Here is a 115,343-nt window from a genome sequence, read left to right as displayed (position 1 = left end):
GCGTTAAATGCCCGTATCATAGGATCTAATGAGCATGAGTCCCATTATATTTACGACTTACTACAATCTAATACTAGTGATCTTAAGCCAGATGTCCTCTCAACCGACACCCATGGTGTTAATCATGTTAATTATGCCTTATTGGATTTATGCGGTTATAGTTTTGCGCCTAGGTATGCTCAGTTCACCAGTGTGATCAATGACCTATTTAACGTAACTGAAAGCGACGACGGAAACACGCATCTGGCGCTGAAAAAGCCGATAAAAATGAATGTGATTGAAGAAGGCTGGCAGGATATTCAGCGTATTGTGTTATCCCTTCAAGAAAAACGCACAACACAGGCATTGCTAGTACGCAAATTATCTGGTTATCCATCTAGACACCCTATATTACAAGCATTAACGGAATATAATAGGCTCATCAAAGCCCAATATTTACTTGATTATATTGATGATGCAAGTCTGCGCCAATATGTTCAACGAGCACTGAACCGAGGCGAAGCCTGGCATTTCCTCAGGCGAGCTATTGCATCGGTCAATCGTGACCAGTTCCGTGGAAAAAACGAATCAGAAATAGTCGTCTGGAACGAGTGTGCCCGTTTGACGGCAAATGCTATTATCTACTTTAACTCGATGATCCTAAGTCATCTATTACTGCACTTTGAAGAAGTTGGTGACGAGGAAAAAGCAGCAATAACTCGACAAGTATCACCCGTTGCATGGCAGAACATTAATCTGAGCGGCACTTATCAGTTCGCTAGTAACCGCAAACTACCTGATTTACAGGAAATAACTAGGCCTATTGTTGAAAATGAAGTCTAAAATGAAAGGTAACCCAGCTCCACAAGCCATTAACTGCGAGGGTTGTGGCGATTTATGTTACTTTAGAGGGGAAAATCCCTAGAACCCCATAGAGGCATTGTATTCTAAGTTCTTTGGGGATAGTTCAAGTTCAGCAATAAGTACTTTTATTTCAGGGTAAAGAGAACGTATAATTTTATGTGTCTTCAGCTCCTGTGTTATTTGACTAGTTGAAAAATCTTTTGCCATCTTTTTTAATTTGGCTAAGTCTGTAAAAGTATTATTTGATTCCAGTAGTTTAAGCAATGTTGCTTTTGTAGAATGAGTTAAATTTTCATTGAGCACAACCTCGATACGGTTTCGTTCATTTGATAATACTGTTGAAATAGTATCTTGCAACGTTGTATAACCAGCTAACGCTATTCTATTTTGACCAAAGTAGGCAATACATTCATCAAAAACGTACCTAGGCTCAAGATTAATTTTTACTACATCATTAAGCCTTTTAAGTAACGGCTCTTTATCTAATTTACTTTGATATGCTGTAAAACCTGTATATTTCAGTAGTTTATTGATTAGCTTTGTTTTGGTTGTGGGCGATAAGTCTTCATGTGACATACTTTTATCACTGAAGTATTTAGTGTGAACATAATCAAGGTCATTACTAACCAGATCAAATGAGAAATTAAACACTATTGGACGAGAGCGAAAATAGCCAAGCAGCAATATAAAATAAACTCTGGTTTCTGTGCGCCTTAGCTCATTAACCAATTTTTGGGTTTCATTATCTAAAGAAAAGTAATCATCACGTTCTTGGCGACTAAAGTTAGGTAATGCGTAGAGTTCATTAATTTCAGATTCACTAAGAATCTGTATACGCTTGGTTTTTGATGAAGAAATAGTGGTAAACCTTTCTTGTTGTTTTTTATACGCATACCTTAATAAATGGGAACAAAGTTTACCAGTGCAGAACGAAATGATACCAAAATACCGTATTTAATTATCAAGCGGTAAGCTTTCTCTAAGAAAATTTACCACTTGATAATTGTGCTTTTTAAATTTACTGCCGATTTCGAGGAGATCGGCTAATTCAGGCCAAGGTTATTTTCGAGGGGATGGGCACAAAACCCCTATTTGCAGCAGCTTACTAAATCTTGGATTGAGCCTCGGTTTTTATTTGATGCTTGCACTGAATTCCTAGCGCGAAATTATATTGCTATCCCCAAATATACTGTACTTCAGCGAATTATCAGTCAGGAAATAAAACAGGAGCGTAATCGTATATCCAACGCATTAAAAATAGCGATACCTGCTGATTTGGCCACTACGTTGGCATCTTTAGTCGATGGAGAAAGCACACTAACGGTAACAGAACTGAAGCAGGCTGCGAAAAACTTTAATGCGTCTGAATTGGAAAAGGAGCTGAACGTTAATAAGCTGATCCAGCCTTGGATGACTCAGGTGGATCAAGTGGTATATGCTTTATCACTATCACAACAAAACCATCTGCATTATGCAGCGATGGTTGATTACTACTCTATCACTAAGCTTAAACGCTTCGACCGTGTCACGCAGCAGCTTTATTTACTCTGTTACCTTCAGCAGCGTGCACAAATTAATATTGAGCGCCTAGCTGATGGATTTATTTATCATGCTCGAAAATTACGTGAAAAAGCCAAATTGTATGCTAAGGAGATGGCCTATGCAGACTGGGAAGGTGCGGTAGCCAATATCAGCAAAGCTGGCGAATTATTATACTTTTTTATTGACGATACCATTGATGACCAAGTGTCATTTCGAGAAATAAAACAACAGGTACAAGGGTTACTTGGAGAGCGGGAAATAGAATCATTGTGTTTGTATCTGAAAAAGCAAAAGCGCACAAAAAATGATTACATATGGGAGTTTTATGATAAACAACGAGAGTTGGTCGAGCACCTAATACGCCCCCTCTTTTTATGCCTGACGTTTGAGGGAGCCGACAATACCAAGGTGTTAGCTGAACAGCTAAATAGCATGAAAAATGAGTTCTTAGAGGCTGGTAAGTTAGCGTCTACAGATCGGCGGCTAATTAAGGTCAACCAACACTTGTATGTGATTGATGAGGATAACAACATACTTCTGGAGCGTTACGAGATCATGCTGTATTTGTTAGCTCAGAATAAACTTGATGGCCAACTATTTATACCCACAGCCATCAAATTCCGAGCATTACACGATGATCTCGTTTGCGATTTCTCATGGGCACAGAAAAACAAACTCCTTAAAGATTCTATGCTAGACAGCATGAATACAGAGCCTTCCAAGTTTGTTAGGTCGATGGAGCAGAAGATGAGCGAAAAGTTGCAACGGGTTTGTCAGCGTATTGATGATGGTGACAATCGAAATGTAATACTGCGCAATCGCTCGGGCAAAACGCAGTGGAGATTGCCGTATTCAGGCACGAAATCGGCTTTAAACAATCCCTTTTTTGCGCGCATGAAACCAATTAATATTACCGATGTACTGCGCTTCGTTCATCAGGAAACAGGGTTTTTACAGTACTTCGAACACGTCCGTCAATTACAGTCTGGACAGACCGGCCATTTAAATGATTTGCTGGCAGCCATTATTGGCAATNCGGCTTGCATGGCATGGCCAGTATCTCCGATCGCTCATATGATCATCTTCGCACAGTACAAGCAAATTATCTGCGACCTGAAACGCTAAACCTCGGTAATGATGCAATTAACGATGCGACTGCGAAATTATCCATCTTCAAACATTACAATATTCAAGAAGGACTCATCCATGCCAGCGCCGATGGGCAGAAATTTGAATCACGGTTAGAGACGTTTAAAACCCGTTATTCATCCAAATATTTTGGTACCAACAAAGGGCTGACATCGATGAACCTGATAGCCAACCATGTAGCCTTGAATGCACAAATTATCGGTGCCAACGAACATGAATCACACTTTATTTTAGACCTGCTTCATAACAATACCTCTGAAATTAAGCCGGACATATTATCCACCGATACACATGGTGTTAATCATGTGAACTTTGCCTTGCTGGACTTGTTTGGGTACACATTTGCACCCCGTTATGCCCAGTTTGGAACAGTAATATCAGATCTTTTTGATGTGAGAGAGGGGGAAGAAAACAAGGCGACACTCTCGTTGAAAAAGCCTATCAATACCACGTTAATTGTCGATGAGTGGGATAGTATTCAACGGATCATAATATCGTTACAGCAAAAGACGATAACGCAGGCAATGCTTGTGAGAAAGCTTTCTGGCTACAGTCAAAACCACCCTTTACTGAAAGCGTTAACTGAGTACAACCGAATGCTCAAGGCCATGTATTTATTAGACTATATTGATGACGCCAGCCTAAGAACTTATGTCCAACGAGCTTTGAATCGCGGGGAAGCCTATCATCAATTACGTCGCGCTATTGCTCATGTAAATGGAAATCGTTTTCAAGGAAAGTCAGACGATGAAATCGTCTTATGGAACGAATGTGCAAGGCTTTTAACGAACGCCATTATCTATTTTAATTCGCTGATCTTGAGCCGATTACTAGAGCACTTTAAGGCAGAGGGTGACGATCAAAAATTGGAAATCATTAAGCAAGTTTCACCAGTGGCATGGCATAATATAAACTTGAACGGAACTTACAGCTTTAGCTTTGAACAAAACTTACTTGATTTAGATGAAATTATGCAATCAATAGTACAGAATGAAAATTAAGAGGCCTGTGAATGTCATGTTAGCTGTGGGTTGTAGCGATAAGTGTTACATTAGGCGGGGATGTCCCCAGAACCCCAAGATCCGGCGCAGGCTCTGCTGGTCAAGGCCGGTCATGGGGCGTTGTATCTTGGCCTGTTGCTGATGCCGATAACCGGGGTAATGGTCATGCTGGGTGGTGGCCACGGGATTACGGCTTTCGGTATCGAGCTTTTTGCTGAAGGCGAGGAAATTGCCTGGGCCCAAGCCCTGGGACAGCTCCATTCGCCAATCGCATGGATTTTGACCGTTTTGATTGTTGGTCATATTGGTATGGCACTGATTCATCACTTCGTGAAAAGAGACGATACGCTTAAACGTATGGTGTGATGAGGCAATCTCCAAAACCAAAAATTCTCGTTATTTCGCGACTTGATTGCAAATACCTCCGAGCGGGGATCGCAGAGCGCGAAACGGGTCTGTGGTTTGAGTCAACCAAAGGAGTCCCTCAAGGTGGGCCATTATCCCCTTTGCTTTCCAACATCTTACTCGATGAATTAGATAAGAAGCTAACCTACAAACACCTTAAGTTTGCACGTTACGCTGATGATATAATCATTTTAGTAAAAACGAAAAGCGAAGGACTCATAATCCAGCGGGAAATTACTGCGTTCATCACTCAGCGATTAAAACTCAAAGTGAATGAATCGAAAAGTCGAGTCGGTCCCGTATCAGGCTCGAAATTTCTCGGGTTTACCTTCCGTTACGCTCAAGTGCAGATCCACGAACAGGCGCTAAAGAAATTCAAAGCAAATGTAAGAGAACTCACTAACCGCAACTGGGGGATCTCAATGACCCTACAAATTCATAAACTCACACAGTATTTGCGCGGCTGGGGGAACTACTACCTAATAGCCAACGCTTATCAGCTAACGGTGGATTTAGATCACTGGATCCGACGTAGGATAAGAATGTGCTACTGGCGGCAATGGCGTAAACCTCGCACCAAAGTACGCAGTTTAATGAAATTGGGTGTTAGCGAGCGACTCGCCATAGCCTGTGGTATCACCAGTAAAGGCCCTTGTAGAAGCTCAAAAACAAAAGGAATTAACATTGCGCTAGGTAATGACTATTTAGCATCACAAGGTTTAGTGTCATTGAAAGATATTTGGATCAATATTCATTACGGGAGATGAACCGCCCATTGCGGACCCGCATGATGGGTGGTGTGGGGGCTGGAGGTTAGAGACCTCCGGCTACCCGATTAGTGCACATTAAAATTTTATTGTTTTGCGCTTTGAGGGCATAATGTCGCAGAACCAACTGTTTTTGTGAAAGTGCCTCTTGGGCTTTTGTAATAGCACGTTTTATTCAGGCCACTTGTGGTTTGGCCTGACAAAAAACCAGTATTACTAGAAGCACCACCAAAACCTTTGCCATCTTCTGCTGAAAGAGGGCATAAACTTACGTTACTAACAGTTTTACTAAACGAACCTGATGCTCCGTTGTAGTAACATATTTTATTTAAGCCACTGGTCTGCTTGCCCGTTAATTGCCCTGTACCCGCGAAACTAGAAACAGATATACCTGCAAGCATAATTAGGGTTAAAGTTGTTTTCATCATGATACTTCCTTTTATTAGTTGAGATTGATACTACTGGTTCGGTGCATGTGCACTAACGCCCCGCGCATGCGCGCGAACTTGTGAGCGTCGCAGGGGCCGTAGGCCCCGAATGACGCGGCTTGTTAAATTGCATTACTTCCCAACCTTTTTGTACAGATTGTCGAAATGCTCATTTGCTTCTTTGGAATTTAAAATTTGACGCTCTTCTGTTTTTTGAGTGTTGTATTCCAATAACTTTTGAATAAAGACATCAAAAAAGCCAAGCGGCAAAACTAGGGAAATTACGACAGAAATAACTATTAACTCCCCCAACCAGTCAGGAAAAAAGAAATACGATAGTACAACCAATAAAGCCAAGACGATTTTAAGAAATTTTACCCAACCACAGAGCTTCAAAGCTGATTGAATATCACTTTCAAGCTGCACATATTTCAAATCAGGCACTTGTCACTCCGTTGCAATTTAACAATTTAATAGTGCGCTCATCGCGCATATTTCTGCCGACTAAACGCTCATTTGTCTACTATATAGTTTTAACAAATAACCTAAGGTATTACTATCACTAAGTTTTCTAAAATATTGAGTTAAGTTAAATAGATCAATATGCGCGTGCAGCTCATTTACATGAATATATGCGCAAAAAGCAGTTTGACCAATCAATTAACTACTATATTTAGCCAATCTCAATGACCGCTTCTCGCTCAAAGCCGACCTATAGAGTAATTACTTTAACACGTCTTGGGGCAAAGGCGATTTATATACATAACCCGTCTATGGACAAAAACAACTTTGAGTATTTATTCGGTAACGCTTCACTAACCGGAATTTTGGGGCGAAGCGAGTAAAATTTCCAAGTGCAGTGACTTGTTAGCATGCTACCGAACACGTTTAGAGTTAGTTAAGTAATCGCTACCAGACAACGGCCCTTTATATATATCTTCTAATAAAAAGTGCAGTACTTCTTTGAGTTCTTTTTTGCCACTTGGCAATGCTATTTTGCCATTATTTACAACGACTGGAATGTCAGGAAAATTGGCCGCAGCAGTGGATATTTGGATAACAGTATAGTTATCTAACACCCCCGAACTCTTAATGGAGTGCGCCATCTTTCTTACTTGCGTATCAGCTTCTGAGATAAAAATTGCAAGATCAGTAATTTCCAATGAAGTATGTTGCGACATCTGAGTTAAGTCTTCGTCTGTTGCCTCTCGATAAAACTCTGACAGATCGAAAACCATTCGAGCATTGTGGAAACTTTTGAACTTTGTTTTATTGCCTTCAATAATTGCTACTAACTTATTATCAATCGTAAAGATATCATCAGTAGTTTTTATAAACGTATTGCCAGTTTGCATCTTTATTATAGGGAGCTGATTTAGCGAAAGAGCCTGTCTTGATGAAAACTTTTGAACAAACACTTTAGTTTGACCATTTGTAGTAATGCCTGTAAATATTGCCTTTATCGGCTCATTTGAGAAGTTGGAAATATTCACGTCCGTAAAAGATGATGCATTTGCATTGATTGCATTCGCCATTAACGTTGATTCACTAATATCATCAATAGTGAGGACTTCATTCGCGTCTGGCTTCCAGTCACCATTAAAATCCACTTCAGTATCTACTCCTTGCTCAAAGGAGACTCGCTGATCTTCAAATATTTGAATTAGCTCTGACTGAAGTGGATTATTTACCCTAATTCGTTTAACTTGACAGCTGCCGCTATCGTCCTTAATAAACGCAAAAAAATTCTGCTGTGCTGTCATTTTATTCCTCTACATCGATAACTATATATTCTGTTAGCTGAGCCACTGTTAAGGGTTGGCTAGCATGCCTAAGTTCTTTTTTTGTTATGAGTACGTAAGTTACACCCTCTGGTGTACCTACTTTATAAAAGTGCCATTTCATGATGCCTAGAAGAGGGTTGAAGTGATAGCTATACCCAGTACTGGTTATCACGGCAAATATTAATAATGTTGGAACCCAGACTGTCCAGTTTAATGCCGTGAAACTTGCGGTAAAAAGCGGTAGTAAATATAAAAGAAGAAAGCCCATATTTTCGCGATCAGCAGCTTCAACAGTCGCTACAGAAAAATTGAACCGCTCTAGGTTCTTTTTGGCATAGCGAAGCATCCAGATGCAAACCAGTACTAGGAATAATGAAGCAGCAATAGCCAAGCTAGCAAATGTTTTTTCGTCATTAAACCAAGCTACCCACGCATAAGTAAAGCCTACAGGAGCTATTGCTGTGCTAGTAAGTAAAATTTTGGCAAGTGTGCTTAACACATTATTTCCTTTGCTCTAAGTTATGATTGAACTCGATTTGCATGCTAACAATTTAATATCGAGCGATTAGGTAGTTTTTCTACCGTAATCTGTCTCGTTTGTCCTATGGCTATTGATAGCAAAGTTAGGAAGTAATTACCAGCATATTGCTCTAAATGTGGTCACGACGAACATGACCTATTGGCTCGTTTTCCTGACTGTGGAAGAAATTTAAGGATTATGGAAATATAAATAAGGATGAACGTCAGCTTCACTCAAAGCCTCCCATAGAGCTTTGTCGTTAACTCGCAATGGGGCAAAGGCGAGTTACATTTATAACTTGCCTCTGGACAAAAACGTTTTAGGTCGTCGGCTGTTTTCGACGAATTTTGCATAAAATTTCTATGGGTTAACGCCCGCTTAAGCGGACAAAAATTGTTGGTTATTTTGTGGAACGAAGCGGAACCTAACCAACTGTTTTTGTACGTTTAAAGCGTTATTTATGCCACTATCTATTAGTATTAAAGTAATCATATGTATACACCCAATCCAATGTTTGATGATAAAAATATTCATAATATACAAAGTTTAACTCCCATTTCCAGGCATTAAAGCTACTATACATTTCAAAAATAGCTTGTACATGAACTGATGCGTGTATTATTTTTTTATCTAAGACATCTTGATTAGCCACATGAACTAGAGTTCGTGTTTTTCCGGTAATATATCGTTTTCTAATTTTGAAATATTGAATAATTCTTATTGGTGTTATTTTGAACTTTTCAACCCATTTTTCTTTGTAGATATTTACAGAAACTCTTCCATTTTTATCACCTTTTATTTCTCGCAGAATTCTCATTGGTACAAGGTATGAAGATAAATATGAATCATTATATTTATGAAAAATGTGAATTATCAAATAATCAGATTTTTCATACTGAACATTACTTAGTGATACTTTATCTTCAACAGTACTTTTTACTTCTACTAAACTAGCATCAATTTTTAAATCAAAACCACGATTATTTGAATCAAGATCTGGTTTTTCTACAAATAATAACTCTGTTAAAGCTTCACCAGTAGCTCCTAACACTGTCTTTGCATCATGCCCTTGTTTAGAAACAGGTGGTGTAATGTCGTTTACGTATAGTACTTTAGAAATTTCTTTAAAAGCTGCTGGTTTTTTCTTTGTTGCAAGTAATGGAACATCTTTTTTAATGAAATTATATCTAAGATCTTTCTTATATGCAGATAAGATAACTTCATCGACAGCCTTCGCTACTCGATTCTTTCTGAATAACCTAGATGGTAATCGGGACATCAACTTACCTTTTCAGTTCGGTAGTGGCATAACAGCGTATTACCGAGAATTCCCGTTAACACTCAATGTGTCAATTTCCAGAATTATCAAAATACGATTTTTATTAATTTAATTATTAATAACTTACACATAGCCTAAAGGAATTACAATTGTTTAGATTCTCCTGTAACCGAGAATTTACTTTTTCGAGAATTGCTAAAATTACATTACGAGAATTGATTATTCATTCATTAACATTTTGAATGCCTGCTTCGCTAAAAGCAGCCATTAGAGGATTTACCCTAACTTGTTTTGGGGCAATGACGAGTCAGCAGATAACTTGCCAATGGACAAAAATGAGTTAGAGCCGACCAGGGACCCTGTGCTCGAAGCGGATACTGACTCATAAATTTTAAATGTCGGCTGTTTGGAGATAAACAGACATTTAACCTGCTCAAATTTTCGTTTTTGTAGGTTGTGCCAAAGGCTCACCAAACGTTTTGGCATATTTTATAAAGTTGTTGGGATTCACTTTGTTCGACCTAATATGTAGGATCAATCAGTAGAAAAGGAAGATGGTTGTTTAACAGGTTTGTAGTTGAGTATACTATTTACCTTATCCTTTAACTTTGGTTCAATATTACTGTGGGCATGAAGCCTACCGAGTAATTTAGGCTCTACCAAAGAAGATATTAATGGTTCATCTCTGCATCCTTTCCATTGCTCTAACGACTCGTAAATCAATTTATGCTGTTTATTGGTTATACGCAGGTCATTGCTCTTAATCACAACACCTGTTATTACCTTTACATCTGATTTTTCAAATAACTTCGTTTTATCTGGGTGAGAAATATGACCGTTAGAAACAATAATTTTCTTTATTACTGACAAAAAGTGTCTATTGATAGCATCTCCCGAAAAAGTCAGGTCGTCCACATAAACCGTCATCTTCACATCATGCTTATTTGCCAAATTATTTAGCTGTTCAAACATTCGAATGTTTGCCCAGAAAGCCAATGGCATACTTAGCTGACTACCTGTTGGAATGTGGCCGTTGTAAGTACAAATAGATGCTAATAAATCCGCAACATCTGGCGAGCACTTTAAAGTGTTGTAAAAAAAGTTAAAAACCATCTTTCTAGTAGTCGAAGGAAAAAACGATTTTATATCTGTGGTAAGTACTTTTTTATTACCGGTGTGAGCTTTAGCATTGGTTATATGCGAATGCTTTTTTCTCCCTGAATGAAGGTACTCTGGAAGCTCAATACGACACAAAAGACTAGCTATTCTGCAATGAATAGTTTTTTGACTGTCTTTAGGGTGCTGAATTGTTCTTGCTTTTCCCGACTTACCTTCCTGCTCAAACACAACATAATTGCCAGTATCAGCAGTAGCTATTTTTAATTCTGGGATAGTTACCCGTAATAAATCTGCTAACTTTCGCTTGGTTTTTAACTTATATAGAGAAGATTCGAATAATTTGTGTTTTCTGCGACTATGATCAACTTTAAGCTTTAATTTTTTCGACATTTTTCTCAATAAACCATTCCATGACGTTAACTATTTTAGAAGCTACTGCCTTCTTAAATTTACTAGAAGACAATCCTTCTCTTCCAATGTTCTCTGAGAAAAATATTAAAGAAGATACCGGAATATCAAATACTTCAGAATATTTATTTAATAACTCTAGACTAGCTGGTTTCTTGCCTGATTCTATTTCAGACAGATAGGATTTTGAAATTGCTAATTTATCTGCTAGCTCCACTTGTTTCATTTCGTGAAACTGTCTAATAACTTTTAATGCTCTATTTATCATAATGACCTCAAAAAATTAAGGGGAACACTAGCTAGCGTCATCCCCTTCAAAGAATCTCCAAACTCGATAAATCAAGCCTAAGACTTTTACTGCACCTTTAATAAGTTTCCAAACTAAAGCTTTAGTCTTTTTAGGTTTTTTCTCTTGCTGTGTCTGTTGGGCACGAATAGTATTTTTTTCTGGCATTTAAGCACTCCTCTGAAATTCCAAACCACCGAATGCGGCTTGGCTTCGCCTATCTCAGAGATATGAGAGTGTCCAACAGTTAACCCCTAATTTTCACACCGTGGTTTCGCCCACGGTGTGTCCCCTACGGTCTTATCACGATACTAGCCAAGGAAGCCCAAGGGTAGCAGGAAGTGCGCAGGAAAATGATAGAAAGCAAAGCTTTCCACGGATATCCGAAAACATCCAATTATTTGGCGAGTTCCTCTCTACTAATTCGCAAGGGTAATTTATTGTATTAAAACCTTTCTGTCAATAAAAGTTCTCTATTAGCGAACTTTTTCAAGTGTATTAGTTGAACTTTGAGAACCTCAAAGCCTAAAGTGCTTAAAACACGCTAACACCACCTTCTATAGAAGAAAGTGCAGCTTAATAATAGATATATTCTACTAATAAAAATTTATCGCGCCAGCTAATTAAACCGCTTAACCTCGTAAGCAGACGGGTAATTAAAACATATTTAAGATCCGCTTCGCGCTCATTTGCGACGCTCGACTAAACTCGTTATGGGGCAAAACCAATTTGTAAAATATGCAATTTGCTAACTCGAAAAGGAGCAAAACCAATTTGCAAAATATGCAATTTGCTAACTCGAAAAGGGGCAGAAACGAGTTATACCGGAATGACTGCTTTTGTCACATATGCGTCTGTCAGATTTGATCAAAACCTAAAAATCAAACCTGACAGATTAAGTTAAGACTGATTCACTGTATTCTTCTTATCAACTCATTTTGACGTAATATTGCTAAGGTATCCGAAGGCGTAACTTTCCACGCGTCCGACAATCTGCGTAAAGTAAAAACACCTAATTCAAGTCTATCATCGGGTGACAAGAAGTGGTGCAAGTGTCGGCCAGCGACTGAAATAGTGACAGCAGCCCCCTGCGCCCCATTGTTATACACTACAACCCCTTTGTTTTTATTATCGCCATGAAATGAAGCTTTTACTTCGCTTTTCAAGCCAAATAACACGCCGCACAACCCGGTTAACTCGCTTTTAGTCAACTGAATTATCGTTTTACTTGCCCAGTCTGGTGATTCACCAGGGGAGTTAATAGTAGTCATTTCAATACTTAACGTCTGCAAGCCAAGCCGACTAGATGTGTACTGAACGTTCATAGCTGTGCGCTTTAATGGTTCTGGGTGCCTATCTGCATAAAATGTAAGTGCTTCACCAAAATTGTTCTGTTGTGACATTCTTCCCCCCTAAATATCTAAGCGTTTACTCGCTGCTCTTAGGCGTTCATCACCCCTAAAGTCATATTTTTGCGTTGTTGCTAAGCTTGCATGGCCCATTGCATCTTTAACTGTAATTAGATCTTCGCCGTTCTCTAGCATTGACGAAGCGAATGTCCTTCTTAGGTCATGCGGGGCACACTTTTCTATACCGGCCTCGACAGATCTACTGTTTAAAATATGGTAAATTGCCTGGCTAGTCATGCGCTCTGAGGTAACATCATCGTATCTACGAACACGACTAAATAGTGGCCCTGGAATATCACTTCGCACTTCCTCAATCCAGCTTTCAAGCCTTTGAAATGCGCCATCTGGCAAGTAGGCCATGCGCTCTTTATTACCTTTACCTAGCACTTTTAGCGAGCGGTTATGCCGGTTATAATGAGAAAAATCAAGGGATACAACTTCAGCTCTTCGTAATCCGCACCCGACTAAAACAGATAAAATAGCGTTATCTCTAACCCCAATAGCAGACTTATCACTTTCACATGTGAAAAATAATTTCTTAACTTCAGCAGGGGCCAGGGCTCTACCTTTAGGTATTCTTGACCCTCTAACCGACTTAACTAACTTGATATGTTGGTAAGTATCGGTGCTAATAAGCTTAAGTGTCCATGCCTCTACGGCTACACCTTTTATTGCCGCCAAGTAATTATTTATAGTGGCCGGTGCTTTTCCCGCATCAGTGAGCATGGTCAAAACTGCCTGTACATGGTGCCGCTCAAGCATACCCCAAGGACAGGTTCTTAAATCATGATAGCCCATCATTTTAGCTATGTTGTTTAAAAACGACCTCATGGCTAGCCGGCTACTTTCAGCCCTTAAGCCCATTAAGTATGAAACAGCAGGATTTTTTTCAATACCATTTACACCAGTGCCAGCAGCCTCCGCACTTAATACTTCAAAAGTACGCTCTGCAGGGAGAAATGTGACTTCGGTATTTTCATCATTGTTTTGTTCGTGCATTTTTTGATGCCTCAAAGTAACTTTGTGCTTTTGCTCCATACTTAGTTTAAGTTTGTGTGTTTAGAACAACCCTACATAATGAAGTACGGACATATTATCTGTGTTTATTTTGCCCAGTATCACACCTAAATTACAGCTTCTAATTTTAAATTCTGATGGTGTTGACTCGATATTTATTATATCACAGGCTCTACTTTCTAAAAGGGTCATTTTAATAAGTAGAGAAATCACAGTTAAAAAGCCTAATAAGCTTTAAGTACAGACAGTAAAGTTTCTCGAAGTTTGTTTTTGTTATGAAGCACTAGTTTTAAGGTTATTCGTGTCGCTCAAACACAGTTACTAAAACTCGGTTACCTTTATCATCAATAACAACTAGATATGTAAAAGTTGAAGTAGGGTGCGACCATGCTTCTATATTATCCGAGCGCCCATACTTTCTTTCTTTATGGGCCAAGATTTTTGTATCTAAAGGCAAGATCCGAAGATCTGGATGCATTAACCTTTTCGTTAAAGAAGCCCAAGGCTTTTTGGGGCATCCAGAAGATATACGCTCTTCATATTGTTCAACAGCATGTTGGGTAACTTTTAGAGCTCCCATAGTAGGGGTGATTATTTCAGCGTACTCTTGAGTGCGAACATCTTTACCTTCTTCTATAACTATAGGTAAAGCCTCATCAGGATTAGCCATAAACTCAAGCTTTTGTGATACCTCAATGGTTACCCCTTTCATTCTATTGAGTAAAAAGCTTGCGTATTTAACTGCAAACTTTTTACTTGACTTACCAAGTGCTAATTTTTTAATTGCACCTTTGGATGCTACCAGCTTGTATCCACTGCCTCCGCCTGGGGCCCTATCAAAAACCTTCATATCAAACAGGAGATACTGAATTGCTATTAGCTCTCCAACTAGAGCTGGGTCTTCACTGCTTGAGCGTAAGTTGAGGTCGATAATCCCCTTGTTCTTTGTGCCGACGCGCCAAAATATTCGGGCTTTAGTACTCGCAATTCGCTCAGAAACTGTTGTTAAAGTCATCATAATTATTCACCTCTTGATTATGGGTTATTTTAGCGGTGCCCGCCAAAGTACCCTATGAATGTAACGTCAGAGTATCATACTTTAAATTAATGCAACCCATCGTACTTGGCTATCGTCTACCATTGATGTACCAAGATCTGTCGCATACGCCTTTTCTTTTTCCATCTTCGTAATAAACACCAACACTCCCAGATAACCAAGCCCGATGCATCCGCGTCTTTGCAAAAAAACGCCTTAAAACGCGGGGGATTTTGATTTGTTTGTAACCCAAACAGTAAAAATTGCTTAACATTGATTTCGCCCTATGTAATTACGTTAATTAAACATATAACTCCGAATGAAAAAAAGCACCCGAAGGTGCTTTTTATGTTAGTAATACCTAAAAATTCAAAATACTACTATTGTGTTCAATTATATCTTCAGGCTGTATAGCTTCAAATGAATAGATCTCCACTTCATAAGTGAGTGTTTCTATATTTTTTATAGATACATCCTTTCCTAAGAATGAGCTAATTTGCAAAAATGTTATTTCACTTTTATGCTCGTTGTTTATTGCCGTTCTTAGTTTTTCGATAGCTTGATCATGGGCTGAATATTTATTGGTTTTCATAATGCCTCCTAATTATAAAGGGAAGCCCCACAGGGCGCTTGCCCTTATGGGTTTATAAAGTTCCATTAAAAATAGATCCAATCGGCTTTCGTATATTAGTTACATAGGATTTCACGCGCACTTTCGGACTTTCAAGAAGCTGAGTTACCCCAAGCTCTTTTAGTCTCTTTTTTAATGAGTGATGCGTTCTCTCGCGAACTAATATGGTTTTATTTTGTATTAACTCAATAAAATTATACTTATCCATTTTAACTCCTAAATTAATAAGAGCTGCCGCCCATAAGGGCTTCGACAGCCCCTTTGGGTGTGATGTTTCTAAGTTGCAGATTTTATATCTTCACTTAGGTATTTTATTTGTTGTTTATTCCGATTTACTAGCGTTGTTATTTCACGCTTGTAATTATCAGATAAATCTCTATTTTCTAGTGCAAATAAAAGTTTTGAATTGCATTCCTCTAAGAAAGATTTCATTTTTTTACTTAGCGCTAGATCTTGCTTTTGCCTTAAGTTCATCAATAAATTCCAATCCAAATTTAAACACAGAATGATATTTCATCGAAAAGCTAGCTCACTTGAGTTAACAACTTCGATAAACCTATCATCAGCATAAAAACCAACACTAAAAACTTTAGGTTTTAGTGATATGTAATAGAGAATCGATCTCTCATCAAAAGCTTTTATATATTTAGCTAGATGCATCAATGTAAGATTATCTTCAGACATTTCTTCATCAGACATACAGCAAAGCAGTATTGAATTTTCTATTAAGATTTCAACCCCGTTAATAAAATCAAATTTTGGTCGCGTTATCAGCGGAGCGTCACCAAAACAACAAATTTGGCTTTCTACGATTTCAGAAAGCATTTCAGCTGTCATTGGTGCTTTAATATCTTCAATAAGCATAAGTATTTCCTCATTTTATAGGAAAACTAAGTGCCCGTTGGGCAAGTAGTTTCCCAACGGATTTTTTAATAGCTTGCTAAGCTAGTGTATTAATTGTTAGAACATTAAGATTCATTTCCGATATTTTCTGGCAGTGTTCTATATAAAAATCATTACCTTTGATACCAGCTTCACCCCTTACGTATTTTTCAAAAATATCTTCTGCTTCTTCTGCAGATGTTGCGCTTACGAGTTTAAATTCATTTTCGCAATCGCACACTCGACCAGCAACCAAATATAAATCACAAGAATTGATACTGTTTTCATGCGTAGTACATTGATTTTTCATAGTTTTATTTCCTTTTATAGAGTTAATGGACAAGGCCCACAGGCAATGCTCATTATTGTTAATAAAGCCCTCTTTAATTTAGGAAATTAAGAGGGCTTTTATGGTCACTGTGCAAAATTTGATATAATTCAAACATTGCCACCAGCGGTTCTTCTTGAGATAAAATCTCTAAGATATGATGCCCCAGGGAAAGCATGCTTCCCTTGACTCATCAACACATCATTCCAATCCACACCTTTTTCTTGAGCAGTTATGGGTTGTTTAGGTATAAGGATAAACACCTGAATACCATTTTTTTCTAAACGAGCTTTTAGAGTCGCTGCAGACTTTTGGCCTGTTAACGATCTATCTTTATCTGCCCAAATCAAAACAGTATGCACACCCTCTGGAGCTTCAAATGTCTCTAGTAAGGTTGCGTTAACTGTTGCCCATACAGGTATATTAGAAGCGCGATATGCTGCTAAAGCAGTTTCAACACCTTCTGCAACACCAAGAATGCCTTCACTTGGATGACCCAACCGAATTGATGCACCTGTTACAGAAAAGTTTTCTGGTATAGGCATCATTTTTTTGGGTGATGGGACATTCGCTTTCATGCCGGTTGCGGTTAAATAAATACGATGTAAAGTGATTAACTTTCCTTTTTTGTCGCGGATAGCACATACAATAGAGGGGAATTTTCCAACCTCATTACCATCTTCGTCATAATAAGAAAGCGCCGGATGAAACCGGAGGCAATCACTTTTTTCTACCTCCGCCCACCGAAATATTAATTCGCGGTTCTGGAAATAAGCACGCATTGGTTCAACCATTTGGCTTGAAATGGGAAGGCACTCTTCACTCCATATCTTTGCAATTTTACCTTCGAGCTTTGCGCTATACGCCTTTTGGCGTTCAGCATTTAACTCCATATCCTCCTGCAACTTAGTTAGCCAGGCTTCTGTCTTTACACTTTTAAATGTGCTGACATTACTTGGCTTGACCTCAGCATTTGTGGATGGCTTAGGTGCCGTCCCAGGCTTGCTAGTCGCAGCTGTTTTGGTGCTTTGATTAGTTACCTCATGCTGTTGCTTTTTTTCTTGCCATGATAACTCCGGCTCTATTGAGAGGAAGTTACCAATAGCTTCAAGTGTTTCTTTAAAACTCCAGTTATTCAGCCACATCAACAGCTCAAAACCATCGTGACGAGGGCCGCATGTATTACATACACCTCCGCCTGTTTCTAAGAAATCACTTTTAAATAATCGGAAGCCATCTTTACCACCGTGAACCGGGCAGCTTACATGGCGACCTAACTTTTTCAGTGCATCAGTTGCGTGTGGAGCAAGAGCTGAAACAATGAAGATCCAATTGCCATTAGCGGCAAAGCGTACTTTATCTGCTTTATAATAAGACATTGTTCTCACCTTTTTTATGAGCCTCGCACATCGAGGCTTCCTTAAATCCCTATGAAGGGGCTTAAGGAAACCCCGACATTTGAGATATTTAAAAGGGAGCTACCCCATCAGGGATATACTCCCCGTTGGGATTAAATATTTAGAGAGGGGTGCTGAAAATTTCCGCATCTTCAAATGCGAAATATATTTCAACATCTCCATTTTTAGATTTAATAATGATTTCTTCAGGACTTAATGACCCTTCATAGCGTGGCATAGGGTAAAACAGTCGTGTTTTTTCCCAGTTTTTGCTGTCTGTGAAAGATACACCCAACTGACCAGCACACACCTTAAGAAATACATTTAGGTCTTGCTTGCCAAATAGGGTTACTTTATTTATTACCTTTTCACTAACATAGACACTGTAATTAAAACCAGCTTCCTTAGTTAGTTCATTTACCGGTAACAACTTTTTAGGTGTGATAGTTAATTCATTAATATTCATTTAGATGTACTCCAATGTATAGGTACACCTCCCCAACGGATGTGTACCGTTAGGTGAAATTAAAGATTGTGCTATATAGAAAGGCTCCATATAACTAGTTTATTTGCTATTTGTTTGAAGAGGCCAGCTACCTCATTTTTACTCTCATCTTGAGAGAAAAAGCTTATTACCAATATTATCGACTCGCAATGACATTGGTAGTCAGCCTTAGAAGGAAGAGAGGGGTTACCCCCTCTCTTTGTGCTTACGCTGCATTTTTAGCATGATTATTAATGCGTTCTTTTGCATCAAAAATAGCATGGTGGATTATTTCTTTACGAAAACCTCCGTAATTTTTATCTTCGGCCTTGATAGTCACCCCATAAATAGAATGCATACCAAGAGTTTCAGACGTTTTTTTATTAATAACTTCAGCCATAAATCCAGTCATCCGACTCTTACCATTAAGATAGTTGTCTATGTCAATATGGCTCAGTTTTTCACAAAAAACATCGATATCATAATGATCTATAACCGGCACTTCTGAATATTTAACTATGTAGTTTGCAGTTTCACGCTCTTCCAATACTTTACTTTCAGATGATACCGCTTGGAATAATCTCTCAGCTTCACACGTTAGTTGCTTGGATAATTGAAGTGCATCTTCTTTTATCATTTTGCAGACTTTAACCCAAGCTAAGATTAAATCATCCCCTAAGCCACTCCTGATTACTTCACCTTGATTGTATAAAAAATTAAATACTTCAAAGTTATCATTAAAACTCATGACTTCACTGTAATGGTTATTGTGTAAAACGCTTTTACTAACAATTGTAAAGGCGTTCAAATCAACTTCCTCAGCAATTAAAAGGAAAGCTTCTAAGCAATCAATTTCATCAACTGTAGGTTCCCCATTTAATAGGAGTCGTTCAAGTATAAGTAATGTATCTTGCAGGGATAAATCCCCAATATAAACGACTCCATTACTTTGGTTTTCCTCAAAATTAAATTGAACCTCAACACTTTCAGGATAACTCAATTCCACTAAGCGCTTTTTAAGGTGGTTAGCAACAGCGTTTTTCATGCTTCCCCCCTTAGCCTAAGTTAAGTTTATTAAAGTTAACTTCTGCCTCATCACCATAAGTGTAAAACACAACCCCATCACTATTTACAGAAACAAAGATGGAACAACGCAGCCCTGTTAGTTTGCTTGCGTAAATTATGCTTACATGCATTCCTCGATATTTACTTCTTAGTGCGTTTTCTATTTCATTCACTGAACTAAAGGACTGAACATCGCTGAAGTTTTGTATTTTAAATTCTTTAGTCATGGTATCTCCAAATTATGTAATTGAGATACGTAACCCAGCTGGATTGCGTATCTCAGTGGGTTAATATTTACTGTTTAAGGCCAGCTACCATTGATAGCCAAAATATGGCTAGATAGGAACAGGGTATAATCAATAATGCCTTGTAACAAAGCTCTATCTGCCCTTTTGGGGTGTAAAAATAAAAGTTTCACATGTGAAACTTATTCGATAAGCACAATAACTCTACACTTACCGGTTTGTCCTGTTAATGCACACTTGCCAATTTCCGTTCTTGCTCTTGATATAAATAGAAGATCTAGCGGAACAGGTTTCCCTAGTGCTCTTAATTCATTTATATTTGCTTCATTTTCATCATTAGTTTCATACGAAAAGTATTGGCATTGCCCTAATTCGTATAAATGACCAAAATTTGCATCCAGATACGTTTCAACTTCTGTCTTTGAAACGTTGAGTAAAAACAAGACCTCTTCACCAAAATCCATGTGTCCTCCCTGAATAGGCTGGCCCCTAAAATAAAAGAGCCAGCTTTATAAGGTTTTATTAAAAAAGTAGTGGAACAATTCCTGTCATGAAACCCATAACACCAAGCATGGCACCAGCCACACCTAACTTAATAGATAACTGAACATTCTGATCAGGGTGATGCCAAAACCAACACCAAATTTCCCAATGCTTTGCTCTACGCACTTCTAAATTTACCTCTTGCTTATAACGGATGCTTAATGTGTCTACAGCATCGTAATCTAAGCCAATTGCACTTTTGCAAATCTTCAAGCCTGAGTGACCCATTGCGTACCTGAGCACTTTACTGCCATTCTCATTGTTAATTATTACTAATGCTTCTCTTCTAAAAAAACGACTTTTGTCTTTTCTGGTTGAGTCCATATTGTAATTATTAAGCCTGACAATACAGTGCTGCAGACCACTATCCTCAGGAGGTAAACGGATTACGTTTTCAATTTTCATTATGATTTCCTTTAGTTGTATAAAGGCACATCATCCCCTTTCGGGGCTAATGGCCCCTGGAGGGTTATAAAATGCTGTTTGTTTATAGAGGCCAGTTACCTCATTTTCACCCATTAGTGGGTAAAACCTTTTCTCAAAGTTGGATTTTTAAAAGCATCTTTGGCAAAAGGTTGAAATGCAGGAGGCGCAATTAAGCGCGCCTCCTGGTTATTTTTCAATTAAAAATAATATTCATAGATAAATGGTTCATCCTTATTCATCTTCAGAAGAATAGGGAATGTTAGGCCAGTAAAAAACAAAACCAAAACCCATATTATCTTTTTTAGGCTGTCCAAATTCTTTGTACACCTTACCTACTTGCATCACAACTTCGCTAATATCATGACCAGCCGGTGTTGTTATGCTTAGGCAGGTTTTCCCATACATGTAGCGACCTGAATAGCTCGATACTCGATATATATCCCTCTCACGATCACCATTAAGCTCTTTAGCTGCTTTACGTAAAACACCCGCAAAAATTTCAGCTTTTTCACTCAGTGGTATTTCACCAAGACTTTCTATCGCTAGTACAGATTCAACATTTCCATCACCTATAGCTTTTTTGGCTAGGGCAACTTTCTGCTGTACCAACTCTTCAGAAAACGGTTTCCAAATTTCTTCCGCGTCTTTTTCAATGCTTTGTATAGCTTCTTCCCAGCTCCAAAAATCAATACCATCTCTAAAAGAGCAGTGCTCTGGTTCTTGGTTGTTAGCTATGCACTCAAGTAAAAGCTCATAACCCTCATACCACTTACCATGGAATGCTGGAGTGAACTCTAGGACACCTGCTGAAGCAACGCCCAATGCTTGTTGTTTTATAGATTTCATATTATTACTACCTTCTAAAATTTGATTTTAGAGCGCAGCAACCCCGATAGGGCCAACTGCGCCCCATTAGGGATTATTTAGTTTTATCTGACTTTTAGGGCGAGGTTCTCTACTTTAGATTTGACAAGGTAAGTCATCTCTTCCATAGCGTTATCGCCACCTAATATAGCCACATACTCAATATTTAACCTTGCCGGTTGTTATTTGGTGTTTTCAAACGCTTTAAAGTAAAGAGCGTTTGCTCTCTAAGCGTTTCAGGGCTGTAACCTAACTCTGAACAACAAACGACAAATGAAAATGGATCGATATCATTGGACATTAACCATTTCATCGATTCATCTTTAGTCGCTACTCCTGTTCTACCATCAGCTAGAGATTTTAGGGTGTTACATAGTAAGCCTTCTCTAAGGTCTGTTATAGCTGACTCATCCCATTCTACCTTTGCTTTAAACGGGATTATTTGTGCTGTCTTTACTGGCTCGTAAGGGCCAAATATATCCAGCTCAAGTTGAACTTCTTGATTAACAAGATGCTCATATAAGTTAATATTTATTGCTTTCATGAGCTTACCTTTTAAATTTAAGGGCTCAAAACCCAGAAAGGGTTAAGAGCCTTTCTGGGAGCAAATTTCATATTAGTACTTAGAATTTTTGACTTTCAATTTGGTTTTCTAACCAGGATTTCAATGAGATAAGCTCGTTGAGATATTCTGGCTCGCATTCCTTTTGAGCATCAATTGATACCGCGTGCAACATATTCTCCGCTTCGGAAAGTGTTTCAATATTGCCACCGGGAAACTTTACATGTTGTGTACTCATAATTACTCCTATTAAAGAAATTTACCGCCCCAGCAGGGAGTAAGTTTCTATGTTAAAAACGCTTAAAAGCGTGTTAAGTTAATCTTGGTTTAAAATGACAACTTCAGTTGTTGCGCTAGCACAACAAACTAAAACCTCACCCTCTCCAAGAAATGCTATCGGTTTCTCGTGATAAATTACTTCGCCACTTAATAACCGTTTTTTACAAATCCCACAAAAACCACTACGACAGTGTGTTTCTACAGAAATTTGTTTATTTTCCATTTGTACCAATAACGTATCGTTGCTGGCCGGAAGTGTTATCTCCATTAGTTCCCTCCTAATTGCAGAGAGAGCCTAATGGCCTTGCCTATATAATCAGCCATCAAGCGGTTGCCTGTTGTACTGAAATAAGCTTGCCACTCTGTCCAACTACCTATATCCGATATTGATTTAGGTGACTCGAACACTCCCCAAATCCTTAGATCACAACCTTTCTCAAGAACGCTATTAACTTTGTTCGTTAAGTACTTACTTGATAGGTCTAAGTTCAGGTTTGAAGGTGGCTGCGTAATCAGGTGTTCAGCCTTCTCAAAACTAATTTCCTCTACAAGCCCTGTTTTGATATTTATTAGAAACGGAACTACCTTTTGCCCATGACTACCCCACAGCCAATGCGTGATGTATCCAGGGTCAACCCCTAATTGACAGGGAATGAGTACTGTACCGTTTGTCCTTAATAACCAAACAAGATTATCATCTTTGTAGCGAGTTAATAATTTCAAGTCTGTGTTCAAATCACCTTGATTGCTCACAGGTAATTCGAGGTTAGCGGCTATGTCTTGCATAGTTCGTGCTATTTTATTGATATGATTATTCATGGTGCTATTCCTACATTGTAATTTTAGGACGCACCAACCCCATAGGGTGATACGCCCTTAGGGTGGATTTATATACTGTTTGTTTGAAGAGGCCAGCTACCTCATTTTTACTCTCATATTGAGAGAAAAAACCATTTATCCGCGCTATGCTACTTAAAAACATATCCCGGATAAATAATTATGGTCAATACTAATTAAGTTTTTAGGCTTAGGGCTAATCTACTTTTGCCCTTTTAGGGCGTACTAAATTGAATAAAACAGTATTTTGTACATACATAAATTAAATACCCCCAAAAGGGGGTATTTAATATTTGTCATATCTTGTTATGCTGCCGTTGAAATCAAAGACTTCTCCATTAACTTAAACAAGGTTTTCTTCAGATCGCTTACATCATTAATAAGTATATTGTTTGAAAAGAATCGATTAATGAAAGGTATATTAATACCAATACCGACCATTTCAACACCACTACTCTCGCAAAGATCTATTACAGATTTACATGATTTTTCGTCGTTAGGCGAACCATCAGTAATTACTATAATCATTTTGCGTTCTTCACGAGTTTTACTTAACTCAAAAGCTGCATACCAGATAGCCTCTGCCATTGGTGTGCTTCCTTTTGGCCCAAGCATAAACTTACCAGCTTGATTAACAACATTTTCACCATGCTTTACCACACTATACACAGGCGTTCTGTTGTTGCCCATGAAGTATGTTACAGCAGGATTAACCCCCTGAATTGGCTCTAACGCTAACGCTAACGAAAGTGCTGACTCTCTAGCTATCTCATACATCATCTTTGATGAACCTTTACTTTTATTTTTCATGGATGAACTCATATCGACTAATATATGTACAGCCGTGTTAGGCCGTTGCTTATCTGCCGGTGTGCGAAACACACGAGTATCACCATTCATAACTCGATAAAGGCTATTTGTATCTAAACGCTTTCCAGAGCGCTTGTTTCTACTCCCAGTTCTTTGGCTTGCTTGTACTAAACCGTAGAGCTGATTCCGTATTTTAGAAGATGAGCTTTTTACCGAAGTAAGCAACTCTTTCCCATTATCTTTTGGTGCAGGAACTGCTGTTCTTACAGAGGTATAACTATCTTCCCCATTAATTACTGCAAACTGTTCAAAGTCTGATTTCAATGAGTTATGTGCATCTTTTAGCATATCGTCATCGCCGGCGCTTAATGTTTGAGTAATTACATCACGCAACTTTTGCTGATCACCTTTGCCTTGCTGACCACCTTTGCCTTGCTGACCACCTTGGCTTTGGTTATCACCTTGGCTTTGGTTATCACCTTGGCTTTGCTGATCTCCTTTGCTTTGTTGACCATCTTGGCTTTGCTGATCTCCTTGGCTTTGTTGACCATCTTGGCTTTGCTGATCTCCTTTGCTTTGTTGACCATCTTGGCTTTGTTGACCATCTTGGCTTTGGTTATCACCTTGGCTTTGCTGACCATCTTGGCTTTGCTGACCATCTTGGCTTTGCTGACCATCTTGGCTTTGCTGACCATCTTGGCTTTGCTGACCATCTTGGCTTTGCTGCTCTTTATCTTTCTCATCTTTCAGCATTGCAATAATTTCATCTGCTAATACTGCTATTTCTTGGGTTGATTGCGCGTCTACAACTTTACGTAGTAATGCATTAAGACGAACCACAACACCTTGTGGAAAAACATTTTCAAGTGCAACTCTTGATGTATCTAAATATGGATTTAGAACATCTTGACCAACTACTTGTGACTGCAACCAATACAAGCTAAAGGCTTGCAGTATCACTGCGGGATGCTCATCACCAACAACATGCTCATAATGACCAGCTTGGGCCATATACCGAGCAACCTCATTTAAGGTTTGGGCAGTTCCCGGGTATACTTTAATGATCTCTCTTTCAATACGACAGTCCTCTAGTATATTAACTAAAGTGGAGTGTAATCCTGGCCGCCTTACTGTGTTGAAATCAGTAAATCTCACATGTGCAGCTTCATGAGCTAAGTACCCCCAGACAGCATCCATGTATGGATAACCCTCTGGAATGCAAGGTAAGTTAATTGACTTACCATCTGTACAAGCCGTATCGCCACCTATACTAATTTTTACACCAAACTTTTCACCGTATGCAGCAGCTACGATTGGTAGTGCGTTGTAAATTGTTTTACGTTTAGACATTGTATTCTCCTATTTGGATGGCAAAGATGAAAGCCACCAATAATGGTGGCAACATCTTTGAAGTTTATTTACTTGATTAAAAAAACGCGTCTTCGTCTTCAAAATCAGGCATAACGACCGCTTTTTCACTCATTTCATCTGCATATGCAGTTTCATGTGCGTACTCAGGATCTTTCTCTATTTTATAATCATTTACCTCTTCAGGTTCATGGTTAGTATGTTTGAGTCCATCACCTTCATTCGAGGTGCTTTGATCTGCAAACTGTTCAAAAAACTTATCTATATCAGCTTCTAAGCTTTCAATAACAAGTTCATTTTTTTCTTCGCTTGGAGTTGATGACCCATTACTTTCATCATCATTTTTATCCAAATTGATATCTTTACCCTCTTCAGCTGAAAGTGACTCAAACAAAGGCTTATTATCACTTTTAGTATCTGTCCCATTATCCAGATTGACCTGTTTATCAGCGCCAGATATTACATCTGGGGTTACTGAGTCAGTCATACTGGCTAAAGTTACAGCTCCTTCAGCGTATTCCTCAATACGTTGGCGGCTGCTCATAATTAGTACTGCCGCAACAACTTTATAAAAGAAAGCGCCTTGAATTACTCTGCCTTGAGAGTGCTGCTCATATCCACGTATAGTTTCATCCAATAGGTCTACTAATGGAGTTAATGAGCCATTTAAAAATGACAAACCATCAACTTTATCGCGAATATTTTTAAGGGTAATGCGAGTGGTGACGCTACATGTAACTCGACCTGACAAGTTCTTAGAGTAGAACTTATCTGCTTCATCAGTTACTTCGTCCAAAAGATCTCGACCTAAACTTTCAATTTTTATGTCAAGGTTCTTTGCTGTTGGATCGTCATCATTGATTGGTTGTATCATGAAAACCTGATATTCAAAGCCTATTCGTTTTTCTACTACAGATCTCGGTAAAGCACCTGCACGAATAGCCATTTCATATTCTGGGTTTTCTGAAATCCATTCATTCACTGCTGCGTTATAACCGCTGAGGAATGATTGTTTTAACGCTTCAAACTCGTGGTTTATTTCATTTAGTTTGGAACATATTTCATCTGATTTACTAGCTGGAACAGCAAAGCCATTCATGAATGGCATACCGTAAGCTAGTAATAATCGGCGTGTTTCCGTTTTCAAGCGATTAAAGCCTTTAAGCTTTGCTGGATCACAGATTTTTTTAGAGCCTAATTGGGCTACTTTTTCTGGAGGAATCTCACCACCTTCGCCAAGCTTAAAATCAGCTGCAGCAAGTCGGGTTTGCCCACTCCAAATATCGAAATCTACGTGAATTACACAAAGGTTTTCGAGGTGTTTAACTGTCTTACTCATGATGCTCTCCTAAATGGATGTAGGGGCGCACCTGATACCCTACGGGCTCGATGCGTCCCGTTGGGATGGTAATTTCTACTTATATACTGTTTGTTTATAGAGGCCAGTTACCTCATTTTCACCCATTAGTGGGTAAAACCTTTACTAAATAAACTTACTCTAATGAAGAATAAGTTAAAAGATACTTTGTATTGAAAATACTACTGCTTCTGTTAAACCTAAGCCAAGCTGTTTTCGCCCTTTTAGGGTGTAAACTTTAATATTTCGGCTTTTCCTCCTTTCCCATGTAGACTAAGTGTGATCATCATGGGAAAGGGGGCATATGCCCCCAAACTAATTCCCCTCGGGGTGTTAACCTTCGGGTTAATGTTTAGCTTTATAATAAGCTGATAAGTCTCTTAAAAGTAAAAAGACTCTGCTCCTTCAGTCATTATTTGAAGAGGTGCAAGTACAGCCTCATCGACTACATAGCGTGGATTAATCGACTCACTTACCGTTACTCGGCAACGCTCATCAGGTTTTCCTCTATATGTTTCGATATCATCAGGCTTGATATTAGATGCTTTTTCTTCAAGTAATTTTTTGTAGTTTACACGGCCATTAACTTTATACCTTGTAACCAGTAAACCACCGTAGTCAGCTTGTAGGTATCCCCCCATTAGTGACTTCATATCTTCGAGCAACGGTTTCTGTTTCTCACTGAGTTCGCTCAATCGCTTTTTCAGCTCTTGGGCTTCAGCTTCATAGATTCGATACTCTTCAGCCGCACTAATCCAACGCTCGGCTTCTTTATGTTTAGGGATATACAAATCACGCTCAGGGTCTTTTTCAGGCTCTTGACGCTTTTGTACTTGCACCCAAAACTTTTCGGCTTCCACCAGCAGCTTCTTATGCATAACATCATCGCGATTAATAACAAAATCACGAATCTCACCGTTATACCAAAACACTAACCAGCCATACTTTGCGCCGGTTACAAGTAATTGGTGCTGAACTTGAACATAATAAAGCTTATAGGGTTCGCTATTTGCACCGTTAGTGCAAACATCAATCCAAACGCTCTCACTAGGACATTTCAATTCAACCGGTATATCCTCACTACTAAGACCATCTAATGAGGCTCTTAATAGTGGATACTGTTCTGATTGAACGCATGCAGGTAAAAGCAGCTCATTATGTTTTGCTTCAAAAGCCTGGCGTGCTTTATCTTCGTTTTCAACTCCACGGCGTACCAGCGGGTTTAAACTAAGATCTACTTCTTTTGCATAGCCGGTTTTTTCAGCCCAAAGCCGCCATTTTGTTTTGTAAGGTGAACGGTTAAGCAAAATAATAGCATCAGTAGCTGTTAAGCCACCTTTTCGCCACTCTAACCAATCACCATCACGTTGAGATAGGTTTATGATTTTCATACATCTCTCCTTTTATTAAAGAGAGATCCCCCCTTACGGGAGGAAACTCCCGGGGGGGTTAAGTATTATCATCACCGAAAAAATCATCTTCTTCTGGTGAATACTCTTCGTCTTGGGGTAAGTGTGCGTTTGCATCGGGGTTTGAAGCTTTAATAACTTCTTTTTCGACTTCTACATCACTTTCTCCAATAGCCTCCAATTCTCTGTCGTGCAGATATTTGGTTGCATATTCAAGCTCAGCGCCATGGAAGCGCTCTTCGCTATATTGGTAAGCAGCACTCCAAGCATTTTGCTTTTCCGCTCGCTCCGCCAATTGTTTTAAAAGTGGGTTCAACTGCTTGAACTCTACTTGCATTGCATTTGATGAATTACTGCTTCCTTCAATTGCAACCTGAGGTTGGGCAAGCACTACATCTCCCATATCTTTTATGCGCTCAGCTTCATCTTGGTCGTAGATACCTCCAAAACCAAAAGCGATACGTGAACACTGAATGATAGCCTTATGACGAAGCTGGCGCTTCGTATGTGTCTGCCACGGGCCATCTACTACATAAGACCCATTGCGACCATTTCCTTTAAATGGAGCTCGATAAACTTCATCTAGGAACTCTCTGATTTTTATTGGCCGTGTTCTATCTTTACGATAAATAACAGCATCAATCCATTCAGGGCTATCTACTTTGGCGCCATCCATTCTGACCATTTTGTCCGAATACACGAACTCAATACCGTCATATTCCGGGTGATCGTTGATTATACGACTCCAACCATCAACACCAACAACAGGGATAATGCCATTTTGTTTATCGGGGAATGCATAAATTTCCCGAGTAAAAGGGTTTAGGTTATATTGCTCAGCAACAATCAACAAAGTCATCATCTGCTCGTTGGTTGGCGCTCCCCCATCCTTTTGCTTGAATGCAGTTGCTTTTAATGTATCAAAAAACTTCGTGCTATCCACACCGTACCGAGTTGCAATACGGGTAACTAAAGATTTATTATCTTGCATGGTATTTCTCCTAGTTCTCTCATAGAACAGATTGAATTAGGGCACCATTTCCCTAACGGGAAGATGCCCCGTTAGGGTTAGAATTAAATTTTAAATTAAGCCTCGTTCGGCAAAAGAAACCGTTGACTCAGTGGCTACNCCGCCACATCTATGTACTTGAGTGCATTAATTATCTTTGCAGTTATGGCTTTATCGCTTGCTGATGGCTCAGCTATACCACTTGGATGGTTATGACAGAGAATCAACTTACAGCTATTTTTATTCATTACCGATTTAATTATTTCACGAGGGTAAACACTCGCTGAAGTAATTGTTCCGGTAAATAACGTTTCCAACTCGATAACCCGATGCTGGTTATCAAGATGTATCATGGCAAAAACCTCTTTCTCTTCGGTGGCATATATAGCCCGAAGATAATCAGTTACTGCATTTGGACTATTAAACATAGTCCCTTTCTTTAACTTATTTTTAGCTAGTTTTATTGCTAGCGCGATAATTTCATCTGCATCCAAAGAACCTGTGATTTGGTACTTACCAGGAACGTCAGTTACTTTTAAATTTGATATATTCATTTTGTATCTCCAAAAAGTTGTTTATAGAGATACAACTACCCCGCAGGGAATGTATCCCTATAGGGTGTATGTGCCAAAATTATTAAATGTTATTTTGGCGTTTATTAAACAAGAGAAAAAATTCTCCATTTATATTTTAAAAAAAACAATCTTCTATATCTGAGTCGGTACATTCCCAATCAAATATTTCAGTTGCTAATTTTAACTTTGTGGCATCACTACGAACTTCACTGTAGTTAAACCCCATTAACTCTATTACGCCTTCTAACGAGCTAAAATCCTTGTAAATAATTGATTTGCCATGTTCATCACAAATATTAACCAAGGGCTTTCCTGCATCTTCCCACTCATCATGAAATCGCTTTTGCAAGTGAATCATCATAAGTAAAGGCTTGTGACCATGAGCATTAGTTATTTCTCCTGCACCCTCAAGTGTTTTTGGGTGTAGTGTGTTTTCTTTATTAGATGAGCAAACTTTGAGCTTAAAACCACTCTCTGTTGCTATCGCATCGGTTGTCTCATCTTCAGTGTTTGCTCCAACCTTACATCCTAAAGCTTTACCGCTTTTATTAAGAACTCCAATGATAAAGCCAAGAAGAAGCCTTTTGGCTTCTTCTCCTTGTAAAGCTGTAGGTGGGGATATATGCCAATTAATTGTGCTATATGCACGATTATCCACATCAAGCTTGAGTGCGTTTACCATTGCCTCATCCAGATTATCTGACTGAAGTTTTGGTTCAAGCTGTTCTAATGCTACAGACTTGGTGTTCATATAACCCCCTTAGCGCCATTGTTCGCCAAACACATCCTTCGATATACGAAGAATTGCCTCACTTTCTTCTTTAGAAGATCGGGTTAGCAGTGCTTGTTCCAATGCATACTTAAGTGTATTTGGAGCTCCACGAAATTGAAGTGAAAGTTTTGCCCAACGGACAAGTGTACGAGTGGACATAGTTACACCAATTTCTCCATCATCACCGCTCTCACCCATGAAAAGCCTACGAATTTCATTGGCAGTTTTAACCATGCCTTCGCGAATACTTTCATTTAGAGTTGGTGCTACGCGACCAAGTATATCCATCTCAGTAGCGGCTTCTGCATAACCCACTTTAATGAATCGATAACGATCCATTGCTGCGATGTTTTGCATCATTACACCCTGATATCTACCCGTTGGATCACCAGACCCTGTAGAGTTACCAGTAACCACAACACGAAACATTGGGTGCGGTTTAATTATTTCACCACCATTCTGAGATATAACCAGTGGCCGTCCTTCCAGAACGTCGTTAAGACCTGAAAGTTCGGCAGGGTCAGCCAAATCAATCTCATTAATGAGAAGGATTTGACCATATTTCATAGCGGTAGCAAGAGGGCCATACATGAATTTCATGATAGGTGCTTCACCGGGCTTAGGAGAAATTAAAGCATGGTGCCCTACTAAGTCTGCCAGCTCCATCCGGCCATTGGCCGTAATTTGCTGAACAGGCCAAGATAGGCGTGCTGCGATTTCTGTAATACCTGATGTTTTACCAGAACCGGTCGGCCCAGTAACATATAGTGCATCTCCGAAAGGACTTTTTAGGAAAGCGGTAACTTCTCTAATTAACTCCTTGCGGAAAACGTAGTTTTTATCTTTTGAAGGTATAAAAGGATCTGAAGACGGTGCGTAACCAAGTGTTGTAACTTTCTCTGGTACGCTATTCATTTCAAATGCTTTACGGATTGAGTATTTAACAATCTCTGTCATGGTGTTCTCCTAGTGTATTAATAGGCGCACCAAGCCCACTGGGCTTAATGAGCCCGAAGTGGGTAAGTTTATTTACTGTTTGTTTGAGGAGGCCAGCTACCTCACTTTCATTCTCATAGAGAGAACAAAAATCTTTTTTCTAATGACTTACTCATTGGGGAAAAGACTTTAAATTTGAGCGTGGCATAATAGCTTATGCCACGCTCTTCATATGAATGCTGCTACTTTATCATCACAACCAATCAAATTGTTTTTTTGGCCCAAGCACTTATTGCTACTAATGCTTGATCAACACTAGCAAAGTGGTTCGGGTTTATTAAAAACTCTCGACCGTTTTCAAGATATAGCTTACCAGTTGACTCATCGTATAAATGGAACACATTAACCATAAAGAACTCCTCAAATTCATTCACTAAACAGTATTCATGAGACTGTTTAGTGAATGAATCAAAAGAGCCAATACAACATAGTGATAAAGGGAGGGGTTTCCCCCTCCTTTATGTGCTACCACACAAGATTCTCACCCTTACGAAGACAAGTTGGAGTGTCATAAACAGACCAGTCTATCTCAGGATGCTCTCTCGTAGGGTTAACTTCTGCTTTTTCAGTAATTAAAGCATGAGGTTCTTCAACAATAACGGCCTGTTCAGACCGTGCCATAGACTTTATTGTATTAACCTTAATTTTGATCGCATTCCTAATTGCATTTAATAAACGCAATATAAGGGCAGAAAAGCTCTTAAATACTTTTACCAATATACGCAACGAAGGTACAAAGATACGATTCAAAAAAAAGATAATAGCCCAATTCAGTTGCTTGCAAAGGTAAACAAATGATTGTGCAAAAGCCCAACCACAAATACCGATGATTCCAACTGTTACAGTAAGTGCTACAACAAATATAATAAATTGCATAGTGATAACTCCAAGTGTTTATAAGGAGCATCACCCATACCTGGGAGTGCCCCCAGGTGGGAAGGTGTAAAACCTACGCCATACGGCGTATTCTTTTTAAGTTGCTGTTTGTTTGTAAAGGCCAGCTACCTTATCTTCTAGTCGCTAAACGACTAAAGAAATTCAACTATACAATAAAATTATTTTAGGTAAAACGCTACATCTGTCCATTTTGGGCGCAAAGCGACTTCATGTTGAGGGCTAGTTCATCTTAACCTTTAGCTGCGTTTACTAATTGCCCTAATGGAAAATGGAGAAATATCATGGCAGAAGAAATTAATGAATTAAAACAGCAGCCTCAAGCTGAGCGCCAAATGTATTCAAGACCTGTGTTTCGTCAAAACCTGAGCGTAAACAGTCTTCAGGCGCAAAGAGTTATGGCCCGTAGCTTTGATCGAGTGTCTAATGCTTTATTTTCGCTAGACGTAATACTGCGAATTATTGGTGATTTAAAAGAAATTGATCAAGTCGAAGCGGTTATCCATGGACATATCGATAAAGTAGCAGAAGATATGAATAAAGCTTTAGATCAGCTTTCAAAGGTGATGGCTGATAATGGGATTGAGGATACTCCTGGTTATAGCGCGCCAGTTACATACCCTATTGAAATTACCTCGCCGCAAGTAGCGCAATTCGCTCATCTAATTAGAAGTTTGGATAAACTAATGAGCATTGTCGATACTTTGTGGTTGAATAGCGTGTTAACTAGCCAGCAACGCTCTGACGCTACTTATGAATGGCAACAGCGCTTAATTAAACTTGCCGGTCGAATTATAGGTATGGAAAAGCGAGCTCGTATTTCAGCTCACTCAAAGGGTAAAGATGAGGAAGTAGCAGAAGCGGCTCCTGAGCAGGAAACGACTGATGTAGAGCTGTCAAGTGAAGCTGAATCCACCAGCAAATCTACTGAAAGCAAACAAGAAGAAGTTGCAATTTAAAATTAACTAGACAGATACTCAGCCAAAAGCTCCTTCCAACCAAGGGGCTTTTTTGTTTTAAGAAGTTTGACGGGGTTGCATTTATTTTAACTATGATAAGATAAAAGTAGTAAAAAAATTACCTTTAAAAACATATTTATAAAACATATTTATAAAACGGAGTTATAAAATGAATAAGTTAAATATCCTAGCGGTAGTCCTAACTGCTTCAGTACTATCTGGTTGCACAACAACAAAAACTCCTATGGTTTATATGGATAACCACAGTGAAGCATATAACATTGCGCATGCTGGTGGTTTGGTTACAGACATTAAGGATACTTACGTGCCAGCTGACAGCGTTGGCAGTGTTACTGAGTCTATGTTGAAATTAGGTTTTGTTGCTGGTGGTTATGGTAGCCCGCAACTAGGTATGACTAGCTGGCAAACTGCCGGGGTTCACATTTTGGGGAACTTGCTAGAGCCTGACTCGCACGGTGCGCGTAATAGTCTTATAGCATGGATGCCAGCTTCAGAGGCAACCTCAGCTGAAGATGCTCAAAACAAACTTCTTTCACATGTGAAACTTTCTATTGAAAAAGTTATGGTGGATATTGGTGTTAAGTATGAAACTATTTACGAACAAAATGGTAAGTTATCTATTTACTTTATAAAAGATGAATGGAATTGCCCGGAATATTCTCATGGTAAAACCGACCTATCTGATTTGTGTGAAGTTAGCGTGGAAACTTACGAGCCGTATAAAGGTACTTCTCCAGCTTTTATTACCGGTGTAGAAACTGAGAGCTACATTTTTTCACCTAGTGACGGTCGAGACTTCCATAACTTAAACTTGGTTATTAATAAAAAAAGTAATGTTCCAGAGGACGAGATTTACACGAGCATCAGTGAAGAGTTAATGAGCTGGACTTACCTATACATAGCCCCTGCAAAAGTAAAAATGAAAAGTGGGGATAAAATAAACTACCCTTACATTTTAAATAAAGGTCAAAAAAAGCTATTTGTAACTCCACAGTAAATAAAAGCGGGTCTTAAGACCCGCTTTTATTTTTATTAACCTCCCCCGCCTCCAGGGTTTATATTAAACTTATCAATAGCCTCTTTCCGCTTCGCGTCTATATCAATACCTTCTAATCTCTCCATTGCTCGCTCATCAGCTGGCAATCTATCTCCTTTAATATTGAATATATTGCCAGATCCAGTAAGTTCGTCCATGGTCAAATCACCCGCGTCTGGGAGCTGTCCGTTCTGTTGTAATATAGCCAGCCACTCATCTAGCTCTATTTTAGACCAATCTATCTCTGATATTTTATCAAGGGGCACACCGGCACAGCTAGGCTCTTGAGCTGTACCAAAATCCAAGCCTAATTGTGGGCGAACCTGCTCTTGTATTATTCTTGACAGCGGAGAGTTAAAGCAACAATAGGCTTGATGCTTCTCAACACAAGCGCCAAGAGCTTTTGATTCGCAATATGAACCAATGTAAGTGCAGCTATCTGTTGCCCTTTTAGCATTCATTTCAAGCTCTTCTGGTTCGCATGCGTAAACCATTTGAATTATAGCTATTGCAACAACGTATGCTGTATAAACGTTCATAGCTGCACCTAACATGTTTGCCGCTTGCTTCGCCATTTCCTCTGTTGCCTGTTTAGCCGCTTTGTTAGNCTGAAGCTGCCGCTTCTGATGTTTTATCTTCAATTAAATTACCCATTATTTCTTGAAGCATTTCCTGTGCTTTTTCCTTAAGCTGTTCTATTAGCTCATCCTTCAGTTCTTCAAGTGGGTCAAAAAAGTCACCTACTGCACCGGATATATTATCCATATAACTCGTAAATGGAGATGATACGTCCGACCAGGCATTCATCACTGGCTCACGCAATGTTTGATACGAGCTTTTAATTATATTGTCGTTCCCAAGCGATAAAACAGCACCATCTAGTTTCGGAACCTGGCTAATCAACATTAGGTAATCTGACATACCAATGTTTTTCGGTTTCTCACAACAATCAGAAACTCCACCAACAGCAATTTTACAAGTACCAGCTTGGCCAGCAAAAGCAGAGCAACCTAAGTCTATATTATCATCACCACCCTCTTCAGTTGCACCTCCAGTACACTCCATATCTTGCGTCATAAATTGAGCTGCATTTAATAAAGCCGTTGCTTTGGCAAAGTTATTAGCTTGATTGTTTGTTGCGGTCGGATCAAGGCAATCATCGCCCATGCAACGTATGGGGCCCGAGCATTGATATTCAGTGTTTTTCTCTACTGTATCGACCCTTACAGTGCTACCACAGTCCCATACTTCTTCCTTTACATAGCAAGCTCCAGACTCTCCAGCCGCGCCATCGACACATTTGGAGCTTATAAAGCCACATTGCGGATTGTTTTCAAATTCAGTGCATGAATTTAAGATGTTTCCCTCATTATGAGGGCATTGCTCATTACCATTAATATCAATCCAGCAATCCATTTGCCCTACATTGAAGTCACATTGCATAGCTGACAATTGGAGTTCGGTTGCTAGGTTGGGTATACCTTCTATTGGGGAGGGGGTCATCGCATTTGCAAACGGATCTCCAGGGCAAATTTGAATCCCATTAGCAGTTATACAAGCCTCTTCAGTTTTTGCGCCAGAAATTATACTTAAGTTACCTTCGCAAAAACTGTCGTTTACTTTCTTCGCATCTTCAATACATGACTCAGTTGACCACTCATTTCCTTCAAAAGTTTTTATTTGGTATTGGAACTTTCCACCAAGTGTAAACTTAAGGTCATCATCTTTAGTTGAGTCCTGAATTTGTACCCTGCCCACTAATCCGTTTTCACAACTAGGAGCTTGGAGATCTCTGTACATCACCGTACTGTCTGGTGTTCCAGGGATGCCGTGATCTATCCAATCCCATGCGGCAACATATTCACTATATGAAATACCTTTTTCGCTACAAACGCTATCATATTCAAGCTTTGGAACTTGCCCCGAAAACTGGATGCCATCAGTAGGAGCTACTGTTTTCCAAGTTCCCTTGGTTAATTCAAATTCGACTGTCAGCCATGTTCTACCTTTAGCTGCAAAAAATACATCTACTGTTTCGCTTTTAGTTTTTATCGTATTTCTTATTTTGCAGTCACCGGCAGGTTTCACTATTCGATCACAGGTTTCGTACTCTGGGTTATGTACATCCATACCTATTTCATCGAACTTGGTTTCTACGGAACAATCTCCGAATCCTTCGGCAATTATATCGATATTTTCATAAGTCTGGTTTGTTTGCCCCATCATCGGGTCTGTACTAAAGTCAGGTTTTGCTAGGTTTGAAGAGTCAACAAGGATTTTATAAGCAGCTCCTGAAATACTTGGCGTTCCACTGTTAGCATCCCCCCATAAGCTACCCTTGGCACTTCCACCAGCTTTATCCATATCATCATCGGAGTTAAATACACCCTTAATTTGATCAATATCAGGTTCTAACCCGTCTGCAAAATATTCATTTTTTGATGAAGAGTTTGCTGGGTTACTCCCGGGATAAAGGCTCTGCACATCAAACTGACTATCAATATCATATTTTAAGGCACCATCATCCCCTCTCGTTGGAACTGTTATTTTACCGTTTTCAACTTTTGTGGGGCTGTTTTTGGCTTCATTACCTAATTCTTTACCAAGCTGCTGTCCATCCCTTCCAAGCTGGCTTAAGAAATCATGCGTATTTACCTTTGGTGGGTCTTGGGCCATTCCATGAAACGGCATAGCTGTTGTTGTGAAAGCAAGTATGCAGCTCATGACTTTCATTAAGCGTGGGGAATTTCTCATTAAACCCTCGTGAATATTAATTACTCTATCACGCAACTTTACCTATAAATCGACCAATGGCGGCATGCGTAATTGCCTTTTTAGGGCACAACGAAGAAATAACATTCAGCGTTTATGTGATTACTTTGCAAGTACGAGGGGTAAATCATTGATATTTGTCGTGTAGCTCTTGGGCGCTAGATCGTCTTTTGGCTTCCACGTTTGCTTAAAGCCCTGCACGCCAAATCTAATAACATTGTTACCGAATTTACTATTTATTTCATCACTAACGATAGTTTTTTTATTCACGTTTGAAATACCTGAATCATTAAATAGATTTAGTTGCTGGTGGTCATTTTTTGACAAAAGATGATTAAAAATAACGCCAACTTTTTTGAAAAAATAACCCTCCTGGTATATTTTTTCCAAAGCAAACATTGCGTATCTAATTAAGACGTCAGAATCTGCACAATGAAAAGGCAATTTCACTTCAATGCTTTTACGTAATTGTGGCTGAGACTGCCTAAATACATCCGTTGAAAAAAAAACTGTCATGCTATTGGTGAACAATTCAAACCGCCGTAATTTACCTGCTCCGACAGAAACGTGTGAAGACAGCGCACTTTTAAGCTCATTTATATCTGTAACAAGTTTACCCATGCTTTTTGAAACACAAATGCTATCGCGGCCTTCGTTAAGATCCTTAAGCTGCACTGCATCTATACCGTTGAGCTCTTTAATAGTACGTGATAAAACGACACCAAACTTTTGTTTTGCTTCTACAACATTAAAACCCTTTAGTTCCAAACCGGTATTAACACCTAGCAAACTAAGCTTTTCCGCCGTTTTTGAACCGACTCCCCATATATCACTTGCTTTTACCCTTTGAAGTACCCAATCAACCTTTACGGGGGTATCGAGTACAGCTACACCATTGGTTTTAGCTTTCCACGCATTGAGTTTAGCTGCGTGAGAAGCTAATTTAGCAAGTGTTTTTGTATGCGCGACACCAACACCCACACCGATGCCCAAGTTCTTAGCTAACGTATTTTTAATATGTAAAGCGTACGATTTAGGGTTTGGTGCCATGGTTGTATCAATACGACCAAAACTTTCGTCAATTGAGTAGCGATGACAGTCAAACAGTAGTTCCTCTAGTTCCGTATGAAACCGATTGCTCATATCACCAAACAAAGTGAAATTACTGCCCCATACATGACCATTACTATCACGAATCAGTTCTTTGACCTTAAAGTGAGGCTCACCCATTTTTATGCCCAGCGCTTTCATTGGTTGATTTCGCGCTATAACATTTCCTTGGTTTGAACTTAACACACCAAGCGGAGTGGTGTTTATATCGTATTGAGGATTGAATAGCTGAATAAATGAAACATATGCAGCGTTAATATCACAGAGAACCCACATCAAAAAATACTTATAGCACTTGTTACTACGCCCCAGATAACACTGCTTTCCCATGTGTTATCATCGTCAAACTCAATAACGATTGGATCATATTCTGGGTTTGAGCTTAGGAATATCGCCCTCTTATTGTCGTAATCTAACTTTAAACGCTTTACAACAAACTCATTATCAATTGTAGCAAGTACAATTTTCCCTGTTACCGCGTTTAATGATTTATCGACAACTATAATTGCCCCATCTGTGATTTCAGGCAGCATACTATTACCCGTCACTCTGAATAAAAAAGAGCTACTTGGCCGGGTGATTAATAAATTATCGAGGCTAATTGGTTCAGATAAACAATCTTCACTTGGATTCGGAAAACCAGCAGCTACTTTAAATTCTGAAAGTGAAAATTGTTTAGTTGATTTAAGTATTTGAGTTGGCTGCATAGCGATTACCACTGTTTAAATATACAGTTATTTTAGAATTGACTTGTATAACATGCAAGCCTTATTAACCCTATGCTTCCAATTTTAAGTCGCTAGCTGTCTATGCGTGTAACATAAACAGCTAGTATTTCAAATTACTCGACTATTTTTTCATAGGTTACAACAATCATTCCATCGCCAAATCATGTAAATTGGATCTTGCCCTATCGCTGGTATTGTTCTCCCTAACCCCCAAGTAAGTGTTGACTCCCCAATAACATGTGAAGACTCAGTTTCAGGTACTGGATGTAACATCGTGAATTTATATTGAGTTTTTGGAAGCGTTGGTTCTATGTTTCCTCCGCACATAGCATTACGTCCCATGGTTCCATGAGCTAAACCTCTGCGATGCAGCGCCGCTAACACACGAGTTGATAACAAGCTTGTGTCTCGTATCACCCCCTTTCCACCGTTTTGATTGCCGCTAAGAGGGTATATGTTCCCCCAACTCCCGGCACACCAAAACAATTCTTTTATAGGCTTGCCTGCAGTTGAAGACACTGCATCAGCTGTACAAGCAAGGGTTGCAACAGGGTTTGCAACGGCTGCTGATTCAGGGTTAGTGAAAAAAGCTAACTCATCATTATTCCAAGTTGGGTCTAACTCAGATAAATACATGATATCAAGATCCATAAAGCCATCTGGATTACACGTTTGTTTAACAAACATATCTAACATTTGCATGATTGGATAAGTGTAATAATGATAATGCGTAAATGAACTATCTCCACCATCATATACAGCTTCCCCATGGTGCCCTTGGTTCATTCTATCAAAAGGGAACCTAGTGCCGTTAAGTACAGAGGAGCACCCAGGTACGCGTTGGAACTCAACAAGACGCGCTGGCTCCCACATTGACGTAGTTACTCCTGGGTGCGCCACCCCTTGGTTATCATCACACATACATAAAGGTGATTTAACTGCACCATCTGGGATGCTGCCTCCACCACCTGAAATATTCACGCCAGCTACTCGTAGTGGAAATATACAACTCCAGCAAATGTCAGTTATCATTTTAGGCCCAATAACTTCTGCGTCTTGGCATCCAGGATCTGCAACTGCTTTAGAAGCACCCAGAAATGCTATGGATAAGGTGATAGTAATAGCGACTGCCCATACAGTCATGCTTGTTGTTAAGAATGAAACAATTGATTTATGGTTTAACCTAACCTTATTTAATTTCTTTTTTTCTTTTAGTTTATCCTTGGCCCAGCCTTTTAATACCGCCGGTTTACCTAAATAAAAACCTTGCTGAAAGTCGATACCTATTTCTTCTGCTTCATTGGATAGCTTGGCAGTCGCTATTTGCTCTCCCGCAGTTAGTATCCCTTTTTCTTTGCAGTACTCAAATCCTTCGATATCTTTTTGATTTTTTAAGGCGAGCCTCTTTGTATTAAACTTACAGCCATCCCAAGAGTATTGTTGAAGCCGATCAAGCGTGGATGAAAGGTCACCATAATCATCCATAATAAGTAGTAACCCTTTCATTTTTAATATCCCCCATCTTTTTTTTAGCGATTTATCACTTACACCCTCTGTTATTTCTATCATTAACTTAACTTTAGTTAGTGCTCTAAATCTTTCGACTTGATTTAACCATGAAGTAAAAAGGTAATTTGATTTCAGTGTCGCTTCAGAGACATTTAAAGTTATACAACTGTATGATTCTTCAATTACTTTATAGTTATCAACAAGAGAAATTATTACTTCTAAATCTATGTTTTCCCAATGAATTGATTTGTGTTCAGCCAGTGCAGATTTTGCGATGGCATCTGGAGTGTAATACACCCCATTGATTAACCACCGTGTTAACACCTCTGCCCCCAGTATTTTATTACTGCTGGTTTTGTGAATTGGCTGAAAGACTGGAACAATCATGGCTCACCTCTTTTGTCAGCAAGCTCTTCTATTTTAAATAGCTTACCTTGAGCGGTTATTATTGACGGTACGTATTCGAGCTCAAAGCGCTGCGCCACATCAGGGGTTAACAGAAAAACGGGAGCGTCAAATGTATCTGTGGTTTTAGTATAAGAATCCCAGCCAGTTTCTTTATCTAGCCTAGTAACGATGTAGGTTATTCTTTTAACGCCCGGGATCTTGTTGATTCTTGGTAATGCTTCCTTTACGCGCTTAACTTGGTCTTTATCTAACGGATCTAGTACTACAATGGCTTGAGTGAAAGGTGTTAAATTTAGTGGGTTTATTAAATCACCTTTTCTCGCAATCAATGTACCGTCAGGTGTAGTTATATCCTTAGATATATATACCGTAGGGTCTAACTCACGTATACGGTCGTTATGGGCTTCAGGTAGTTCTCTAAACGTTTGTTTCTTCCAAAAGTTATTTACTGCATTTTGTTTTTTTTCTTCCCAATCAATTTTGGCATACCGATCTTTCATTAACTCAATTAAATCAGGCTCACTTATGCTCTCAATTGGCCCTCTAATTCCAAGGTTACCTGTTTCACCTGAGTTAATTTTATTCATTAACCAATTGGGATTAGATAACCCTAAAACCCGCGCCACTTCTTCTGGTAGTTGCCCGGCTATGACGGATTGTTCTTTTCTTGCAATGATAGTTGGTACTGAAGTTACATTGTATTCCGTAAACAAAACTGGGTTAATAACGATATTTGGCATTGGACTGTACCCTGAAGCTACATTCTGGATTTCCAACATTGCCTCACCTAAATTAGCCTCTTGAGGAATGCCTCTAAAAGCAACAACTACATCCTGATTTTGAGATGCCATACCTAAAATATCTTTAAGGCTTTGTTCCCCAAGAGATCGCGATGCAAATACCACAATTTTTTGATTGGAAAATCTCCTTTTAGCTTTAGATAGTTCATCCATTTGCTTCATAGTGGGGTCTGTTTGCTGAAGCTGCTTAACTAGCTCAAGAGCTTCATTATGTGCTGATGCAAACTTCTCGTTATCTGTTCTTAGCCACTCAGGCACTTTTGATGCTTGAGCATTCTCAATGATCCGTTTTGATTTATTAACAAACTCCATATCTTCTTTTGTTAAAGGCGATTGCTGAGCATTACTCATTCCCGTAATAATTAAGCATGCAAAAATAGCAACTTTAAAATAACGGGTAGGCGCGGCCAATAATTTGGTCATTTTTTACTGTTCCCCAATATCTTGAATCAAAACTCTGATTGCTAGTTCCCATAAACCAAAAGCTATCAGCTTGTAAAATGCCCTCACCTACGAATGAATCCATTGATTTGTTCAGTGCTTCAGCGTGAGTTAGGCCGTAGCCCTGCATTTCGTCATTAACGAATATGTTGCCATGCTTACTAATTTTAACATTATCTCCAGGCAGCCCTCTTAAATATTTAACCATCTCGGTGCCATCTTCATAGAAAGGCTGTAAACCTTGTGCTGAGAATACAAAGATCGCTCCTCTTTCTAGCTGCTTGTCTTTCTTGTCGATCAAATAAACAGAGTATCCCGGTATGCACTTTACTAGCTGATCATCGATTCCAATTTTATATCTGTCAGCAAAAGCAACCCCTGCTCCCCAAAGTACTGCTAATGCAACACCAGCTTTAATACAGAATCGGGGCCAAGACTCCTTCTTTTTCATCCATTTCATTTGATGAAGTCCTCTGGTAAGTAAACATCTTCAGGAGCCGACACTACCGCACCAGCATCTATAACCAAGTAACCCGCTTCACGGAGCTTTATTACAGCCTCATTAGTTTTCATCATAAGACCTTCAAGTTCTATAGAGCTGGCTCCTTCGGGGTATTTCATCGCCATTTTTGCAAAATCGACCACTACTATGGGTGGAGACTTAATTAGCCTTGCTTCAAATTCGTGCTGCTGATTTTTAATTAAAAGTGATGATATAGCCGCACCACCTACAGAGCCTAAAATTACTGCGATTGCGATTGATTTTATATTCATAGCACTTCCTTAATTAGTTCCTTAAACGGTCTTGCATAACAGATCTAATAGCATCTGGCGTGTTTTGGCCTCTTTTGATGTATTGCTCTATTGCATCTACATCTCGTGGATCTGTTGAGTAAAGTAGTTTTTGGAAATCACCTACGATAAGCCGACCTACACCCATTCCACTTTTGGATTTAATGAATATTTCAGAATAGATGCCCTGTACTGTATGCACGGTTTTCAAAATGTTGAATCCGGAGTCTGAAAGGGTTAAACGACCACTGCGCTTGACCGACTCCACTGTCTCTTCCGTTTGACCTAACAGATACATACTCGCTGAGTTTTCTGCAATTGCTCGCCCTACAGCATTCTCATATAAGTCATTAATACTTTGCGTTGCTATAACAACCGAACCACCATACTTTCTAAATTTTCTGTATGCATGCTCCATGAACACTGAAACTTCACCTTCTTTAAGTAGATCCCAAGCTTCATCAACAATTACTACTTTCTTGCGATTTCGCTCACCCAGAAATACTTCCTGTTGGATTTGATAAATAAGCTGAAGCAACACTACCTGACGTAAGTGCTTTCTCCCTTGCAACTCATCCAGCTCTAAAACTGTAAATTGATTTTGAAAAGACACGTTATTATCAAAAGCGAAGTACTTGCCGTAACTACCTTTAGAAGTAAATGGGTACAATTGAGTGCCTACATCCTTCAAGCGCTGGTCACAGTGTTCCTCTAAACATCTAGCGGCAATATCATCTACTTTCATTTGGTTGCCTTTTTCAGCCCAAACATCGGTCATGGTTTGCTTAAGAGCGGAAACCTGCCACTCGCTTAAATTGCCTTTGGCTGATGCCATGGCACTAACAAGGCTAACTATGGCATCCTCTTCATCTTCATAATTCTGAACTAGCTCAAACGGATTCAGACAAACCCCTGTACCCTCTTCAAAGTGTACAAAATCACCCTTTAGCGAATTTGAAAGCTTTTCGTATGATTTACCGGCGTCAATAACCCACACTTGCGCACCTTCCGACAGATAGGAAATAATTAGCTCATTCGTTAAAAAGCTTTTCCCTGAACCGGACTCCGCTGCTATTACAAGGTTTTTATTTGTATTTGAGTCATGGAGAGATAAGCTCATTAACTGCCCGTTTCTCGACAATAAAGATGCGTGATAGGTGCCCGTCCCTTTCCACTCACCAAAAATAGGGAGAATCACAGCAGCTTGCTCTGTAGTCATTGTTTTATATCTAAACAAGTCTTTTATTGAGTTACTATCAGTACACAAGGGTAAATTATTAATAAGCATAGGCAGAAGAACAAAGCGATCTTCCATTAAATCAAATCGTGTTTCACGCCAGATATTTCTTGCTGACATTGCTGCAGCATCTGCTCTATCTTTAGTAGGCGCAAAAATAATCATCGAATAACTAATCCCGATCGGCTTTTGCCCTTCTTTCATCGAATCATAAAGAACTTCAAAACCATCTTTTTTATCAGCTAATACAGGTACAAATTTCAACATTGGCCCGTAGGCTTGGTTAACTGCGAATTGACGTTTACGATCTAAAGAACTTTTCATGCTTTCAGGATCAGGAAAGAAAACATTAGTAACTACCATGTAATTTTCTTTTACGTTTGAGCTCCCCCCACTAATATCGCCTATGTATGTTATTGCATCGCCAAAATATGCAATATCAGGTAATTTTTTTGCAGACAAAACTTTTACATGCTGCTCGCCAAGTTTGAGGCTATTTTTTGTTAAAGAAATATCTGTACCGTAATCAAATATTTGATCACATATAGGCTTATCTGTATCCCAGCTGCTACTAGTTGCTTTCCAAGAAGCATCATTACCCCAATTGAGCATTGTTCCCATGATGCGGATATAGCTAACCGCTGTTAACGGTATTGGCCTAAGCCCCACAGTTTGTAGTGAAGATTCAACTTTACTTCTCAAGTCCTGTAACGTTGTTAGCTCGGTGAAGTTAGGCTTGTTTTCTTGGATAGGCATTTTTACTGTGACAAAAAGCTTCGTATCCTGGATTATTCCACTGTCATATTGACCTTTGTCATTTTTACCTATCATTTTCTCTTCGGTGTGGTGCTTTAAAAAGTCTGCCCTTTCTCGTATTACCGTGGATAGAAGGTCGTGGTGATAGCCATCACGAAGTTCAATCATTTTATAAAGTTCTTGGGTGATATCTGGCGATCTAAACAGGCAAAACTGCATTGTTGAATTTGCGGGAAACTCTTGGTTAAGCATACCAATAGCTCGCTCTTGGATTTTTTCGCTAGATGAGTTTAATGGCTGACAAATAAAGCCAAAACCAATACTTTTATCGTCCATAAGAAAAGCGTAATCATCTTCTGAGTATGCAACAACGGGGATAACACCTGCAGCTCGAATTTCTTCTGGAATTATTCTCTTTTGCAGCTTTTTCTTTAAAGTGATGAAGCTCATTATTTATTCTCCAGCCATTGCTTAAGGTTACCCGGACGGCCTAAACTTGGTCGGCCATCCGGGGCTACTACAAAAGGAACAGCTTTAACATCTAGTAAATGAGCCATCATCAAGGTCATATCATATTGCTTTGTATCGCAGGACGTTTTCTGTTCTAACGTTTCAAGGGTATTTGACATAAAAGCATGGAGGGCATCACTTCGATTGGCAGCACAAAAAACTTTTCGTGCTAGCTCGTTAGATTTTTCACCAAGGGCAGGGACTACAACAAATTTGAATGTGTATTTAAGCCCAAGGCTTTCAGCGTCTTTCATTAGCTTGTGACAGATAACGCAAAGAGGATCAACGAAAGCAACCACCTCTTCCTTGCCGGTGCCAATTGTCAGTGTATTATAATCGTCTAAGTTCGCGCCCATGCGCTTGAAGTGAATACGTGTTGCTGCATCTTCTATCTGCGCGGGGGTATCAACACTATCCTTATACCAAACGTCATAGAGTTGTCCTCTTAGAACAAACCTTCCGTTCTCTGACATAAATAGAATTTCGCCGTTTGCTTCTACAGCTTTTAAACTTTTGATTGGCAATGTAACAATGGAATCTAATTTATTGCTTGGGTCGGAAAGATCTAACTCTACCGCTTGAACTGTAATTGCCGATGACCATAATGTCATTAATGCAGCAGTAGCAGCATTATAAATAAAACCCTTTCGCATGATTGTCCTCTTTGGGGTGGTTTACCAATGAAGACAGTTTATATAGAGAGCAAGCTAAATGACGCCTCCGCAATAGCCCATTTTGGACAATTTAAGCGATTTAGCCGCTTTTATTCGTTAAGCCAAAGTAGAGAGGCTTTATTAAATTTATTACTACTCCTATCGTTGCCATGAATAATGCTGCAGCACTTGAGATTAGTGCTAGCTGAAGAATTGAAGTGCTTACGAAATTAAGGGACTGAATAGATATTTCAATTAGCGCGTTACTTTTATCTGAAATAAATTTGGTTACACACCAATACAGTATTATTACTATCAGAACAGAGCTAACTCCTCTAATGCTACCTTTTAGATCTGCGAGGCTAGGTGTCGCATGAACACCTATCATTAATGATATTATTATATTTAAAGTCGCGATTGGCGTACCAATAGCCAAGTAAATATCTTGCAACCAAAGGTATGCTGACCTCATAGCTATATTGCTTGTTAATCCTCTATGATCTGTTAATACAAAGTATGAATGCAGGGTAGGTAGGCCCGCCATATCAAAAAGAAAATAAACTAATAGAGCTCCAACAAACAATGGTGATAAACCGGTGAACAACAACCCTAAACTATGTATGAAGCTATTTGGGTTGTAATTGAAATTTACATAACCAAGTGTCTTTGACTCAGGATCAGATTTAAAAAGCACAACGTTTGTTACTTTTAATCCAAACGCTGTCGCTACGATTGCATGTGATATCTCATGGGCAGTAACACCCACCAGCCCCGTGAGTAGAATTACTTTGCTTTTGTGCTCTCCAAGAGAGCGATAATAAATTTCATTTGCACACCACAGAGCACAAGCTGATAGTATTGGCACACTTAAAATCCACCCTAATTCAATTAATGCTACCTTTAGTACTTCCATGACACCCTCATAAAAAACTTTCACATGTGAAAGAAAAAGGCCCACAATTTGTGGGCCTTAAAGCAGTATTTAGGCTAATTATTGAACGGTTACTTTATTCGATGCGGCACCGCCATCATCGTAACCAACTAACTCAACAAGCGGCATTTTGTTATCATGTGCATGTTTACCCATTGTTAATCGGTTAGAACGTACAGATACTAGGTTTCCATTCACCTTCCACTCAAAAGCATTCATGCTACCATCAGTATCTCTACATTCGGCGTGGAAAGCCCAAGAGCTGTATCTATCATCCACTCGGATTGAACAAGTTGGCGGTTTGTTTTCAACAATGTTCATCTCAAGACTTTTCGAGATCTCCTTACCCATTCGAGTTCGCATAATTAATGAAATTTCATGCTTACCTTTGTTTAATACAGTCCTTGCACTATATCCATTAGTTTCTATTTCTTGCCCATTAACTTTGTAGATCCTTTCCTCTACTCTATCTCTTGGGTGCCCACCTGATAAAAGCGGCCTCAAATTTAATTCTAAGGGTTCGCGATTATAATCATTCGATGTACTGTAATTAATGCCCACCTCATATGGTGGGGCTTCTTTAATATCGAGTGTACTTTCAATGACTGATTTATTACCACGAGCATCGGTTATTGTCACTTTAACTGGGTACTTCCCTGGAGCCGTGATTTGAAAAGTTCTCATATCACTCCAGCGGTTATCAGTTACTCTAAATGTTTCGCCTTGTGGAAACTCCCAAACATATTTAGCATCATCAAGCTGACCTCTAAATGCGATTGTTCTCACCCTAGCAGTAACATCTGCAGGTGCCATGTTAGAGTTGCTGCGCGTGTACAAGTTAAAGTCCGGCCACACGTACTCCCAAACACGCGCCCGAATATCTTGGCTAGCTTCTGTTCCTTGATCTTTATAACCTTTAATCCAAGCAGTGTAATGTAACTCTATACTACCTAAGGCCAAGTCATTTTCTGTAGGGGTGTACTCTAACTCTTCACCCTTAACCTGCTCCCCATTCGGCAAAGTAAAATACCCTTCAACTTCACCTTCCATCCCTCTGTATGGTAAGCCTAATCGAACTTGGTAGTTGTAAGTTTCACCGGTTTCAATTACTCGGGGCCCAACCATAAACACGCGAGGCCCTTTAATTCTTCTAAAATCTGCATACACTCGCTTCCGGTTATATGCATAACGATCTTCATCAGGGGCATCTTCATCGCGAACCCACGCCTCCATACTAAAGCGTTTTTCTGTTTCACTCGATAGAGTTAACTCAGTTCCTTCATGGAAGAATGTCTCGCCTCTATCTTGCGTCCATTTAACAACAGCATCCTCCATTGGTTCCCCATCCATGTTTGTAACCTTAACTTGGTACTTCGCTTCACTACCAGCAAATAATGTCTTAGCCCCTATAACCTCAACTTCTGGAGTGTCGTAAGCTATTATTTCAATAGTTTCAGTGTAGGATTCAGCCTTAGAGTGAACGTTAAAAATTTTAGCTCGTACTAAGTATTCACCCTTGTCATAAGTTTTGTACCAACGGAACCTATTACGATCTGTTACACGGTGTGCCTCCCAAGATGCACCTCCATTATCACTCACTTCCCAAATTACATCGCCGGTTGCGGCTGTGTCAGCTCTATTGTCCAATGAAAGCTGAAGTATTGTTGCGAATGGAGCAGCACCTGCTAAGCGCCTCCCCTCTACACTAGCGTCTATGGCATTGCCACGTAGAACAGTGAGGAATACACGCTGGCTTTTTTCAACTCGATTATAACCCTCAATCGGGCTTTTTAACCGAGCTTCCGCAATTAACCTAACTGATCGTTCAATACCTGAAAGATCCAGATTGAATTGCACAACTCCATTTGGAGCGTCAACAAAGTCTGTCATTGGAATAACTTCATCAAAACCTTCTTCACGTACCAAACGAATAGACCACTCACCCATAGATTTTGACTCATATTTCAGTTCCGGGCGCATCCTGTCAGCAATGTTAACCGTTACAGGTAAAGGAGCAGTATCCATAGCTTCACTTACACTCATATTTATGTGAGGGCGTATGTCGTAACCAGGCACTGCAATAGCTTTAAGCTGTTTAGCTGTTTTTACCTCTGGCAGAAAATTGTAACTTCCTGCCACATTAAACAAAGTTTCATTCCATAAAGCTGATTGCTCTGTATCCATTCTTCGGAATATTTTATTGTTAATTCCACGGCCAGGCTGAAAGGTTTCATTTGTTAACTCAACACCATCTCTAGTTAGTAACACATCAATCGGCGTTAGTTCACCTTCAATGATTGCATCACCTAAGTAACCACCCTCAATAGGCACCATGAATATTTCATCTTTATGATGGTAGCTAGAAAAAATATTAATTTCTGGTGCTGGTGGATCTATCGCTTCAATGTCATGCTGCTCAGTAGCAAGCGTTACACGCGTTCCGCTCTTAGAATATATACTCACCCTCCATCGCAAAGTATGTGCTCTTTTTTCACGTAAAGTGCCAAATAAGTATGGCGTTTCTGAATACTGATCTTGTTGCATACCATCTGGTATATCAATCCATTCAAAAAGACAGGTGCTTGCGTGGTTACCAATTTGCTTATTTGCTGCAGCATCTTGAGCTCTTGTTGCATCCAAGGTTAGTGAACATGCTGGGCCCATATTCTGTCTCATACGAACATCAAACTCTTGAATTACCCTGCTAACTTCTGTTAACTCGCCTAACGGCTTNCCGCCGCTATAGAGGTATAAACTATAACTTACTGGTTGTTCACCAAGGGCAACAGCTTGCCCTTTTAACCCTGTAAGCTTTAATCCACCAACAAAGTTGTCAACAGACTCTGCTTCATCTGGAACCTGCTCCCACTCTAGTAAACAGACAGGGTCACGAACAGCATCTGAAGCTTTAGCGGCATTAGCGTCACTGGTCAAACGACAAGCGACCCCAGCCGCAGGAGAGGCACTGATACTGACAGGATCTATTATCTGGCGTACTTCCCATTTTTCAGCTGAAAGTTTTGCTTCTCCAACCCAAGTATTTACATTAAGTACTAACACTGGAGAATTAGGGGCGCTAGTCATTACAAGTAAGTTAGATGTACCTTCTTCTCCAGAGTTAGCAGGACGAAGAGGTAAATCTATACGACCACCCGAAGCACTAAAGTCATGTTGGTTCATGATATTCATGGTTTCTCCAGGTGATATGAGAATACCATTAACAACTAAAGGTATTTGAGCATCAGAACGTAATGTTGCAAATACATCATAAACACCAGAAACAACAGTATTTCCGCCAAGTTTAATAGGCTCTGTTTGTATGATATTACCGCCATCTAACCGTTTAAATTCATGTGCTACTGCAGGTAACATAAGCTTACCGTCCATCCCATCTGCGAGGGATATTTGCGCAGGTTCGTACATGAACTCTTTGCTTGCTGTAGCGCTATTACCTTGAGCATCTTCCGCTGTTACCGTTATCAAATATCCTTCTCCTGCTTGCATACTTGGGAACATTATTGGATATTCTAAATTAAAGGTGCCAGGTGTTTCTTCTCGCCAAGATAATTGAACTCGATCACTTGCTGGCCCACCTTCCAACCTGATTGACTTCAATTGAGGTGAAGAGTCATAGGTATCGGTCACATTGATAATAAACTGATCAAGTGAGGAAATAGAACCGTCACCTGTAGTCGTAACAGTTATCTTGGGCGGTGTTTTGTCGGAGCTATAAGGGAACAACGGGATTTTAGTTAGTGGCCCATGGCGCTCTTGGGCTACTGCGTATAGTTGGTAATTCCCTTCAGATAAAGTTTTCAAATCCCACTGATATGTATAGTTTTGACCGTTTTCCTCTATCAAGCCCCCTGCCGCCGAAAGCTTGTTACCAGATGTATCTTCAAGCCAAGCATTTCTTAATCTTAAGCGGTCAAAATAAATACCTCTTTCTGGTTGAGTTATGAATACTCTAACTTTCTGATCACTTTCAGAATAATCGTAAGTTAAGGACGGGTAGTGAAGATCATTCCAATGAACTTCCGCCCATCGATCTGATGCTCTTAATTTACCATCTTCACTTCTTACCGTAGCAGCATCGTGGATATACCCAGTAGTACCTGGTTGCATAGTGTAGTTTGAATTGATGATACAACTTGTTTGCCCTGCAGGAATAACACATGACCCACGATGTGAAGCAACTTGATTAAATTTTCTTGCCTCGGCGTTAACTCTTATTTTGTCGTAAGAATACGGAAGTTTATCATTAGTAATTTCATAACGTACAAATGAGTCCCAGCCAATATCACTATAATGATATTCAACATCTTTAAGCACCGGGGTTTTTGGAGCTTCTGGTGAGAGCTGTAAGTTATATGAAATGCCTCCACCTCCCCAAGAGCCAAAGTTAACCCACCGTGTAAAGTTTCCATTTACGTTTCCGTAGGGGGCTGACCAATATAAATAAACGTAGTCACTATCTGAACCTGCAACAACTGCTTCACCTAGACTATTAACTAACTTAAGTCCTCCAGGCGAGTACTCATGCCAATTATTCTTTTCTATACGGAACGCTAATTTGACAGGGTTTGTTTTTACTTCTATACCAGCTTTATATGGTACAAACCCAACTAAGCCAGGGCCCATTTGATTACTAGAGTCTGGATCGAAAACCCCAAATGGAGTCTGTGGTGCGTTTACAATATTGTCCCATCGGACAGTTTGAAGCTGTGATTTCCAAGTGTTACCTGCTTCATCTTGAGCCGTTATTTGAACCTTAAAGTCCTCATCAAGATTTGAGTCTGGTAAGAGGCCATATTTATTAAGAACATCAATTTGACCGGTAGGCTCATCAAAGCTAGCGTTACTCTCTGAATGCAGTGTGCCATCACCTCTGTACACAAATACCTTTGTTTCTTTTATTGGAGATTCATCTAAAATATTATTAACTCGGAAATATGTTTTTTCTGAGCCTCCAGTACCAAGCTTCCATATGGAGCTACTTACATCTTGTCCATAGGATGTGTTAGTGGCGGTCATTGGTGAACCTGTTGGTGGAGTTAGGTCTACATTAAGCGTATGAATATCAACTTTAACGGCTTTTCCATCACCGGCTAATATTTCTGCCTTTATTTTGTGAAGCCCCTCATTTGGGGCCGGTAGACTTAAGAAAGCGCCATAATACTCTTTACCACCTACTGTTATCCTGTCGTTAGCACCAAGAAGATCACTTGTGACTGTATTGAGCACCCCACCTGTTGCGTTGAGTATTGAAATTCGCACTTTTCTATCAACCCCAGCGCTCAATGCAAAAGTCATCGTTCCTGTAGGGTTTCCATATTTAGCATCAGCCTGTAATGTGCGTTGAGTACCATCTGCCCCAGTAAAGTAGTACTCAAGAAGGTCTGCTTGAGCATGCCCTCCTGAAAGCAACGCTAGGGCACCAGTTATAGCTAGGGCTTTACGTTTTAGTTTTATCATTGTGATTGTCCCTTTAAAGGTAAATTTACACACATTAAGGCTACCCCAAAGCTCAAGCTGACCATGGGTGTACAATGGCCTTTTTTGGGCGTAACAACAAAAAAAACACCCGAAATATTAAATTCCGAGTGTTTTACGTAGTCCTACTCAATAGGGTTTTGTATTGATTAGCCACCAAGGCCATTTGAGAGCTGAACAACCGCTGGGGTTACAGCAGCAGCTTTTTCTAAAGTTGCTGACATAATTGTCTCAATTATTGTTGGGGTATTGTATAAACCCATACCACCAGCAACACCCATTGCAAACGCCATTAGTGATTGGCGAGCAATACCACCAATAATACCCACAAGAATCATAGCACCGGCAACAATTCGGCCAAGCGTTCCTTCAGTCCACTCACGTAGAGTTGACCAAACATCATCAAACTCAGCGCCACCACTGCCAGCATAAGCAGAGCTAGATAAAAATACAGCCAGAGCAATTAAGCTAAAAGCCACGAATAATTGATTTTTGCTCAAGTTACGAGCGGTTTGCATTATGTTCATTTAGAACACTCCTTTCTTATTACACGTTGATTTTAAGTAAACTAGATTTGCTCTTTGTGGCTGCTCTAGTCGTTATATAGTATTTCGATTCACTTAAAAGCCCTCATCGCTAACTGTCCTTTTTGGGCGGTTAGAGCTTTTTTAAAAGAATTTTTTATATCTCAGTTTTTACCCCCTCCTTTTGTATAGAGAGGGCTAAAAGATACTTCGCTCTCTGATTCACTCTCACCAACAACCCATCGTCTTGGTTCAATTTCTGTGTATATGTAACCAGTTACAATGAGATCACCATTAGTATCTTCCCAAGGAGCTACCCAAATTCGCATTACTTGAGCCGGAGTTCTAATAGGTATGGGTTTGTTAGGTAGGCGTGGAGCAACATAGGTATCTATCACAATATCGCCGGAGGCTTGTTTTAAATTGCTTTTATGTTTGTGATCTTCATGACCATTATGTTCTGCATGATCATCTTCGCCCGCAATCATTGGCCTAGGTACTTGACCATCATTGGTTGCAGCATAAACATCTCTTGAAGACATACATTGGAACCCTTCGGGCATCCCCGGGCATGCATAATCACTGCTACCAACATCAAAGAGCGTACAGCCACTTAAGGATGTTAATAGCCCTAACCCCATCACAGCATTTTTAAATGTTAAAGACGTTAAACCTGAAACCATGCCCGTTTTTTTGCTTTTACTGTTTGTATTTAGCATTTTTCTTACCTTATTTAACTTTAGTGCCACGGACTTTTAATGCAGAGCCCTTGGTTACAATAATGTCTACCTGACGGCCAGCATCGATTTCAATAACTGGAAATATCCCCTCGGCCATTTGCACATAAAATTGAGCTACACGGTCTAGTGCGGAGCTAGCACCTTTAGCTGCTGCACCCTGAACAAATGTATTTGTGAAATCGTTTTGTTGATATTGAGTTTTACCGGTATTTGATAAATTCAGAGTTGGAACAGCGTTAACATCGAAGGCTTCAGCTGCGCCACTTAAGAAACCTGCCATTAATGACTTGGCTATAATTTGGCCTTGCTTTGAAACCAATCGACCGCGAACACCTGCTTTACCATCTTCGCCAACAGCGTATGAATTAAAGCCAGTTTCAATAACCTCTCCGTTATCTTTAATGCAAGATAAAGTCTCACCCCGAAGATATGCACGTTCAGAACTTAGATCACCATGGCCTGAAACTATGAGAAAGCACTCGCGAACATCGGCGCGGAATCTATTTGGTAGAATTGCCTCTTTACTAATGCGAAGTGTTGCTGGGAATGGATCTTGCCTAGCGCCTTGCGCAGTCGGAGCGTCCATACCATTGATTAAAACACCTGTAAAAATTGAGCCCGCAGGTATATAAAGATCATCTTCTTTAATATCTTTTTCATTTGGGTCGATATCATTTTTAGAAGACGAGTAACTTGAAATTACAAGCGTTGCTTGCTCTTGTGGTTTTCCTTTAGTATCACGCCCGCTATGTTCAGCTTCATCACTTTTTGGAACGGGATTTTTCTTGAAAAAATCTTCAGGATTAGAGTAATCAAGATCACCTTCTTTTTTAAATGGCACATCAGTGTTTTGGTTTATTTGTGCATTTTTGTTTTTAGCTTTTTCAGCAGGACTCAGCCCACTTTCAGATGGGCTTTTTATCTCTTTTGCCAGCTTTTCATTTTGCTCTTTAAGCCTTTTCATCTCAGCTTCAATACGTGCTATATCACGACCTGAAACTTTATCCTTTGATTGGCCTGTATCTCTTGTCATTTCCTCTCTGAAACGCTCAAGATCTTTCTTTAGCCTTTCATTTTCACGAGCAACCAGCTTAAGATCGGCTGATAACGCATCAATACCTACCTCACGAGTATTAGAATCTGTGAGTATGTGACGAATGCTTTCTTCTCGTGTTTTTTTGCGCTCAACTTTTTCACCGCTAGAAAAAATAGCTACGATGCCGAAAATCACGACTGCCCCTAAAGAAATAGCAGTGTATTTCTTTGTTTTGGGGTTCATATTTTCCCAATAATCTTTCATTAGTTACCTCTTAACAATGATGGGCGCTTAGAAGTAGAAGCTTTTCCTTTTGCATTTTTACGCGCTACATAGACTTCTGTTTGCTGGCCCGGCTCTAGCACTTTCAAGGGCCACGTTGTTACAGCTGCAACATCCCAATCGCCACATGTAGCTTCATTAAATTCCAAAGCTTTAGATGAATCATTTTCAGCTATACCTACAAAGACTGTTAAGCTATGCCCCATTAGAACTTGCCCATCTTTGAAGGAAACAGCCATGCCGGGATGGTCACAATATGGAGGAGTGATATTGTTTGGGGTTTTGTTCATGGAGTAACCCTGCGGTATATCTCCAAGAGCTAGTTTTCTAAATATTGTTCTAATTGTTTCTATATAAGGCTTACTTTTTTCCCACTTTTCAGCTTTAGGATTTGATTGCATACCTGCAACCGCATATTCTCCATCTAGCTTAAGAAAAACCTCTCTTGGCGGTATTTCACGAGGAACCATTGTCAAGCTTAGAGCTTGAGACTCGCTTCCTTTTTCAGTAACGAACATAGTTACAGGGTGGTTTTTCTTAGTCGCTACATAAACCACGTTATCTTTAATGCAGACTTCACCACAATCACCATCATCACCCCCACCAGTGAGAGATGTTGAAACCACTTCAGGGTTACCAAACGGTGTAACAATCCTATTTGGATGACCTATCGCTACAGGAATAATTTGGTTTACGCCTGGTGTCATTTTAACCACTGCATCTTGTGATACATGAGCACCACGATACCCACTTTCAGGGGTAGCACGACCCTCAGATTCGACACTTAACTTTCTCGCCTCAGTGGATGCTTTTTTCATTACACTTGCAGGTACTACTGGTATTGCGTCTTGGGCGCTCACCAGTGGTGATATGGCTAGTGCTACTGATATTGCTAGGCTGTTTTTAATCTTTTTCATCATTTATCCTGGCGCTCTTCTCTGCGTTGTAGACGATCAATAACACCCTCTGTTCGAGGCCGTCCTTCATACGTTGTCATGAAATCGATAATTGGAATGTAATTTGAAATGGCGATTGTAAATTCGTATGTTCTATCGATACGTTTTTCTGCTTCGCTAGACATACCTTTTGTAAATGAGTATCCGTATACAAAAACCTTTTTCGATTTTGATTCATACTCTACAAATCTCGGTTCAAACCGCATGCTTACTCTGTCGTTTTTAATTTGTTGCGATTGGATTTCCAGTACCGAAATTACATCGTTGTAAATAGCTGGTGATAACATTCGCTCGATACGCTCTTTGATAAACCCAACGTTAGATGGTGTAACATTTCCAATAAGCTGAGCTAAAGCGAAACCCCACGCTTCTTTATAGCCAACAGATGAAGCATCATTTGTTACCCACGCTTCATCATGTAAAGAGAAAGGCTGGATGGTCACAATTGTTTTTTTGTTAGCCAACATGCCGATCAGCAGCAATAGACTTAACAGTAAGGCCGCGATAAAAATACGACTCCATTTGTTCTCGTTTTGTATGCCTTCCCATGATTTCAGGTAGCTTTTCAGGTTCATGGTAAAAATCTCCGAATATATGGATTTTTAAATGTTTTAGATTTCGTCATGGGTAACCCTGTCCAATACAGCATATGAAGAAGGTAACCATCGGGGTGGTTGTCTCTAAATTTTCGATAGAAGTTTGTAATAACAAGACCAATTACCGTACAAACGAATGCTTTACCCAAAATCACACCTACTACAAGGCCAATTAACATAGGAGCAAGTTCATCTGCACTCCACATCAACAGGTGGGGTGGCTCATCGACTCGCCTTGGTATTCGCACAGGCTTCATAGCTTTCTCCTTTTAAAATTTATAAGACTATTCTCGGACAAAGCGCCTCTAAATATCGCATCTGTTCTCACCCTTTTTGGGCAATTGCAGCCAGATAGCTAAAAAATTTGTTCACGTTTTTAATTCTTAAGGTTTTATAAGCGGCTTTTAGATAAGGCGGGCTGAAATTGCTGCAGCTTTATTGGTGTGAAAGTTTCACATGTGAAACTTTTAAGTGTTTTGATTTTAACTATTTTAATAAATAGAGCGGCGAAAGCCGCTCTTGTATTTAAACTCGTTTTTGTAAGTTACCCATAGCTATGCCAACTAGAACGCAACATGCCATCATAACAATTGGAATTATTATTGGGTTTAGTGCAATCGGTGCAAAGAATGCTATTCCTAACCCAAGTAACAGGTATCCTATAAACCTGACTCCATACCGGTGGATAACCGGAGATGCATAATCGAAGTTTGTCCTCTTAATTCTCCAAGTCATCATCCCATCATGTATGGCAGGTATAAATAAAATTGCCATATACGGGGCCCAAGTTAAAAGTAGCGCCATTCGAGTGAAGAATTGGTACACGACATTACCTAACGCTTCAATTCGTCCTTCTGCCCACTGAAACCACCATAACCCCATTTTTTCCATACCCCTTGATTTTAAACGTTGCTCCTCCGTTGGGATAAGTGTGTAATATACGCCTTCATAAAAACCCGATTCAATCATGGTCGATTGATACCAAGATTCAGCTTTTTCTTTTATCCAGTACCTTGTATCTTCACCAAGATTAGCCTCCACAAGCTTGCTTTCTTCCTCAATTGCTCTGTCAGTCCAATCTCCTGGTACTAGCAATAAAATAACTAGCAGCTCAATTACCAGCAGCCAANCGGCTTCTTCATAATTTACTCTCCTTAACACTGAGCGTATTTGCTCGCTGGTAATAAGGTCGTATAGTACAGACCTTAGGCTATTTTCATTATCATGCAGCTTTGGGTGGATCGTTAATCCACCCTCATGCTTGCTGTACCATTCACAAAAGCTTTGACCGCTAGAAACTGTCCATGAAGAGCCTGATTTATCGGTAATTTCAATTTCCATTATTCTCGATGTTTCTGAAATCAAAGCCTCGATGAATACAGCAAATCTTAGTGGGTCTGGGATTTTGTGACCTGATTTAAAATGAACAACTTCACTATATCTAATTAGGGCCTCTTCTATAATTTCGTAAATAACCGGCTCCTCATCAGCACAAATGTGATCACTTATGTACTCACTAATTCTTTCTAAAACGAAACGGGACACAGGCCAGTCAAATTGCAGTAATGTAAGTGCTTCAGCGTTTTTTCTGCATCTTGTTCTTAGGCCGTCTACCACCCTTGCGTATGGATGTTGCTTTGCCATTGCTTTATAACCTCAATCTTTAGTGTTTGTTGTAGCAAATACTTTGCATATTAAGTAAGTATTGGAAGCCGACCCTTTATTAACCGGCCACCTGAAATAGTTGCGAAAAACTCCAAGTTTGGCAGCATACCTAATAACTGAGCTGGCAATAGGTCATACTCCTCTTCCATCAACCTCTCGCCCTGGCTTCCCCCATGCATAATAGGATCTTCACTATCCGTATTTTGACCTTGGTTTCTCATGACATATTTAACGCGAGTTTTTGGCAAGTTGTCTGTGATGTACTCTTGGGTTTCTTTGTCCAGAACACGCAAAGCAAACTTATTATTCAGGTTACCCAATACTTGTATTGCTTTATCTTTGCTACCCATTCGAGCTGAAAAATCAGAAAATGTCTGCGTTGCTACAAATAACCGAAGCTTAGCTCCTCTACCTTTATTTAATAATTGGATAAATGGATCATTGATAACCTCAGCTGCTTCATCTACGAATATATTTACTGGTCTATTATTTACACCGAAATTATAACGGTCACCGGCAACTGCCGTTAAATCAGACAGCATTATAGAGCCGATAGCACTACCAACCATGCTATCCGTAAGAGAGTCCAACCCTATGTAGGCTACTTGTCCGTTGTTAATTATTTTCGCGTTGTCAGTAATTGCTCGGGCGTCATTTAGATCTGTTGAATCAGGAGAAAGCATTTTTCCTAGCTCACCTGATGTAAGCATGTTCATAATGGGTAGGAGGTTCGCTACCATCTTAGAAAAGTGAGTAGAGTCATGCTGGAACATACTTAGCAAACCTTCCAGCTCAGAACTAGATTTTACGGGCTGTATTACATCATAGTAAAACCTTAACATTGCAAATGCCTTTTTCTCTGTATGGGCATGCTTCACTTTATCTCTATATGGCTCAGCCTCTGCTTCCCATTCTGGCATTACACTCTCGGAGTAGGCTTCAATAGACTGAATTACCAACCCTGCAGCTCCACCTTCAAGAAATCGTCTTAACAGTACAAGGTTAGGCCGCTGATAAGTCATAACAAGCCCTTGAGCAATGTTGTTTAAAGCTTGCCATGCAAAACTTTTGAACGGGTCGGCACCTGCTTCCGATGGAATAAGCGCTGCTAGTCGGCTAGCTATTTCTGTTACACGAGTAAAGTTTCTTAGCGGGTCTATTCTTACAGAATCCTCAGGGAATGCGGGGTGAAAAGAAATAAACCTTTCAGGTTCACCCATTGCTTCACATACTTTTCGAGCGTTATCCCGCATCTCTTTATCGCCCTTAGGATCAATGATAATAACCGCTTCACCCCGTAAGATGGCTTGAGATATCATAATGTCAAACATTCTTGTTTTACCTGAGCCTGTTGTTCCAACGATTAGCGTGTGCCCTTCTGTGTGACCCAAGTCTTGAACCAGCTTTATTTCTTTTGGTTCAACACCATGTATCCAGGTTGCTCCTATTGGTTTTGTTTTCTTTTTCTCTCGTTTAACTATTCTGGTTATTTTCTTAGTCGTTGATTCAAACCCGACAACACTAGACCAATCTCGCTTTAGTATTTCAAATACTCGCTGCGTGTGCCTATTTTCCCAGTCAAAACCGGAGCCCAACCACATTTCATCTGGATGGCCCTTAAGTGTTTTTTGTAGCTTTTCAAGCGTAATAAACTCAAGTTCACGACCGCATAAATGCTTCTGTAAATTTGCTAGCTTAATTGCTTTTGGTATATGAGATACTGCCATAATTCCACATATACCAGTCATCCAGTAAAAAGGGTCTGAAGGCATGGTACTGTAATAATTTACACCCATGGCAATTGCGCTTGCTGATACCCAACCTAATGCCGCTCGGCTCTCGTAGTTGGGCCTCCACGGCATTTCATACTCAAGTGAATCGTAATTCATGATTAGTTACCTTCCTTTAAAAAAAGATGTAATTTGCCTTGTTTATACATCATTGGTGGAGATGCTTGCCCCCTCTTTAAGTGCGCTCTTAAGCTATGCTTGCTAATATCTGTATATTCACCAGCTATTACATCCAGTGATTTACCACTAGTAACAAGACAATCACCCTCCTTGGTCACCGCACTAACGATCCACTTTCCTTCTCGTTTCAAAATCATCTTTTTAAGGGATTCAATTGCAGCGCCAACAGTTATAACTTTTGGCTTAATATCATCAAAGTCAGCCGTCATTTTCCCCTCTCCCTTCAGAAGTAAAGTGGGTTCATCTACACCTGGAATGAACACTTCCTTAGGTGTTTTTTTAACATTCGTTTTAAGATCTTCATTTATTAATTTTTTGGGATTTTTACCTTGGTTAAACGGCATGCTATTTTGTTTTGTTTGTTCTGTTTTATTCTTTGTGCTTTTAGTGCGAATTTCGGAATGAGGTTTGTTGGTTGCCTTATTTCCTTTTTTATTTTCCATAATCACCTGTTTAACATCTTCTTCACCCGCCTCCGATTCATCGAGTGCCGCTATTACGAGCGATGAGATATTAGCTTTCAGAGCCAGTCCTTTGATGCCTTTAAAGTTTTGTATTTTCTTCGTTGGCATAACGGGATCGCCCTGTATCAAGTCGGCATTCCATAAACATGCTAGAACCTCAGAAGCACTCTCTTCTCCTAAGTTTTCCGCGCCCTCTGGGTAGATAATTGAAACTTGCCCTTTGAAAAGATACAAAACTTCCCCTAGTAATTTTTCACCCGTTAATACTGGTAAAATAGCCTTTTCTAGTATATTTTTTGCATCCGTCGGGAGAGTATTTAAGTGACTCACTAACGTATCTTTGGCTTCACAATCTGATTTTTTAATTTCAGTGTTTTCCAACTGCCTGTTATCTGCCTTTTCGTTGTTTTGTGCTGGTGGCTTATTTTCCTCAGAGGCAGACAATTCCTTTTTGGCACTATTACCAACCACCTTTTTCCTATTTTTATTAATGAATAAACTACTGACATCTATAGAATGCACATTATCAGCGCTTTTAAGTGGAGTAGTTTTCACCTTTACCTCTGGGGTTGTTTTTTGAGTCTCAGTATCTTTATCTATGGCATTATTAGGTGTTTGTTCTATTGCCACTGTTACTGCTTCACTTTCTTCATCGGTACGTTGTTCAGTATTGTTTTGAGTAAAATTCCCAAATGGAACATCTATTTCATCAACGTCATCCGATAAACCCTGCGGAGGAGAGACATTGTTATCTAATGTTTCAGGGGCGCTCGTTGTAGCCTCATGTGTGTTTTCAAAATCGACAAATTCAAAGCCGTCAGTACTTGATACTGCATTTTCCTCTGTACCACAGTCTGAAGTAGCTGGCCTTTCAGTTGCGCCAGAAGCTGTCTCACTTTCTATATCTTCAAATTTAATTTCAACATCAGCCACTTCACCATCAATAACAGCTTTAACAGGTGTTGGTGGTTCATTAGTAAAAACAAGTTCATGTGATTCAAGCCGCAGACCTAATAGCTTTATAGATCCAGCGGGGCGTCCTTGTTGGATTATCTCAGGGCATATATCCCAATACCGGTAATGCGCCGACTCACCATTTTTACCTTGTACTTTGTTGGGAATAGCAAAACCTCGCTCAATAAGAATGTCTGCAAGAGTATCTGGATCTCTTGGAATGCCAGGTATTTTATCTTTTTCGATTAACTCATATAGATCACCCAGCTGTCTCCATGTGATAAAAACACCTTGATGAACATTCCAAACTTTTGCGCCAGGCTCATTGACCTTCCATTTCCCCGTTTTAACAAGCCGTCTAATTGCATCAAATACGTACCTTTCAACGGGCACTCCATAAGAAAACTCATCTACATCCAGTCTGCTTTGCTTAAGGTCGCGAGCTACACTTTCTTGATCAGCTTTTAGCATTAACCTTGTAACCGGTTGGTTTGTGCTTGTACCCGCAATGGCTTCTAGCATTGATTCCAATATTTCTGGCCCTGATTCTGACAAGAACTGCAAAACATTTGGTGGAATTATTCTTTCAATAGTTAATACAGAAAACTGCTCATGCCGTTTATGGCGGCTATCACGCCACCGCAAAAAATAACGATCAATTTTATTTTCGACAGCCCAACCATAGAGTGTGTTGCCATATGGGTTCCAAGTAACTGAACCATTCTTGTCTGTAACAGACACATCTGACAATGGCTTACCTACATCATGGAGCAAGCCAGCAAAACAGCTAGCTAACCGCCACCGAGGTTCATTGTTACGCCTATCTCTAGGTGATCCCTCCATTGAAAAAATGACAGATTCAGACGCTTGAGCTGCCCAAAACGCAACTTCTAGGCCATGCCTAAAAAGGCCACCAGCACCACGATGATGATGGGCTTCTGAAGCTGGTAGTAAATGAACAAACTCTGCGTATTTTTTAATTACTGGCAGTATTAAATTGTTGTACTGCTCTTTATTAAACCCCAAAGCACTACGTATGCGTTGCATTAACTCTTCTTGAGTTTGTAGCACCTTATCAATCGGTGCAGTAGGTAGACCTTTAGCGAAAGGCGGATATCGAGGTATTTCTTCATCATACTCATCCACCACTACTAACTTTGTTTTTAAAGATGGATTTTCAGGGCCAAACATTCGCTTTAGCTTTCTTAACATTCGGATTAAACCAAACAAGTTATTTTGAGATGCTTAATAATCCCAGATTTTCACACAATCTCTGAAACGCGCTTCTGTCCAAATTGGGCAGTTAGAGCTAGCTGCGTTAGGTGCTACACCCCGTAAACTAAACCTAAACGAATTACTGAATAGGAATGTTCTAATGAAGCAAACTTCTCTGCCCCCTCTAATCATTCTTGGCGTTGTTTTAATGGCGGGCTGCGCTAGCTCTCCTGAGCCTGAACCCGTGAAAAATGAAGCTTTAGTAGAGACAAAGCAAGCGCGTGTGACCCGTGAGCTAACTCTGTCTTGGGATAATATAGGTCGTGGTGGCGCGGCCATTCGACAACCAGGCTATATTCATGTTCTTGGTGATGGCAACCTGCACTCATCAGAAACCAAAGCAAACTTACCTAAAGCAAACACAGAAACACCTTACACCCTTAGTAACGCTATAGCTGCGGTAAGTGATATTGATAAAAATGCCCAAGAAAAAAATAACGAAACTGTTACTTCCCGTCATAGCTCAGTAAATAAAGGGTATTCACTATATGAGCTATCCCGTTGGGAAAGATTTTGTAATGCAGGTATTGGTATGGATGAAGATGATTGGCGCTTTGTTACAGAAAATGGCGGGGCACAAAATATTCCACAAATACTCTCTGACTCATGTTCACTACCTAATCATGATTACCAATCTTATTTAGATGCTTGGGTTAATTATTGTACTGAAGAAAAATTAACTTCGACACAGCGAAGCATTGTTAGAAGTAGTGTTCGTCCTAAATCAGTGGTGAATCCATGCGAAGCAATCAAACAGTAAAGTCTAGTGAGAATTACGAATCAGTTGAACGCAAAGCTGCGTTGTATGAAGAAATGCGGGTCATGCTAGAGGAAGCAGGTTCAAGGGGGACACCTCTTGACTCTGTTATTGTTATTTCTGGTGTTCTAAATGATATAGCTAAAGAACATACTGAGTTGCAAAACCTGTCACAAAGCTGGCGGGGTCTTCTTGAATCATCTTCATCTATTCGCCATTTAAGTTTACAAGTAAAGCATAAGGAACGGTAATGAAGCTGTATATTTGTGAAAAACCAACTCAAGCAAAAGATTTAGCTGCCGTTTTGGGAATATCTCAACGCGGGGATGGCTTCCTTCATGACGGAAACGCAAACTTTATAACATGGGCTTACGGGCATTTGCTGCAAATGTACATGCCTCAAGATTATAGTGATAAGTGGAAGCCCTGGTCATTAGATACCCTACCAATTTCTCCTGAGAGCTGGAAACTTAAAGTTAAGCAAAGTGCATCAAAGCAAGTTAAAGTAATCGATTCACTTATTAAAAAGGCGCAAGTTATTTATATAGCGACTGACTTTGATAGAGAAGGTGAAGCTATTGCACGTTCGCTCATGGATAGAGCTCAATATTCAGGTTTAGTAAAACGGGTATGCTTAACGGCCCTGGATGATAATAGTATTCGTAAAGCGCTGAACAACATCAAGGATGGTAAAGAAACCCTATCATTATACTATGCTGCAATTGCTAGACAGAGAGCTGATTGGCTGATTGGGATGAATGCTAGTCGATTATATACTGTCTTAACTCGTAGAGCAGGGTTTGATCAGACTTTACATATAGGCCGGGTTATAACACCTACCATCTCTCTTGTTTGCCAGAGAGATCAGGATATTACTAACTTCAAGCCCTCACCCTTCTGGACGTTAGATGTTTCTGTTTCAGTGCAGAATGGACAATTTAGTGCTAGATGGTCTGCTCCTGAAGAATTTATTGATGAACATGGTCGCTGCATAAACAAAGCTTATGCAGAGCAAGTTGCAGCGCAAGTAAAAGGTGCTCAAGCTGTCATATCTAAAGCTGAAACCAAAGCTGGGAAAGAATCGGCACCATTGCCTTTTGATTTAACTTCGTTGCAGCAATATTCCAGTAAGAGATGGGGTTATACAGCTCAACAAGTACTTGATACAGCCCAGAGTTTGTACGAAAAACACAAAGCAACGTCTTACCCTAGGACAGATTGTAGATATCTTCCTGAGTCACAAAAACAAGAGGCTCCTGATGTTCTTCAAAATCTAATTTTATCAGATCAAACAGTGTCAGGGCTGGTGGCCGGTGCGGATACAAGTCGTAAATCACGCGTTTTTAATGATAAAAAAATAACAGCTCATCACGCTATTATTCCAACGCCGTTCAAAGTAAATGTTTCAGCTATGTCTGAACCTGAGTTCAATATATACGATGCTATACGGCGTTTTTATATCGCTCAATTTTATAGCCCAGCTGAATTTAGCCGCACAGTAATTGATGTAATGTGTGGTACTCACTTATTTATAGCTGCTGGTAAAACACCTATTAAGCAGGGTTGGAAAGTGCTTTTTAACTCTGAAAGTGAAAGCTCACCGCAAGATGATGGTGTAGAAGCTGGTGAAGAGCCGATTGAGCAGGATAAACTCCCCCGTGTAAATCAAGGAGAGCCAGCTGTTATAAGTAACTCATCTATTGATAGTAAAGTCACACGCCCCTCCCCCCATTTTACCGAATCTTCATTATTAGCTGCTATGGAAAATATTTCTCGGTTTGTTACTGAAGAAAAATTTAAAAAGATTTTGGCTGAAACGGCAGGGCTGGGTACACCGGCTACTCGTGCGGGCATTATTCAGGGTGCCGTTGATAAAGGGTATTTTAAACGGCAGAAAAAAATGCTGATCGCAACTGAAAAAGCACATGCATTAATATCTATTATGCCACCAGCCATAAAGTCTCCAGGGATGACTGCAGCATGGGAGCAAGAACTAGAAAATATAGCTTCAGGCAACTGTAATATGACTGTTTTCATGAATCAAATAACCAACTGGATTTGCAAGCTTGTACAGCAGCTAAAGTTAAACTCTGAAGCTTTAGTTGAAAGTGGGGGAAATATTGCTAAGGCATTTGAAGGGACAAAACCCGCAACTCACAACTGCTTTAATTGTGGAGGTGAAATAACCCGGTTAAAAGGATCTAATGGCTTCTTTTGGAGCTGTAAGAATGCCGCATGTAAGAAAACGTTTAACGATAATCGCGGCAACCCCGTCGATCCCATTAAAGCTAATACCCCCCAAAAGAATGCCCCTAAATGTCCCGAGTGCGATTCACCTATGCTCAAACGAAAAGGCAAACCAAAGCAGGGGGAAAAGGCATCTCAGTTCTGGGGATGCTCAAACTTCCCCACCTGCAGAGGTGTTCAGTCTATTAAACCCAGGAGAAAATAACTCATGAAAATAAATAATATTATGCAACTAAGAAAGTTATTTGCTTTATCTTCAGTTGCATCAGCCATGATTTTAACAGGTTGTGGCGGNCGGTGGCGAAGACGATAAAAAAACTTCAACACCCGATACACTGGCAGTAATTTCAATCGAAAACACTTCTATAAATGAAGGAAATAAAGGGAGTAGTAAAAGCCTGTCAATTCCGATAAGCCTTTCTAAAAAATCAGAAGAAGATATTGAACTTGGATATTCTTTTGAAGATATATCAGCTATTAATGGTGAAGATTATTCAGCGAAGAGCGGTAAAATAATCATCCCATCGGGTAGTCGGCGTGCGCAAATTGATGTTTTAATTCATGGAGATGATAAGCATGAACCAGATGAGCATTTCAAAGTTCATTTAGATTCGGTCACTAATGCAGAAATAAACGATAAAAATAGTTCAGCCACAATAACAATACTTAATGATGACTCAGTTCCAACATTAACCTTTGATACAGTTATACAATCAGCTACTGAAAATGTGGGGGTTGTTACAGTTCCGGTTTCATTATCAGCTGAAAGTGGCTTTGATGTTACTGCTACGGTGTCATTATCTGGCACAGCACTTTTGGGCGATGATTATACGCTCAATGAAACTGAGGTATATTTTTCAGCAGGAGAGACATTTAGAGAAATTGAGCTATCTATTATCGAAGATCCAATACCTGAGGGTGGAGAAACAATCTTCGTAACGTTAGAACAAATTGAAAATGCAGCTCTAATTAGTGGCGAGGGCTCTTCTCATACAGTTGTTATTTTGGGTGATATTGGACTAAATGATACCGGACTAACCAAGTTCAGTGATGGAGTTGTTTCTAATTTATCATTTGAGCCAGCAAGCCACCCGGGACAAGATGCTTCTTATGGCCGCGATGTAAATGAAGCTGGTAACAATGATCACGGGCATGCTGGCTTTTCTTTTACTAAAATTGACTTCAATGGAAACCCACTACCAGCTACCAGTGAAAATTGGAGCTGTGTCCAAGATAATGTTACGGGGTTAGTTTGGGAGAATAAACAGCCAGATTTCACAATAAAAAAAGAAAATAGTGAAGAGGGTGATTTGGAAATACCAACCGGCGATAGCTGGCGTGCTGGCAATTTTACCTATGGATGGCATAACTCAACCACTAAAGATAACGGAGGGAGCTCTGGGTATCAAAGAACGGCACAAAATTCCCTACTTAAAGACCGGCCAGTTACTGTAACTAAAGGATACTGTGGATTCACAAAAGATCCTGGTCGCAAAGATAAACTTTATTGTGACACCCAAGCTTATATTGCAGAGATGAACCGAGTTGGTGCATGTGGTTTTAATGATTGGCGAGCCCCAGAAGCGAGTGAATTACGGTCTATTGCGAATTATGAGCAACCTGAAGTGACAACAGTACCAGAAAGTAATTTCTTTTCTAATTTAAAAACAAATACTAACTACCTAAGTGCAACCCCTGGTTCTGATAATGAAGCATCGGCGTGGTGTTACGATTTTGGTGATGGTCATGTAAAGCTTTGCCAAAAAGGTGTGTATCAATCATTTATCGCAGTGAGGAATAAAAAATGAAATATATTAATTTAACTGCATTCGCTATATCAACGCTACTTTTAACCTCTGGTGTTGCTGCACAAGTATGTAAGGAAAGCACAATCTACCCCCGGGTAAGTAGCCAGCAGTATATTGATCACTTGGATGGAACTATAACGGATGCTCAATCCGGTTTAGTATGGTCGAAGTGCAGCTTAGGCCAAACCTACTCTACTCGCGGTTGCTCTGGGGTTGCCGCTAATTTAGATTGGGCTGACTCACTAACAACGATTCAAGACTTAAACACCAGTGGAGGATTAGCAGGTTATGATGATTGGCGATTACCCAACATAAAAGAGTTAGGTTCGCTCGTAGATGCGCAGTGTCATAGCCCATCTATAAACTTAAGCGTATTCCCCGACACACCATCAGCAACTTACTGGAGTTCAACCTCGCGGGCGGATACTTCAGGTGTGGTTAATGGCGGTTATAGTATTAATTTTGCTACAGGATCTGATTTAAGTCCTGAAGTTACAAATTTACGACACGTTAGATTGGTCAGAGGAAATAATTAATGCCATCGATTAAATTCACTGTAGTAGCAGAAAGGTTGTTTGTGGATGATGAGTTATCAATGGATGGGCTTCAACTTCTTGCTGCCCTTGTAAGTAATTCAGAAATGGGCCTGATAAGTAAACGCCATGCTGTTCTAATAAGTACTGAATGTAATTTACATAAAGAGCAAATTGATGATGCTTTAGAGGAGCTTTTGGAGTTAGGTTACATTCAATATTGTAGTAATACTGTGCGTGAAAGCCATAAACGTACTTGGGTAGTAAAGCCTTGAATAGATCGAGTATTACAGGGGTAACTCTGTAATACTCATGTGATAAGAGCTAATAGAGTTAAGAAATAATACTTTTATTAATACCCTTTCATTAAATAAATTATTGATATACTTTGACCGCTCATTTTAGATCACGATTATACCAAGTTAAATTTACTGTTAGTTTTACTTTTATATTCTTATCTACAAACAATATACTGATATGTTCACATGTGAAACTTTCCGAGCCTTAGAGCTCAATGGTTCTTAAAATCACCTAAGAAGAACCAGTTCTTTATCTAAATCACTTATACCCCCGAGGTCAATAATCCCTAAAATACAGCTTGAGAGTATCTGTGAAGTCTTATTTAGAATTGGCTATGTTCCATTTAACTGTTGCTGGGCTTTAAATAAGCTGATTGTATTACAGTTTTTTGGATCGTCCATAAATCTAAACCAGCCTAGGTAATTTTCTAAGTATTTCGTGGCAACCCCATGAAATCGCTGCATCCACATTTTTAGCCTACTGTGGTACGCATTAACATTTTGAATATGAAATACCTTCTCTATCACCCTAACTCCATGTGAAATGTTAAGTCGCTTATGAGTTAACTCATTGTCTTTACTGAATTTAATGTAAACTTTGAACCCATCAGTACAAAGTACACTGTCTTTTTCTAGTTTTCCCTTTAATTCTTCACTCAATTTTTTTGCTGTAACATGAGGCATTACTGCTTCATAAGTCTGTTTTCCCCGATCCCTTAATGTCACTACTGGAACCCAATCCTCACTTGAACGCCCTCGCTTGCCTGCTTTATCCCCGCGTTTTTTTGGTGGGCGTTTTAACTCTCGGCTTCCTTTTTCAGAGTAAGCAAAAAAAGTTTCATCCGCTTCTATAATTCCTTCTAATTTTGCGGCTTTTTGCTGAGAAGGTAACGTTAAAAAACGGTGTCGCCACCTAAATGATGTCTTTAAATTTATGCCACATTCATGGGCTGAACCACGTAATGGTTTACCTTGCAGCATACAATTAAAATAGTCCCCCCAGCGCTCTTTCAACCGTAGTCGTGCTAATGGAGTCTTTGTTGTTGCAACGAATGTTTTTAGACAATTTTTACAGCGATAGCGTTGAGTTTTATTAATTTTTCCATGGCGATTAATTGTGTTGCTGTAACAATGTGGGCATTCAGGATGCTCAATTAGTCGAGATTCAATTTGGCGAAGTATCGTTGCAATGGGGTCTTGTGCTTGAAGTGCAATTTCCAATTCCCTTGATTGCTTATCTGTTAACTGACCTAATTCGCTAATAATTGAATTAAATTTAGAGTTGTTCATAGATAGCGCCACCATAAATACTGTGTGTAATTACAGTGTAGCAACACTTTAAGGGAACTGCGCCTTAGAATTAGCTTTGCCTCTGTTCCACCAACGTCCCTTACCCTGTAACTGTCTTTAACTTTCGCATTGTGAACTGCTTCAGAACGAATCTGATAAAATACTTTGAGGTAGTTATAATTCGATACTCTTTCTTCATAAATACCAGAGGATAATCTTGCACCTAGAAGCCTCACTTGAAGAGAAAGTTGCTCAGAGCTTTTACTTTTAGTCAAGATAGACTCTGCACACATGCCTAAATCTATCGCAGCATCTACAGTATCATTAGTATTCATAGCCGACGTTTTGCGTTTTAGTGCAAGGTGTATTGAGTCCTGAGAATCTTTTGATAAGCCCTTAAATTTCATAAACACACTCTGCAAACAATACTTATCAGTCAAATGGAGCGTTTCCGAGGAAAATGGTCTTGCAACCTGAAGAAATGAAGTTTCAGTACCATCAATAAAACCAGAGCAGGGAGTCGTGCCTTCAAACCAACACCACTCTTTTATTATGCAAGCTGCATATTTTTTTGTAAAAAGTGATAAGAAATAAGATGTTAAGAAATGACTCTGACTTATATCAAAAAGTTGATTTTCATCACTACTGTCAGCCTCTTTGTAACAACTTAAATCAAGAACATTACACTCAACTTTCGTTACAATGTAAGCTGGTTCCATACCATGAAAATCCATCCATTGGTTGTCCCAGCAGGAAATCATCCTTTCACGTACACCTTCAGGTAGCCCTTTAAGTTTACATAAGTACGTGTTCTTATCAAAATAATAGGTTTCATCAGGTATCACACCCTCTACTAGCGATATAACGTATAAGGGGACTGTGGGCTTATCTATAAAATCCAAGAATAATTGAAGGGATTTCTGTGCTCCAACGTCATGTGCCTTGCTACACAACCACTTTGCGAGGTCGAAAGCCGATACTGATTTACCACGATTAGGTGAACCCCATAGTTTTTCAAGCACTTCAGAATAATACTCTTGTAGAGTATCCATCAATTTAATGGTCTGTTCTGACAAACCTGCTTTTACAGCCCAATCCCGCCACGAAAACATTGGACTTGCCAGAGATTTAAACTTTTCATCAAAACGGCACGCATCGATGAGCTTTATTAATTCCTTATGAGAAGCTTCCATTCTAATTCCAGCAAAGTACGATTTTTACAACTATCCCAAACCCTACTATGCTGCACAAGCGGAATCGATCACTTATTTACCAAAAGTAAAAACACCGCTTACTTTATTATCTTATGCTTTTTTAAATAATTAGCTACTTTTGCTGTGTACCGAAAGCACCGATTAGCATCTTTTCTGCGAGATAGGATAGCTGTTTGTCACTTGAGTTTACTAGTACAAAAGGTGGCTCATTAGGCAGCTCATTCAATGGTACTTACTCCCTTAAGCGCGTGTGATTCCATAAAAATTATATTATGTATTTGAGTTAGTATAAAACCGATCCATTACCAAGTTTATCTATATCCTAACAAGCCTTTATATACTTAGGTTTCTTTTCCCACGTTCCCGCTTTTCCCTATTTTATAAATCGTCTAAGCCACTTACTTTGCTAAGAATCAAATAACTTTCACATGTGAAATTTTTAAATACTTTTACAGCCCCTTTATATGATGCCTTGATATTATAAAATGATACTGTAATATATAAAGAAGGGCTGCACGAAGGTAGAAGAACGTTGCAGCCCTAAACACATACCAAAACAAACGAGGAGGATGGTATGCGCGCTAAGCAGTTTACCAGAAAAAAAGTTCTACTTATTGAGTTTATGAACTGGCCGATAGAAAAGCGCCAGCAATTCATTGCAAAAGAAATGCCGAATAGCTCTCAATTTATAACGGATATGTTATTACGAAGCATTTAGTGAAGCAGGACATTAAAAACCCTAATTTATGTATTTGATTAGGGTTTTATGTTCTCCTCCTCCGAATGAGACTGGGAAAAGTGGGAAAGTGGGAATAGTTTAGGGAAATGAGTTAATTTATAAGCTTATGCTTTTTTAAATAGCTTGCTACCGCTTCTTGTGTACCGAAAGCACCGATTAGCATCTTTTCTGCGTGAGAGGTTAGCTGTTTATCACTTGAGTTTACTAGCATTTCATACCATGTTTTTACTAGTACAAAAGGTGGCTCATTCAATTTTGTTTACTCCTATCTAGTAATTGAAAATTTAACTTAAAAAAATTAGCCCTTCCATGGCTTAAAGCTTGCTGGAAAGCCGCTTAGCATAGAAAAAATCTTTACAATCTATGCATTTAATTTTTGATGCATCTTCATGCATTGGATTGATAATATAGTTGTATTCTTCTTGGCAAAGGCTAGAAGGAACTTGTAGTACAGCAGCGTCCATACTTGAAAGCCATTCAGTACCAAACTTCTGCGTGTGGGAGATGTAAGGATGTTCATCCCATCCAATAGGTAGCTCACTAGCCACCAGCCGCTTTATTTTAATCTCATCGCTTATATGTATTGTTGTGACAGATAATTGCTTACTTAAAATATCAGTAGAGTCATTTACAAGCCTTTCAAGCATCGCAAGCGATCTTGAGCTAGCCAAGTACACAATTGGGACACCTATAAAATGCCACCGCCCTCCCGAATGAAGCCCACCTATACCAGATAAAGCGTTTTGAATGTTATTGTGTTTCTTTGGAGCTATTCTATAACCGTTCATTACGCATTAAATCCATGCTCTAAACCTAGGATAATTCGCTTTATCAGCTCACGCCCACGAATTGTATGCATCACCTCTCTAGGTTCCTTGTTTTCAAATTGAGAGTGAGGAGTGTTTAACCATTCATTCCATCTTTTTACGCTACCGAAGTAATCCGTGCCAATAGTAGATAATCTAGCCAACTCAAGCGCATTTTCACTGATTTTAATGTTCAATGGTTTTTTAGATTCTACATGGCGCTCTAGCGTTCTAGTTGTGGTGCCAATTGCTCTCGCTATCATTCCAGATTCCCATTCTAATTTTTTACCAAGAATATTAATTCTGGTAGCTTTTAGACCCTTGGTAGCTATACTAATTTCATCAATAGCGGTAGATCTACTAGTTACTTTCCCACCGCTAACTACGCTTACATAATCATTTTCAACTACGTTCATAACGCACACCCAACAAAATATGACAATTGTCGTATAATATAGCGTCAAATGCTGTAACTTGCAATTTAGGCTACATTCCAACTATGTATTGCTCAGGCAAAGTTTAATTTAAACGCTTTATAGCTATTAACCTTTATTTCTTTGGATAGTTATATTGCTGATCATTGATACGTCACCGTAATCTTCTTCATCAAAATCATCTTGCCAACTTGACCGGTGCTGGTCTGTTATATCGACACACTCAACGCTAACAATAGATAGAGGCAACTCAAGTAATACTATGGCTTCCTTTGTATTTCTCGCTAAGGAAGGTTCGATTGACGATATTGTAACTTTGTCATAGAGGTACTCACCTGATGAAATACCAGTTATGATTCGCTTCATTAGTATCGTTGCATCGGGGCATCGATGGGCTTTAAGATCAACATTCACTTCAACTCTCCTATTCTTTTTGAACCTAAGCTGTTAACGATTTGCATGGGAATATGCGCAAATCATGGCAAATTAAGCTGGCAATACGCTTATCTGTACCTCTAATTATTTTAATAACCCCCTCATCATTCATTGTTACTTTAGACTTTTGCCAGTATTTATCTTGTTTGCTAGTTATTGGCATTTTAATCCTAGTTAAATCACTGAAATCATTTTTAGTACCGGCAATAAGCTCATCAAAAATAGACTGCCCAACATAGCCCAGCGCATTTGCAAAGATAGCTTTAGTGAACATTGTGTTATCGTGACATTCTTTGTAATTATCTGTATCTAAAATATTTATTGGTAGAGTTGTAAAAACAGCATTTAAAAACTGTTTACATAGTTCAAATAATTGCGCCCGCTTACCATCATCTGCAAGCTCTTTTTGAATATTTCCAGTTGAAGTATTTAGTAGCTTTAAAATCATTCCGGTGAATTGATCGTAAGTCCAAACATTCCCACGCCTGAGAACTCCATGTAATGCAATACAGGATTTTATTTCCCCAAACCCAAAATCTAACTTTAACAATTCATTTATAAACACAGTAAAATACGAATCAGTATTAAAGTGCTTACTTATTGATTTTGTAGGCTTTTTTAACTCAACGTGATAATCAGCAAATACCTGGCGTATTATTTTCTTAGCCTTATCACACGTTAATGCTGAAGTATCTGTAACAATAAATTTTACTGAAATTGTATAGTCTAAATCTGTATCATTTTTTCCCGACTCTTGAAGCCATTTTATTAGCGCTGTACGGCCCTGACCATCTCCAATGACTCTGCAGGTGTCACTCTTAATAATTGATTCTGCTATAGTGCGCCCGCCCACATCATGAGTAGCTATAATATCAAGGGCGTTGATAAATATAGTCATGCCAGGAAAGACCGGCCCGCTTGAGTTTTCCCAATATTTTTTTAGTTTATTCACTCTTGGGCTATCCACATCACGCTGCACTTTAAGATCTTCATTTAATTTGTCGGAATTTGGCTCTAACTGGAAGTACTCTGCCAACTCTCTAAAGCTCAGCAGACCTTCATACGTTCTAACACCACGCTTTTCTATGCCTTCATTCGTTTTAAATAGCACAACAGGCAGATCTTTATTGTTGGGTGCCACCATATTCAATTCATTGCTTTTAAGTGATATCAGGCTGTTCATTGTTAGCTCCAAGTTCATTTGATAGCTAAATAATGCGTCATAACTAAAACCAAGTCAATGTATATTGCAATTTTAATTGCAATATACATTCTAAGAGTGTAAATTCAACTCAGTTTCTTATTACAGGTCACCAACTATGAACGCAGTAACCAAAATCAATCCACTTGATATCATTGACGTACAAAATCTTGCATCTTTTGATGCAGGGCACCTTCAAGATGTTATTGATTTATTTAAGGTCGGTGTCGCTGAATTTAGACTGGTAATTGAAGCTAAGAAAGTAATTGCTCATCTACCTTGCAGCCAAGGAAAAGACTCGACTGTTACCTTGCTAATAGCGCTTGAAGCTTATAGGCAGTCGATTGAAGCAGGAAAAATAGAGAGGGATAGGCCGCTTATAGTTTCCACTGTGAATACAAAGGCGGAAAGTATTCCAATGAATCTTTACGTTAGTTACGCAAAAAAAAGGGTCGAAGCGTATGCGGCCAAAAACAACATAAACCTTCATTACGATATTGTTAGCCCTCCACTTAATGATGAATACTTTATTAAATATGCTGGTGGTAATAAATTAATTGTAAACCCTAAGCGCCATGGCGATTGTTCAATCATATTAAAAGTTACTCCATCGGAAAGGTATGTAAAGCAACTTATCGAAAGCTTTAAGCAATCAACAACAATGGCAGACTATGCGGGCTATTCTATCTTGTCATGTGTGGGCAGCCGCTCTGGGGAAGGTGGTCGCAGAAGTGCAAATATGTCTAAACAGAACATAAAACACAAAAGTATAGGCGATATTTTAAAAGAGATTGAGGAAGTAAGCGTAACAAGTAGAGATACAACATTTTTGAAGTATGCACCTATTCGCCACTGGTCTACTGACTCTGTGTTTGATGCACTAAGATTGGCCGGTGATAAACCTCTAACAAAAGCCCCTAAAAATCAAAAAAATGTTATTCCGGCTTTTCTTCCCGATTTTGGGCTGTTAATTGAAATTTATGGGCAAGGCTCAATGGAGACTTGTAGTGTTATTGTTGGAGATAAAGGCGGTAGTGGTTGTAATGGCAAAGCGAGGTACGGATGCTCGATTTGCACCATGATTTCTGCAAAGGATAAATCATCTACGGCTTTATCAAAATATAAAAGGTGGGACTCTCTTGGCGTGACGAATGCATTAAGAGTACGCGATTTTATGTATCGCTTAAGTGAATCGTATGAAGCGCGAGCTCTGCATGCTCGCTCTGTAGATAGCGTGGCTTATTCTCGTGTTGGACTTCAACCCAATATTTTAAAACCAAAGTATCTTGAGAAGCTTGTTCGGTATGCATCACAACTAACTTTAGACTCTATAAAAATATCAAATGAGTTTCGTGAATTGGTTAAAGCAGACCGGGTTATTGATCATCCTGGCTATCGTGAAATAGCGGAAGATAGCAGTTTACCTCCCAAAACTAAGAAAGCCTTCTTAGAAATGTATGTGGAGGGTGTTCAAGATCCAAAAAACTTAAATTACTTATTTAGTGAAGCTCATGCCTTGCTATTAAGCTTTCGTTGGGCCATTGATGGAATAGGTGCGGCACCCTACCGTCCTCTTGCAATCTGGGATAATCTAAAGCGAGGCATTGGACGCATACCCTACCCCAAACTCAATAGTGAGCTTATAGATAACTATGGAGGCATTCAGCTGGAAAATATATCCAAACTTCCAGAGGCGTTAATGGTAAAAACTCTGAAAGACGAAGATCCTGTAAAACAAGCGGAATCACCGGCAAGTTTGCTCTCACTTTGGGAGCGCCCGCTAAATGGAGCTGATATTTTTGAAGAAGATATGAATTGCTCGCTAACAAGAGTGTCTAATAATAATACGGATATACTCATCACTTATGAGCAAAGTTATACTATTAGCGGTTACTCTGTTGCACCGAAACAACCATCAATAAAATCAATTAAAATAGCTGGTAAGTTAGTTGAAGATACCATTAAGGACACGCTAGTTTACAGCGGGGTAATGGAGCAGCTTGAGCAGGTTTTTGATGATAAAGTAGAGTACATCACTAAAAAGCATTTAGGAAATCCAGCAAGTGAACACCAGGCTTTTAGGGATGATATTAAAAAGGCATTCAGTGGTGAATTGACTGCCAGAAGAAGTATAAATTATTTATCTGAAAAAGCTTTATTCGGTGGGTTTAGTCAAAGTAGAAGAAAAACCACTCCAAGAACTCAGTTTACTCGCAGGGTTACCTCTATTAAACGAGGTAAAGTTATAAAGGGAAATACCCGACTAGCTTTTTACCCTCCCCACTTTGATAGCGCATTGTACTCATCGCACATAGAGAAAAAGTTGATGTTAATTCCCAACTTCGACACTCATACTGAAGTTAGCGTTGGAACTCATTTGGATTCAAGTGAGCTGAACTTGTCATTAGAGGATATAGAGAACATAGAAGTAGACTCACATAAATATATTTTGTGGTGTGATCTTGGTGGTCGCGAAAAAGCACTGAAGATCCATGATGAATATTTGGCTCGGAAAATTAAAAAACGCCACTTACTTAAGTTATCCAAGTATGATGTTCGCGATTATGGTGGCGAATCAGTTCCAAATCAAATGTTAGCAGATGGAGTTATAACCATTGCAAAAAAATACTGGAAGCAATTACACGCAATCTTAAAGCGAACTCAAATATTTAATAGTCTTGGCCTGTACTCTTTCCAGTCAGTCCCGTACAGCGTTCTAGCGAATGATCCCCGCTTCATTAAAATGAATGAACACCGGAAAGATAAAGCAAAGCTACTCATGGTAGTTAGAAACAGAAGAAACGAACAAAGAAAGTCTGTGAGGAAATTTCTAAGTAAAAGCCAGGGCCAGTGCTGCGATAGCTTGCTGGTTCTGCTAAAGCAAAACTTAGATGTGCTCTACAAGGAAAGCAAGCGGGCAATTTACATCATAACAAATCAAAACTTTTCACATTTATTCAAGGTTCGATTTCACAGCCATGAAGTATCTAATCAAGAGCAGGTAGATACTTGCAAACTATGGCTTAAGCTTACATATGGTAAAAACATGACTGTGGATAGTATTATGGAAACATGCTTACCTACAAAACAAGCTCGGTTGGTAAGAAATAACCCTAAAGCTAAGATTAAAGCCGCGCAGTTAATTTCAGAGTTTTTGAGCGACATAGCTAACACCGCAAAAAGCACCCAGTCTTTTTGGTGTGATTATGTTGAAGAAGTTAAAGCCATTCTCTCTAATGATAATGACCAATTAAATAATTTCAAACGACTCACTAAAGAACGCCTAAAAATGTACGAAAGTGACGATGTATTGAGATACTGGAATCCGGGGGAAACTCACCTAGTAGACCAGTTAAACAAGGCAATCAATAAATATAATGCAATAAGTTCTTATGTTTATGATCTACAAGTAAGTTTAATGGAGCTAAATGCCTCGGCTATGAGCAGTACTATTGGTAATATGTCTCTAAGTGACAAACTTGCTTTTTTAACGTCAGGCAATTCATGATCACTACCGGTGGTAGTGTTATATAAAATAAATTTGGAAAAGTTATGAGCTCTATAAAACTACAAGAAATTGCGAATACATTTCACGTTCCTTATCCGACCCTGGTTACTTGGAGTAAAAAAGATAACCGAAAAAGCTATGTGACATTTTTAGATGCTGCTTTTAAAAGAGTAGAAGATAAATCTATTAAGTACGATGACCTTAAAACTATGAGCAACACTGAAGCAGCAAAAAAGTTAGGTTTTAATGATCCGCTCACCTTGGATGGTGTTGTTCCCTCACGGACTTTTAGAAACTGGTTTAACGATCCTGATAAACAAGGGCTGGTGCTGGGCATGCTTATTGGATACCAAACTGCATTGCTGAATGATTTAGCAATAAATACGGGCCATAATAATTTAGATTCTTTACTATCAACATTGTCATCCAAACTAATAGAGGTTAACGATATTGTCTCCCTGCTATTAGTTTCAAATGAAACGGTCTGCAAGCTACTTAAGCACTAATTAAAAAACCCCTTAGCTAAGGGGTTTTTAATTTCATATAGTGTTTGAAAAACTCATCTCGATCAATGACCCCCCAATTTGTCAGCATATAATATCCTGATGTACCACGCTCACCACCACTCTCTCTAACAAATAATATCTTCATGCCAAACTCTGTGCGGATAGAAGCAAGTTGCCGCTTTATCGTTGACTCCGGTATTTTTGTAGTTTGGTGTAAACTGTGAAGGCTAGGTCTTTGTATTCGCGATAATGCGTTAATGAGATCAAATTTACGCTTCATATCTTTTGATATACTCATTTTCACCTTCTTTATTCTGGCTCCAATTAGAGCCAGAAGATAAGACCTGTAATTACAAAGTACCCATACTGACTATTTCAATGTCAGAAGTTAGTACTTTAACTTTTTTCTCTGCTTTACCGTCCAGCACCTTAACCCAAACTTCTTTAGGGTCAAGGCAAGCTCTGTCTAATAATAGAATACCACGAACAACATCAGTTTCAGTAAGTACGTTCACTACAATTATCAACTCTTTAGCTTCTACAGGCTTCCAATCTTTATCTTTAGGGAGTGCTGGTAGAGCATCTTCGTAATCATTGGTAGTAGTGGTAGTAGTGGTAGTAGATGACGGAGCTTCAAGTGCATCTTGATTATCACCAGCCTCTGCACCAGCCTCTGCACCAAATTGTGCATCAAAAGCATTTTGGTCATCTATATTGTTAGTAAAGTTCCCATCTACAACATTGTCATTTTGGCTTGAATTTGCTTCTTCTAAAATTCGTTTAGCATCATTTAACAAATCACGACTTTGCTTCCGAGTAATCCCGTCCTCTAATGCATTGATACACACAGCACTGCATTGCTCTTCATTTAGATTAAAAAGCAACCTGAGGTTATTCAATGTTTCGGTATCGCTGCAAATATCATTGTCGTAAAGCTCGCGAACACACACTGGCAGTTTTAAAAGTGATAGGTGGGTTGAAACAAAGATGGCGCTCTTACCAATACGCTGTGCAATTGCTTTTTGTTTCCAACCTGCATCAGCGAACACCTTAAGTGCATATGCAATTTCTAAAGGCGTTAAGTCATCTCTTTGAATATTCTCAATAAGCTCCCCTGCAGTTTCATCTATTTCTGAAAGCTCTTTATCATTTACCATTATATCAATGGTTTGTATCCCTGCAGCTTGCAATGCTCTCCAGCGCCTTTCTCCCTTCTGGATAACGTATTTGCCATTTTCATTTTTCGGATAAACAATAACAGGGCTCTGCTGGCCCTCTTCCTTCATAGAGGTAGCTAGCTCATCAATGTTTTTAAATTTTTTACGTATTTGCTCTTTTGACACTACATCTTCAATTTTAATAGCAAGTACTTCTTTTCCTCTTTTGCCTGTAGCTGCTTTCGCAAGGTCAGACAAACCTTGTAAATTTCCTAACTTAGCCATGTGTTTTATCCCACTTTACCTATTAGTTCATTCAGTACCAACTCAACTTCTTTGGCCGCAACGTGTCCATACCGAAGCTCCCAAACTGGGATACCTTCTGTAATTGCTGTATCAAGAGGTGGTCGGTGCATAATTTTGTTTTTAAATAACAAATCTGGAACTGAGTCCTCAAGCTCTTTTAAAGAGCGATCATGATTAACGGAACGATCCATATCATTTATAATAATTCCAAGTATATCTAGCTGACTATTATAGGCTTCTCGAATACCTATGATGGTTCCTAGAAGCCCCTCTACGCCATCAACAGCAAAGCCTGATAGCTTCACTGGGCAAACAACATGAGTTGACATGACAAGTGCAGCCACCAGCTTTCTTCCCAAGCTTGGTGGGCAGTCAATGAGTACATAGTCATATTCTTCAATTAATGCGCCTAGGTTTTTAGCAGGGTTCATTGCTTTATCGAGAGGCACCGCTTCCATTTCAAACAAAGCCGGATCGTTTTTAGGTGTGTGGATTAAGTCCATCCCTGTAGGGCAATGTATTACCTCTATCTTTTCAAGGTTGTCTTGGAAAAGATCTGCTGTTTTAGTGCCCGTTAAAACGGTTTCAAAACTCCCATACTCATCGATAACTCTTGGTGCAAGTCTGCTGGAGGTGTTGCCTTGACCATCCATATCAATAACGAGAACTTTCTTCTTCTTTTTCAGCGAAAGATAAAAAGCAGTTTGAATACAAAGAGTGCTTTTACCTACGCCACCTTTTTGATTGGCATAGCTAATCACTTTTGCCATATACACCTCACTAGTATTTAAGAAGGGCATTAACCCTGCATTTCAATAAGAGCAGTCTAACGCTCATTTTATGAGACTACAAGAGCTAATTATAGTACTGTACTGATACAACAAGCTTTTAACTTAATTTGTTGCAACAGAACAGAATGTACTGAATGTTAACGACAATTTCCTGCTTTACGGTATCCAGCCTCTTGAGCTTCCAACTCTGTTGCGAATTTTACCGTATTGCCAGGGCTCACACGGTTATAACTAGGGCACCCTTGTGAAAGGTGATATATCTTACTGTTCTTATTTCCGCGTATATTACCGATAGTTTTCGGGGATTGATTTTGATGTGAGGTGGAACCGGTTTTTATTCCTTCACCTGAGCTTTTGTGGCCTAGTGTCCAAGATTTTTCACCTGTAACGAAGGGATTATTATGACCAACTAGCTTGGCAATTCTATTATCGCGCTTTACTTCCCATTCAGTTACAGGGTATTTGTTATTCCACGCCATCATAAGTTGTTGTTGTTGTCGGCTCATATTTAAGTTATATCTGTCATGCATGTAAAAATATATTCTTGCGACTTGGCCTTTAACTTTATTTCTTGGTTCCACTGTCCTTTGCTTAAAATCAATTTTAGCTTCGCACTGTCCATACGAACTTGTTATTCCTGGTAATTCACCAAACGAATAATTTGACCTATCAGCATTGAACTCTCCTATCGCTATTACTAAATTATGGGGGTTTGCTTCCATTTCTCTAAATGTGGGATCAGTTTTAACGCAATTTTTCCGCCCACCATTCTGCCAACACTGCCGCTGGTGGCCTAAGGCCCACGCCGGTAATACGTGTTCGTACTCTGTTCTATTAGCGCGATTATCCTGGGCTCTAACTTGATACCCGCATGATTGAAGATCTACTCTGCCACCCGACTTTCCGACCCAACGCCAATCACAGCCGCAATAAAATGTTCCTTCTCCTTTTGTAGTTTGGTCAAAATAAACATCCTGCTTAAGCTTAACCTTAGCTTCACGGAAGCTATTAATATCAGCTAGTGCTGGGCTAGTAAGCGTAAATGCTAAAAATATAAATAATAAGTTCCTCATTTCAATCTCCTTAAAGTCAAATAAGCATTATCCCGCTATTAGGTAGTTAAGATCACGCTCCTAATCTCCCTTTTTAAGATCATAACTTTCATTATTAGACTGCATACTGCTATGGGGGATGTAAAAAGTTTCACATGTGAAACTTTTTTAATGGTCTTTACGAATATTAAATAGGGCCAAGTGTTAATTGGCCCTTTGAGTGTGGGGGGTTATTTTGAGTTAACTGTATCTTTTAAAGCTTTTCCGGCTTTGAAACTTGGGATTTTTGCGGCAGCTATTTTGATTGCATCACCCGTCTGAGGGTTCCGGCCATTTCGTTCGGCACGTTCTTTAACTTGGAATACACCAAACCCAATTAACGAAACATTCCCGCCACCAGCAAGTTCATTAGTTATATTATTAATGATAGCATTTATAGCTTTCTCTGCGTTAGCTAGGGTTATGTCAGCTTGCTCAGAAACACTTTTTATTAAATCTTTTTTATTCATTGATCTTCTCCGTTTTATTTAATTTATTCAGCTGCATTTTGCTCTTCCTGTTCTGTAATCATTCTTTGAATCACAGCCATGATAGCTTGCGGTGGCTGGGCTCCACCAAGCAACTGTGTTCTACCAGTGCTATTATCCACGATGAAGGTAGCAGGTGTACCGTTAATTCCATGATTTGTTGCTTGTTTGATATCTTCTGTAATTTTATCGCTATAACTACCGTTGCTAATACATTTTTGAGCCTCAGTAACGTTTGCACCAACACCGGAAACAAGTGATGCTAAATCTTCAACACCTTGGCCGTTACCTCGTGATTTATTAAATACATCATCAAGAAAAACCCAAAACGCTTTGTTACCTTTCTGCTCACGGACACACTCTGCAGCAAGAGATTGACGCTTTGCCGCCGGGTTATGGAAATCTAATGGTAAGTGCTTCCATTGCCAGTTAACCATACCCTTGCTTGCTTCAACTATTTTTTTAGGGGTGTCATGAAACCGTTTGCAGAACGGGCATTCAAGATCTGAAAACTCGACCAATGTAAACCGGGCGTTTACATTACCGTAAATATTTTTACCATCTGGTACATCCTCGCTAGCTAAAGGATACTGAGCTAGTTTTGCTTCAAGGTTTTCCTTTTGTTTTTTCTCAGCAAGCGCCTCTAAGCTTTCGGCTACAGCTTTTTGAAATTCTACTGGTGTTAACTGTGCCTTTTTTGTTTCTCTCACATCACTTTTAAGGCTTGCAATTTCATGTGTTAACTCTTTTGATGTGCTCAAGCTTACTGTTGTTAAATAAGTTCCGTACCCAAGTGTAATGATAATTAGCGTAATGGCTATTATCATAAAAACATTCATCAAGTTTGTTGATTTTTTATCGGCGCTCATTAGATTGTCCTGTTAATACATTTTAATGGTTTGTTCATTTGCAAAAGATGAAATAGCTACCTTTGCGGTTTGAGTTATTCTTTGGAAAAAATCCCGAGAAGGAGTGTAATCAACAAGATTGGTTTCGTTTAGCTCACCTCTTGCTATTGTGTTCATGCTGCCTAAACCATCAACAAGCCCCATATCAAGTGCTTGCTCTCCATTCCAAATTAACCCAGAAAAAATACGCGGGTCATCTTTTAACCGGTCACCGCGCCCTTCTTTTACGCGAGTAATAAATTGTGTATGCGTTCTTTCAAGTACGTCTTCCCAAAACAAACGAGTACTTTCATTGAGTGGTGAAAATGGGTCTAAAAGAGCCTTATTTTCACCAGCTATAATCGCTCTTCGCTCTATACCAAGCTTATTCATTAGCTCGGTAAAGCCGAACCCAGAAGATATAACGCCAATAGAGCCAACTAGACTTGCTTGGTCTGCGTATATTTCATCTGCAGCGGCAGCTATGTAATATCCACCTGAAGCACCTATATCACCAATGACGGCATAAACTTTTTTGTTAGGGTGGATTTCTTTTTGAAATTTGATTTCTTCGTAGATTCGTCCAGACTGAACAGGGCTTCCACCAGGACTATTTATTCTAAGCACAACTGCTTTAGATGTTTTACTTTCAAATGCGGCCTTAATAGCTGGAATGAGATTGTCTGCGTCAGCACCTGCGCCCGGGGCAATTTCTCCTTTGATGTTGATGTATGCTATATGTGATTTTGTTACTTCATTACCGCCAAAAGGTGATGGCTTTGCGACTGCTCCAAGCTTATATACAATCAACATAACTAAAATAATGCCTGAGGCACGCAAGAGTTTCAGTAGCATGCGCCACCGCCTGTCTTTTACCTGTTCTTTATGGAGAGTAAACATGAAATCACGTAAGAGCTCACGTTCCCACGGAATTTCATTATTTTTGTTAGTCATTAGATTTTCCTTATTATCTTGTACAATTAAATATCATTGGTTTTTGGCTTATGGGGTGCCCTAGGCTTAAATTGACCAGGAGCTTTTTGATCACTGAAAACTACTGTTTGTTCTGATGCCGCAAACTTTGAATCAAGGGCTGTTAGCATGTGGCGCGAACGAGCCATTATCTGGTGCAAGGTTCTTTCTAATAGCAACGCGTCCATGATTCGTGAAGGTAGAGCTATGTCACCGGCCTTTTCAACACCTAAAACTCGCATGTGATTTATTGATGCCGAATAACGGAAGGCACCAGAGTATTCAAATAAGTAAGATGTTAAATTTCCTCTAAGTTTGCTTTTGAACCTTTGATTTACAAATCCTGAGCTGTTAATCAGCAGATCATTTGTATATGTATCTAAGCCTTCAGCGACTTTGAGTGCAGTCTCTGAATTAATCCAGTAACCAGCCTTAAAACCCAAATCCAACAATTCATCCTTTGAAATCCCTTCTTCTTGCAGTAGAGAGTAAGTATAAGGCGCTCTTATATCAGCCATTTGGAACCCCCAAGTATGCTTTAAGAATGCCTACAAAGTAGAATGTTATCTGGCTTACAGTTGGCCCAATTAAGTCAGTAACCCTTTCAAAAGCGTGAATGCATACCAACAAAAAGATTGGGCTTATTACTATTGATGTAAGTGACATTGCTACCGCCGTTGTAACTGCTTTACGAGCAATTGGAAGAAGCCATGGCAATAATGCACACTGAGCAGCTATGATGCTTCCAACATAACTCAACTCCGGGAATATTAAGGCTTGAATAGCAATGAATACGCATTGCGCAAGACCTGCTTGCCTTAGGGCTTTATCGCTAATATGTTCTGATTGAACATTGTTTGGCGAGTCTGTCATTAACTTTTCCTTACTAGTTATCACTGATTCCAAAGTACCGTTCATAGATTCCGGGCTCTCCTTTTAATATCGTTTTGGCAGCTTCGGTATTTATTTCGTGTAGTTTTTTCAATTTAGCTTTACCTTTATTGCTGATTGAGATTTCTACAATAAACCAGTGGCCTTCAATCGTTCTCGCAAGGGTTTCTACACCTTCAAACTTATCAGTGTCTTTCACCAGTACGACTTCTGCCTTCTTGCCTACCCACATTTTCCCAAAGGCATATATATTTAATGCTTCAAATATGGCCCTAGATTCAACTCTGTTTCGTTTCCAATTTACAGCTGGAATTACTATGTAGAGCGAAAATAGTGCAGCCGCGTTTAAAAATATGCTTACCCAAATACTTTCTAAAATAAGCGCAGCTATGGAGCTTATTATTATTGCTGCAAGAAATAATTTTTGGATGAAAGTCATAGCTCCTCCTGTTCTGGTAACAGTACAGTAAATTGGAAATATGCAAGGGTGTGGTTTTGCCCAAATTAGGCGATTACAGAAGGAGGTACTAAAGTTTAGTGAAAATGACCGTTACAAGTACATTTGGTTTCTACTACTCCGCGCTTTATAGCATTGTAGCGACGCCACAAATTAGATATGTGTTTCTCAGTGATTAGCTTTACAGGTATGTATCGAATAATTTCATTCACACCTGACTGAACAACTACGCGAACATAACCAACATTGCTTACTTTATATTTAACTCCGTATTTTTGCTTCAAGATTACTTGGTAGACAGAAAGTTGGATTATATCCGATTTATAAATTGAGAAAGACTTTCTTGTTTTGGTATCCACCGGGATTAATGTGTTGCTCTTAGTTTTAAATACTTGATCAACACGGCCATGGAGGGGTATAGGTGTTTGGGTAGAAAGGTCGCATTCGTTAAGAAATAAACTAGCTCCCCTTAAGTTTCGTGGCATGTTCTCTTTATTCCACCAGCTATAGATAGCTTTTATTTTTTGCAGTTGCTTAAGATCTAAAGCTCTGTGCAGTATATCTGCCTTAGCAATTATTACTGGTATCACCAACAAGGTAAAAAACCAGACTAGATAATCTTGCATAATTTAGCCTTTAGTTATTATTAATGCTGTTACAAGTTATATTTGGATTTTCTAAAACGAAATCATCTGATACTTTCACATGTGAAAGTTTTAGTTCTGTTTCAAAGTCTAAGAAATCAGAAGTTTCAAAAGTGTCCAAATCTTTTGATGTGCGTTTGTAATAAAGGGTTGGTTCCGAGCTTGGATGAAATACACCATGGGGCACTTCATCTTCATCTCCGAACCACATTCTTAATCTATAATCTATAATCCACCCGTCATTTAATTCAATCCACACATGAGGTGTTGCACAATTGCCTGAAAGGGTATCGGTAACATAACCCACAACACATCGATGTTTTATTCCTGCTTTTCTAAGTATGAAGCTTATTGAACAAGATATTCCGTGGCACTCTAATGGTAGGTCATCCAAAGCTGATAATATTATAGATAGCTCGTCATGCCAGCTGCTGAATCCCGGATTTATCTCAGTTTTAGCTTTGTTGTTTCCTAGTGCTACTTGATGCTTTAGCATTTCACTTTCCTTTTTTTAGTCTCCGTAGGGGCTTTAAAAGGGCCTTATAGGTAACCTCAATAGCCTTTGAGATAACTTAATTTACACAAAGGGTCTTCACAATGTCTATTTGAGGGCCCGTGACACTCCAATAATAAATAATCCTCTAACATCTATATTTTTTAAATTTTATCTTGGTGTTATTAGAGTATTATAAAATGATACTGCAATAACGCAAGTAACTAAATGTCATGTTTTATGATTATTTGATAAAAGTAATGAATGCTCTTAGTTAAAGTGGAGGTAGTCGGAATAATATTATTTAGATACTTTGGGGTGATGCTTCGCTCTATTGCAATACTAATGGTTGGGGTTAGTTATCAGTCACTAATTAGGGCTTTTGTTTAGTTTAAAGGTCTTATAGCCTCATTCAACCATCTTCCGTTTAAATATCGTTGAAAAGTGTTATTCGCAATGTTCACTAAAACTGGTGTAAACACATATTCATCATTTTCAGGAAACTTTGATACTAAGCTCACTATCGCTGACTTTGCTTTATCCAGGTTACTACCTACAAGGGCGTCATTTTTGTTGGTTGTGAAGTTATGTTCATAAGAACGTCTTAGATCGCCGCTAGCGCCTTTTTTTATATAATGTATTTCTTCATGTGTAGGCTTGAATACGTAACCAGCCCGGTAGTGTTTAATATGCTTATCAGTCATTGTAGATCCTTCAAAGTTAAGTAATTTTCTTTGATTATAAACTAAATATATTATTCCATTGGAGCTCCTGTAAAGCCCTGTGCTGAATTGAAACGCCTTAATACTATCTAGTGCCAGCTGTTCTCAGATAAAGTCTTTAGGGGCTTTCTATGAAGCCCTCGTTTGAGTGTCAGTGTGAAGATCTAAGTAACACCAATTAGATCATTTATAGATCCAATGTAATTATACTCCTTACTATCTACCCCAAGCCTCTATTACTCTATCAAATATAACTTAAAAGTGGATCTATTTGATGATCTATTGATTTTACACCTCGGAACTTTGTGCTGACGTTGCATTGGTTTTCAAAAGCTTTTACTTCAACTTCATAATTTTTAAAAGTTATTCAAAAAAATCACTTTTATAGGTTAATAAGATCTTTTGGTTAGGGTTAAAAGAGGGTTAAATAGGGTTAGGGGCTAAAAAAGCATACCTAACTGCATGTTTTTAATGAAACTTTCAAACTAAACCGATGCACTAAACCTATAGGTACTAAAGCACTAAACCTATAGGAACCGATGCAACAAACCTATAGGTGGTTTTTTTTGGGCTACTTATATCCACAGCTTGTTCTTGTTTTTATAGGTTTTTATATCAATTTTTGGCAACCGATGCACTAAACCTATAGCATTTTCAATGCTTATTACAAACCGATGCACTAAACCTATAGCTTTTATTCTAAATTAAAGCGTGATTTCCCAAACCGATGCACTAAACCTATAGCTTTTTTGTGTGGTTTTTAACCGATGCAACAAACCTATATAAACCGATGCAGTGAACCTATAGGTTATAATTGGCTATTTTCCCAGTTATCCACAGCTAATTTTTGTTATTTTTGATAAATACACTAGAAGACTGTATGTTTATTGAGCTTTTTGCATTTGTATTGATGTGTCAACCTTCGTCAACTGTTGTCAACAAGCTAAACCGATGCAATAAACCTATATACTAGCTTAAAACCGATGCAACAAACCTATATGTGGTTTTCAAACCGATGCAACAAACCTATAGTTATAAATCAATAACTTATATGAAAAAATAGATTTAAAACTCTTTTAGTATTCTATTTATTACGCTTAACTCGACTATATCTGGTAAAACCGAAGCTCTAAACCTATATGTTTTACTGTAAAAAGTTATATTCTAGCTAAGTATTACTATCGCCCATGCTTACTAGCTTTAACTGTGGGCAATCAATCGCATATCTCTTTTAGTCGCGATTACAGAACTCATCGATTTCCAACCGACTTCTTGTTTTAAGTGAGCTTTTTCTTTGGTTTGCCTTTATAACCTCTTTAACAAAGTCAGGGTGAGGAAATATAGTGTATTTAGCGTCTATGACTTTCTGCTTGCCTTGCAGTACTTTAACTTCTTCGTAATTCAAAATAACTTTATGCTTTTGCAGTGCGCTTAAAGCACTACGCATTGCTCTTAGGTTCTCCCCCATTTTTTTTGTAAGGCCACGAGGACTTTGTTCAAGAAAAGCTACTAAGTTTGGCTGATATGGATTTTTTTCGCTAGCTTGTGTCCAGTACTGAGCCATCCTTTTATAGAAAAACCTGGCTAAAGGGGATCTAATATCCATGCCGATTTGATAATTGTACTGTCGAAACGTTAGGTTCATTATCGACTCGTTTACTAGTGGGTTAAATTGAACGTAGCATTTAGCCCCGGTATTGTTTTCAATATCCTTCTTGGTTGTTAGTCCAAGTAAACCAAACAAACTGGAGTTAATAACTGATTCACCATCCTCTGAGTAGCACTCGATAATAGCGCCTCTACAAACAAATAAAGCTTCTTTAACCTCATCAATATTATAGGTGTGCCCCATGCGCTCAAGCTCTTTCATTAGCTCGTATAGTGTAAAGCTAACCCCCGCTTTAGAGTTGATATGAACACCTCTGCCGTTGACTGCAATCTTTCTCAAAGCATCTTCCACTAACTCTTCGCGTTGGCCCGCATATATTAGTACGGTTCTATCACCCTTATCTATAAGAGCTGGCCTTAGCTTCACTGTTAGTTTACTGCCTCTAATTGTGCATTGACGAATTATGCTAGCCGATTTCAGATCCTCATGCTCTCTTGTTTTACCCCATACGTACTTTGGGATAGCATCATAGATTTCAACGGTATTTGAGTAGTCCGGTCTTTGTTTTACTGGCATATCTAAGATGGAAAACATATCCATCTGTTGATTTTTTTGTATGTTTGTATCGATAGAAAGTTCTTTACTCAAACCTTGCCCTGTTATGTCATTGTTCTTAGCCATTGATAATTCCTACATAAACACTTTAGTTGCTAAGGCTAGAGTTCCAACAGCAATAGCGAGCGATATAATTATATTAGGTATGATTGACCTGTTGTTGCAATCTAGCTCTGTAAAATACATCGCCTCACGCTCAAACTTATCATGCGCAGCATTACCACGGTTGATTGAGCTTTGATTTTTTTGTTTCTTCCTTTTAAATGCTTTGCTTGCTTTGAATGAAGGGGAAGGCTTAATCAATGCCTCGCATTTTCCCAGTTTAGCCAATTCGGTAGCGGAAGTTGAGTTCATTTTCCTTCCTCATTGTTCTGAAAGCACATATTAACCACTTTATTGTATTCACGTAGGTTCTTTTTAATAGCAGATAGCAACGCAGAACGCTTTCGGAGAAGTGCATACCTATCTTCAACAGTGTTAATTTCTTCCTGAGCCCATTCTGGCTCTTTTTTAAATAAAGCCCTGCTATAACGATACCCGCTACCTTTAGGTATGTAAGTTGAATACACCTTTCTAGGCTTGCCTTCGCCTTCACCTGGCTTTGTTCTATTTTTAAACCATTCAAACTGCAGTGTACCCCTTAGGAACCTAACGCGTGTACCTACATAGCAATAGTTACTAGGATCGCCATCCTCTCTTGCTGATAGGCTAGCCTCCCAATAAGAGTCTGCTTGTTTACGAGCGTCTAAAGCAACTACTAGTATCTCATTTTGTACTAGCTCATCGAGCGTGCTAATAAAATCCCTAGATTCGCTTTCAAGCATTTCATCAGTAAATAAAAACCTTTCATCTTCAAATTCTCGATCAATTAAACGTTGCAATTTTTCTGTTTTTTCACTCATAATAAAACTCCATGGAACTACCCAATCACTTCCCAAACAACTATCTATCTGGGATTGTAATGCCTATATCCACAAAAGAGATATGCATGAAAATCTCTCTTCGTAGAAAAAGGGATTAATACTAAAAATCACTTATTTCTGGGATGTTAGTGCCAGATGTGTTTTCACTATAAAAATATGCATGGATAGAAATATAAAACCACTTATTTCTGGGATGTACTGTAATAAATTAGTCTAGCAAAAAAAATACAAGATGGAAACCTTGGTTTGATTCACTTATTTCTGGGATTTAACTTGAAAGTTACGTGAGTTCGCGCGCGTTTTTAATGCTTACAATGATATTGGCCATTTGGTTTAAGGTGGGTGTATTTAAAGGCTATCAATCTACTATCTAAGGGTAATAAAAGCTGAATGCCAACTTGATATCCATTAATAACCAGGTTTTAAAAGCTAAAAACCCCCTTAAACTACACAAAGGGCCCCCAAAAAGACCCTACGCACCCAAAAAAGGCAAATACACGCAGTAAGAGAGCATCATTGTGTTGGTAATATATGCCGAGAGTCTTTTTGAAGGGCTTTTGAAGCCCTTAATTATTGGAGAATGATATGTTTGTTATGGGTCTGGACATTGGGTACTCAAACCTTAAAGTTTCAATGGGAATTAAAGGGGAAACAATTAAAACAAAAATATTACCTGCTGGTGCTGGTAATGTAGATCTAATGCCGAGAAGTGTGGGTTCAGGTTTAGGGACTGACTTTTTACAAGTACTGATAAATGGGCAGAAGTGGGCTGCTGGGGTTGAGCCTGAACGACTGCAAGGTTGGGAGCGTGAGTTGCATAAAGACTATAAAAACACCGATGTATACCGTGCGCTCTTTTACGCAGCGTTACTGGTTTCTGAGCAAAGTGAGATAGATATGCTAGTTACAGGTCTACCAGTTGATCAAGCAATGAAAGATGAACAGCGACACGAGTTGGCAGCAATTCTAAAAGGGGAGCATCAAATAACTCCAAAGCGCAAAGTAACTGTTAAAGACGTTCTTATTGTTCCACAACCAGCCGGTGCCTATATGGATGTAGTTAATAGTGCGGTAGATGATGATGTGCTGGATGCTATACAAAATGGTAAAACAGTAGTAATTGATCCAGGCTATTATAGTGTTGACTGGGTTGCGCTGGTCGAAGGTGAGATTCACTACAAGTCATCTGGTACTAGTTTAAAGGCAATGTCTCGACTGATACAGGTAGCCAACGAGCTAATTCATGAAGATAATGGTGGAGCTCCAGGGATTGAAAAAATCGAAAAGGCAATTAGAACTGGAAAGGGTTATATATACCTTTTCGGTCAAAAAATTGAGTTGCAAGAGTACATGGAAAAAGCTTCGAACACTGTTTCACGCGAAGCCCTAACATCAATGAAAAAGACAATGCGTGATGATGGGATGGATGCCGATGTTGTTCTTTTGGCTGGTGGCGGTGCATCTTCTTATATTGCTGCAGCAAAAGAATTATTTTCAAAAAGTAGAATTATAGAGCTTGAAAACTCAGTGCTATCTAATTCAAGAGGTTTTTGGTATTGCGGTTAAGAATGATTGTATTTTTTATTGCGCTACATCGTTGCTATATAGGGGGTTGAGAATGGATAAAAGTTGGGATGGAAAGTTCTCAAATTTAAAAATTTCTAAGATGGCATTTCCGGAGCTCTACCAAGAGCTTAAGGATCTTCAACATAAAGAACGTGGTGATCGATTTAGAGTTTTGGCAATGCTAGGTCTTTATTCTTTGCATAATTTGAGCCACAATAAAAAAACATCTGCCTCTACGGAGGATGGACTATCCTCAACAGAATACTCTCCAAATCCTATTAAGGATGAAGTTGATAAGTTAAAAAAAACGAAACGTGAACTTAAGAATCGTTTACTTAATTCGATGGGGGATAATATTTAAGCCCAACATGAGAAAAGAATAATATGACTAGCTTCGAATTTAATAAAGATTCAGATAAGCAAACCAAAAGTGTTGATGGATTGACAGTCAATGATCGAAGGGATGTAGTGCTATCTGAACTAAAAAGGAAAAGCAAAATTAGGACAATTTTTAAGGAATGCCCTTCTTCTGAAATGGAGGAAATGCTTGTAAGGCTAAAGTCAGTTTATGAAGAAAAGCTTGCAGAAGAAGCTCTACATAAAGAAAAACAAGAGAAGCTACAAAGGAAAGCTCAAAATATTTTGATGGAAATGGAGGAGCAAGGAATTGATGTTGAGCTGTTGCGAGAGATGCAATTGAAGCAACAGTCATTAACAGCAGAGCTCCCAAAAGTTAAGTATATAAAAGATGGTGCAACCTGGTCGGGTTTAGGAAGAAGGCCAACTCCATTTAAAGGGTTGTCAGATTTTGAACTTGAAAAGTATAGGAAATACCCAACTTTAAAGGATTAAGCACACCCCCTCCTGTAATCGGAGGGGGTTATCCCAAATATACACCTTTAACTTTCAATTACTGCCAGTACCTCTAATTCATTACTCTTATGTTTGTTTCTGTTAGGCGGCTCATAACAAAATGGGCAACCAATCGCAGTACTTTGATGTATAGATGTGAAGTAACTACATTGACAATTAGGGCAAATATCAAACATCGCTTCATTTGATCTCAATTCTGAAGCGAGACACCATGCATCTGAAATGGTAAAGGTTACATTGCGTATAGTTGGCTCTACCAATACAAGTTCACATAAAACTGCCTGGTACATTCTGTAAGCTCTATCTAAAGCGTCAATTGATATAGATGTTGTAACTGATTCCCCTCCAACCTGCCTATAGAGCTGCATTAGTAGTGAAGCATGTATTTTAGATGCTTGATTTAGAAGCAGTGTCGCTCCACTTCTAGTCGTTCTAGTTGTTCTATTTTTTTCCAGCTTGAAACCATCCCTATCAATTTCTTCATAAAGCCTACGGACTTGTTTATCTGAAAGACCTGTTTCTATGATGATAATGCGTGTCACGTAACCCATCAAAGCCATCTGTCTTGCTTCAATCCAGCGTTTTAACCTCATTTTTGACCCCCTATTTTTTCAGAATAGGTGATTGATTGTTGGTATTTTGTATAAAAGTACCTAGCTTTGACTGGGCCTTGCTCGGTTGTAAGTAATGGGGCTAGAATTTTTGGGGAAAAACGCAAAGTAAATACAGTGCTTGTTATTGAAGCAAGGTGTCGCAGTTGGTTATCAGTGGCCTTACTGATTGCATGAGTTAAACCTGAGCACAAGCCAAAGGCTGCAGCCGCAATATAGTGATCTCTTTGCGCAATTTGTTTCAAAAGCAACCAGTAAGCTGTATCAAATTCAGCACCCTGCACCTGTGATAAACTAATGATAGGTACGTATTTTTCTTGTAGCTTATCTAAGATGATTTGGCTGTTAGTTTTCAATTGAAAACTAATTAGGACGCCAGATGCCAGGCGACTTAAATTTGCCTCTGTTGCCGTTGATAGAGCATTGATAGCTGCTTCAGGTAAAGAAAATTGAGCTCTAACTTTTTCAGGAAAACTTCTGGCTAATGATGCCATTAGCGCCCATAAAGTTAGGTCAAACTCGTATATGTTTTGGTCAGGCCGCTGCTCTGAAATTTGCAGTGCTCTCATATCTAAATCAGTTATCGTAATTTGTGGCATAACGATTCTCCTGAAGAGTTTTTATTTGATTATAAATTGAAAGCACTCGCCTACCATAAGCTCTTGAGCGTACGTGATCTTTCCAGTTGTGATAACGTCCAATGCCTAATTCAAGATCTCCTGAAGCAGATGCAATAGTTTCACTAAGGATTTGCGCTCCGGTATCTAGGTTTATTACAGGGTCTAGTAAATCGACAGGAGTTTTTACGCGGTGGCCGTGCCAAAAAAGGTTAATTTGCATTAAACCGATATCCACGGAAGTCTTACTACCTTTTTCTTTTAGTAACTGGGTTAAACGCGTGACTGCTTGGTTTTGGTTTAAAGCGTAGAATGGCTCTTTGATTGTTCTAAGAGTCCAAGGCCAAGGGGATATTTTTTCATTACCTCTACCTGACGCTGATTCTGCTAGTGCAACAGAATATAAAAGAATCGGATCTAAATTATAACGCTTAGCCGCAGACGCAAATTCAGTTCCTGATAAATCAAACGCACTTACTGAAAATGATGAAGAAGCAAATGTAAAAGCAATTGAAATTAATGTTAGTTTCATTATGCGCCCTTACTCAAGTTTTTCTGAGTGATTGGTATGATAATATTTCTGTTCCGGTCTGCATGTTGGTAACGCTCCGGCCAAATATCATTAGGAGCTTTACCTAAAGCATTTGAAATAACATACTCCCAACGAGGATTGCTACGAACTAGAGCGGTTGAAAGTGCTTGCCTTGAAACATCATGCTCTCTAGCTAGCTTAGCTATACTAATCCCTCTGATTTTTAACTGATATTTAATCCACTCCCTTCTTTTTTCAGTATCTTCAGGGATGTTGGCATCAACGATATTTCCATTATTCATTCTGCTTAACTCACTTTTTAATTCTTAATCAGTAAATAGAATTTCCGGCTCATTTGCTATGTGCAAAATAGGAACAGTAAAACTCTATATCAACAATTTAAAAACTGCAATGTTTAAATATAATAAACTGCGTTATGTGTTTGCCATAAAGTGCGTTTTACATTTGAGTAGTAAAACGCACCATCCGCTAGGCTTGCGGGCTAGAAGCTATTAAGAAGGTGGTTTATTGACTGTGTTATGTTTTTTAGTGTTTATAAGTTTTAATAAACTTCATTTTTAATTGTTAGTAAATTGCGTTTTATATATTTTAAACGCGGTTAAAATTTAGGGGATAATAAAAATAAATAGAAATATTAATGCTCGTGATTAGGCCATTAATTTAATGAGTAAATGTTCAGTAGAGATTTTGGGAGTGTTAGCTGTATGCTAATTGATAGACGTTTTCAATAGGCTACACTTTTGAATAGATAGGTGTATGAATTTAAGGGTAATAACTTCAGTTGAAGGGGGAAGGACGCCTTACAACGTTCTCCTTATTACATGATATTGACGAATAGGGATGTAGTCAACACTGTAAAGAGGTGACAACTACTGAAAATTGTAATGATATGTAACTAAGTTTCAAATTAATGGTTAGTAATAAATGATGGTATTATTGTTGTGGCAAAACTTTCACATGTGAAAGTTTTGCCACTAGCCTGGGTTGCATTATTTTAGTTGGTGTTATAATTGAGGTATAAGATAAATAAGGAGGTCATAATGATTGATAATAAAATAAATAAGCTTGCTGGTAAAAACCTTGCTGTATATTGTGCTCTGTTATTATTAATGCTGGTAGGTGTTCTTACATCTAATTTCAATCCAGTTATGGTAGCTGTGCTTTCGGCCTCCTTAGTAATTTTTATTGCCTTCAAAGCGTTAAATGTAGTGAGAAAAAGCGTGCTGGCAGTTGGTTTTCTTCTCTTTGGATTAGGTGTCTTAGAAATTCATTTAGGTTTTGATAAGGGGTTGCCTGTTTTTTGGGTTGCCGGGTTGGCTCTAACCTTATTTTGTGTTGCGTATGCTTTTTTCAAGGCTCTTAAAGGGGTGATTAAAGGGTTTATTTCTCCTAGCGTTAATCCTGTAGGATTAGAACCAATGAGTCATTCCTATAGCTCTGCATCCGGGAGCAGTAAAGAACACCCAATTGATGATGATGACAGTTTTGATTGGGGTATGAATGGCCGTGGCGGCATAAATCCAATACATAAAGAAGATGACCCTCACGGACTATGGATGTAAATATTAAAAAAGGCAGTTAATAACTGCCTTTTTTATTTTTATAAAATCACATGACCCCTGTACCGTTTCTCCCAGTAGTATTGTTGTAGTGGGCTATGCCACTAAGGTATGCACCAGATTGCTCAGAGCCAGCGCGAGCTGATTCTGTGATGGTGTTAGTTAAGTAATCAACAAACTCTTGATTTTGCTCGCTAAGCACTGGGGCTCCAGACTCATCCCTAATAATTGCGCCGGTTTCATCTCTTTCAGCGTAGCTAGATGCTAGGTTCTGGATTGCTGCCTGGCGCTCAGGACTGTCACTGAATGTGTTTTGATCAAAAGAATGTGCGTACACTTGAGCTTGCTCATCATTTAACCCTCTTGTTCTAGCTTCTTCGTAAAAGTCATTTCTAAAGTCTGTTCCAAAGTTATTTTCAAACTCCTTTACAGCAGCGTCACCCCCAGTGTCGTATGCGTGAGTCATAGCAGATTGATACACCAATCCTTTTTCTTCTAATGACATATTTTTAAGGTCGCTAAAGCCTATATCACCATTAACTAGCTCCATACCTGCTGCAGCTGCTCCCATAATTGAACGTCCAGCTGTTGAAAGCCCAGATAGTACTGAACCACCTATTCCAGAAGCTTCCATTGCAGCATCGTCCAAGCGCGCCGCCTCCATAACTTCTCTTCTTAGTTCAGGGTTATTTTCCATCTCTGCTACCCTTTGGTCAAAATTCGCAGAAGCTACGGTAAGCCCTTCGCTGCCAGCCTTGAAGATACTTTGACCTAAATTACTAGCCTCTTCCATTCTTCTGCTAACCCAGCCACCTGCATTCTCAACGCCACCATAAAACTCGGCGGCACCCATTCGACTGTATTCAGGCCCATTATTCATCAGTTTTTGACGAGCAGGCATTTCAGCCGCCTGATTCCGTTCGGATTGCCAGTCTCCGGCTTGATTTGCAACAGTCGCTGAGTTTTCACTTCCTTCGCTTGAAATAACAGGAGGTATATCTTTGCTGGTTACAGGGTTTGTATGCTCAGGATAGCCATTGGCAGGCATTGTTATACTGTTCGCAGGGGCCGNTAGCCGATGTTATTTCACCAGCTAAACGGTCATTATTAACTGTTTTAATATCTGAGTTATCGTTATATCCACCAGCATTTCCTGTTGCAAGCCCTAAGCTTTTACCTACAGCCCCTAACGCTGCGTTAAAGTTATTCTGATATTGTGTATCGCTTGTCCCCTCATGATTATTTGAATTTTGTAATGCTTTCACCCTGGCAGCTGCAAGAGCCGAGTTATTATCTAAACCATACCCACCTTCTGTTGATGGTGCGCTATATCGCTGATAAAGTTCTTGTGCTTCTCGCTTGGTTTCTGCGCTAACTCCACCACTATTCCAATAATTATTTAAATCGGACATAGCTTCATTGTTTCCCGCAACTTGTGAGCCCACATCACGGAGTCTGAGGTTATTCAAACTTCCATACTGATTATTTAAAGAGCTTGCTTCAGCAAATGATTCGCTAGTGCTGTTTAGTTTTTGTGAAGCGTTAGTGAGCGCCATAGTTTCGCTTTTACCTAAGCTTTTACTTAAAGATTCAGTGTTGCCTGTAGATATAGCTCGCGCCAAATTATTTGAAACTTGTGACTGCTCCTGCTGACTAAATCTAAGAGCGTCGGATATTGCATTGCTTTCACCTGAAGCAGTTGTTCTAGTGTCTGATGTTTCTTTATTCGCAGCCGCTGAAACCTTAACATCACCCCCTATATCAGCATCAACTTTTCCAGATTTAGATTTGCCTTGCATGTTGTTAACTGAATTTGATTTGCTTCTACTTGCCTTTGAGCCCGGGCTTGCATTCTCTGATGTTTTTTGTGGCGTTGTTTGTGTCTCTTTTTCACCTTGCGAATTTTGCTCAGATATTTGTGAAAGTAAGCTAGTACCCGCTTTAGCGGAAATAGCCCCAGACGCAACTGCTGATACAATACCTTTCACAGCATCTGAGTGTTGTGAGCCAATAGAGGTGTTTTCCATTATTTGATTGGCTCTTTCATTAACGATACCTTCAGACTTCCCATACATAGCAGAGTGAGTTCTACCAATAGAGGCTGCTTTATCATAACTTTGAGAACTCATAGTACCGCTTGAAAAGTTAGCCCCAAGGGATTGTGAAAAGCTCTGTTGTGCCTGAGACATACTTTGTTTCGCTGAAGAGGTCATGTTACTCAAACCTGAACCGAATGAAATAGATCCCATTAAACCCGCTGCACCAGATGACGCCATACCTGTTACATCGTTATACTCGTTAGATGCAGCAGACTGTGCAATAGGGCCATTAGATATTAAATCTTTGCTTTGAATTTTTTCATCGATATGATCTTTACCGCTAATTCTACCTGCTAGACTTGTGAGCGCGTAGGTTGATCCTGTAACCACAAATAGAGATATTATAGGCGTTGCTGCTGCCAGCATTCCGCCTGTAGCTATCCAGTGTTGTAATTGGTCTGCTCCAGCATTCAATGCATAAATGGAAGTGAAGTCACTACCAAGGCTTGCCATCTCTTTGTTAGCTGCAGTGTGGATATATAAGTTAATTATAGACATTACCGGCATCCATAATTGTATCCAAAGTAGTGTTTGAAAATACTTTGCTGCTAATCCAATACCAAAACTACCTAAAACTATAAGGAACCCCATTAGCGGGGTTATAGCGTATACAAATCCCTCGAAGAAGGTCATCATTGGTCGTACTATTGTCAGAAACATGGATTGTTCAGCTGCCCATTGGGTATTCCTTTGCTGGATTGCTTGGTTAATCATTGTTGCGGAAGCCATATCTTGAAAATCAGCATAACGACCTTGTGCAGCTTCATAATATATTGGTTCTAAAACCGCTGCAGTTAGATACTCTGTTCCGGCAGTAGCAGTGACACCTAAAACACCCAAAGAGTTAGTTACGTATGCTTGCCCGGAACTACCGGTGTATGTGTTATCAATACCAAGAACGTTTAGGATAGCATCGGACATAGGAGCACTATTAATAGCTTGATTGGTTTTGGACACTAATAATGGATAAGCTTCAGAACATGTATAATCTTCACCACCAGTGGTTCCCACATAAAGCCGAGTACCGTAAAGGTCAGAGTTAAACCTTAGAGCGTCAGGGAGTTTTTGGCTCATTATGCTATCTAGCGACTTTTCCTTAAGATCAATTGCAGTTAAAGCGCACTCTCGAATGTAGTTATTCCAGGATAATCGCATATCAGCATCACCACCTGTAGCCATATTCATAGCTGTATACACAGGTGTTGAAGAAACACCTCGCCGGGTGTTATTTATTATTTGCAATGATTCAGCAAAGTGGGTTTCTGTCACGTAAGGTACAATAACTCCATAACCTTGTTCAAAAAGGCTGGTAATGTTATACCCAATTGATGAGATAATCCCACCGGCAGCCCCTACACCAATAGGGACATTATCAACCACTCGGACTTGACCCGAAAACGAGTCCTCTATAACGACAGTGGTAGTAGGTATAAAAAATGCGGCATACAAGATGTACCCAACAAAAATTTGATGGTAATTAATTTCTTTTACACCTTGAAAAACGCTTTGGACAAAAATCAAAATAACACCAAGTAACAACCCTACGCTTACCATTTTTTCAAATGACGCCATAGATGTAACCATGGCAACGGCCATTAAGATTTGCTCTAAGAAGGCGGCATCACCGGTTGAATAGATTTCAAACATAACTTACTCCTGAGATGCCTTATTCGTTGTTAAATTACTTAGTGTGTATCTTTGCTTTCTAATATTGTTAAGTAGAGTGTTGTAGTGCTCTATTAAAAAAGCTACATCACCATATTGTGAACGCAATTCTCTGAAGTCATTACGAACCTTGCTTTGAGATTTGCCAACAACTTCAAAAGCCGCGCTTTGGTGGGGGGATTTAGATTGACTCACCACAAGAGTTACTGCTCTAAAAAGCTCTTCGGTGGTTGTATAAACCATAGTTAGAGCAATGGCATTAGAAGCTTTAAGTGCAAAAATCCTTGCTGCATCTTCTGAAAGAATGGCTAAGTTTCTTACAATTGTACCGGCACCTGAGGGAAGACTCGAAACAAAGGCTTTTTCTTGATCACTTAATGTACCTTGGTTTCTTGCATACTTGGTAATGATACCAGGGGTTGAAGAAGTACCTAAAAGCATATCTTCAACTTTTCTACCCAACCCTTTCAATGTTAATGTTACATCAGTAGGGTTCAAGCATTTATCGTTAGTATCACACTTGTATACCTTAACTGAACCACCTTCTAAAATAGCTCCAAGTAAGTCAGGTTTAGCCGGTTTAGTTATTAGTGGCATTATTTTTTCAGCATCAGCAGGATCGCCGGTGTGCGCGGGGTCAACTTCAGGAGGGTGCTTAATGATAGTACCTGTCAGGCTCATCATTGTTTCTAAAAGCGCATCATCGCCGTAGGTAAACCACGACTTAGCATTTTGTTTTCTAAGTTGTTGCCATACAATATTCCCAATCAACTCAGATCTTAGCAACTCATCTTCTCCAAGCAAAGACTCAGGTGATTTACCTGACTCAACTTCCTCCCTAGAACTGAACATGTCTGTAACTAACCCCTTGCCTGTTGCAAGAATAGAGGCATCTGTTTTGCCTTTCAACTCGAATGAAGAGGTTGCATCGTTAACAATCCCTTGAGCTAGTTGGCAAGAGTTACCTAAGTGCTGATTTAAAGCCTGAATTTTCTTTTGAAAAGACTCAATATGTTTTGAACAGTCAGGACATACGTTATCGAGTGCCAGCTGAAATGCATACCCTTTAGCATTTGCGGCAACCTGCCGAAGAAGCTGCACTATCTGTTGGGATGATACATAACTGAACGAACCATTGAACATATCAATACCTCCACAGCCTCCTTTCCATGAGGGTGGAGCGAAGCTGATTAAATTTTCATTGAATATTTTAGTTTTTTCAGTGTAACGCCCCCCAGATAAAACCCCTCGCCTTTGTGTTTTAAACACACCTGGTGAGGTTGTGTTACTCATGCTGCCAAATATACTGTCAAGTTCATCCTGTAGTCCGGCATGACTTAAGCTGGGGAAGGTTAAGGCTGAAACAGCAAGCGTAACGGCCACTGCTGTTTTTTTCATTCTCTTATTCCAATAAATCCAATGGTTCATACTAATTATCCTCGTAAAGTTTTTGCTTTATGAACTCGGCCAGCTTTTCTGGGGGTATAAAGTTTGTTTCTTGATTGTTTGTATCTTTAGCTATGTTAGATAACTCGTAAGATTGCTCATCTAAAAGCGCAGCTATATTGCTATCTAAATTCATTATTGGTTTGGTTTTATTAAACTGTTCTTCAGTTATCCATCCGCGACGTTTTGCAACTAGAATTATTCTATGTTTGATATCAGCTAAAGAAAGAACGCCTTGAGCTATAGGTTCTATCTCATGGTTCTCAGAAACTAAGTAGAGCGCCGGGTATGTATTTACTCCAAGCTTAGCGGCTTGACCATCATCTACTTTGTAGTGTGGGAAAATATCATTAGGAAGAGGTTTGCCATCTACCGAAATTGGTAAAATAGTAAAACCATCTCTAGCTGCTAACATTTTCAAAATTGGTGCTTGAGTCCGGCTAGTTCCAGAGTCTGAGCGGAAGAAAAAGAAGATCCCAGCTTTTTTGGCGATACTTTGAGCTAGTGAGTCTTTTTCTCGCCCAGCGGAGCGGTCAAGCTTTTGAGAGGCAAATGTAGCAGATGGACGTCTGCTTTCTTCATCTAAGAATGGATCACCCACAACGGCAAGTTCAGTCGTATCAGCAAACTGTTCACTTCTATCCATCGCATACCGTTGGAGGTACATGTAAACTCTAACATTTTCGATTGTAGGGTTATCCCAGGCTTTATCTTTGTATTTTGGTAGATTTTCCCTGAACCATGCAGATGAAAACACATCTGGGCCTTTGGCTTGGGATGGCTTAGGCGGGCTCTGCTCTTCTTGTTTTTGTGGTGCCGGCGCTATTAAAGGCTTTGTTATTTCCGGTTCAGGTTCTTCTACCGGGATTTCTTCTTTGTACCAGAACCAGCCTTCAGCTTTACGATCATAAAAACGTGAATTTGCATCACTATCTTGTGAAAGTACTGATGGTGATAAAGTAGATAGCCCTAGCGCAAATAAAAATGTTTTATTAACTCTCAACATAAGTCCAATACATAGTTCATGGGGATAGTATTGAATGTTACTGGATATGTAATGAACAGTAGGCACGTAGAGCAGCCCAAAAAGGGGCAATACAGCCTTCTAAGTGAAAATTTATTGAGTACCTAGCTTTAAACGCCTTCTTAATACTGGCTGCATTATTGGAGTAGTTTTATTTTAGGGGTTGGTATCTTTGTTCACTCGGTCGGGTGTATGTTCCTACCTTACATCACCTCGGTGTATCCCAGGCAATGTTAAGTCTTGTAAAATTGAGTTATGCTAAGAAGAGAGCCAATGAGTATTTAGTAATTAATCATAATGACAAAAATTTCATATTTTCAACCTGCTTTATCCAAAGAAATTTGGTTTTATATCGAGAGCCATTTTCACGGTGCTAAGTACGTAGCTCAACGTTGTGGAATTACAATTAAGTCTTTGCGTGAGCTAGTGTTCAACGACAATTTAGATCTTGATTATTTAGAGCATGTACTCTTCCTCTGTGGTGCAAAATACGCAATATCAATCACTGAGGAGCTATTTATACAGCCTGATTACAGTGTTTGCTTAGGAAGTTTTCGCCACTGCAAAGGACGACAATCGATACGTAGTTTTATTCCATTTTTAAATGAGGTTAGCGGGGGTGGTGATATAAATGATGGTGATTTCCTAACGACAATAAAATTCAAAGATAGAGTGTTTGTTTTATCCCACCAGCAATACCAGCATACTCATATAATAGAAGTTCACCCTTGCTGCAAAGGCCTCGATAATATTGAGGCTTTGCTAGATAAAAACTTATGTAATTATCAAACACAAAACAACCTTTCGCCACTAAGCCTCAAGGTGCTAGAAACAAAAATCATATCATTTGATGACATTGTAAATAGGCATGATTACTATAAAACGGTATCTAATTTACATTATTGGGCAAATCATTTGGAGCGAAAATCAGATATACAGCCTAACCTAAGTAGAACATTGGCGTTCTGAAAACACCTCAATAGTCACCCCGCCAAAGGAGCCGATAACTTCTGATGCCACTTTATCAGAGCGTATTTTTCTTTGTGATTTAGCATCAAAATCAGTTAAAGACTTAAGTTTAAGCTCATTACTTTGAATTATGATTATTGGCATTGGTGCCGTCACTGTTTTTGCTCCAGCATCAAAGCATATATTCGCTGCGGGTTGTACGCGAACCTGCCGACGTATCCTAAGTAGCTCCCCAGGAGTTTGTTTAATTCTATTGATCAATTGCTCAAGAGGGACGCGGTATTCTGGGCCCGATTTATCAAATTCCTCTTCAATTTTAAGTAAAAGGTCTTTTTTAACCGGCTTAGATAGCGAATCTTTTCTTTGCCAGGCAAAACGAATTGAATGAATATTTTGCTCATAATAGCACCGAATATGCCTATATAGGTGCATGGTCATAATGCCAGGGCACTCTGCGCGAAGCGCTTCAAACCGGTCTTGCCTTGTTTCATACGTTTGAATTATATGGTTTTCGATATCAGTTTTTGCTGAGTTTATTTTATCCACCAGCTCAGGGATAGTAATGCTTGTTGGGTTTTGGGTAGGGGAGAGCCAAATAACGCCCACAGTGCGCCGCGCTGATTTTTGTGAATAGCCTGGTTGTATATAAAGGTCTTGGTAGCACGATGCCGCGAGCTCAACAGCCTTATGTCCGGTATGTTCTTCTGCTGCAATATATTTAACCGGTTCACTTTCCATTCCCTTTGAGGTACAGGGTAGTGGGTAGGCAAGAGCGGCTAATGGTTGCGTATGTGTGAGAATTGTATTGAGAGAACGGATATTGTTTTTTAACTCATCAAACCGATCCGCGATAAAAGGCATGGCATGCACTCGATATTTGTAGTGATAGAACAAATTACAGTTAATAGGTTAAGACTAGACCATCATGCAATATAATGGAAGTTAACCATGTAATTCTTTTAATATTAACTTTTGTGGTACTACTTTGGCTGGCCTCGCCCTGAGATTAGAATGAGAAAGAGAGAGAAAAAGAGAGATAAAATAGAAAAGGCAATGAGGTTGGCTGAGAAGAAGCTCGGGGTTAAGGGGGTGTTATTAGAAACCCTTAAATGCATGATGGTCTAGATGAGCCTTACCACTTAAATCCGTATCCGCGTCAATGTCTCTTTGATTTCCAATATCTTCAAAAGTCCAACCTTTACGGTTTGCTATTTGTTTGAAAACGGAAAATTTTTTACCTATCAAATATGTCTTGTTGATTAGTTTTCAATTGTTTTAAATCACTGGATTTTGAAGTAGGTTATTGACCTGTTCTATTTACTTTAGCCAACATCTGGTGTTTGTACACCGCATTTCAACGGTTGTTTCAATTAGTGGGTATACATCCAATAAGGTATTTTGATTAAAAATAGGCTCATTGTTAAATGTCCAGCGTTAGGTTAGTTAAAGAGTGATCCCTAATTACTCTAAAGTCGCTTATCCTGAGTAGCTAGCCCCCCCTCAGCACCACCTAAGGTAAAAGCAATGGCTAACACAACACCATTTAAAACTCTTACCCAACTTCCTGGCAGCCTTAAAAGCTAATAAATTATATGTTTAACAAGTATTAATGCATTTAATGGCAACATGACTAACTAGTCCTAATGCGATAAACTATTAAACATTTTGAACTTATGATTTAAAGTAGGGATGCAGTGGAATTGAAGTAACGGGAAAATGATTAGCTATGAAAATAGGATATAACACTAAGTATAGGAAAAGTTTTATTTAAAACTTCATCCAAAAATAAGCCACTGTACGAAGATACCCGCCCCAACAATCATTGCAATAACAAGACCTATTACAAATCCACGCATAGCAAGTAGAACAAATAATAATGCATGAAACACTTGGAATACCCGCGCCCAAACCCCCTCTTTAAACGATAAACCAAACCACTCTTCTGTCACATACTCATTAAAAACGTCACGAATAGAATCCTTATTTATTCTTCTTTAGGAGGAGTATATCAACTAAAAAAATCTACACACAAAAAGACTTACCCTAAGGTACTCGTGGATAAACCTTAAAATAAAGATATACACCTTGTGGGGAAGCCTAAATAAAGACTAAATTTAGTCTTTTATTATTCTCATGCTATAATTTAAGTAAGCAGTTGAATACTTCGTGCTTAATTTGGAACAAATAAAAAGGTGAATACCATGAGAGTTGAGACTATCAGCTACCTAAAGAAAAATGCGGCTACTTTAACACTTGATGAGCCTATGATTATAACTCAGAACGGAATCCCATCGTTTGTTATTGAGTCATTTGCAGAGAAGAAAAGAAGAGATGAAGCGGTCGCTTTATTGAAGCTTTTATCATTCTCTGTAGAAGATTCAAAAAACAACAGAGTTATGTCTAGTGCTTCATTCAAGAAACGATTAGCCAATCGTAAACTTGAAGCGGAGAAAATAAATAATGACGCAAAAATTTGAGATTGAATACACCGAATCATTTTATAAGACAACGGAAAACCTAATCAATCATCTATCATACTACTCAACTGAAATAGAAGTTATTAGTAAAATAGAGAAAATAATAGATGACTTTGAGGAAAGAATAAAACGAGCACCGGAATCTTGCCAAATATCACCGCCTCTAATGCAAGAGCTTGGAATTAAAACATGGAGAGAGTACAACAAAGGCGGCATTCGAATACTATACCGCGTCATAAAAGATGAAAGTAAAGTAGTGGCTGATGTATTTTTATCACAAAAACAAGATATAGAAAGGGCCCTGACAGACTACTGTCTGATGCATATTTAAGAACTTTTTTATTTTCTTGCGCCCTAACAGGCGCGCGAAAAAGGATGTCGGCTGATCCTCTAAACGATGTATTGCTCCCCAGAAGTGCTATTGGCCTTTATGTTCTACAATATTTTTTGTAAAACAGCTCTAATATTTCTCTTGTTTCATGGTCTTCTCGTTGAAGTGGTTTTGTTATTTTGGCATACATTTGAATCAAAAGACGATTGAATATAATGGTGGCGTGGTGTCCTGTCATTTTCAAACAATTCAACCCCTGCATGAAAACATATTGCATCATTTTCTCCTGGAGAATTACTTACAAGTGATTCTACTATTTTTTTATATTCATTTTGCCTAAACGCTAGTCTGCCCTCTGAATTCAAAGCTTCCCATTGTGTATTTCTTTGCTGTAAAGCCTCGGTAATCCCCCCATTTTTAATGGAGGCTATCTGTAGAATCTTCGTTGTTCAACTTTTCCAGTTTTTGTATGGGGGTTATGCCACCTATCCCCATGTTAGGCCGTTCATTATTATAAGTCCATAACCAATCGGTTGCTTTATCTTGTAACTCACTAATATCTCTGTAAATATAATGACTTAGCCAGTCGTAACGAACCGTTCGGTTGAAGCGCTCTATATAGGCATTTTGCTGCGGGTTACCGGGTTGAATAAACCGTAATTCGATATCATTATTTAACGCCCATTGCGCTAGCTGCTTGCTAATATATTCAGGCCCATTATCACATCTGATAGCTTTGGGTTTACCACGCCACTCTATAATTTGATTTAACGAGCGGATCACACGTTCAGCAGGAAGTGATAAATCAGCGTCAATAGTCAGCCCTTCACGATTAAAGTCATCAATGACATTAAACAATCGACATGCTCTGCCATCCGCTAATTGATCATGCATAAAATCCATTGACCAACATTCATTGATGGTTTCTGGTACTGCCAATAGCTCAGGCTTATCTCTATTTAAGCGTTTCCTTGGCTTGATCCGCAAATTTAACACAAGATCACGGTAAATGCGGTAAACTCGCTTGTGATTCCACTTGTGCTTTTTTACATTACGCAAATATAAAAAACATAATCCAAATGTCGGAAGACAATAATTATAAATAGTTCGTTACATGTAACTGTAGCTAACCTTATGTTTTATATAACTTTGTTTAAGGTTACACTTTTGGATGTTTTTAACTATCTCAAAAGTAACCTTAATTTGAAATTATTACCATTAAATTCAGGCAATTAGCTGTATATTAGTTGCGTTACATTGTTATTGTCCGCACGAGCATTGCTCAGAGCCATGTTTTTTCGTATTAACGTAGCATTTTGTGATTGAACTTTAGCGAGCATAGCTTTCAATTCTGCCACCTCAGACCGCAACTCTCGATTGCGGTCTTTGTATTTATTAAGTTCAGTTTGTTTGGCATCACGTTGCTGTCGAATGTCTTTGTTTACACCGCCTTTAATACGCTCTAATAGTTCAGGGCAATCACGGTGAATCAATGCTCGACTTACACCTGCTTCTTCGGCAACGGCAGCGACACTCATTTTACGTTTATGAGAAACAGTATTTGGACGACCTTTTTCGATTCGAACAATGGCAAGTCGAACCGCTTTATGTGTCGCTTTTTCTTTCTGGTTAGACATTTATCACCTCGATATCCTTTCTCTCGTTAATCTCTTGCTTCATAGCTTCAACATCAATACCCAATGCCACTAGAACCTTTTCACAGCGTTCCATGCCTTTTTTTACCGCCGCTCTACCAGCTTCACCAATATCATCCAATTGCATCAGTTTCATTTGCTGCACTAGCATTCCCTCCCAATAAGGCAGGTGTCGCTTATCTACAATGCCGCTTTCACAGCTATCAGGCTTACCACACTTACACTCATCATCATTGGTGCACCACCCAATACCTGTTGAGCGAATTGGTATGGAGCTAGAGTATGCCTTTGCCATAGCACTAAGAGAGCCAAAAGATTTAATTAACTCTTTATCCTCACGGACCTTCATGATGTTTTGAGCTATGTCGCCACCAGTGATAGGCGTGTCTAGTTCAAACCAATCTTGCTTAATTTCTTCTTCAACCAGATATTTCTCTCGAAGCATTTCTTCAAACAATTCAGCATCCAAAGCATCATTAAAGGCATACAAAGTGGTCATGGTAATTGACCAATGTTTAAAGTGATCTTTTAATGCTCTCAAGTCACCTAATTCAGAGTGAACCGCATAATTAGCAAAGGTACGTCTGAATTGGTGCGCTGATAGGTTCCAATTACTCCCTATCTGTTCACATAAGTTTGGCAACCTAGCGTTAGTCATTGCCACCCCTGACAATAGGTAAATTGCGTTTCCTTTTCCCAGGTTTTTCGATAGGCAGATGTGGTTTGATATTTCCTCAAGTCGATGTGCTTCCACATGATCGTTGCTTGCTTTCGCTTTTAGTAAATCACACTCAAGTTGATCTTGAAGTGGAGCGCTCAAACGGCCAAGAATATCAATCGCTTCCGTGGCTATCCTTGGCGCAATCCACTCAGCTAACCCTGTATGTGTTTTCTCAGAGACAGTTTCGATGTGGTAGTAAGTGGTGTCACCTTTCGTTTCAGAGCGATACGCATCACGCTTAATGCCTAATATTTCATGGATACGCATACCCGTTGTGAGTAACAGCCAGAAGATACAGCTATCTCGCAGTAGCAATGTTTCTCTCTTTTTTGACGATTTCAGAATTTCATCAGCTTTATCTAGGTATGATTTAGTAAACTGGCACAGCGGAATTAGCACTTTATTTGGAATAATGGGGGTCTTACCTTTGGTAATGGCTTCCCGATACGCTTCACCAACATACCCTGCTTGCTCATTAGCGGTTGATTGAGGCCAAGGATGCTCTTTGACAAAATCAAACTCTTTGCAGTGGTAATAAAGGTCTTCTAGAATGCGGAATCTATCCACCTTGGTGACTGCTGTCAGTGGTTTAGTCTCGCCTTTTCGTTTTGAGTGCAGGGTATTTACATGCCTAACGTAGGCATTTGAGGTAAAAGCTGTCAGCCCATGTGTAACTGTAGTATCTGAACTTAAAACCCACTGAAAATAACTTTTCAACTTGTCCAATGTTTTCACAAGAGTATTAAGAGCTAACCCCTTTTTGAATTTGCTCCAGATTACCCACTTTGCCATGCGCTTCATTTGAGTATCATCAATCGTAGAAAAAGTAAGGTTTAATGCACTTGCTATAGTTGCTTTCGTACCTTTACTAGCAGGAAACACCCATACATCTTCCTCAAATCGAGATAGCGTTTGGTATTCACCATTGGCGAGTTTAATGTAGGTCACGATACCCGTTAGAGAGCCATCAATGACTTGCTCAAGCGCACTGGTGCTTGGCTTTGGACATTGCTGAATTGCAAACTCAGCTTGTGTGAGTATTAACTCAATTGAACTCATTGCGTCACCTTCAACATATCAAGGTTTTGCCAGTACGGATGTGGATTAGATCTTGCCCGTTCTTTTTCAGTCTCTACACGCTGTAGCTGGCCAAGCTTAGCAAATTCAGGGACAACTTCTTCATCTACGATTCTTAGAACATTTTTTAAATGACGCTTCCAGTCTTTACGACCAAACTCGTCACGGCTTCGAATAATCGCCCAATAAAAACTAAAGAGTTTATACAAATCATCACCTGTAATAACGAAGCTTTTACAGCGGAAGCAGCCTAAAAAGTCATTACAGAACGAGCCATTTTTCGGTGCTTTATCGCCATTCTTAGGGTCTTTACAATGCCCTACAGGGACGCTTGGCTCTGCGCACGTTAGCTCTTTAACTCGTATCTCACCCATTAAGCCCAAGTTGCGCTTTGATTGCTCGGGAGCTTGCAGGTAGTGGTCAAGCGTTCCTGTCCCACTGTGTTTGGCTTGCCGCGCAGCAATTAACAAACTCTCACCACTCAGCTCATAAATACCATTGATGAACGTCTTGCGAAAACGGCTTACATTAAGTTTCATCGTTCGACCATCTTCATCTCTTAAGTCGTACTCTTTGATGAATTTTTTGATGTTATATCTAAGCAGCCTTTCTGCTAGAGAGGAGGCCGTACCTCTCTCGGCACCTATGTGGGCAACTCTAGACTCATAGACAAATAACAAGTCGGAATCGATAGACTTTCTCACTTGGCTATTACGCTCAATGATAGCCTCAATAAGATAAGCCACATCAAGCTTTATTCCTTGCACTACTTCAAGTTCCTGTGATTTTCGTAAATTGTGCAATTGCGTGGAGTTGCCTCTTTTTTTGAATACGGTTAAGAGCTTGCGGCAATCTTTAAGTGGGTGGTCGGTCAATGAGTCGGTAGTCATATTGAGAAGCGGAGATGTGTTGATGCCTGTCTGAATCGCCACAGCTAACAAACACAGTGTTAACTGATAACCTGTTAGTGGTTCGGTCTTTTGATAAATCGGCTTAATTGCTTGTTTTAGCGCAACCACCACCTGCCTTTTTTCATGGGGAGTCAGTGGTTTCTCGCCCTTTGCACGTTTACTTGAATTTGGAAATGGGCTCTTAGGAAAGAAATCACTGTTTAGGTTTATGTCATCAATGACTGACCAATAGCCCTTGTCCCTCATGTGTATCAGCATTGACTTGAGATGAGTGTAGTAACCTTTTAGGGTGTTATACCCTAACTCACAACCTCTAAGGTGCAGTAAATATTGCTCGATCAACTCTGGCGTAATGTCATCTTGTGTTAAGTCCTCACCCGCTGAATACCTAAATAATGTAAGGTATTCAGCGAAATGGAAAAAACCATTTTTAAAATAACCTTTTTGAGTTTCCTCGCTAAGAGCATCGGTATTTTTCAGCAGAGCTTTTGCGGTGTAGTACACTCGATTTGTAATGTCGTCATAACCTTTGCCATAGAAACGAGTAAAATTGACGTTAGAACCATTGCCACCTTTTGAACCGATATTCGGGTAATTCACTACAGGGTTGATTGGTCGGACTATTTCTCGATTTTGAGCAGTGTCAGTTGTTGACTCTACTGCCGATGTTTTCTTTAGCTTGTCTTTGTTAATAGACAGTTTTTTTCTTTGTCTCGCCATATTTCACCTACACAATCGCATCAATCTGTTGTTGATACTCAATCGACAAGTCATCGACCAAATCATTAACCAAATGTAAATATTTCATCGTGGGGTTCTAGGGATTTTCCCCTCTAAAGTAACATAAATCGCCATACTCACCATATTTAAAGGCATACAAAGGTGGGTTACTTCTCCAAAGTATGGCAAATTATGAGGTTAACAACCCCTTAAACTTAATTTAATTCCTATGGCTATAAAAAACGAACTATCAATTCTTACCAAAGCTGAGCAGCTTGATCTATATTCTCCGCCGCTATTATCACTTGAACAACAACGATTGTATTTTACGCCAAACGAGATCGAGTTAACAGAGTTGAAAAGTATTCGCCTAAGGAACCACCGATGCTATTTCATTGCGTTATTAGGGTATTTTAAGTCTAAGCCTGTGATTCTTTCACCTAGCTTTAACCTCATCTTTGACGATATGCAGTTTATTTCAACGCAAGTTCAAGGAGGCAAAGGGATCAGGCCTTTCAGCATTAATAAGATGCAGCGTGACCGTATATATCAAAGAATACTGAGGTTATTAAACTATCAGAAATGGGACGAAAGTCTGCACTTTGCGCCGCTGTACGAACATCTTGTTATGGTCGGCAAAGCTTGGCTTGAGCCTCGTTATCTATTCGATGCAGCCGCTGAATATCTAGCAACGCATAGAATTGCCATCCCTAAATATACTGTCTTACAAAAGCTTATCAGTCGTGTTATCCAACAGGTCAAGAAGGCGTTAAATAATAAGCTTCGTATTCATGTTTCATCTGAACTACACGGATTTCTAAATACTATTATCGATGACAAAGATGGGCTCTCCTTAAGCCAGCTTCGAGCCGGTGCAAAAAGCGTTATGGTGACAGAGCTAAAAAAAGAACTGACGGTGTATCATCAGTTACAGCCTTATACAAGACAGATTGATAATGCTGTTAAGGGCTTAGCCTTATCGTCTAAAAACCAACAACACTTCGGTGAAATGGTGGATTATTATGGCAGTAAACTAAAACGCTTTAAGCGTCCACAGCAACACCTATGGTTGCTGTGTTTTCTGACTCAACGCATACGGCAAAGCCTAGAGCGATTGGCTGATGGGTTTATTCATCATATCCGTAAACAACAAGAAGCTGCGCATGCGTTTGCCCAACAGGCAGTGTTTGACTCATGGAGGTCAGCTGCAGACAATGTCACCAAAGCCGCAGAATTACTGCATCTGTTTGTTGATGACAGTATCGACGATAATCAACCATTTGCAACGGTTAGGCAACAAGCATTAAGTGTAATGAATAACCAAGATATAGAAACGCTATGCCTGTACTTAAAAAAGCAAAAACGCACGGTAGAAGAATATCAATGGCAATATTATGATGATCAAAACGGGTTAATTGAGCAGTTATTAAGGCCCGTGTTTCTATGTCTTGAATGCCAAGCAGGTAAAGGCTCAGAAGCATTAGTGACCCAGCTCAAAACCACAAAAACAGAACTATTAGCAGGTAATACATTGCAAACAATGGATAGTACACTTATCCAACAAAAACATCGTCCATGGTTAATTAACAAGGATGTTGTTCATCCACAGCGATACGAATGGTTGCTTTACCGTCAACTGGCTTCTCGGCTTAATGGTCGAATTTACTTATCAAACGTCACTAAATATCGTGCGCTAGAAGACGACTTAATTGCATCGTCAATACAGCCTGATCTATTGGCATCATCAACATTGGAAAAGCTAAAGCAGCCGATTCAGAAGCTACTGCAAGTAAAACAAATACGCTTAACAACATCCCTAGAAGATGTTGCTCGTCACATTGATAATGGTGATAACCGCAATGTGATCATGAAGAGCCGAAGTGGCACACGATGGCGACTGCCAGTTAAAGGCTCCCAATCACTTGTCAACAACCCTTTCTTTAAACAAATGATCCCCGTCAGTATTGCTGATGTGTTGCGTTATGTTGAACAAGAAACCAACTTTATGCAATGCTTCGCACACGTGCTGCCAATACAAAAACAAGTAGGCGCCAATCAGGATGATTTATTGGCTATTCTAATTGCGAATGCGACACATCGCGGCGTATATGGGATGGCACAAATATCTGATCGCAGTTATGAGCATCTAAGCACTATACAAGCTAATTATATTAGGCCTGAAACCTTGCAAGAGGCTAGTGATATCATCAATAACGCAGTAGCGGCACTCCCTATTTTCCGCCACTATCACATCCAAGAAGACGTCCTGCACGCCAGTACCGATGGGCAAAAATTTGAAACTCACCTTGAGACTTTTAAAACTCGCTACTCCTCGAAATACTTCGGCACCAACAAAGGTATTACGGCCATGACGTTAGTTGCCAATCATAGTGCGTTAAATGCCCGTATCATAGGATCTAATGAGCATGAGTCCCATTATATTTACGACTTACTACAATCTAATACTAGTGATCTTAAGCCAGATGTCCTCTCAACCGACACCCATGGTGTTAATCATGTTAATTATGCCTTATTGGATTTATGCGGTTATAGTTTTGCGCCTAGGTATGCTCAGTTCACCAGTGTGATCAATGACCTATTTAACGTAACTGAAAGCGACGACGGAAACACGCATCTGGCGCTGAAAAAGCCGATAAAAATGAATGTGATTGAAGAAGGCTGGCAGGATATTCAGCGTATTGTGTTATCCCTTCAAGAAAAACGCACAACACAGGCATTGCTAGTACGCAAATTATCTGGTTATCCATCTAGACACCCTATATTACAAGCATTAACGGAATATAATAGGCTCATCAAAGCCCAATATTTACTTGATTATATTGATGATGCAAGTCTGCGCCAATATGTTCAACGAGCACTGAACCGAGGCGAAGCCTGGCATTTCCTCAGGCGAGCTATTGCATCGGTCAATCGTGACCAGTTCCGTGGAAAAAACGAATCAGAAATAGTCGTCTGGAACGAGTGTGCCCGTTTGACGGCAAATGCTATTATCTACTTTAACTCGATGATCCTAAGTCATCTATTACTGCACTTTGAAGAAGTTGGTGACGAGGAAAAAGCAGCAATAACTCGACAAGTATCACCCGTTGCATGGCAGAACATTAATCTGAGCGGCACTTATCAGTTCGCTAGTAACCGCAAACTACCTGATTTACAGGAAATAACTAGGCCTATTGTTGAAAATGAAGTCTAAAATGAAAGGTAACCCAGCTCCACAAGCCATTAACTGCGAGGGTTGTGGCGATTTATGTTACTTTAGAGGGGAAAATCCCTAGAACCCC

General features: G+C 39.3%; 116 protein-coding genes and 2 pseudogenes (1 of these 118 running past the window's edge). 23 read left to right on the top strand and 95 right to left on the bottom strand.

Annotated elements, in window-relative coordinates; genetic code table 11:
* A protein-coding gene (locus L654_RS0117190) for a Tn3-like element ISKox2 family transposase (RefSeq protein ID WP_008126957.1) crosses the window boundary here: on the top strand, window positions 1-822 show its end. It extends 2,163 nt beyond the left edge of the window; 822 of the gene's 2,985 nt are visible here — the last part of the coding sequence; its start codon lies off the left edge, out of view; it ends in the stop codon at window positions 820-822.
* 78 nt (window positions 823-900) lie between these two features.
* On the opposite strand, the gene L654_RS0117185 is transcribed toward L654_RS0117190, so the two are convergent.
* On the bottom strand, window positions 901-1,671 hold the full coding sequence (locus tag L654_RS0117185; RefSeq protein WP_225305772.1) for a DUF4158 domain-containing protein: 771 nt from the start codon (window positions 1,669-1,671) through the stop codon (window positions 901-903).
* 1,763 nt (window positions 1,672-3,434) lie between these two features.
* On the opposite strand from L654_RS0117185, the gene L654_RS1000000127585 reads away from it, so the two are divergent.
* The 3 genes from L654_RS1000000127585 to L654_RS0117170 are packed head-to-tail and all read left to right on the top strand — an operon-like array spanning window position 3,435 to window position 5,707.
* The gene (locus L654_RS1000000127585) at window positions 3,435-4,535 is read left to right on the top strand and encodes a Tn3 family transposase (RefSeq protein WP_080671239.1); all 1,101 of its coding nucleotides are present in this window, start codon (window positions 3,435-3,437) and stop codon (window positions 4,533-4,535) included.
* A gap of 60 nt (window positions 4,536-4,595) precedes the next feature.
* The gene (locus L654_RS0117175; protein ID WP_024608590.1) at window positions 4,596-4,901 is read left to right on the top strand and encodes a cytochrome b/b6 domain-containing protein; all 306 of its coding nucleotides are present in this window, start codon (window positions 4,596-4,598) and stop codon (window positions 4,899-4,901) included.
* Entirely contained in the window at window positions 4,901-5,707 is an 807-nt protein-coding gene (locus L654_RS0117170) for a group II intron maturase-specific domain-containing protein (RefSeq protein ID WP_024608589.1), read from the top strand. The genes L654_RS0117175 and L654_RS0117170 overlap by 1 nt, the downstream gene beginning before the upstream one ends.
* A gap of 86 nt (window positions 5,708-5,793) precedes the next feature.
* On the opposite strand, the gene L654_RS0117165 is transcribed toward L654_RS0117170, so the two are convergent.
* The 35 genes from L654_RS0117165 to L654_RS01000000126310 all read right to left on the bottom strand — a co-directional run bounded on the left by L654_RS0117165 (window position 5,794) and on the right by L654_RS01000000126310 (window position 32,708).
* On the bottom strand, window positions 5,794-6,135 hold the full coding sequence (locus L654_RS0117165; protein WP_024606116.1) for a hypothetical protein: 342 nt from the start codon (window positions 6,133-6,135) through the stop codon (window positions 5,794-5,796).
* 132 nt (window positions 6,136-6,267) lie between these two features.
* Window positions 6,268-6,579, bottom strand: coding sequence for a hypothetical protein (locus L654_RS0117160; protein WP_024606117.1), 312 nt, complete (start codon window positions 6,577-6,579; stop codon window positions 6,268-6,270).
* A 431-nt stretch (window positions 6,580-7,010) separates the two neighbouring features.
* On the bottom strand, window positions 7,011-7,898 hold the full coding sequence (locus L654_RS0117155) for a Kiwa anti-phage protein KwaB-like domain-containing protein (protein ID WP_024606120.1): 888 nt from the start codon (window positions 7,896-7,898) through the stop codon (window positions 7,011-7,013).
* A 1-nt stretch (window position 7,899) separates the two neighbouring features.
* Entirely contained in the window at window positions 7,900-8,418 is a 519-nt protein-coding gene (locus tag L654_RS0117150; protein WP_024606121.1) for a hypothetical protein, read from the bottom strand.
* Between the two features lie 487 nt (window positions 8,419-8,905).
* On the bottom strand, window positions 8,906-9,718 hold the full coding sequence (locus L654_RS0117145) for a hypothetical protein (protein WP_024606122.1): 813 nt from the start codon (window positions 9,716-9,718) through the stop codon (window positions 8,906-8,908).
* 534 nt (window positions 9,719-10,252) lie between these two features.
* Window positions 10,253-11,227 (bottom strand): reverse transcriptase family protein, encoded by a 975-nt coding sequence (locus tag L654_RS0117140; RefSeq protein WP_024606123.1) that lies wholly within the window; start codon window positions 11,225-11,227, stop codon window positions 10,253-10,255.
* Window positions 11,205-11,513 (bottom strand): helix-turn-helix transcriptional regulator, encoded by a 309-nt coding sequence (locus L654_RS0117135; protein WP_024606124.1) that lies wholly within the window; start codon window positions 11,511-11,513, stop codon window positions 11,205-11,207. The genes L654_RS0117140 and L654_RS0117135 overlap by 23 nt, the downstream gene beginning before the upstream one ends.
* A gap of 27 nt (window positions 11,514-11,540) precedes the next feature.
* Complete coding sequence (locus L654_RS1000000128010; protein WP_158000952.1) at window positions 11,541-11,699, bottom strand: hypothetical protein; 159 nt, start codon at window positions 11,697-11,699, stop codon at window positions 11,541-11,543.
* Between the two features lie 743 nt (window positions 11,700-12,442).
* Window positions 12,443-12,934, bottom strand: a complete 492-nt coding sequence (locus tag L654_RS0117125; RefSeq protein ID WP_024608588.1) for a hypothetical protein — start codon at window positions 12,932-12,934, stop codon at window positions 12,443-12,445.
* A gap of 9 nt (window positions 12,935-12,943) precedes the next feature.
* Window positions 12,944-13,939, bottom strand: a complete 996-nt coding sequence (locus L654_RS0117120) for a tyrosine-type recombinase/integrase (protein WP_010555477.1) — start codon at window positions 13,937-13,939, stop codon at window positions 12,944-12,946.
* Window positions 13,940-14,252: 313 nt separating this feature from the next.
* Entirely contained in the window at window positions 14,253-14,975 is a 723-nt protein-coding gene (locus tag L654_RS0117115) for a hypothetical protein (protein ID WP_024608587.1), read from the bottom strand.
* Window positions 14,976-15,354: 379 nt separating this feature from the next.
* Entirely contained in the window at window positions 15,355-15,585 is a 231-nt protein-coding gene (locus L654_RS0117105) for a hypothetical protein (protein ID WP_024608586.1), read from the bottom strand.
* Window positions 15,586-15,637: 52 nt separating this feature from the next.
* On the bottom strand, window positions 15,638-15,832 hold the full coding sequence (locus L654_RS0117100; protein ID WP_024608585.1) for a hypothetical protein: 195 nt from the start codon (window positions 15,830-15,832) through the stop codon (window positions 15,638-15,640).
* Between the two features lie 305 nt (window positions 15,833-16,137).
* Window positions 16,138-16,488, bottom strand: coding sequence for a hypothetical protein (locus tag L654_RS0117090; protein ID WP_024608583.1), 351 nt, complete (start codon window positions 16,486-16,488; stop codon window positions 16,138-16,140).
* Window positions 16,489-16,564: 76 nt separating this feature from the next.
* On the bottom strand, window positions 16,565-16,816 hold the full coding sequence (locus L654_RS0117085; protein WP_024608582.1) for a hypothetical protein: 252 nt from the start codon (window positions 16,814-16,816) through the stop codon (window positions 16,565-16,567).
* 128 nt (window positions 16,817-16,944) lie between these two features.
* A complete protein-coding gene (locus L654_RS1000000127395; RefSeq protein ID WP_024608581.1) occupies window positions 16,945-18,213 on the bottom strand; it encodes a toprim domain-containing protein in 1,269 nt (422 codons plus the stop codon).
* A gap of 139 nt (window positions 18,214-18,352) precedes the next feature.
* Window positions 18,353-18,697: a hypothetical protein gene (locus tag L654_RS0117075; protein WP_024608580.1), complete on the bottom strand. Its 345-nt coding sequence runs from the start codon at window positions 18,695-18,697 to the stop codon at window positions 18,353-18,355.
* 244 nt (window positions 18,698-18,941) lie between these two features.
* Entirely contained in the window at window positions 18,942-19,760 is an 819-nt protein-coding gene (locus L654_RS0117070; RefSeq protein WP_024608579.1) for a hypothetical protein, read from the bottom strand.
* Window positions 19,761-19,770: 10 nt separating this feature from the next.
* On the bottom strand, window positions 19,771-20,007 hold the full coding sequence (locus tag L654_RS0117065; protein WP_024608578.1) for a hypothetical protein: 237 nt from the start codon (window positions 20,005-20,007) through the stop codon (window positions 19,771-19,773).
* A 200-nt stretch (window positions 20,008-20,207) separates the two neighbouring features.
* Window positions 20,208-20,489 (bottom strand): hypothetical protein, encoded by a 282-nt coding sequence (locus L654_RS0117060; protein WP_024608577.1) that lies wholly within the window; start codon window positions 20,487-20,489, stop codon window positions 20,208-20,210.
* Window positions 20,490-20,547: 58 nt separating this feature from the next.
* On the bottom strand, window positions 20,548-20,973 hold the full coding sequence (locus L654_RS0117055) for a hypothetical protein (RefSeq protein ID WP_024608576.1): 426 nt from the start codon (window positions 20,971-20,973) through the stop codon (window positions 20,548-20,550).
* A gap of 252 nt (window positions 20,974-21,225) precedes the next feature.
* A complete protein-coding gene (locus L654_RS0117045) occupies window positions 21,226-21,840 on the bottom strand; it encodes a hypothetical protein (RefSeq protein WP_024608575.1) in 615 nt (204 codons plus the stop codon).
* Between the two features lie 184 nt (window positions 21,841-22,024).
* Window positions 22,025-22,402 carry a hypothetical protein gene (locus L654_RS0117040; protein ID WP_024608574.1) on the bottom strand — a complete coding sequence of 126 codons (378 nt, stop codon included), beginning with the start codon at window positions 22,400-22,402 and terminating at the stop codon, window positions 22,025-22,027.
* A gap of 79 nt (window positions 22,403-22,481) precedes the next feature.
* Window positions 22,482-22,658, bottom strand: coding sequence for a DUF810 domain-containing protein (locus tag L654_RS1000000128375; RefSeq protein WP_225305769.1), 177 nt, complete (start codon window positions 22,656-22,658; stop codon window positions 22,482-22,484).
* Window positions 22,659-22,736: 78 nt separating this feature from the next.
* The gene (gene yfaE / locus L654_RS0117030) at window positions 22,737-22,967 is read right to left on the bottom strand and encodes a class I ribonucleotide reductase maintenance protein YfaE (RefSeq protein ID WP_024608573.1); all 231 of its coding nucleotides are present in this window, start codon (window positions 22,965-22,967) and stop codon (window positions 22,737-22,739) included.
* A complete protein-coding gene (locus tag L654_RS0117025) occupies window positions 22,967-23,518 on the bottom strand; it encodes a hypothetical protein (RefSeq protein WP_024608572.1) in 552 nt (183 codons plus the stop codon). Before L654_RS0117025 ends, yfaE begins: the two co-directional genes overlap by 1 nt.
* A gap of 324 nt (window positions 23,519-23,842) precedes the next feature.
* The gene (locus L654_RS0117020) at window positions 23,843-25,696 is read right to left on the bottom strand and encodes a VWA domain-containing protein (RefSeq protein WP_024608571.1); all 1,854 of its coding nucleotides are present in this window, start codon (window positions 25,694-25,696) and stop codon (window positions 23,843-23,845) included.
* A 76-nt stretch (window positions 25,697-25,772) separates the two neighbouring features.
* Entirely contained in the window at window positions 25,773-27,053 is a 1,281-nt protein-coding gene (locus L654_RS0117015) for a DUF3150 domain-containing protein (RefSeq protein ID WP_024608570.1), read from the bottom strand.
* Window positions 27,054-27,451: 398 nt separating this feature from the next.
* Entirely contained in the window at window positions 27,452-28,462 is a 1,011-nt protein-coding gene (locus L654_RS0117010) for a lambda-exonuclease family protein (RefSeq protein WP_024608569.1), read from the bottom strand.
* A gap of 58 nt (window positions 28,463-28,520) precedes the next feature.
* Window positions 28,521-29,471: a phage recombination protein Bet gene (gene bet / locus L654_RS1000000127580; protein WP_024608568.1), complete on the bottom strand. Its 951-nt coding sequence runs from the start codon at window positions 29,469-29,471 to the stop codon at window positions 28,521-28,523.
* Between the two features lie 134 nt (window positions 29,472-29,605).
* Window positions 29,606-30,043: a JAB domain-containing protein gene (locus tag L654_RS01000000126315; RefSeq protein WP_050582314.1), complete on the bottom strand. Its 438-nt coding sequence runs from the start codon at window positions 30,041-30,043 to the stop codon at window positions 29,606-29,608.
* Window positions 30,044-30,179: 136 nt separating this feature from the next.
* The gene (locus L654_RS0116995) at window positions 30,180-30,815 is read right to left on the bottom strand and encodes a hypothetical protein (RefSeq protein ID WP_024608567.1); all 636 of its coding nucleotides are present in this window, start codon (window positions 30,813-30,815) and stop codon (window positions 30,180-30,182) included.
* Between the two features lie 9 nt (window positions 30,816-30,824).
* On the bottom strand, window positions 30,825-31,793 hold the full coding sequence (locus L654_RS0116990; RefSeq protein ID WP_024608566.1) for an AAA family ATPase: 969 nt from the start codon (window positions 31,791-31,793) through the stop codon (window positions 30,825-30,827).
* 242 nt (window positions 31,794-32,035) lie between these two features.
* Window positions 32,036-32,182, bottom strand: a complete 147-nt coding sequence (locus L654_RS1000000128005; RefSeq protein ID WP_158001149.1) for a hypothetical protein — start codon at window positions 32,180-32,182, stop codon at window positions 32,036-32,038.
* A 115-nt stretch (window positions 32,183-32,297) separates the two neighbouring features.
* A complete protein-coding gene (locus tag L654_RS01000000126310) occupies window positions 32,298-32,708 on the bottom strand; it encodes a hypothetical protein (protein ID WP_024608565.1) in 411 nt (136 codons plus the stop codon).
* A 302-nt stretch (window positions 32,709-33,010) separates the two neighbouring features.
* Between L654_RS01000000126310 and L654_RS0116975 the strand changes: the two genes are divergently transcribed.
* Both L654_RS0116975 and L654_RS0116970 read left to right on the top strand, forming a co-directional pair.
* A complete protein-coding gene (locus tag L654_RS0116975; RefSeq protein ID WP_024608564.1) occupies window positions 33,011-33,685 on the top strand; it encodes a hypothetical protein in 675 nt (224 codons plus the stop codon).
* 169 nt (window positions 33,686-33,854) lie between these two features.
* A complete protein-coding gene (locus tag L654_RS0116970) occupies window positions 33,855-34,703 on the top strand; it encodes a hypothetical protein (protein WP_024608563.1) in 849 nt (282 codons plus the stop codon).
* A gap of 35 nt (window positions 34,704-34,738) precedes the next feature.
* Here the strand turns inward: L654_RS0116970 and traN (L654_RS1000000128370) are convergent, their stop codons facing one another.
* From traN (L654_RS1000000128370) to mobH, 22 genes and pseudogenes are all read right to left on the bottom strand, one after another.
* Window positions 34,739-35,317, bottom strand: a complete 579-nt coding sequence (gene traN, locus L654_RS1000000128370; RefSeq protein ID WP_225305768.1) for a conjugal transfer protein TraN — start codon at window positions 35,315-35,317, stop codon at window positions 34,739-34,741.
* 28 nt (window positions 35,318-35,345) lie between these two features.
* Complete coding sequence (gene traN / locus L654_RS01000000126305) at window positions 35,346-37,496, bottom strand: conjugal transfer mating pair stabilization protein TraN (protein ID WP_225305767.1); 2,151 nt, start codon at window positions 37,494-37,496, stop codon at window positions 35,346-35,348.
* A gap of 120 nt (window positions 37,497-37,616) precedes the next feature.
* Window positions 37,617-38,900 carry a Y-family DNA polymerase gene (locus L654_RS0116960; RefSeq protein ID WP_024608562.1) on the bottom strand — a complete coding sequence of 428 codons (1,284 nt, stop codon included), beginning with the start codon at window positions 38,898-38,900 and terminating at the stop codon, window positions 37,617-37,619.
* Complete coding sequence (locus L654_RS0116955; protein ID WP_024608561.1) at window positions 38,900-39,331, bottom strand: S24 family peptidase; 432 nt, start codon at window positions 39,329-39,331, stop codon at window positions 38,900-38,902. The genes L654_RS0116960 and L654_RS0116955 overlap by 1 nt, the downstream gene beginning before the upstream one ends.
* A 150-nt stretch (window positions 39,332-39,481) precedes the next feature.
* A complete protein-coding gene (locus L654_RS1000000128365) occupies window positions 39,482-40,519 on the bottom strand; it encodes a TraU family protein (protein ID WP_225305771.1) in 1,038 nt (345 codons plus the stop codon).
* Between the two features lie 90 nt (window positions 40,520-40,609).
* Window positions 40,610-41,248: pseudogene (locus L654_RS1000000128360) on the bottom strand (EAL domain-containing protein); the annotation flags it as partial.
* On the bottom strand, window positions 41,245-42,492 hold the full coding sequence (locus L654_RS0116945; protein ID WP_024608559.1) for a TrbC family F-type conjugative pilus assembly protein: 1,248 nt from the start codon (window positions 42,490-42,492) through the stop codon (window positions 41,245-41,247). The pseudogene L654_RS1000000128360 and the gene L654_RS0116945, both read right to left, overlap by 4 nt.
* Entirely contained in the window at window positions 42,455-42,970 is a 516-nt protein-coding gene (gene lepB / locus L654_RS0116940) for a signal peptidase I (RefSeq protein WP_024608558.1), read from the bottom strand. The genes L654_RS0116945 and lepB overlap by 38 nt, the downstream gene beginning before the upstream one ends.
* Entirely contained in the window at window positions 42,967-43,284 is a 318-nt protein-coding gene (locus L654_RS0116935) for a hypothetical protein (RefSeq protein ID WP_024608557.1), read from the bottom strand. The genes lepB and L654_RS0116935 overlap by 4 nt, the downstream gene beginning before the upstream one ends.
* Before the next feature lie 13 nt (window positions 43,285-43,297).
* Window positions 43,298-45,745 carry a type IV secretion system protein TraC gene (traC, locus tag L654_RS0116930; RefSeq protein WP_024608556.1) on the bottom strand — a complete coding sequence of 816 codons (2,448 nt, stop codon included), beginning with the start codon at window positions 45,743-45,745 and terminating at the stop codon, window positions 43,298-43,300.
* Window positions 45,745-46,458: a DsbC family protein gene (locus L654_RS0116925; RefSeq protein ID WP_024608555.1), complete on the bottom strand. Its 714-nt coding sequence runs from the start codon at window positions 46,456-46,458 to the stop codon at window positions 45,745-45,747. The genes traC and L654_RS0116925 overlap by 1 nt, the downstream gene beginning before the upstream one ends.
* 100 nt (window positions 46,459-46,558) lie before the next feature.
* Window positions 46,559-47,371: a hypothetical protein gene (locus tag L654_RS1000000127005; RefSeq protein ID WP_139016112.1), complete on the bottom strand. Its 813-nt coding sequence runs from the start codon at window positions 47,369-47,371 to the stop codon at window positions 46,559-46,561.
* A gap of 78 nt (window positions 47,372-47,449) precedes the next feature.
* On the bottom strand, window positions 47,450-52,864 hold the full coding sequence (locus L654_RS0116915; RefSeq protein WP_024608553.1) for an Ig-like domain-containing protein: 5,415 nt from the start codon (window positions 52,862-52,864) through the stop codon (window positions 47,450-47,452).
* A 167-nt stretch (window positions 52,865-53,031) separates the two neighbouring features.
* Window positions 53,032-53,400, bottom strand: coding sequence for a TraA family conjugative transfer protein (gene traA / locus L654_RS0116910; protein ID WP_225305770.1), 369 nt, complete (start codon window positions 53,398-53,400; stop codon window positions 53,032-53,034).
* Window positions 53,401-53,570: 170 nt separating this feature from the next.
* Entirely contained in the window at window positions 53,571-54,125 is a 555-nt protein-coding gene (gene traV / locus L654_RS0116905; RefSeq protein WP_024608551.1) for a type IV conjugative transfer system lipoprotein TraV, read from the bottom strand.
* A gap of 10 nt (window positions 54,126-54,135) precedes the next feature.
* Window positions 54,136-55,446: a TraB/VirB10 family protein gene (locus tag L654_RS0116900; protein WP_024608550.1), complete on the bottom strand. Its 1,311-nt coding sequence runs from the start codon at window positions 55,444-55,446 to the stop codon at window positions 54,136-54,138.
* The gene (locus tag L654_RS0116895) at window positions 55,446-56,381 is read right to left on the bottom strand and encodes a type-F conjugative transfer system secretin TraK (protein ID WP_086851426.1); all 936 of its coding nucleotides are present in this window, start codon (window positions 56,379-56,381) and stop codon (window positions 55,446-55,448) included. The genes L654_RS0116900 and L654_RS0116895 overlap by 1 nt, the downstream gene beginning before the upstream one ends.
* On the bottom strand, window positions 56,381-56,995 hold the full coding sequence (locus tag L654_RS0116890) for a TraE/TraK family type IV conjugative transfer system protein (RefSeq protein ID WP_024608548.1): 615 nt from the start codon (window positions 56,993-56,995) through the stop codon (window positions 56,381-56,383). Before L654_RS0116890 ends, L654_RS0116895 begins: the two co-directional genes overlap by 1 nt.
* Window positions 56,992-57,273, bottom strand: coding sequence for a type IV conjugative transfer system protein TraL (gene traL, locus L654_RS0116885; protein ID WP_024608547.1), 282 nt, complete (start codon window positions 57,271-57,273; stop codon window positions 56,992-56,994). Before traL ends, L654_RS0116890 begins: the two co-directional genes overlap by 4 nt.
* A gap of 268 nt (window positions 57,274-57,541) precedes the next feature.
* On the bottom strand, window positions 57,542-58,660 hold the full coding sequence (locus tag L654_RS0116880) for a DUF4400 domain-containing protein (RefSeq protein ID WP_024608546.1): 1,119 nt from the start codon (window positions 58,658-58,660) through the stop codon (window positions 57,542-57,544).
* Between the two features lie 50 nt (window positions 58,661-58,710).
* Window positions 58,711-60,570, bottom strand: a complete 1,860-nt coding sequence (traD, locus tag L654_RS0116870) for a conjugative transfer system coupling protein TraD (RefSeq protein ID WP_024608545.1) — start codon at window positions 60,568-60,570, stop codon at window positions 58,711-58,713.
* A 2-nt stretch (window positions 60,571-60,572) separates the two neighbouring features.
* The gene (gene mobH / locus L654_RS1000000127570; protein WP_024608544.1) at window positions 60,573-63,260 is read right to left on the bottom strand and encodes a MobH family relaxase; all 2,688 of its coding nucleotides are present in this window, start codon (window positions 63,258-63,260) and stop codon (window positions 60,573-60,575) included.
* Between the two features lie 184 nt (window positions 63,261-63,444).
* On the opposite strand from mobH, the gene L654_RS0116860 reads away from it, so the two are divergent.
* From L654_RS0116860 to L654_RS0116835, 6 genes are all read left to right on the top strand, one after another.
* Window positions 63,445-64,104: a hypothetical protein gene (locus L654_RS0116860; RefSeq protein WP_024608543.1), complete on the top strand. Its 660-nt coding sequence runs from the start codon at window positions 63,445-63,447 to the stop codon at window positions 64,102-64,104.
* Window positions 64,083-64,352, top strand: coding sequence for a hypothetical protein (locus L654_RS0116855; protein WP_024608542.1), 270 nt, complete (start codon window positions 64,083-64,085; stop codon window positions 64,350-64,352). The genes L654_RS0116860 and L654_RS0116855 overlap by 22 nt, the downstream gene beginning before the upstream one ends.
* The gene (locus L654_RS0116850) at window positions 64,352-66,553 is read left to right on the top strand and encodes a DNA topoisomerase 3 (protein WP_024608541.1); all 2,202 of its coding nucleotides are present in this window, start codon (window positions 64,352-64,354) and stop codon (window positions 66,551-66,553) included. The genes L654_RS0116855 and L654_RS0116850 overlap by 1 nt, the downstream gene beginning before the upstream one ends.
* 82 nt (window positions 66,554-66,635) lie before the next feature.
* Window positions 66,636-68,156: a DUF1566 domain-containing protein gene (locus L654_RS0116845; RefSeq protein ID WP_024608540.1), complete on the top strand. Its 1,521-nt coding sequence runs from the start codon at window positions 66,636-66,638 to the stop codon at window positions 68,154-68,156.
* Entirely contained in the window at window positions 68,153-68,692 is a 540-nt protein-coding gene (locus tag L654_RS0116840; RefSeq protein WP_024608539.1) for a DUF1566 domain-containing protein, read from the top strand. Before L654_RS0116845 ends, L654_RS0116840 begins: the two co-directional genes overlap by 4 nt.
* A complete protein-coding gene (locus L654_RS0116835) occupies window positions 68,692-68,964 on the top strand; it encodes a hypothetical protein (RefSeq protein WP_024608538.1) in 273 nt (90 codons plus the stop codon). Before L654_RS0116840 ends, L654_RS0116835 begins: the two co-directional genes overlap by 1 nt.
* 357 nt (window positions 68,965-69,321) lie before the next feature.
* Here L654_RS0116835 and L654_RS0116830 read toward each other — a convergent pair whose 3' ends face one another.
* Both L654_RS0116830 and L654_RS0116825 read right to left on the bottom strand, forming a co-directional pair.
* Window positions 69,322-70,278, bottom strand: coding sequence for an IS1595 family transposase (locus tag L654_RS0116830; protein ID WP_024608537.1), 957 nt, complete (start codon window positions 70,276-70,278; stop codon window positions 69,322-69,324).
* On the bottom strand, window positions 70,275-71,471 hold the full coding sequence (locus L654_RS0116825; RefSeq protein ID WP_024608536.1) for a HEPN domain-containing protein: 1,197 nt from the start codon (window positions 71,469-71,471) through the stop codon (window positions 70,275-70,277). The genes L654_RS0116830 and L654_RS0116825 overlap by 4 nt, the downstream gene beginning before the upstream one ends.
* 595 nt (window positions 71,472-72,066) lie before the next feature.
* On the opposite strand from L654_RS0116825, the gene L654_RS1000000128355 reads away from it, so the two are divergent.
* The gene (locus tag L654_RS1000000128355; protein WP_225305766.1) at window positions 72,067-72,210 is read left to right on the top strand and encodes a hypothetical protein; all 144 of its coding nucleotides are present in this window, start codon (window positions 72,067-72,069) and stop codon (window positions 72,208-72,210) included.
* Window positions 72,211-72,322: 112 nt separating this feature from the next.
* Here L654_RS1000000128355 and L654_RS1000000128350 read toward each other — a convergent pair whose 3' ends face one another.
* The 5 genes from L654_RS1000000128350 to L654_RS0116795 form a co-directional block, all read right to left on the bottom strand.
* On the bottom strand, window positions 72,323-72,484 hold the full coding sequence (locus tag L654_RS1000000128350; RefSeq protein WP_024608535.1) for a hypothetical protein: 162 nt from the start codon (window positions 72,482-72,484) through the stop codon (window positions 72,323-72,325).
* 61 nt (window positions 72,485-72,545) lie between these two features.
* Window positions 72,546-73,019, bottom strand: coding sequence for an RES family NAD+ phosphorylase (locus L654_RS0116810; RefSeq protein WP_024608534.1), 474 nt, complete (start codon window positions 73,017-73,019; stop codon window positions 72,546-72,548).
* Window positions 73,019-73,453, bottom strand: coding sequence for an antitoxin Xre/MbcA/ParS toxin-binding domain-containing protein (locus L654_RS0116805; protein WP_024608533.1), 435 nt, complete (start codon window positions 73,451-73,453; stop codon window positions 73,019-73,021). Before L654_RS0116805 ends, L654_RS0116810 begins: the two co-directional genes overlap by 1 nt.
* A 126-nt stretch (window positions 73,454-73,579) precedes the next feature.
* Window positions 73,580-73,837 (bottom strand): hypothetical protein, encoded by a 258-nt coding sequence (locus tag L654_RS0116800; protein WP_139016111.1) that lies wholly within the window; start codon window positions 73,835-73,837, stop codon window positions 73,580-73,582.
* Between the two features lie 73 nt (window positions 73,838-73,910).
* Window positions 73,911-75,089, bottom strand: a complete 1,179-nt coding sequence (locus L654_RS0116795) for a DGQHR domain-containing protein (protein ID WP_024608531.1) — start codon at window positions 75,087-75,089, stop codon at window positions 73,911-73,913.
* Window positions 75,090-75,225: 136 nt separating this feature from the next.
* Here L654_RS0116795 and L654_RS1000000127650 point away from each other — a divergent pair, with 136 nt between their 5' ends.
* Both L654_RS1000000127650 and L654_RS0116785 read left to right on the top strand, forming a co-directional pair.
* The gene (locus L654_RS1000000127650; protein ID WP_024608530.1) at window positions 75,226-78,615 is read left to right on the top strand and encodes a hypothetical protein; all 3,390 of its coding nucleotides are present in this window, start codon (window positions 75,226-75,228) and stop codon (window positions 78,613-78,615) included.
* Window positions 78,616-78,659: 44 nt separating this feature from the next.
* Window positions 78,660-79,121: a hypothetical protein gene (locus L654_RS0116785; protein ID WP_024608529.1), complete on the top strand. Its 462-nt coding sequence runs from the start codon at window positions 78,660-78,662 to the stop codon at window positions 79,119-79,121.
* Window positions 79,122-79,137: 16 nt separating this feature from the next.
* Here the strand turns inward: L654_RS0116785 and L654_RS0116780 are convergent, their stop codons facing one another.
* The 16 genes from L654_RS0116780 to mobI form a co-directional block, all read right to left on the bottom strand.
* Complete coding sequence (locus L654_RS0116780) at window positions 79,138-79,419, bottom strand: helix-turn-helix domain-containing protein (RefSeq protein WP_024608528.1); 282 nt, start codon at window positions 79,417-79,419, stop codon at window positions 79,138-79,140.
* A 52-nt stretch (window positions 79,420-79,471) separates the two neighbouring features.
* Window positions 79,472-80,563, bottom strand: a complete 1,092-nt coding sequence (locus tag L654_RS0116775; RefSeq protein ID WP_024608527.1) for a ParB/RepB/Spo0J family partition protein — start codon at window positions 80,561-80,563, stop codon at window positions 79,472-79,474.
* Window positions 80,564-80,568: 5 nt separating this feature from the next.
* Window positions 80,569-81,354 (bottom strand): ParA family protein, encoded by a 786-nt coding sequence (locus L654_RS0116770; protein ID WP_024608526.1) that lies wholly within the window; start codon window positions 81,352-81,354, stop codon window positions 80,569-80,571.
* A gap of 158 nt (window positions 81,355-81,512) precedes the next feature.
* Window positions 81,513-82,448, bottom strand: a complete 936-nt coding sequence (locus L654_RS0116765) for an endonuclease (protein WP_024608525.1) — start codon at window positions 82,446-82,448, stop codon at window positions 81,513-81,515.
* Between the two features lie 209 nt (window positions 82,449-82,657).
* Window positions 82,658-82,936 (bottom strand): HU family DNA-binding protein, encoded by a 279-nt coding sequence (locus tag L654_RS0116760; protein WP_024608524.1) that lies wholly within the window; start codon window positions 82,934-82,936, stop codon window positions 82,658-82,660.
* Between the two features lie 23 nt (window positions 82,937-82,959).
* Complete coding sequence (locus L654_RS0116755) at window positions 82,960-83,823, bottom strand: DsbA family protein (RefSeq protein ID WP_024608523.1); 864 nt, start codon at window positions 83,821-83,823, stop codon at window positions 82,960-82,962.
* Window positions 83,824-83,835: 12 nt separating this feature from the next.
* Complete coding sequence (gene sppA, locus L654_RS0116750) at window positions 83,836-84,795, bottom strand: signal peptide peptidase SppA (RefSeq protein ID WP_024608522.1); 960 nt, start codon at window positions 84,793-84,795, stop codon at window positions 83,836-83,838.
* A gap of 26 nt (window positions 84,796-84,821) precedes the next feature.
* Window positions 84,822-85,331: a hypothetical protein gene (locus L654_RS0116745; protein WP_024608521.1), complete on the bottom strand. Its 510-nt coding sequence runs from the start codon at window positions 85,329-85,331 to the stop codon at window positions 84,822-84,824.
* A complete protein-coding gene (locus tag L654_RS1000000127000) occupies window positions 85,324-85,686 on the bottom strand; it encodes a hypothetical protein (RefSeq protein WP_024608520.1) in 363 nt (120 codons plus the stop codon). The genes L654_RS0116745 and L654_RS1000000127000 overlap by 8 nt, the downstream gene beginning before the upstream one ends.
* Before the next feature lie 13 nt (window positions 85,687-85,699).
* Window positions 85,700-86,143, bottom strand: coding sequence for a hypothetical protein (locus L654_RS0116735; RefSeq protein WP_024608519.1), 444 nt, complete (start codon window positions 86,141-86,143; stop codon window positions 85,700-85,702).
* Between the two features lie 95 nt (window positions 86,144-86,238).
* Window positions 86,239-86,787, bottom strand: coding sequence for a PD-(D/E)XK nuclease family protein (locus tag L654_RS0116730; protein WP_024608518.1), 549 nt, complete (start codon window positions 86,785-86,787; stop codon window positions 86,239-86,241).
* Window positions 86,788-86,797: 10 nt separating this feature from the next.
* Complete coding sequence (locus L654_RS0116725; protein ID WP_024608517.1) at window positions 86,798-87,301, bottom strand: transglutaminase-like domain-containing protein; 504 nt, start codon at window positions 87,299-87,301, stop codon at window positions 86,798-86,800.
* 383 nt (window positions 87,302-87,684) lie between these two features.
* On the bottom strand, window positions 87,685-88,002 hold the full coding sequence (locus L654_RS0116720) for a hypothetical protein (RefSeq protein WP_024608516.1): 318 nt from the start codon (window positions 88,000-88,002) through the stop codon (window positions 87,685-87,687).
* Window positions 88,003-89,251: 1,249 nt separating this feature from the next.
* Complete coding sequence (locus L654_RS0116715; protein WP_024608515.1) at window positions 89,252-90,310, bottom strand: hypothetical protein; 1,059 nt, start codon at window positions 90,308-90,310, stop codon at window positions 89,252-89,254.
* Between the two features lie 9 nt (window positions 90,311-90,319).
* Window positions 90,320-90,598, bottom strand: a complete 279-nt coding sequence (locus tag L654_RS01000000126290; protein WP_024608514.1) for a hypothetical protein — start codon at window positions 90,596-90,598, stop codon at window positions 90,320-90,322.
* On the bottom strand, window positions 90,595-91,146 hold the full coding sequence (gene mobI, locus L654_RS0116705) for a conjugative transfer protein MobI(A/C) (protein ID WP_024608513.1): 552 nt from the start codon (window positions 91,144-91,146) through the stop codon (window positions 90,595-90,597). The genes L654_RS01000000126290 and mobI overlap by 4 nt, the downstream gene beginning before the upstream one ends.
* Before the next feature lie 606 nt (window positions 91,147-91,752).
* Between mobI and L654_RS0116700 the strand changes: the two genes are divergently transcribed.
* From L654_RS0116700 to L654_RS0116690, 3 genes are read left to right on the top strand one after another with little or no spacing between them, the layout of a single operon-like run.
* Entirely contained in the window at window positions 91,753-92,733 is a 981-nt protein-coding gene (locus L654_RS0116700) for a ParM/StbA family protein (protein ID WP_024608512.1), read from the top strand.
* Between the two features lie 52 nt (window positions 92,734-92,785).
* Window positions 92,786-93,094 carry a hypothetical protein gene (locus L654_RS0116695; protein WP_024608511.1) on the top strand — a complete coding sequence of 103 codons (309 nt, stop codon included), beginning with the start codon at window positions 92,786-92,788 and terminating at the stop codon, window positions 93,092-93,094.
* 23 nt (window positions 93,095-93,117) lie between these two features.
* Complete coding sequence (locus L654_RS0116690; protein ID WP_024608510.1) at window positions 93,118-93,585, top strand: H-NS family nucleoid-associated regulatory protein; 468 nt, start codon at window positions 93,118-93,120, stop codon at window positions 93,583-93,585.
* A gap of 47 nt (window positions 93,586-93,632) precedes the next feature.
* Here the strand turns inward: L654_RS0116690 and L654_RS0116685 are convergent, their stop codons facing one another.
* From L654_RS0116685 to L654_RS01000000126285, 4 genes are all read right to left on the bottom strand, one after another.
* Entirely contained in the window at window positions 93,633-94,199 is a 567-nt protein-coding gene (locus tag L654_RS0116685; protein WP_050582311.1) for a FlhC family transcriptional regulator, read from the bottom strand.
* A complete protein-coding gene (locus tag L654_RS0116680) occupies window positions 94,196-94,711 on the bottom strand; it encodes a flagellar transcriptional regulator FlhD (RefSeq protein ID WP_158001148.1) in 516 nt (171 codons plus the stop codon). Before L654_RS0116680 ends, L654_RS0116685 begins: the two co-directional genes overlap by 4 nt.
* A gap of 82 nt (window positions 94,712-94,793) precedes the next feature.
* A complete protein-coding gene (locus L654_RS0116675; protein WP_024608507.1) occupies window positions 94,794-95,366 on the bottom strand; it encodes a lytic transglycosylase domain-containing protein in 573 nt (190 codons plus the stop codon).
* Window positions 95,366-95,668, bottom strand: a complete 303-nt coding sequence (locus tag L654_RS01000000126285) for a helix-turn-helix domain-containing protein (protein ID WP_024608506.1) — start codon at window positions 95,666-95,668, stop codon at window positions 95,366-95,368. The genes L654_RS0116675 and L654_RS01000000126285 overlap by 1 nt, the downstream gene beginning before the upstream one ends.
* Window positions 95,669-96,427: 759 nt before the next feature.
* On the opposite strand from L654_RS01000000126285, the gene L654_RS0116665 reads away from it, so the two are divergent.
* Complete coding sequence (locus L654_RS0116665) at window positions 96,428-96,949, top strand: hypothetical protein (RefSeq protein WP_024608505.1); 522 nt, start codon at window positions 96,428-96,430, stop codon at window positions 96,947-96,949.
* Between the two features lie 46 nt (window positions 96,950-96,995).
* On the opposite strand, the gene L654_RS1000000127560 is transcribed toward L654_RS0116665, so the two are convergent.
* From L654_RS1000000127560 to traF, 4 genes are all read right to left on the bottom strand, one after another.
* Complete coding sequence (locus L654_RS1000000127560) at window positions 96,996-97,994, bottom strand: hypothetical protein (protein WP_029753655.1); 999 nt, start codon at window positions 97,992-97,994, stop codon at window positions 96,996-96,998.
* On the bottom strand, window positions 97,972-100,692 hold the full coding sequence (locus tag L654_RS01000000126280; protein ID WP_050582310.1) for a conjugal transfer protein TraG N-terminal domain-containing protein: 2,721 nt from the start codon (window positions 100,690-100,692) through the stop codon (window positions 97,972-97,974). The genes L654_RS1000000127560 and L654_RS01000000126280 overlap by 23 nt, the downstream gene beginning before the upstream one ends.
* 3 nt (window positions 100,693-100,695) lie before the next feature.
* A complete protein-coding gene (locus L654_RS0116650; RefSeq protein WP_050582309.1) occupies window positions 100,696-102,138 on the bottom strand; it encodes a conjugal transfer protein TraH in 1,443 nt (480 codons plus the stop codon).
* A gap of 1 nt (window position 102,139) precedes the next feature.
* Window positions 102,140-103,162 carry a conjugal transfer protein TraF gene (gene traF / locus L654_RS01000000126275; protein ID WP_024608503.1) on the bottom strand — a complete coding sequence of 341 codons (1,023 nt, stop codon included), beginning with the start codon at window positions 103,160-103,162 and terminating at the stop codon, window positions 102,140-102,142.
* A 315-nt stretch (window positions 103,163-103,477) separates the two neighbouring features.
* Here traF and L654_RS0116640 point away from each other — a divergent pair, with 315 nt between their 5' ends.
* Complete coding sequence (locus L654_RS0116640) at window positions 103,478-104,149, top strand: hypothetical protein (protein WP_024608502.1); 672 nt, start codon at window positions 103,478-103,480, stop codon at window positions 104,147-104,149.
* Here the strand turns inward: L654_RS0116640 and L654_RS0116635 are convergent.
* Together L654_RS0116635 and L654_RS1000000128000 are read right to left on the bottom strand one after the other, a co-directional pair.
* Entirely contained in the window at window positions 104,126-105,010 is an 885-nt protein-coding gene (locus L654_RS0116635) for a DNA replication terminus site-binding protein (RefSeq protein ID WP_024608501.1), read from the bottom strand. The genes L654_RS0116640 and L654_RS0116635 overlap by 24 nt on opposite strands.
* Before the next feature lie 914 nt (window positions 105,011-105,924).
* Entirely contained in the window at window positions 105,925-106,098 is a 174-nt protein-coding gene (locus tag L654_RS1000000128000) for a hypothetical protein (protein ID WP_158001147.1), read from the bottom strand.
* A 252-nt stretch (window positions 106,099-106,350) separates the two neighbouring features.
* Between L654_RS1000000128000 and L654_RS0116620 the strand changes: the two genes are divergently transcribed.
* Both L654_RS0116620 and L654_RS0116615 read left to right on the top strand, forming a co-directional pair.
* Complete coding sequence (locus tag L654_RS0116620) at window positions 106,351-106,626, top strand: prevent-host-death protein (RefSeq protein ID WP_024608500.1); 276 nt, start codon at window positions 106,351-106,353, stop codon at window positions 106,624-106,626.
* Complete coding sequence (locus L654_RS0116615) at window positions 106,610-106,957, top strand: type II toxin-antitoxin system RelE/ParE family toxin (protein WP_024608499.1); 348 nt, start codon at window positions 106,610-106,612, stop codon at window positions 106,955-106,957. The genes L654_RS0116620 and L654_RS0116615 overlap by 17 nt, the downstream gene beginning before the upstream one ends.
* A gap of 417 nt (window positions 106,958-107,374) precedes the next feature.
* Here the strand turns inward: L654_RS0116615 and L654_RS0116605 are convergent.
* From L654_RS0116605 to L654_RS0116590, 4 genes and pseudogenes are all read right to left on the bottom strand, one after another.
* Window positions 107,375-108,037, bottom strand: a pseudogene (locus L654_RS0116605) (IS3 family transposase); the annotation flags it as partial.
* A 152-nt stretch (window positions 108,038-108,189) separates the two neighbouring features.
* The gene (locus tag L654_RS0116600) at window positions 108,190-108,594 is read right to left on the bottom strand and encodes a hypothetical protein (protein ID WP_024592037.1); all 405 of its coding nucleotides are present in this window, start codon (window positions 108,592-108,594) and stop codon (window positions 108,190-108,192) included.
* The gene (locus L654_RS0116595) at window positions 108,587-110,392 is read right to left on the bottom strand and encodes a tyrosine-type recombinase/integrase (protein WP_024608498.1); all 1,806 of its coding nucleotides are present in this window, start codon (window positions 110,390-110,392) and stop codon (window positions 108,587-108,589) included. Before L654_RS0116595 ends, L654_RS0116600 begins: the two co-directional genes overlap by 8 nt.
* Complete coding sequence (locus tag L654_RS0116590) at window positions 110,389-112,041, bottom strand: phage integrase SAM-like domain-containing protein (RefSeq protein WP_024608497.1); 1,653 nt, start codon at window positions 112,039-112,041, stop codon at window positions 110,389-110,391. Before L654_RS0116590 ends, L654_RS0116595 begins: the two co-directional genes overlap by 4 nt.
* A 229-nt stretch (window positions 112,042-112,270) precedes the next feature.
* On the opposite strand from L654_RS0116590, the gene L654_RS0116585 reads away from it, so the two are divergent.
* Window positions 112,271-115,255, top strand: coding sequence for a Tn3-like element ISKox2 family transposase (locus tag L654_RS0116585; protein WP_008126957.1), 2,985 nt, complete (start codon window positions 112,271-112,273; stop codon window positions 115,253-115,255).
* The last annotated feature ends 88 nt before the right edge of the window (window positions 115,256-115,343 follow it).

This window comes from Pseudoalteromonas sp. TAB23, assembly GCF_000498075.1.
In the GTDB taxonomy this organism is placed as follows: Bacteria; Pseudomonadota; Gammaproteobacteria; order Enterobacterales; family Alteromonadaceae; genus Pseudoalteromonas; species Pseudoalteromonas arctica.
Note: the sequence above shows the minus strand (reverse complement) of the source record. Positions and strands in the feature narration are given on the sequence as shown.

What these genes read in the sequence shown, in the direction of transcription:
- L654_RS1000000127585 (WP_080671239.1), top strand. Translation starts at nt 3,435, where the DNA reads ATGGCCAGTATCTCCGATCGCTCATATGATCATCTTCGCACAGTACAA.
- L654_RS0117175 (WP_024608590.1), top strand. Translation starts at nt 4,596, where the DNA reads ATGTCCCCAGAACCCCAAGATCCGGCGCAGGCTCTGCTGGTCAAGGCC.
- L654_RS0117170 (WP_024608589.1), top strand. Translation starts at nt 4,901, where the DNA reads ATGAGGCAATCTCCAAAACCAAAAATTCTCGTTATTTCGCGACTTGAT.
- L654_RS0117165 (WP_024606116.1), bottom strand. Translation starts at nt 6,135, where the DNA reads ATGATGAAAACAACTTTAACCCTAATTATGCTTGCAGGTATATCTGTT.
- L654_RS0117155 (WP_024606120.1), bottom strand. Translation starts at nt 7,898, where the DNA reads ATGACAGCACAGCAGAATTTTTTTGCGTTTATTAAGGACGATAGCGGC.
- L654_RS0117145 (WP_024606122.1), bottom strand. Translation starts at nt 9,718, where the DNA reads ATGTCCCGATTACCATCTAGGTTATTCAGAAAGAATCGAGTAGCGAAG.
- L654_RS0117140 (WP_024606123.1), bottom strand. Translation starts at nt 11,227, where the DNA reads ATGTCGAAAAAATTAAAGCTTAAAGTTGATCATAGTCGCAGAAAACAC.
- L654_RS0117135 (WP_024606124.1), bottom strand. Translation starts at nt 11,513, where the DNA reads ATGATAAATAGAGCATTAAAAGTTATTAGACAGTTTCACGAAATGAAA.
- L654_RS1000000128010 (WP_158000952.1), bottom strand. Translation starts at nt 11,699, where the DNA reads ATGCCAGAAAAAAATACTATTCGTGCCCAACAGACACAGCAAGAGAAA.
- L654_RS0117125 (WP_024608588.1), bottom strand. Translation starts at nt 12,934, where the DNA reads ATGTCACAACAGAACAATTTTGGTGAAGCACTTACATTTTATGCAGAT.
- L654_RS0117120 (WP_010555477.1), bottom strand. Translation starts at nt 13,939, where the DNA reads ATGCACGAACAAAACAATGATGAAAATACCGAAGTCACATTTCTCCCT.
- L654_RS0117115 (WP_024608587.1), bottom strand. Translation starts at nt 14,975, where the DNA reads ATGATGACTTTAACAACAGTTTCTGAGCGAATTGCGAGTACTAAAGCC.
- L654_RS0117105 (WP_024608586.1), bottom strand. Translation starts at nt 15,585, where the DNA reads ATGAAAACCAATAAATATTCAGCCCATGATCAAGCTATCGAAAAACTA.
- L654_RS0117100 (WP_024608585.1), bottom strand. Translation starts at nt 15,832, where the DNA reads ATGGATAAGTATAATTTTATTGAGTTAATACAAAATAAAACCATATTA.
- L654_RS0117090 (WP_024608583.1), bottom strand. Translation starts at nt 16,488, where the DNA reads ATGCTTATTGAAGATATTAAAGCACCAATGACAGCTGAAATGCTTTCT.
- L654_RS0117085 (WP_024608582.1), bottom strand. Translation starts at nt 16,816, where the DNA reads ATGAAAAATCAATGTACTACGCATGAAAACAGTATCAATTCTTGTGAT.
- L654_RS1000000127395 (WP_024608581.1), bottom strand. Translation starts at nt 18,213, where the DNA reads ATGTCTTATTATAAAGCAGATAAAGTACGCTTTGCCGCTAATGGCAAT.
- L654_RS0117075 (WP_024608580.1), bottom strand. Translation starts at nt 18,697, where the DNA reads ATGAATATTAATGAATTAACTATCACACCTAAAAAGTTGTTACCGGTA.
- L654_RS0117070 (WP_024608579.1), bottom strand. Translation starts at nt 19,760, where the DNA reads ATGAAAAACGCTGTTGCTAACCACCTTAAAAAGCGCTTAGTGGAATTG.
- L654_RS0117065 (WP_024608578.1), bottom strand. Translation starts at nt 20,007, where the DNA reads ATGACTAAAGAATTTAAAATACAAAACTTCAGCGATGTTCAGTCCTTT.
- L654_RS0117060 (WP_024608577.1), bottom strand. Translation starts at nt 20,489, where the DNA reads ATGGATTTTGGTGAAGAGGTCTTGTTTTTACTCAACGTTTCAAAGACA.
- L654_RS0117055 (WP_024608576.1), bottom strand. Translation starts at nt 20,973, where the DNA reads ATGAAAATTGAAAACGTAATCCGTTTACCTCCTGAGGATAGTGGTCTG.
- L654_RS0117045 (WP_024608575.1), bottom strand. Translation starts at nt 21,840, where the DNA reads ATGAAATCTATAAAACAACAAGCATTGGGCGTTGCTTCAGCAGGTGTC.
- L654_RS0117040 (WP_024608574.1), bottom strand. Translation starts at nt 22,402, where the DNA reads ATGAAAGCAATAAATATTAACTTATATGAGCATCTTGTTAATCAAGAA.
- L654_RS1000000128375 (WP_225305769.1), bottom strand. Translation starts at nt 22,658, where the DNA reads ATGAGTACACAACATGTAAAGTTTCCCGGTGGCAATATTGAAACACTT.
- yfaE (WP_024608573.1), bottom strand. Translation starts at nt 22,967, where the DNA reads ATGGAGATAACACTTCCGGCCAGCAACGATACGTTATTGGTACAAATG.
- L654_RS0117025 (WP_024608572.1), bottom strand. Translation starts at nt 23,518, where the DNA reads ATGAATAATCATATCAATAAAATAGCACGAACTATGCAAGACATAGCC.
- L654_RS0117020 (WP_024608571.1), bottom strand. Translation starts at nt 25,696, where the DNA reads ATGTCTAAACGTAAAACAATTTACAACGCACTACCAATCGTAGCTGCT.
- L654_RS0117015 (WP_024608570.1), bottom strand. Translation starts at nt 27,053, where the DNA reads ATGAGTAAGACAGTTAAACACCTCGAAAACCTTTGTGTAATTCACGTA.
- L654_RS0117010 (WP_024608569.1), bottom strand. Translation starts at nt 28,462, where the DNA reads ATGAAAATCATAAACCTATCTCAACGTGATGGTGATTGGTTAGAGTGG.
- bet (WP_024608568.1), bottom strand. Translation starts at nt 29,471, where the DNA reads ATGCAAGATAATAAATCTTTAGTTACCCGTATTGCAACTCGGTACGGT.
- L654_RS0116995 (WP_024608567.1), bottom strand. Translation starts at nt 30,815, where the DNA reads ATGAACACCAAGTCTGTAGCATTAGAACAGCTTGAACCAAAACTTCAG.
- L654_RS0116990 (WP_024608566.1), bottom strand. Translation starts at nt 31,793, where the DNA reads ATGACAGAGATTGTTAAATACTCAATCCGTAAAGCATTTGAAATGAAT.
- L654_RS1000000128005 (WP_158001149.1), bottom strand. Translation starts at nt 32,182, where the DNA reads ATGGTTAATGTGTTCCATTTATACGATGAGTCAACTGGTAAGCTATAT.
- L654_RS01000000126310 (WP_024608565.1), bottom strand. Translation starts at nt 32,708, where the DNA reads ATGCAATTTATTATATTTGTTGTAGCACTTACTGTAACAGTTGGAATC.
- L654_RS0116975 (WP_024608564.1), top strand. Translation starts at nt 33,011, where the DNA reads ATGGCAGAAGAAATTAATGAATTAAAACAGCAGCCTCAAGCTGAGCGC.
- L654_RS0116970 (WP_024608563.1), top strand. Translation starts at nt 33,855, where the DNA reads ATGAATAAGTTAAATATCCTAGCGGTAGTCCTAACTGCTTCAGTACTA.
- traN (WP_225305768.1), bottom strand. Translation starts at nt 35,317, where the DNA reads ATGGCGAAGCAAGCGGCAAACATGTTAGGTGCAGCTATGAACGTTTAT.
- L654_RS0116960 (WP_024608562.1), bottom strand. Translation starts at nt 38,900, where the DNA reads ATGTGGGTTCTCTGTGATATTAACGCTGCATATGTTTCATTTATTCAG.
- L654_RS0116955 (WP_024608561.1), bottom strand. Translation starts at nt 39,331, where the DNA reads ATGCAGCCAACTCAAATACTTAAATCAACTAAACAATTTTCACTTTCA.
- L654_RS0116945 (WP_024608559.1), bottom strand. Translation starts at nt 42,492, where the DNA reads ATGACCAAATTATTGGCCGCGCCTACCCGTTATTTTAAAGTTGCTATT.
- lepB (WP_024608558.1), bottom strand. Translation starts at nt 42,970, where the DNA reads ATGAAATGGATGAAAAAGAAGGAGTCTTGGCCCCGATTCTGTATTAAA.
- L654_RS0116935 (WP_024608557.1), bottom strand. Translation starts at nt 43,284, where the DNA reads ATGAATATAAAATCAATCGCAATCGCAGTAATTTTAGGCTCTGTAGGT.
- traC (WP_024608556.1), bottom strand. Translation starts at nt 45,745, where the DNA reads ATGAGCTTCATCACTTTAAAGAAAAAGCTGCAAAAGAGAATAATTCCA.
- L654_RS0116925 (WP_024608555.1), bottom strand. Translation starts at nt 46,458, where the DNA reads ATGCGAAAGGGTTTTATTTATAATGCTGCTACTGCTGCATTAATGACA.
- L654_RS1000000127005 (WP_139016112.1), bottom strand. Translation starts at nt 47,371, where the DNA reads ATGGAAGTACTAAAGGTAGCATTAATTGAATTAGGGTGGATTTTAAGT.
- traA (WP_225305770.1), bottom strand. Translation starts at nt 53,400, where the DNA reads ATGCAAACCGCTCGTAACTTGAGCAAAAATCAATTATTCGTGGCTTTT.
- traV (WP_024608551.1), bottom strand. Translation starts at nt 54,125, where the DNA reads ATGCTAAATACAAACAGTAAAAGCAAAAAAACGGGCATGGTTTCAGGT.
- L654_RS0116900 (WP_024608550.1), bottom strand. Translation starts at nt 55,446, where the DNA reads ATGAAAGATTATTGGGAAAATATGAACCCCAAAACAAAGAAATACACT.
- L654_RS0116895 (WP_086851426.1), bottom strand. Translation starts at nt 56,381, where the DNA reads ATGAAAAAGATTAAAAACAGCCTAGCAATATCAGTAGCACTAGCCATA.
- L654_RS0116890 (WP_024608548.1), bottom strand. Translation starts at nt 56,995, where the DNA reads ATGAACCTGAAAAGCTACCTGAAATCATGGGAAGGCATACAAAACGAG.
- traL (WP_024608547.1), bottom strand. Translation starts at nt 57,273, where the DNA reads ATGAAGCCTGTGCGAATACCAAGGCGAGTCGATGAGCCACCCCACCTG.
- traD (WP_024608545.1), bottom strand. Translation starts at nt 60,570, where the DNA reads ATGAATTACGATTCACTTGAGTATGAAATGCCGTGGAGGCCCAACTAC.
- mobH (WP_024608544.1), bottom strand. Translation starts at nt 63,260, where the DNA reads ATGTTTGGCCCTGAAAATCCATCTTTAAAAACAAAGTTAGTAGTGGTG.
- L654_RS0116860 (WP_024608543.1), top strand. Translation starts at nt 63,445, where the DNA reads ATGAAGCAAACTTCTCTGCCCCCTCTAATCATTCTTGGCGTTGTTTTA.
- L654_RS0116855 (WP_024608542.1), top strand. Translation starts at nt 64,083, where the DNA reads ATGCGAAGCAATCAAACAGTAAAGTCTAGTGAGAATTACGAATCAGTT.
- L654_RS0116850 (WP_024608541.1), top strand. Translation starts at nt 64,352, where the DNA reads ATGAAGCTGTATATTTGTGAAAAACCAACTCAAGCAAAAGATTTAGCT.
- L654_RS0116840 (WP_024608539.1), top strand. Translation starts at nt 68,153, where the DNA reads ATGAAATATATTAATTTAACTGCATTCGCTATATCAACGCTACTTTTA.
- L654_RS0116835 (WP_024608538.1), top strand. Translation starts at nt 68,692, where the DNA reads ATGCCATCGATTAAATTCACTGTAGTAGCAGAAAGGTTGTTTGTGGAT.
- L654_RS0116830 (WP_024608537.1), bottom strand. Translation starts at nt 70,278, where the DNA reads ATGAACAACTCTAAATTTAATTCAATTATTAGCGAATTAGGTCAGTTA.
- L654_RS0116825 (WP_024608536.1), bottom strand. Translation starts at nt 71,471, where the DNA reads ATGGAAGCTTCTCATAAGGAATTAATAAAGCTCATCGATGCGTGCCGT.
- L654_RS1000000128355 (WP_225305766.1), top strand. Translation starts at nt 72,067, where the DNA reads ATGCGCGCTAAGCAGTTTACCAGAAAAAAAGTTCTACTTATTGAGTTT.
- L654_RS0116810 (WP_024608534.1), bottom strand. Translation starts at nt 73,019, where the DNA reads ATGAACGGTTATAGAATAGCTCCAAAGAAACACAATAACATTCAAAAC.
- L654_RS0116805 (WP_024608533.1), bottom strand. Translation starts at nt 73,453, where the DNA reads ATGAACGTAGTTGAAAATGATTATGTAAGCGTAGTTAGCGGTGGGAAA.
- L654_RS0116800 (WP_139016111.1), bottom strand. Translation starts at nt 73,837, where the DNA reads ATGAAGCGAATCATAACTGGTATTTCATCAGGTGAGTACCTCTATGAC.
- L654_RS0116795 (WP_024608531.1), bottom strand. Translation starts at nt 75,089, where the DNA reads ATGAACAGCCTGATATCACTTAAAAGCAATGAATTGAATATGGTGGCA.
- L654_RS1000000127650 (WP_024608530.1), top strand. Translation starts at nt 75,226, where the DNA reads ATGAACGCAGTAACCAAAATCAATCCACTTGATATCATTGACGTACAA.
- L654_RS0116785 (WP_024608529.1), top strand. Translation starts at nt 78,660, where the DNA reads ATGAGCTCTATAAAACTACAAGAAATTGCGAATACATTTCACGTTCCT.
- L654_RS0116780 (WP_024608528.1), bottom strand. Translation starts at nt 79,419, where the DNA reads ATGAGTATATCAAAAGATATGAAGCGTAAATTTGATCTCATTAACGCA.
- L654_RS0116775 (WP_024608527.1), bottom strand. Translation starts at nt 80,563, where the DNA reads ATGGCTAAGTTAGGAAATTTACAAGGTTTGTCTGACCTTGCGAAAGCA.
- L654_RS0116770 (WP_024608526.1), bottom strand. Translation starts at nt 81,354, where the DNA reads ATGGCAAAAGTGATTAGCTATGCCAATCAAAAAGGTGGCGTAGGTAAA.
- L654_RS0116765 (WP_024608525.1), bottom strand. Translation starts at nt 82,448, where the DNA reads ATGAGGAACTTATTATTTATATTTTTAGCATTTACGCTTACTAGCCCA.
- L654_RS0116760 (WP_024608524.1), bottom strand. Translation starts at nt 82,936, where the DNA reads ATGAATAAAAAAGATTTAATAAAAAGTGTTTCTGAGCAAGCTGACATA.
- L654_RS0116755 (WP_024608523.1), bottom strand. Translation starts at nt 83,823, where the DNA reads ATGAGCGCCGATAAAAAATCAACAAACTTGATGAATGTTTTTATGATA.
- sppA (WP_024608522.1), bottom strand. Translation starts at nt 84,795, where the DNA reads ATGACTAACAAAAATAATGAAATTCCGTGGGAACGTGAGCTCTTACGT.
- L654_RS0116745 (WP_024608521.1), bottom strand. Translation starts at nt 85,331, where the DNA reads ATGGCTGATATAAGAGCGCCTTATACTTACTCTCTACTGCAAGAAGAA.
- L654_RS1000000127000 (WP_024608520.1), bottom strand. Translation starts at nt 85,686, where the DNA reads ATGACAGACTCGCCAAACAATGTTCAATCAGAACATATTAGCGATAAA.
- L654_RS0116735 (WP_024608519.1), bottom strand. Translation starts at nt 86,143, where the DNA reads ATGACTTTCATCCAAAAATTATTTCTTGCAGCAATAATAATAAGCTCC.
- L654_RS0116730 (WP_024608518.1), bottom strand. Translation starts at nt 86,787, where the DNA reads ATGCAAGATTATCTAGTCTGGTTTTTTACCTTGTTGGTGATACCAGTA.
- L654_RS0116725 (WP_024608517.1), bottom strand. Translation starts at nt 87,301, where the DNA reads ATGCTAAAGCATCAAGTAGCACTAGGAAACAACAAAGCTAAAACTGAG.
- L654_RS0116720 (WP_024608516.1), bottom strand. Translation starts at nt 88,002, where the DNA reads ATGACTGATAAGCATATTAAACACTACCGGGCTGGTTACGTATTCAAG.
- L654_RS0116715 (WP_024608515.1), bottom strand. Translation starts at nt 90,310, where the DNA reads ATGGCTAAGAACAATGACATAACAGGGCAAGGTTTGAGTAAAGAACTT.
- L654_RS01000000126290 (WP_024608514.1), bottom strand. Translation starts at nt 90,598, where the DNA reads ATGAACTCAACTTCCGCTACCGAATTGGCTAAACTGGGAAAATGCGAG.
- mobI (WP_024608513.1), bottom strand. Translation starts at nt 91,146, where the DNA reads ATGAGTGAAAAAACAGAAAAATTGCAACGTTTAATTGATCGAGAATTT.
- L654_RS0116700 (WP_024608512.1), top strand. Translation starts at nt 91,753, where the DNA reads ATGTTTGTTATGGGTCTGGACATTGGGTACTCAAACCTTAAAGTTTCA.
- L654_RS0116695 (WP_024608511.1), top strand. Translation starts at nt 92,786, where the DNA reads ATGGATAAAAGTTGGGATGGAAAGTTCTCAAATTTAAAAATTTCTAAG.
- L654_RS0116690 (WP_024608510.1), top strand. Translation starts at nt 93,118, where the DNA reads ATGACTAGCTTCGAATTTAATAAAGATTCAGATAAGCAAACCAAAAGT.
- L654_RS0116685 (WP_050582311.1), bottom strand. Translation starts at nt 94,199, where the DNA reads ATGAGGTTAAAACGCTGGATTGAAGCAAGACAGATGGCTTTGATGGGT.
- L654_RS0116680 (WP_158001148.1), bottom strand. Translation starts at nt 94,711, where the DNA reads ATGGCATCATTAGCCAGAAGTTTTCCTGAAAAAGTTAGAGCTCAATTT.
- L654_RS0116675 (WP_024608507.1), bottom strand. Translation starts at nt 95,366, where the DNA reads ATGAAACTAACATTAATTTCAATTGCTTTTACATTTGCTTCTTCATCA.
- L654_RS01000000126285 (WP_024608506.1), bottom strand. Translation starts at nt 95,668, where the DNA reads ATGAATAATGGAAATATCGTTGATGCCAACATCCCTGAAGATACTGAA.
- L654_RS0116665 (WP_024608505.1), top strand. Translation starts at nt 96,428, where the DNA reads ATGATTGATAATAAAATAAATAAGCTTGCTGGTAAAAACCTTGCTGTA.
- L654_RS1000000127560 (WP_029753655.1), bottom strand. Translation starts at nt 97,994, where the DNA reads ATGCCTGCCAATGGCTATCCTGAGCATACAAACCCTGTAACCAGCAAA.
- L654_RS0116650 (WP_050582309.1), bottom strand. Translation starts at nt 102,138, where the DNA reads ATGAACCATTGGATTTATTGGAATAAGAGAATGAAAAAAACAGCAGTG.
- traF (WP_024608503.1), bottom strand. Translation starts at nt 103,162, where the DNA reads ATGTTGAGAGTTAATAAAACATTTTTATTTGCGCTAGGGCTATCTACT.
- L654_RS0116640 (WP_024608502.1), top strand. Translation starts at nt 103,478, where the DNA reads ATGACAAAAATTTCATATTTTCAACCTGCTTTATCCAAAGAAATTTGG.
- L654_RS0116635 (WP_024608501.1), bottom strand. Translation starts at nt 105,010, where the DNA reads ATGCCTTTTATCGCGGATCGGTTTGATGAGTTAAAAAACAATATCCGT.
- L654_RS0116620 (WP_024608500.1), top strand. Translation starts at nt 106,351, where the DNA reads ATGAGAGTTGAGACTATCAGCTACCTAAAGAAAAATGCGGCTACTTTA.
- L654_RS0116615 (WP_024608499.1), top strand. Translation starts at nt 106,610, where the DNA reads ATGACGCAAAAATTTGAGATTGAATACACCGAATCATTTTATAAGACA.
- L654_RS0116600 (WP_024592037.1), bottom strand. Translation starts at nt 108,594, where the DNA reads ATGTCTAACCAGAAAGAAAAAGCGACACATAAAGCGGTTCGACTTGCC.
- L654_RS0116595 (WP_024608498.1), bottom strand. Translation starts at nt 110,392, where the DNA reads ATGAGTTCAATTGAGTTAATACTCACACAAGCTGAGTTTGCAATTCAG.
- L654_RS0116590 (WP_024608497.1), bottom strand. Translation starts at nt 112,041, where the DNA reads ATGGCGAGACAAAGAAAAAAACTGTCTATTAACAAAGACAAGCTAAAG.
- L654_RS0116585 (WP_008126957.1), top strand. Translation starts at nt 112,271, where the DNA reads ATGGCTATAAAAAACGAACTATCAATTCTTACCAAAGCTGAGCAGCTT.